We start from the raw sequence: 114,438 nt of genomic DNA, 5'->3' as shown, positions 1-114,438 counted from the left end.
GCTGCTCGTGGACGGCGGCCTCGCGATCCACGCCCGCCAGCGCGCCGCCGACATCGCCGAGCAGGCCGCGCGGGCGGGCGCGAACCAGATCGACGACGCGGCGCTGCGGCGCACCGGCAAGCCCGTCCTGGACCCGGCGCGGGCCCGGGCGGCGGCCTGCGCGATGGTCACCGACTACGACGCGACCGTCACCGGACGCGAGTGCGAGGCCGACACCCGGCAGGTGCGGGTGACGGTCCGGCTCACGGTGCGGTCGCAGATCCTCGGCATCGTGCCGGGGCTCGGCTCGTTCACGATGACGTCCGCGGCCACCGCCGAGCCGGTCACCGGGAACGACGCGCCATGAACCGGACGCGCACGGTACAGGAAGGCATTGAACGGACGACGGGCACGTCTACGATGACGAGGACGGCACCCCCACGGCTCCCCCGACAGGACTCGGCACAGACGGCGATCGGCGAACGCTAGGGACGCGGCGGCGACGAACATGGCGACACGACAGACACCGATGAACCCCCGGCGGACCGGGCGCCCGCGCACCCCCGGCGACGTGCTCGCGGGCGTCGGCGCGCTCCTCGCGCTGACCGCGCTGCTCGTCGGCGTGCCCTGGGCGCTGCTGGCGGTGTTCGGCTCCCCGCTGCCGAGCGGGCCGCCGTCGCTGTCCGACCTCTCCCACACGGTCGGCGCGAGCGCGCTGCTGCCGATCCTCGCGACGCTGGTGTGGCTGGCGTGGCTCCAGTTCGCCGCGTGCGTCGCCGTCGAGGTGTACGCGGGCGTGCGCGGCGTCGGCGTGCCCGCGCGGGTGCCGCTGGCGGGCGGGACGCAGTCGCTCGTCCACCGGCTCGTCGTGACGGCGCTGCTGCTGTTCACCGCGACGACCGCCGTCGTGCCCGCCGCGTTCTCGGCGCGCGGGCTGACGCAGGCGCCGCCCGCGCCCGCGGTGCATCTCGTCGCGGAGGTCGAGCAGGTGCCCGCCGCCGCGCCGCAGCAGGCCGAGCACACCGCCGCGACGCCCGCCGAAGCCCCGGCGCACGACCGCACCACGAAGATCTACCGGGTGCAGCCGCCGGACGGCCGCCACCACGAGAGCCTGTGGGAGATCGCCGAGAAGTGCCTCGGCGAGGGCCGCAGGTACAAGGAGATCTACGCGCTCAACCAGGGGCACGTCCAGCCGGACGGCAGCAAGCTGACCACCGCGAGCCTGATCCGTCCCGGCTGGGTGCTGGAGATGCCGCACGACGCCAAGCACGCCAGGACGATCCCGGTGTCGGAGCTGAACGACTACTTCCGGCACGGGCATCCCGTCCACCACCCGGCGCCCGAGCCGGACAAGCCGCCCGCGCACGACCCGGTGCAGGAGCCGCACCGCGAGCGCGCGCCGCACACCGAGGCCCCGCACACGCAGGAGCCGACGCAGGCCCCGCACACCGAGGCGCCCCACACCAAGGGGGCCGAGCAGGCGCCCGAGAAGGCGCCCGTCGCGCCGCCCGTCAAGGAGCCCGCGCCTCAGCACGATGCGCCCAGGCACGAGGCGCCGGAGCAGACGCCCGCCTCGTCCCCGGTGGCGGGGCACGAGAGCGACCACACGATCCCGCTGTCGTTCCATATGGAGTGGCCGCAGGGCCTCGCCGCCGCGTCCCTGCTGGCCGCCGGGCTGCTGGCCGTCCTCGGCCGCCGCCGGCGCGAGCAGATGTGGCGCCGCGCGTTCGGGCACCGCATCGCCCGGCCCGAGGGACGCGCCGCGCTCGCCGAGCACGCCCTGCGGTTCGGCTCCGACGAGGACGCCGCCCGGCTGCTCGACCTCGGCCTGCGCCAGCTCTCCAAGTCGATGGCGGCGGGCGGACGGCCGCTGCCGACCGTCTACGGCGTCCACCTCGGCCACGGCAGCCTCGACCTGTGGATCGCCCCCGCCGACCGCAACCCGCCCGCGCCCTGGCAGGCGTTCGACGACGGCCAGGTGTGGCGGCTCACCGCCGACGCGCTCGGCGGGCTGGAGGCGGCCGACCTCGGCGACGTCCTGGCTCCCTACCCGGGCCTGGTGTCGATCGGCACGAACGACACCGGCCGCATCCTCGTGGACCTGGAGGCCGCGCACGGGCTCATCGCGCTGCGCGGCCCGTCGGGCGGACGCCGCGCCGTCCTCGCCGCGCTCGCCTTGGAACTGGCGACGAACCGCTGGTCGGACCACATGCGGGTGACGCTCGTCGGGTTCGACCAGGAGCTGGGGGAGGGCCTGACGCGGATCGCGCCGGACCGGATCCGCGCCGTCCCGAACCTCGTCGACGCGCTGCCCGAGCTGGAGGGGCGCAGCGAGGAGGTGCGGCAGGCGCTGGCCGCGTCCGGAGTGGACTCGGTGCTCACCGGACGGTCCCGGGGCGTGTTCGGCGAGGCGTGGATGCCGCACTACCTGATCATGGCGGACGAGCCGGACGCGGCCGAGGCGGACCGGCTCGTCGCCCTCGCCCGCACCGGCACCCGGATGGCGGCGGGCTACCTCGTCCCCGGCGAGGTGCAGGGCGCCACCTGGACGTGGGACCTGGACGAGTCCGGCCGCCTCCAGGCCGGCGTCCTCGGCTTCGACGTGGACGCCCAGCTCGTCCCCGAGGACCAGTACCGGGGCGTGTTCGAGCTGTTCGACACGGCCGCGCGCAGCGAGTCGGTGCCGCTGCCCGAGCCGCTCGCCGAGGCCGAGCCGCCCGGCGCGTCCCAGTCCGCGGTGGACATCCGGCTGCTCGGCCCCGTCGAGATCGACGCGCCGGGACCGATGGACGCCAGCCGCCGCGACCTGTGCACCGAAGTCCTCGTGTACCTCGCGCTGCACCCGAACGGCGTGCACCCGACCGTGCTCGGCGGGGCGATCTGGCCGCGCGGCGTCACGACCGGCGTCCGCGACGCGACCGTCGCCCGCGTCTCGGACTGGCTCGGCCGCGACGCGCGCGGCCGGCCCAACCTCTACTACGACGACCGGGGCCGCATCCGCCTCGGCTCCGAAGTCCGCATCGACTGGGCCGTGTTCCGCTGGCTGCTGTGGCGGTCGGCGGCGGAACCGGCGTCCGAGACGGCCTACATGTCGTACGCGCTCGACCTCGTGCGCGGGCCGCTGCTGGCGGACCGTCCGCGCGGCCGGTACGGGTGGCTGGCGTCCAGCGACCTGGAGTACGAGGCGTCCGCGCGGATCGTGGACGTCGCGCACCGGCTCGTCCTCATCCGGCTGGACGAGGGCGACGCGCGCGCCGCCGCGGGCGCCGCCCGCGCGGGCCTGCGGCTGGCGCCCGCCGACGAGAGCCTGTGGCGGGACCTGCTGCGCGCCGCGCACGCGCTCGGCGACGAGGCGCAGGTCAGGGCCGTGGTGGACGAGCTGCGCGACCGGTTCGGCCGCGACCCGCTGTTCGACCAGCTCCAGCCGGAGACCGAGGCGCTGATGGAAGAACTCGTCCCGGAATGGCACCGGGTCCCGGGCTAATCGGACGTGCCGTACCCGATGCCGAACTCGCGGTAGACGCGCTCCCAGAAGCCGTCCCGCAGCCAGGTGCGGGCCTCCTGGTAGGGCCGCAGCGACGAGCCGAGCTCCTTCTCGGCCTCGATCAGCAGCTCCTTGTCGATGACGGGCGGCAGGATCGGGCCGGGCAGCAGGTCGCGGATGTTGTCCCGGCCGCGCTCGAACACCCACTTCTGCGCGACGTGCTCGCCGATCTCGCGCATGTGGTCGCGCTCGGGCCCGAGCTTGGTCTCGGCGAGCGCCGCGCCCGCCGCGTTCAGCGACGCAGCGACCGTCGCCGGGGACGGCCCGCGCACGTTGTTCGGCACGTTGTTCGGGACGGCGGCGGGCAGCGTCGCCGGGGTCCCGCTCGGCGCCGGGACGGGCCGCACCGCGGGCACCCGTCCGGCGAACACCTCGGCGGGCGACGGCACCGTGACCGTCTTGCCCGTCGCGGGCACCGGCGGCGCCGGGACGGGCAGCGCCTTGGACTTCGTGAAATACGGCCGCAGGAAGTCGGCCGCCAGCACCTCGACGGTGTCGGACTCCCACACCAGCCATTCCGCCTGGTTGGAGCCGTGTGTCGGTTCCACGCCCCACAGATGGACGCGTACACCGTAACGTTGCGCGGCCTCGACGGCCGGAAGCATGTCCTCGTCGCCCGCCAGCAGCACCGCGTCGGTGATCGCGCGGTGCCGGGCGAGGGCTTCGAGGTCGGCGCGGAGCTGCGCGTCCACGCCCTTCTGCTGGCCCTGCGCGTTCAGGTTGCCGAGCCGCAGCTTCACCAGCGGCAGGTTGGCGATCACGCGCTGGTCGACGGTCGGCTGCCGCTTGGGCGCCGCGTCGAACCAGTAGACGCGCAGCAGCTCGCCCAGGAGTTGGTCGTCGGCGTGGCTGGTCAGCGCCTTGATCAGCTTCTCCGCCGCGACGCGGTACTCGCGCCGGGCCCCGCAGCCGAGCAGGAGCGCCCCGGAGGCCGCGTAGAGGTATCCCGCGTCGACGAAAATCGCGAACCGAGCGGGCTGTGGGACGAACTCCGAGGTGGCCATGACGTTTCACCTTATTCGTGCCCGGCGCCTCTCCGGGCGCGATCCACGGTTACATGTCTCTTGAGCATGTCCCGTCGCGCTCCGTCCACACCCGCCGACCGCGAATCACCAGGAGAAATCACAGCACTGCCCACGGTGACCGTCCGCCCGGCGAAACGGTACCCCTACGGCGTTTCCCGGCACGCCCGCACCGCCCGCCCGACTACGCCCCGTCGGGTCCCGGCACGGCCCGAACGCCGTCCGCCACGCCCGCCCGACTACGCAGCGTCGGGCGTCAGCGCGGTCCGAACGCGGCCCGCCACGCGCCCGGCCCGGGGCGCGCCGCCGGTGTTCCGCGCACGAGCCGCGCCGGATCCGCCCACCGCGACCGGGGCCGCGCCTCTTCGCCGCGTCCCGCCGCGCCGCGCGCCCGCGCCGTCAGGACCGCGACGAGCGCCGCGACCTCCTCCGGCGCCGCGTCGCCCCGGACGACCTGCAGAAACGGCCGAACCTCGCTCATCCGTGCTCCTCGGTCACAGCGGGATGTTGCCGTGCTTCTTGGGCGGCAGCGTGGCGCGCTTCTCGCGCAGGGCGCGCAGGGCCTTCACCACGTGGCCGCGGGTCTCGGACGGCTTGATCACCGCGTCCACGTACCCCCGGTCGGCGGCGATGTAGGGGTTGGCGAGCGTGTCCTCGTACTCGGTGACCAGCTGGGCGCGGAGCGCGTCCGGGTCCTCGGCGGCGGCCAGTTCGCGGCGGTACAGGATGTTCACCGCGCCCTGCGCGCCCATGACCGCGATCTGCGCCGTCGGCCAGGCGAGGTTGACGTCCGCGCCGAGGTGCTTGGAGCCCATGACGTCGTACGCGCCGCCGTACGCCTTGCGGGTGATGACGGTGACGAGCGGGACCGTCGCCTCCCCGTACGCGTACAGCAGCTTCGCGCCGCGCCGGATGATGCCGTTCCACTCCTGGTCGGTGCCGGGGAGGAAGCCGGGGACGTCCACGAACGTCAGCACCGGGATGTTGAACGCGTCGCAGGTCCGGATGAACCGGGCGGCCTTCTCGGACGCGTCGATGTCGAGCGTCCCGGCGAGCTGGAGCGGCTGGTTGGCGACGACGCCGACGGACCGGCCCTCCACGCGCCCGAACCCGACGATGATGTTCGGCGCGAACAGCTCGTGGACCTCCAGGAACTCGCCGTCGTCCACGACCGCCTCGATGACGGTGTGCATGTCGTACGGCTGGTTCGGCGAGTCCGGGATGAGCGTGTCCAGCGACTCGACCAGCTCGGCGGGGTCGGCCGGGTTGTCGAAGACGGGCGGCTCGGACAGGTTGTTGGACGGCAGGTAGGACAGCAGCGCCTTGACGTAGTCCAGCGCGTCCTGCTCGTCGGCGCCCTGGTAGTGCGCCACGCCGGAGCGCGAGTTGTGCGCGTGCGCGCCGCCCAGCTCCTCCATCGTCACCGACTCGCCGGTGACGGTCTTGATCACGTCCGGCCCGGTGATGAACATGTGGGACGTCTTGTCCACCATGACGACGAAGTCCGTCAGCGCGGGCGAGTACACGTGCCCGCCCGCCGCCGCGCCCATGATCAGCGAGATCTGCGGGATCACCCCGGACGCGTGGACGTTCCGCTTGAAGATCTCCGCGTAGAGCCCGAGCGCGACCACGCCCTCCTGGATCCGCGCGCCGCCGCCCTCGTTGATCCCGATGATCGGGCAGCCGGTCTTCAGCGCCATGTCGAGCATCTTGACGATCTTCTCGCCGTAGACCTCGCCGAGGGAGCCGCCGAACGCCATGACGTCCTGGGAGAACACGCAGACCGGACGGCCGTCCACGGTCCCGTGCCCGATGACGACGCCGTCGCTGTACGGCCGCTTCTTCTCCAGCCCGAACATGGTCGAGCGGTGCCGGGCGAACTCGTCGAACTCGGTGAACGAGCCCTCGTCCAGCAGCGCGTCGACGCGCTCGCGCGCCGTCATCTTCCCCTTGGCGTGCTGCTTCTCGACCGCCGCCGCCGACGCCGCGTGGACGGCCTCGAACCGCCGCCGGTCCAGGTCCGCGATCTTGCCCGCGGTCGTGTGGATGTCGATGTCCGGGGACACCACGGGTTCAGGAGCTTCCATCGCCATGCGGGTCAGCGTAACCGCAGCTTGAATCCGCGTCAGTCGCGCCCCGACATTCCGCCCGCCCCGCCCGGCGACGCCGGACCCCGCGCTGATTACGCTGAACCCCGTGGCTACCAAGACGCGCGACCTCCTGCGGCACGATCTGCCCGAACCGCTGCGCAAGGACGTCCGGCTGCTCGGCGCGATGCTGGGCGACAGCCTGGTGGAGTACGCCGGCCCGGACCTGCTGGACGACGTCGAACGGCTCCGGCACGCCGTGATCGGGGCCCGGCGCGGCGAGGTGGCCGTCGCCGAGGTCACCGAGCTGGTCGACGGCTGGACGTTGGAACGCGCCGAACAGGTGGCGCGGGCCTTCACCGTCTACTTCCACCTGACGAACCTCGCCGAGGAGCACCACCGCATCCGCACGCTGCGGGAACGTGACACCGGCGCGAGCGTGCCGTCGTCGGTCGCGGCGGCCGTCGAGCAGATCCGCGCGGACGGCGACCTCGACGCGGCCGTCGCGGGCCTGGAGATCCACCCGGTGTTCACCGCGCACCCGACCGAGGCGCGGCGGCGCGCGATCGTCACCGGGATCCAGCGGATCAGCGACCTGCTGTCGGCGCTGCACGCCGGTCCCGGCGCGGCCGAGCGCGCCGACGTCGAGCGCCGCATGCGCGAGGAGATCGACCTGCTGTGGCGGACGGCCCTGCGCCGCCACGCCCAGATGGACCCGCTGGACGAGGTCCGCACCGCGATGGCCGCGTTCGACGAGACGATCTTCCGGGTGGTGCCGCGCATCTACCGGGCCCTGGACGCGGCGCTGAACCCGTCCGGGACCGGCTGCGAGCCGCCCGCGGCGCCCGCCTACCTGCGGTTCGGGAGCTGGATCGGCGGCGACCGCGACGGCAACCCGTTCGTCACCGCGAAGGTCACCCGGGACGCCATCCTCATCCAGGCCGAGCACGTGCTGCGGGCGCTGGAGACGGCGTGCGCGCGGATCGGCCGGGAACTGACCGCGCACGAGTCGACCACGCCGCCGTCCGAGGCGCTGTGCAACGCGCTCGCGGCGGCGCGCACCGCGCATCCCGAACGGCTGGCCGCCATCGAGAGCCGGTCGCCGGGCGAACCGCACCGGCAGCTCCTCATGTTCGCGGCCGAGCGGATCGCGGCGACCCGCGTCCGCGACGCCGACCTCGGGTACGAGGGCCCGGACGAGCTGCTCGCCGACCTGCGGACCGTCCAGGACTCCCTGGCCGAGGCGGGCGCGCGGCGGCAGGCGTACGGACGGGTCCAGGGCCTGGTCTGGCAGGTCGAGACGTTCGGGTTCCACCTCGCCTCGCTGGAGATCCGCCAGCACTCCGAGCTGCACGAGAAGGCGCTGGAGCAGGTCCGGGCGGGCGGCCCGCGCGACGAGATGACCGAGGAGATCCTGGAGACCCTGCGGGTCGTGGGCTGGATCCAGCGGCGGTTCGGGGTCGAGGCGTGCCGCCGGTACGTCGTGTCGTTCACGCGGTCGGCGCGGGACATCGCGAACGTCCACGAGCTGGCGGCGACCCTCGGCGACCGCGCGCCCGTCCTGGACGTGATCCCGCTGTTCGAGACCGGCGAGGACCTGGAACGCGCCCCCTCGGTGCTGGACGGGATGCTGGAGATCGACGCCGTCCGCCGCCGCCTGGACGCGTCCGGCCGCCGCATGGAGATCATGCTCGGCTACTCCGACTCGGCCAAGCAGCTCGGCCCGGCCAGCGCGACCCTGCGCCTGTACGACACGCAGGAGGCGCTGGCGGAGTGGGCGGCGCGCCACGACGTGACGCTCACGATGTTCCACGGCCGCGGCGGCTCGCTCGGCCGGGGCGGCGGTCCCGCCGGGCGCGCGATCCTGGCGCAGGCGCCCGGCTCGGTCGCGGGCCGCTTCAAGGTCACCGAGCAGGGCGAGGTGATCTTCGCGAGGTACGGGCATCCGGAGATCGCGCGCCGCCACGTCGAGCAGGTGACGAACGCGGTGCTGCTGGCGTCCACCGCCGAGGTGGAGGAGCGGGCGCGGGCCGCCGCCGCGCGGTTCCGGCCGCTGGCCGACAAGCTCAGCGACGCGGCGCGTGCGGCGTTCCGGTCGCTGGTCGAGGCGGACGGCTTCGCGGCGTGGTTCTCCCGCGTCAGCCCGCTGGAGGAGATCGCGGAGCTGCGGATCGGGTCGCGGCCGTCCCGGCGCAAGGCCGCGCGGGGCCTGGAGGACCTGCGCGCCATCCCGTGGGTGTTCGCGTGGACGCAGACGCGCGTCAACCTGCCCGGCTGGTACGGCCTCGGCAGCGGCCTCGCGGCCGTCTCGTCCGACGGCGCGGACCTCGCCGAACTGCACGAGGCGTACGCGTCCTGGCCGCTGTTCGGAACGTTGCTGGACAACGCCGAGATGAGCCTCGCCAAGGCCGACCGGGACATCGCCGCGCGCTACCTCGCGCTCGGCGGCCGGGAGGACCTGACGGACACGGTGCTCGCCGAGTACGACCGGACGCGCCGGCTCGTCCTCGCGGTGACGGGCCACGCGCGGCTGCTGGAGAACCGCCGCGTGCTGTCCCGCGCGGTCGAACTCCGCAACCCGTACGTCGACGCCCTGTCGCACCTCCAGCTCCGCGCCCTCGCGGCGCTGCGCGAAGGCGTCGCCGACGACACCGAACGCGCCCGCCTGGAAGAACTGCTGCTCCTGTCGGTGAACGGCGTCGCCGCCGGCCTCCAGAACACCGGCTGACCACTCCGCCTCCACGACGGCCGTCCCGCGCGGCTGCCGGGTGCGGTGCGCACAGGAACGGAGCCGGGACGGCGGTCCGTCCCGGCTCCCCGCACGGGCGGTCCGCACGGTGTCGGCTCGATGTCGGCTCGGTGTCGGCTCGATGTCGGCTCGGCGCCGGCTCAGCGCGGGCAGCGCCCCGGGCTCGCGGTGATCAGGCGCACGTAGTAGGCGCTCACGTAGCCGATGCGCGGCGGCGCGATGCTGCCGGGCCCGAGCAGCCACCAGTGGTTGTTGCCGTGGATCCACTCGCCCGGCACCCAGCACTTGAGCTGGATCGTCGTGCCGCGCGTGAACTCGCCCTGCTTGCGCGACTTCGTGGTCGCATGGCGGCGGATGTTCAGCGTGGACGCGGTGACCCGGCCGTACCCGTACGCGGCGGCGCCGGACGAGCCGAGGTCGAGCACGGGAGCGGGGTCGGCGCTCGCGGACGCCCCGGCTAACACCCCTCCGGCCAGCGCGGCGACGGCCGCGAACACGGCGGCACAGCGTTTCATTTCGATCTCCATCCGGGCGCGGGGACGAAGAGATCACCGGCAGCGGGACCGTCTCCCGCTCCTTTCTTCCGCGCCCAAGCGGAATGATGGCCCGCCCGTCCGGTCCACCACGATCCCCGCGAGCCGCACGGAAGCCTGTCGCCCCCGACCACCCGCACCGCTCCGGCACGGGCGGTCCCGGTGCCCCGCGGCGGCCGGAGCCGACGTGGTCGTTTGCGGCGGCGGTGGGTGCGAGGTCAGCACGCCGGGTGGGATCCGCAAGCCGGACGTGTTCGTCCTGCCGCGCGAGGTGGCGCGGGCGGTGATCCTGGACGCGGCGCCGAAGATCATTCCGGGCCGGGAGCTGCTGCTGGCCGCCGAGGTCGTCGCCGACGTCGTCGTCCCCGTGACCTTCGACCCGGCCGTGCTGCTGGAGATCTGACGGCGCGGATAAACGGAAACCGGGGCGTCCCGCAGCGGATACCCTCTTTCCCGTGAGTCGAGAAGGTGTGACGCCGCAGAGCGAGGACTTTTCCGCCTGGTACAACGAGCTGGTCGTGAAGGCCCAGCTCGTCGATCGCGGGCCGGTGCGCGGCACGATGGTCATCCGCCCGTACGGGTACCGGGTCTGGGAGCTGCTCCAGGCCGACCTGGACCGGCGGATCAAGGAGGCCGGGCACGACAACGTCAGCTTCCCGCTGCTGATCCCGGAGTCCTATCTCAAGCGCGAGGCCGAGCACGTCGAGGGCTTCTCGCCGGAGCTGGCCGTCGTCACCGTCGCGGGCGGCAAGGAGCTGGACGAGCCCCTCGTCATCCGGCCCACCTCCGAGACGATCATCGGCGAGTACATGGCCAAGTGGATCGACTCGCACCGGGATCTGCCGCTGCTGCTCAACCAGTGGGCGAACGTCGTCCGCTGGGAGATGCGTCCCCGGATGTTCCTGCGCACCACCGAGTTCCACTGGCAGGAGGGCCACACCGCCCACGTGGACGAGGCCGACGCGATGCGCGAGACGATGTGGGCGCTGGACGCCTACGCCGGGCTCGCCCGCGACCTCGCCGCCATGCCCGTCGTGCCGGGGGAGAAGACGCCCGGCGAGCGGTTCGCCGGCGCCGTCCGGACGTACACGATCGAGGGCATGATGCGCGACGGCCGCGCGCTCCAGGCCGGCACCAGCCACTACCTCGGCACCAACTTCGCCAAGGCGTTCGAGATCCAGTACCAGGACGAGGCGGAGCAGCGCACCCACGCGCACACCACGTCCTGGGGCATGAGCTCCCGCATGATCGGCGGCGTGATCATGACGCACGGCGACGACAAGGGGCTCGTCCTGCCGCCCCGGCTCGCGCCGTACCAGGTCGTGATCGTCCCGATCGGGCGCAAGGAGCAGGGCGAGGAGGCCGCCGCCGAGGCCCGCAGGCTCGGCGCCGCGATCCGCTCGACGGGCATCCGCGTCCACGTGGACGACAACCGGCCCAACCTGTCGCCCGGGTTCAAGTTCAACGAGTGGGAGATGCGCGGCGTCCCGGTCCGCATCGAACTCGGCAGGCGGGACATCGAGGCGGGCGTCGCGACGCTCGTCCGGCGCCTGCCGACCGTCGAGGGCCAGGGCAAGGAGCAGATCCCGCTCGGCGAGCTGCCCGAGCTGCTGCCCGGCGTCCTCGCCGAGTTCCAGGCGTTCCTGCTGGCCCGCGCGGAGAAGTTCCGCGACGAGCACACCGCCACCACCGACACCTGGGACGCGTTCGCCGCCCAGGTCGCGGGCGGCTGGGCGCGGGCGTTCCACTGCGGGCGCACCGCGTGCGAGGACGACATCAAGGCCGAGACCGCCGCGACGCCCCGCTGCATCCCGGCGGACGCGCCGGAGGAGACCGGCACGTGCGTCAGGTGCGGCGAGCCGTCCGCGTACGGCAAGCGGGTCCTGTTCGGCCGGTCGTACTGACCGGCTAGAGCGGCTCCGGCGGCGACACGCGCAGCGCGAGCATCGACACGTCGTCGCGCAGGTCGCCGTCGGAGAACGCCATCAGGGCGCGCTCGACCGCGTCCGGCATGGCCGCGACGGGCTCGCCCGCGACCCCGGCCAGCGCCTCCAGCAGCCGCTGCCGCCCGAACTCGCGGCGGCCCGGGTCGCACGCCTCCAGCACCCCGTCGGAGTGCAGGAACAGCGTGTCGCCGGGGAACAGCTCGACGGCGTCCGAGCCCGCCGCGAAGTCCTCGAACAGGCCGAGCGGGACGCCGCCGTCGGACGCCGACCGGATCACGCCGTCCGCCCGCACCACGATCGCGGGCGGATGGCCGGCCGTCCCGAGCGTCGCGCGGACGCGGTCGCCCTGGAACTCCAGGCCCGCGAGGACGGCCGTGACGAACCGGTCCTCCTCCAGCAGCGACGCGTTCACCATCGCCAGGACCTCGGCCGGGTCCGAGCTCCACCGCGACGCCAGCCGGACGCCGTGCCGCGCCGACGCCGTGACGACCGCCGCGTCCTCGCCCTTGCCGCACACGTCGCCGAGGACGAGCCCCCAGCTGTCCCCGAACGGGAACACGTCGTAGAAGTCGCCGCCGACCTCGGCGGTGCTGGTCGCCGTCAGGTACCGCGCGGCCAGCTCCACGCCCTTGATCGTCGGCAGCCGCTTGGGCAGCAGGCTCTGCTGGAGCGAGTCGGCGACCTCCGCGCTGCGCCGGTACAGCCGGGACGCGCGGATCACGAGCGCGAGCTGCCGCCCGATCCGGCCCGCGACGGCGAGGTCGTGCAGGTCGAACGGGCCGTTCTCGCCGCCGCTCGCCAGCGTGATCGTGCCGAGGCAGCGGTCGCCGTCCTCGATCGGGACGCACAGGACCGTCGTCGCGTGGATCAGCGCGCACACCGGCTCGCCGCGCTCGTCCGCGCCGAGCAGGCCGAGGTCCTCGACGTGCGGGTGCAGGGCGCTCTGCCAGGACGCGAACACCGTGCCGGGCAGCGTCCCGGCCTCGGGGTCCAGCAGTTCCAGGACGCGGACGGTCTCCTGCGTCGTCTCGTCCTCGGCCGGGCCGACGACCACCTGGCGGCGCAGGTCGCCGAGCCGTCCGCCCGGGCCGGCGGCGGCCAGGTCGATGAACGCCCAGTCCGCCAGCTCGGCGGCCAGCAGCCGCGCGCAGCGCCGGACCGCGACGGTCTCGTTGAACACCGGCTCGTCCAGCAGCAGCTCGCCGACCGCCGCGAGGACGTCCATCCGGTGGACGATCGCGGCGACCGCCTCGTCGTCGCGCGGCGCGGTCCGCTCGGCCGGGCGCGGCTCCTCCCCGACGGGCGTGGACGTCGGCCCCGCCACCGCCATGACCATCGGGTCGGGCTCACCGGGGATCCACACCCGGGCCAGCGTCACCACGGCGTCCACCGGGGTGTCGCGGCCGAGGAAGCGGACCGGGACGCGGCGGCGCCGGCCCGTCCGGACCACCGCCGCGAGCTGGGACCGCAGCGGCCCGCGCGTCGCCAGGTCGCAGAACGCCGTGAACTGCTTGCCCGACACATAGCCGGGGGACGTGCCGAGCAGCCCCGCCGCCTGCCGGTTCACCCGGCGGACGCCGCTGTCGCGGTCGAGCAGGAACAGCGGGACGGGGGCGTCCTGGAACACCGTCCGCAGCACCCGGCGCTCGGTGTCGGCCGCGCCCGCGCCGTCGGTCGCCGCCGACCGCTCCGCGCCCAGCGTCTCCAGCGCCTCGACGGCCAGCTCCAGCTCGGCGAGCGCGGCGTCCAGCGCGGGCCGGGGGTCGGTGCCGGGAACGGCCGCCGCGCGCCGCAGCTCCGCGACGCGTTCGCCGAGACCGGCGACCTCCCGGAACACGGTTCCGGGATCCAGCTCTTCGGACAAGGACGGACTCCATGGGTGCAGCGGGCGCGGCCGGTGCCGACGCCGTGACGGCGCGGTTCACCGAACCGCCGAGCGAAGCTTATGCCGAACGGGCGGATGCGGAGGCAAGGTCTGACATGCCCCGATCAGGGCAGTCCCTGCGCGCCGACGATCCGCTGGGCGAGCGCGGTGAGCTTCACGTGCCGGGTCTGGGAGATGCGGCGCATCTCGACGAACGCCTCGTCGGCGTCGCAGCCCAGCGCGTGCATGAGGATGCCCTTCGCCTGGTCCACGATCGCGCGGGACTCGACGGCCTCCTGGAGCTGGACGGCGGTGCGGTGGACGTCCCCGTACTGCAGGGAGTTCGACATCGCGGCGCTGCCCTGCGCGGCCAGCAGCGCGGCCAGCCCGCGCTGGCCCTCGCCGAGCGCCTTCGGCCGCACCCCGTACAGGGTCAGCGTCACGAGGACCGGGCCCATCCGGTGCGGCGTGGTGGAGAAGCAGCGGACGCCGCAGCGCAGCAGGTCCGCCATGGCCTCGGGCCAGCGGGCCTCGGCGAGGACGTCGTCGGTGCCCGCCGCCTGGCGTTCGTTGACGACGTCGAAGATGAAGCCGTGGCCGCGGGCGAGCTGGCGCTCCACGGCGTCGGCGAGGTCGGGGTGGCTCGCGGCCGACGCCAGCGGCTCGGGACGCTCGTCCGGCCCGTGCGGCAGCGCCCAGCGCACGCCGGTCGCGCCGGCGCAGCCGGGCACGGCACGGCTCGCCAGCGCGGTCACCCGGTGCAGGGTGCCCACGTCGGACGACTCGCCCACGATGCCGAGACGTGCGATCTCGACGGCGAGCCGGTCGGTGAGGACGGCGTCGGTGGTCGGCACGAAGACGAAGGTAGCCGCCCCTCGCGTGTGCTGGTACCCCCAGTTCCGTCACAAAGGCGGGTCAAAGGGACGGCGGCGCCCGCCGGATGTCGGCCAGGGGGGCCAGCAGGCCGTCCCCGGCCTCGGCGAGATCACTCAGCGTGACGATCCCGACCGGTCGCTGCGCGTCGTCCACCACGGGCAGACGGCGAACGGCCTGCTCGCGCATCAGCCGCAGCGCCTCGGCGGTGTCGTCCCCGGCACGGATCGTGGTCAGGTCGGCGGTGCAGACGTCGCCCAGCGGGGTGACGGAAGTGTCACGTCTCTCGGCGACGGCGCGGACCACGATGTCCCGGTCGGTGACCATGCCGCACAGGCGTCCGGCGTACGTGACGAGCACGTCGCCGATGCCTTCGTCGCGCATGATCTGCGCCGCGTCGTAGAGCGTGGCGTCCAGCGGCAGCGAACGAGGGCGGGAGGTCATGACCTCGCCCACTTTGCGTGTCATCCCCGGGTACCTTTCGGCGTCTCCTCACTCGGCGCGCCGCCGCCGGCCCGTCCCGGGAGCCGACCCGGACGCCGGGTCAGAACGCGAAGAGGGTTCCCGTCCTCGCGCGCATCACACACGCGTTGGAGTATTCCTTCGAGAACCGGACGGAGCCGCGCCCGTAACGGCCCTGCGCGGAGGCGGTGACGGGCGCGTAGTCCATCGTGCAGAACACGCCGTCGGAGGGGCGGTCGACCTTGCCGCCGCCGCGCGCCAGCTCCGCGCACGCGCGGGCCGCCTGCGGGTGGGTGCCGCCCGCGGGGCCGCACCGCAGGACGACCGTCCGGACGTCCGCGCCGCGCTGCACGCTCAGCCGCAGCTCGGCCGGCGCGGGGGCGCCGGCGGCGGCGGGAACGGCCGGGAGCAGCGCCAGGGCGGCTCCGGTCAGGACGGCGTGGACGAGATGCGGCATCGGATCCCCCGGTGAACGATCTGCTGGACAGTCGGCCTTTTCTCGCTCACTGTAGCGATATGGCGACGCTTCGTGCAGCTCGTTGCGGATGCCGGGAACGACCGGGGGGTCAGGCGGCGAGGACGTGCGCGGGGCGGTGGTCGGCGAGGGCCTCGCGGAGCTGCTTGCGGCCCCGGTGCAGCCGCGACATCACGGTCCCGATGGGGGTGCCCATCATCTCCGCGATCTCCTTGTAGGGGTAGCCCTCGACGTCCGCGAGGTACACCGCGTCACGGAAGTCGCGGGGCAGGGCGTTCAGCGCGTCGACGACGTGGCCGTCCGGGATGCGGTCCAGCGCCTCCCGCTCGGCGGAGCGGAACCCGGACGCGTGCGCCTCGGTCTGTTCGAGCTGCCACTCCTCCAGCTCCTCCGAGCCCGCGCGCTGCGGCTCCCGCTGCTTCTTGCGGTAGGTGTTGATGAAGTTGTTGGTCAGGATGCGGTGGAGCCACGCCTTGAGGTTCGTCCCCTCCTGGAACTGGTGGAAGTTCGTGAACGCCTTGGCCAGGGTCTCCTGGACGAGGTCCTCGGCGTCGGCCGTGTTGCGGGTCATCCGGACGGCGCTCGCGAACAGCGGTTCGGCGAGCGGCATCACGTCCCGCACATAGCGGTCGGTGGCGTACTCGGGTGCGGTCATCAGCTTCCCCCCTGCGTCGGGACCCTGGCGGGCCGGGCCGGTACCGGGCGGACGCGCCGCCCCTCGTGGAGATGCGCCCCTGGCACGCGGTCTCATGGGTTCGCGTTCCGCAGGGACGGCCGGTCAAACGGGCCGGGACGGTCGAGTCGGGTGCCGTCCGCGGACGCGCGGCCGGTGGACCGGTCGTGATCGTCGTGCCGGGCGACCCCCGTCGCGGGCGCGTTCGATCCGCCGGTGCGCCTCGTCGGAGGCGTTCTCTCCAGGTAAGACGCGCACCGGCCGCCGACGGGTTGCGTGGCATCCGTCACAAAAGGCGGCCCCAAGGCGCGATCGCCCTGGTCAGCGCGGTATAGGGCACGGGTCAACGGACGTCCCGGTCCACGTCTCGTCCGGGTATAACCGCTGGTCCGGCGTTCGTGTTCCCGCCGGTGGGCAATGGGTTCTTTGCCGGGCGTTGCCGGGGGCCGTTCGTGCCGTCCCGGTTGCAGTAGGGGAATGTGCCGTTCGCGACAGATCCGCTCCCGGCCCGCCGTCGGGTCTCATCGGAACCGAACGTTCGGGACGCCGCGCCCGACCGAGGGACCTTGGGGGCGAGGCCGGATTTGGGTGCGACCTTGACGCTGCCGGTGGCCGAACGCCTCCAGGCCACTTACGCCGTGGCGTTCACCGGCCCGCCGGCGGACCTGCGCGGCACCGTCCGCCGGGAGGTCGTCGCCCAGTTCCGCTCACCCTTGCGGGAGCTCGTGCTCGGCATGCTGGACAGTCCCATGCTCACCCTGGACCTGCGTCCGGCCGGGGACTTCCCGCCCCTGCCCGCCGGCCTGCTCGCCGCCTACGGGGCCGCCCCCGCCGACCTGGCCGCCGTGGCGGAGGCGGGGCACCTGCTGGCCGTCCGCGCCGCCTACCGTCCGGGCTGGCCCCCGGCGCACGAATGGGCGGCCCGCGGCGTCGCCGGAGCGGTCGCCGCCGCGGCCTCGGCCCCCGTCGTGGACGTCTTCACGCCCCGCATCCTGTCCGGCCCCGACCTGCGCCGCTCCCTCCCCGGCCCCCGGGGCGACATGAGGCTCACCGACTGGATGCTGATCTCGCACTCCGCCGGACCCGACACGGTCTGGTTCACGACGCGCGGCCTGGCCCGCTTCGGCCTGCCCGAACTCCGCACCGAGAACGTTCCCGCGGACCTGGTCGTCCCGTGGGGCCGCCTGCTCAACGGCCTGGCCCGCCGCCTCCTGGACGTCTACCTGGAGGAACTGGCCAACAGCGAGTCGCCCATCGAACTCCAGATCCCGGCGACGCTGTCGGTGAGCCTCCAGGACGTCGCCGCCGCTTCGGGCGAGACGGAGATCCTGCGCCGCGAGATCGCCGTCCGCCTGCACCCCGCCGCGCCCGGCCCGGGCGACGAGGTGCCCGTCCTGACCGTCCACCCCGCCGACGACGGCCCGGACCGTCCGGAAACCCTCTGCACGGCCCTCTTCGGCGAAACACGCCAGAGGTTCGGCTGAACATGCCATCCTTCGTCCGTCTTGCCCGAAACCCACGTCCCGACAGAGGATCGAGGACGTGAGCGCCGGTCCCCACGACACCCCGCCCTCCGACCCCGAGGAGCCCGCCGTGCCGCCCGAGCCCCTCGACCGATCCGTCCCCCACCCGGGCGACGTGAGAGTGGCGGGCCGCCCCAGGAACACCCCGCCCCAACCCGACCCCCCGCGCCCACAAACCCCCGAACCACAACAAACAACCCCCCAAAGCCCCCCACAACCCCAACCCCGCAACCCCTCACGCCCCCCAGCCCCGCGCCACGGCACACAACGCCCACCCGAGCCACCCCCCGCCCAGCGGGCACCCGGGCCGAACCCACGCCGCGACAACCCACGCTCATCGCCCCCACCCCACGGCACCCCCCGCCTACCCGAGCCACCGCACGCCCCAGCACGCCCCGCCGAGCCCCCGCGCACCACCCCGCGTCCACCAGCTCCACCCCAAGGCACCCCCCGCCCAGCCGGACCACCACGCCAAACACCCCAGCCACCAACACCCCCGAACGCGCCCACCCCCTCACGCCCCCCAGCCCCGCGCCACGGCACACGACGCCCACCCGAACCACCACCCACCCAGCACCCCCGGCGCGTACCCGAGCCCCCACGCCCACCAGCCCCAACACGCGAGAACCCGCGCTCATCCGCCCCGCCGACCGGCACCCCCCGCCTGCCCGAACCGCCGCGCGCCCCAACACGCCCCACCGAGCCCCCACGCACCCCGCGTCCACCAGCCCCGCCCCACGGCACGCCCCGTCCAGCCGGACCACCGCCCGAGGCGCCGCGTCCACCTACCCCAGACCCCTCACGCAACGACCCGCGCTCATCAGCGCCGCCGCGCGGCACACCACGCCTACCCGAGCCGCCGCGCGACCCGTCCCGCCTCGCCGCGCCCTCTGGCACCGCGCCGCGTCCGCCAGCCCCGCCGCGCGATAGCCCGCGCTCGTCGGCGCCGCCCAGCGGTACACCGCGGCTGCCCGAGCCGCCGCAGGCGCCGGGTGACCCGCACTCCGGTGCGCCGTTCGGAACCGCGCGGCGTCCGTCAGAACCGCCGCGCGACGACCCACGCTCGTCGCCGCCGCCGCGCGGGACGCGCGTGCCTGAGGCGCCGGGCGATCCGTCGCGTCCGGCCGCGCGACCGCATGGTGTTCCGCATCCGACGGATCCGCCCCGCGAGGCGTCGCAGGCACCTGAGGCGCCGCGCGACGATCCGCGCTCGTCCGCGCCGCCGCGTGGGACGCGGCGGCTGCCCGAGCCGCCGGACGCGCCGCAGGCGCCGCGCCCTGCTGTGCCGCGCGCGTCCCAGCCGCCGGGCGAGGACCCGCGTTCGTCGGCGCCGCCGGGTGGGACGCCGCTCGGGGGTGAGGTGTCGGGCGCGTCAGAGACATCCGGTGGTCCGTCGGGGGCGCGTGATGTTTCGCGTTCGTCGGCGTCGGGTGAGGGGAGCGTGCCTGCTGACTGGCGGCCTGTCGGGCCTGAGGGACGGCCGCCGCTGTCTTCGGGGGCTGGGGACGCGCCGGGGCGGCTTGCCGGTCCTACTATTCCGGATGGGTTTCGCGTTCCGGGAGCGTCTGCGGCGGAACCCGGCGCGTCGGCGGGCGGTGGCCGCGATGATGGGCTTCCCGGGGCGCCGCAGGCGCCGGCGGCGCCGAGCGGGCCGCCGGCCGGCTGGGGTGCGGCCCCGGCGGACGCGGAGACCGGATGGCGGCCGGTGACGGAACCGGCGGATCCCAGAGGAGGCGGCGTGGCCGGTGCGGTGTCGGAACCCGGACGTCCGGGTGGTTCGGGTGAGCCGGGCGGGCCCGAACCGGTGCGTCCGCCGGAGTCCGGTGGCGCTGGCCGGGGCGTGGAGCCGGACCGGCCGACGCTTCCCGGGCCGGACGTCGAGCCTCCGGCCGCCGACGGTGGTTCTGCTTCCGGCGGTGCCCATGCTCGGCCCGCTGAGGCGACTGCGCTGAGCGGGGGGTTGTCCGCCGTGCCGCCGCGTCGGGCGCGGCCCAAGCCGTGGGCCGCCGATCTCGTGCCGCGTCCGCGCGAGCCGCGCCATGCCGCGTCCGAACCCGCCGGGCCGCTCGCCGAGCCCGCGCGGCGCCGGGCGCACGTGGACGCATTCGTCGCCGAGTTCGTCGGCGGCGCCACCTGGCAGGCCACGCTCGCCGTGCTGGAGGGGGCGTTCCCGGGGCTCGGGATCGCGTCCGAGCTGTCCGGACGGACCGACGACCTGTGGCGGTCCATCGACGCTCTGGATCTCGTCGGGGGAACGGCGCTCGGCGTGCCCGCGTGGTCCGACGCGTCCGGCATGGTGTTCGACCTCAGCGCCCACCGGCCGCCGGGGGAGGCGCTGAGCGGGGAGCGCGCCGCCGTCCGGTCCCGCGCGTCGCGGCCGTACGCGGGGGCGTTCGTCATCGACACGCTCGACCCGCTGCGCTACCACCGCGCGATGGGCGGGCCGCAGGCGCCCGGCGGCAAGGCGTCCCCCGGACGGCCGGCGGGGGAGGACGACGACACGGGCGTCGTGATCGTCGCCGACCTCACCGCCGCGGGCGACCGCATCCTGGACGCGCCCGCGCTCTGGCGCTTCGCGGGCCGCGTCGTCACGGCGACGCTGCTGCCCGGGCCGACGGACCCGGACCTGCCGCCGGGCGCCGAGCGGTCGCGCGGGTTCTCGCGGCCGGACGATCCCGCGTTCCCCGACGACCCGTCCGGCACCGACGTCCGGCGGGCCGAGAACCGGGAGCGCGTGCGGAACGCGCTGCGGGCGCTGCGCCGCGTGGTCCTCGTGGATCCGGGCCTCGGCCTCGGCGTCTGCCTGGAGGTGGACGCCACCCGCACGCCGCGCTGCCTGCTGGCGTTCGGCATCGACCCCGTCCGCGCCGCCACCCCCCGCTTCGTCCGCCTCTGACGCGAACCGCTCCCGGCCGGGCGCCACGCCCGGCCGGGCACACGTGAAGCGCTCCGGCCGCGAGCACCTGAACCCCGGACCCACGCGGCAGCATTCGCTGTCGCCTGTCGCTGACGCTCGGCTGCGCAGACAGCCGTCCCGTCGCGCCTCCGCGTGGTCTGGCCGCCGTCGCGCTGCTCGCCGAGGGCGCTGGCAGCGTCCGTCGAGCCCGCGCGCTCGCTCCGGCCGTCGTCGGCGCTCGCCGACGGCAGGTTGAGCGCCCCAGGCCGAGGCGCCCGCTGCCGATACCTGTGCTGCCTCTCGGCCGCCCGGACGAGCGTGCGTCGAGCCTCGGCGCTCTCCGCCGCCCTCGCGCTGCTGGCAGAGAGCGCCAGCGGCGTTCGTGGAGCTTGCACGCTCGCTCCGGCTGCCGGCTGCGCTTGCCGACGGCAGTCCAGGCTGCGGGGTCCGCCGCCAGTGGCCGCGCTGACGCTCGGCTGTGCCGACGCGTCCGTCGACCCTCTGCGCCCTGGCCGCCGTCGCGCTGTCGGCAGAGAGCGCCGGTAGCGTCCGTCAAGGTCGCGCGCTCGCTCCGGCCGTCGTCGGCGCTCGCCGGTGGCGGGGGAACGTCGGCGGAGGCGCGGCAGCCGTGATGCCGATGGCTGTTTCGCACGCGGCGGGCGAATGCAGGCGTGTGGCGGGTGTCCGCAGGCGACCATGCACTAAGGCGTAGACGTTCTCAGGCGGCCGGGGGTGGGGACGTGGGCGTTCGGGGGGTCAGGCGTCCGCGCGTAGCCAGGACAGGTCGCACTGCAGGTCTTCGGGCAGTTCGCGGAGTTGGGCGGCCAGTTCCCACGGCTCGGTCGGGATCGGGCGGGACGGGGAGTCCGGCAGGAGTCCGCAGACCAGCGCGTTCGCCGTCCGTACCGCCGTGAACGGTCCGATCCGGGTGACGCCGCCGCCGTGGAGCTGGCCCAGCTCGGTGAGCAGTGCGGCGAGCGCCGACGGGTCCTGTGGGTCGTACATGGCGCGGGCGAAGGTGAACAGTTCCTCGGCGAGGGCGTCCGGGCGGCGGCCCGACAGGCGGTAGGACGTCCCGAGGAAGGCCGAGCCGCCCACTCCGCGCGCCGCGTATCTGTCGCGGACCCGCACGCGTAGGCCGTACTCGGCGGCGCACCGCTCGTAGACCTCGCCGAGCAGCGCCTCGGCCTCGCCCTCCTCGCTGAGCAGCAGGCCCGAGACCACGCCCTCCTGCCGGGCAAGGCGCTCCAGCATCTCCTGGTGCAGCTCGCCGACGTCCTGCTCGACGGCGTCCAGCGAGCGGGCCAGGGAGCGCTGCGCCGCGCGGTCCAGGTCCAGGCCGTCCACCCGGGCCGCGACCGTTTCGAGACGTTCCTCCACGCGCGCGATCCGGTCCGCCAGCCGGTCCGCCAGACCCTCGGACAGGCCCGCGGGCTCGGGCGGCGCCGCCGGGACCGCGTCCGGGACCGGCTCGGGACGGTCGCGTTCGAGCGCGTCCTGCCGTCCGGCCAGGTCGTTGACCTGCTTGCGCAGCCGGGTCAGCTCGTCCTGGGCGCGCGGCAGGCGCTTGTCGAACGACAGGTACATCTCGCGGCCGGCGACGGCCAGGCACAGCAGGACCAGGAAGACGGTCGTCATGGGGCTCCTCGGGGGCGGGGCTGCGTCCGACCCTAGCCATCCGGCGGGGGATCGGCCGACGGCCCGTGGATCTCGTCCGATACGCCCGGTCGTCCCGGGCGGGGGCCGTGGTCGCGGTCAGCCGAACAGGTCGCCGAGCGCGCCCGCGAGGCCGCCCACGATGTCGGCGGCGGCGCTGCCGACGTCGACCGCGTCGCCGACGGCGTCCATCGCGTCGAACGCCCCGTTCGCCGCGCCGATCGCCGCCCCGGCCGCCGCGACGCCGACCACGCCCGCCGCGACCCACTCTCCCGTGTGGTGCCGGTAGCGGGGGTGGTGGTGGCCGTGCGGCGCCGGGTACCCGGCCGGATACGGCGCGGGGACGGCCCCGTGCTGCGGATAGGCGGGCGGGTACGCCGGGGGCGGCGCCTGCGGGTACGGCGCCACCGGTGTCGCGTCCTGCCCCGGCGGCGGCCCGTACGCGGGCGGCGGAGCGTGGCCGGGCTGCGGCGGGTACGCGGGCGACGCGCCGCCGGGCGCCGGGAATCCCGCCGGAGGCGCACCGGCCGGAGCCGGGAACGGCGGCGGGGACGCGGCGCCGGGCGTTTGGAATGGCGGCGGGGACGCGGCACCAGGTGTTTGGAATGGCGGCGGCGATGCGGCGCCGGGGGTCTGGAACGGCGGCGGCGATGCGGCACCGGGTGCCGGGAACGGCGGCGGAGATGCAGCGCCGGGCGTCTGGAATGGTGGCGGGGACGCGGCGCCGGGCGTCTGGCCCGGGTACGCCGGAGCCCCGTGCGCGCCGGGCGCCGGCGGCGTGCCGGGCGGGAAGCCCGGCGCGTGGTGCGGCTGGCCCGCGCCAGGCGGATAACCGGGCTGGCCGGGAGCGTAGGGGCCGCCTGGACGCGCGTCCGCGCCGTAGGGCGCACCAGGCTGGCCTGCGCCGTGCGCAGAGCCGGGCTGGCCTGGCGTTCCGGCGCCGTGCGGCATGCCGGGCTGTCCCGGCGCACCCGCGCCGTACGGCAGGGCTCCGGGGCTGTTGGGCAGGCCGGGCTGCCCGAGGGCGCCCGCGCCGTGCGGCGTGCCGGGCTGCCCCGGGACGTTCGCGCCGTACGCCTGTCCCGGCGTTCCACCGGGCTGACCCGGCGCGCCCGGGCCGTAGGGCGGGGCTCCCGGGCTGTTGGGCAGGCCGGGCTGGGGTGCGCCGTACGGCGCGGCAGGCGGCGGGCCGGGCTGGTGCGGGGCGCTCGGGTCGTAGGGCGCGCCGTACGGTCCGGGCTGCGGCGCGCCGTAGGGCGCGTCGGCGCCGGGGTGGCCCGCGCCGGCGGGCGGGAAGCCCGGGTGGCCGGACGCCGCGGGCTGCGCCGGCAGGGGCGCCGCGGCGGGGACGGCGGGCATCCCCGGCGGCGGTGGCGCGCCCTGGCCGGGCGCCGGGGCGGGCGGCGGGACGGATCCGTGCGCGTCCCCCGAAGGACGCCCCAGCTCGCCGTGCCGTCCGCCGAACGCGGTCGGCAGCGGCGGCGGCGCCTGTCCGGACGCGACCGCCGGATCGGGCGCCCGGTGTCCGGGCGGGGGCAGCGGCGCGGCCCCGCCGCCGGGGACGTCCGGCGCGGTGCGCGGCAGTCGCGTCGCCGCCTCCAGCCACGTCCGGACGCGCCCCGGCCAGTCGATCTCGGGGACCTCCGGATGGGCGGCCTCGAAGACGCCGAACGCCTCGTCGGGCGCGTCCCGTCCCTCGGCGCGCAGCTTGAACCGCACCGCGCGCGGGGACGCGACGAACGCCAGCGCCACCCGGTCGAGCGCGCCCTGGAACGGCCCCGGCGGCGTCAGATGGATCTCCTGGTGGAACGGGAGGTGCCGGGACACGCCGGGCAGCGCGTCCCGCTCGAACGTCACGGTCTCGATCCGGAACCCGAGCCGCGACAGCGACGCCAGCACCCACTGCTGCGACTGCAGCGGCTCGACCGAGATCGGGTCGATGTCGAGGGCGTCCGCGCCGTCGGCGACGTCCACCTCGGTGCACAGCCCGATCCGGAAGCCGGGCAGCTCCCGGCCGAGGACGGTCGTGAACGGCAGCTCGTACGGCAGCGGGATCGAGAACGCGAGCGCCTTCTCCTCGCCCGCCTCCAGCCGGAACGCCCGGGTCAGCGCGCCCCGGTACACCTCGGGACCGGCCGTCTCCCCGCCCTGACCGTCGGCCATGCGCGGCATGAGCGCGATCGTGACGTGTCGGACGTCCTGCCCGGACGCCCCGCCGCGCAGCAGGACCTTCCCGGCGACGACCCCGCCCGGATGGCAGTCGGGCGCGTTGAGGACGGCGTCGACGGTGATCCCGCCGGGCGCCCGCCCGTCCGCCATCGGTCCGTAGGACACCGGCCGTCCCCTCTCGTGTTACGGCGGGGAAGCTTCCCCGCCCACTTGGACGTGCACCACCCTGCCATCCGTTCGGTCCCGGTTGGAGATCATTGGGGTGAGATGTTCGTTCAGTGCCTCATCCGGTCTCGGCGGCCCCCGGGTCGGTGACGGTCACGGTGCCGTAGCCGAGCGCCTCCAGCGGCCCCCGGATCTCGCCCGCGTCGCCCACCGCGATGATCGTGAGCGCGTCGGTGTCGACATGGCCGGTGTAGGCGCGCGCCACCGTCTCCGGCTCCGCCGCCCGGACGGCCGTGAGGTAGGCGGCGGGGTAGCCGCTGCCGAGCCCGTTCGCGGCGGCGTCGGCCAGCTCGGCGGCCACCGCCCGGGCCGTCTCGTACTCGGCGGGGGCGCGGTCGGCGAGGGCGCGCACCGAGGACCCGCACTCGTCCGGGTCGATCCCGTCGGCGGCGATGCTGCGCAGCACCTGCAGCCCGTCCGCGACGGCGTCGGCGGTGACCTCGGTGTGCACCGAGCCCTGCGCCACGAACAGCCCGCGCCCGCGCATCCGCAGCAGCCCGGCCCGCATCCCGTAGGTGTAGCCCTTCTCCTCGCGCAGCAGCGCGTTCAGCCGGGAGGTGAGGCCGCCGCCGAGGACATGGGACGCGACCGTCAGCAGCGGCCAGTCGTCGCTGGTCCGGTCCGGGACGCCGTGCCCGAAGCTCAGATAGGTCTGCACCGAGCCGGGCCGGTCCACGATGACGATCCGGGGCTCGTCGTCGGCGGGCAGCTCGTCGGCCGCCGGCAGCTCCGGACCGGTCGCGGTCCAGCCCGCGAGCGCCGCGTCCAGCGCGGCCTCGGCGTCGTCGGCGGACAGGTCGCCGGCGAGGACGGCGACGGCCTCGCCCGGCGCCACCGACCCGTAGAACGCGCGGACGTCCGCCCCGCTGAGCGCGCCGACCGACGCGCGGGTTCCGCCGGTGGGCAGATGGGCGCGGGACGCCGCCGGGAACAGCACGGCCCGCAGCTCGCGCATCGCGCGGGTCCCGGGGTCGGCGTCCTCCTGGGCGATCTCGTCCAGCCGCTCGCGGACGAGCCGCCGCACGTCGCCGTCGTCCAGCGCGGCGCCGCGCACGACCGAGGCGAGCAGGTCCAGCGCGGGCGCGAGCCGCGACACCGGCACGTCCAGCGCGAGCCGCAGCGCGGTCAGGTCGGCGCTGGCGTACAGGCTGGCGCCGAGCCGCTCGAACGCGGCGGTCAGTTCGGTGCCGCCGCCCGGCCGGGTGCCCTCCAGCAGCGCGCGGGCGGTGAGCGTGGCGGTGCCCTCCTTGCCGCGCGCCTCGCGCCCGGCGCCGGCGGCGAGCACCAGCCGCAGCGAGGCGAGCCTGCGGCCGGGCAGGTCGACGCGCAGCGTCTCCGGGCCGTCCGGCACGCGGCCCGCCGAACCGGAAGGGAACGTCCAGCCGGGGACCGCGCCCGGCTCCGGACGGGGCTGCAGGACGAGGGCGGGCTCGGTCACGCGTTTCCTCCGTAGATGAGCGCGGTGCGGGCGCCGGGGGCGAGCCAGCGTCCGGCCATGTCCTTGATCTGCCCGGCGGTGACGGCGGCGGCCCGCTCGGGCGCGGTGAACACGCGGGACGGGTCGCCGAACTGGGTGGCGTTCGCCGACAGCGCGTTGGCGAGGCCGGTGACCGTCTCGGTCTGCTCCAGGAAGCCGCGTTCGGCCTGGGCGGTGGCGCGGGCGGCCTCGTCGGCGTCGGGGCCCTCGGCGGCGAACCGGGCCAGCTCGTCGTCCAGCACCTCGGCGATCTTGGCGGGGTCGGGGCCGACGGCGTCCACGATCGCCAGCGACGGGCCGCCCGCGAGCCGGGTCACCCCGGCCCAGACCTCGGTGGCGATCTCGTCCCGCCGGACCATCCGGTCGTACAGCCGCGAACCGGACCCGCCGCCCAGGATCTCGACGGCCAGTTCGGCGGCCTCGACGTCGTCCGTGCCGTCCGACGGCAGCGGGAACATCGCGAAGTAGGCGGGTGAGGGGACCTCCTCGGCGACGTCCTCGCCGTGGATCCCGGTCAGCGGGCCGAGGTCGCCCGGCCGGGCGGGCGGCGGCGTCGGCCCGGCGGGCAGCCCCCCGAAGTAGCGCTCCACCGCCGCGATGGCCTTCTCCGGATCGACGTCGCCGACGATCGACAGCACCGCGTTGCCCGGCGCGTACCAGGTGCGGAAGAAGGCGGTGCAGTCTTCGAGCGTGGTGGCGTCCAGGTCCTCCATGGACCCGATGGGGGTGTGCGCGTACGGGTGCCCGGACGGGAACGTCAGCGCGCACAGCCGCTCGAACGCCGTCCCGTAGGGCTGGTTGTCGTAGCGCTGGCGGCGCTCGTTCTTCACCACGTCCCGCTGGTTGTCCAGGTTGGCCTGGGTGAGCGCGGCGGGCAGCGTGCCCATCCGGTCGGCCTCCAGCCACAGCGCCAGCTCCAGATGGCTGACCGGGAGCGTCTCGTAGTAATTGGTGCGCTCGAACGACGTGCTGGCGTTGAAGGTGGCGCCCGCGCTCTCCAGGACCGCGGCGTGCTCGCCCTCGGCGACGTTCGCCGACCCCTGGAACATCAGGTGCTCGAAGAGGTGCGCGAGGCCGGTGCGGCCCGCGACCTCGTGCCGGGAGCCGACCCCGTACCAGATGTTGACGGCGGCCAGCGGTACGAAATGGTCCTCACAGACCACCACGCGCAGGCCATTGCCGAGCGTGTGCTCGTGCAGCGGCTGATGGGCCACGAAGCGCTCCCGTCCGGTCGGTACACACGATGAAACGGCGGCGCCGCGCGCCCGGCGGGCGGCGCGCTTGATCTCCGTCTCACCGTACCGTTTCGGCGGCGCGCGCCATGTCGACCGGCAGGAGGGTCCTTCGTTCAGCCTTCCGGCGGACGGCTGCGACTTCCGGCTGACACGACGGCCGTCTGAGCGTCCACCGCCTCCTCCAGCGTCGGGTACAACGTGAAGATCTTGGACAGCTGGGTGACGCGGAAGACGCGCTGGACGCGGTCGGTGGCGCACGCGAACGCCATCGTCCCCGAGCGCGCCCGCAGCCGGTGGTAGGCGCCGACGAGGACGCCGAGCCCGGTCGAGTCCAGGAACGTGACGTCGCCGAGGTCGATGACGAGGTGCAGCGCGCCGCCGTCGATGAGGTCCAGGAGCGTCTCGCGCAGTCCCGGGCTGGTGAAGACGTCGATCTCGCCGTGGACGGTGACGACCGTCAGGTCGTTCTCGGTTCTGTGCTCGACGGCGAATCCCACGGAGTTCTCCTGTTCCCTGCGTTCCCCGGCCTCCGTTGACGGGGGAGATGACCCCGTACCCCGAGGACGGACGGTTATCCGTCCGCGTTCCCCGCGCCGCCGCGCGGCCGGTCCCGGTCAGGGCGCGTGGAACAGGGCCCAGACGACCTTTCCGGTGGGCAGTCCGCGCCATCCCCAGCGGGTCGCGAACGACTCGACGAGGTGCAGTCCGCGTCCGGTCTCGGCGATGTAGTCGGGTTCCTTGCGGCGGGGCGCGGCGGGGCTGGCGTCGACGATCCCGCAGAGCAGCCAGGGGAAGCGGCGCAGCAGCCGGAGCTGGATGGGCTGCGGCGCGGACCCGAGCGGGTCCGCCGGCCCGGGCCGGCCGCTCCAGCGCAGCGGCGTGGGCCCGGCCGGCGACTGCGGCACGCCCCCGCTGTGCCGCAGCGCGTTGGTGACGAGTTCGGAGACGACGAGCCCCACGTCGTCCCCGACTCCGGGCACGCCCCAGGCGGCCAACCGGGACAACGTGAAATGGCGCGCCGCGGTGACCGATTCCGGTTCGGGCAGAACGACGAAGGTCTCAACAGGTCCGGCCGGGTCGATGAGGCGGCCGAGCGCGTCGTCCAGGGCCGGGGGAAGGTCGGACGACTCGGGTATCGGACGTGAGTACACGGCATGGTCCTGTGGTTCCACGGGCGGCCCCACAACGGAACCCACCCTCCACCGCGTGTCGTCGTGCGCGTGGCGTGACGTCATTCCCCGGACCCCGCAGAGTGATCTCGTTGTGCAGCCGCAGCTCGGAAGTCTCGTGCGTTATCCTGCGCATCGTAGCGTGCGAATGCAAGGCCCAATGCACGTGCATCTGGTTTTCCACAGGGTGGCGGACCGGGCGCGCGGGCGGCGGAAGAGAGGAGCCCCCAGGACACTGAGCGCAATGGCACACTAGGTTCGCTGTCCGCCATGTAGCCGGGAGGTTGGGCGTGACTCCAGAGACGTCGGGAACCGGGTCGACGGTCCGCAGGATCCTGCTCGGCTCACAGCTCCGCCGCCTGCGTGAGGCGCGGGGAGTGAGCCGCCAGGAGGCCGGATACGTCATCCGCGCGTCGGAGTCGAAGATCAGCCGTCTGGAGCTCGGCCGGGTCAGCTTCAAAGAACGCGACGTCGACGACCTGCTCACCCTGTACGGGGTCCGCGACGAGGCCGAACGCGCCTCGCTGCTGCAACTGGCCCGCGAAGCCAACACCCCGGGCTGGTGGCACCGCTACAGCGACATCCTGCCGGGCTGGTTCCAGACCTACGTCGGCCTGGAAGAGTCGGCGGCGCTGATCCGTACCTATGAACTGCAGTTCGTACCGGGACTGCTGCAGTCCGAGGGGTACGCGCGCGCCGTCATCCGGCAGGGCAACGCGGGCGCGGCGGACCACGAGATCGAGCAGCGCGTCGACCTGCGGCTCCAGCGGCAGGAACGGCTGACCGGCCCGGACGCCCCGCGCCTGTGGGCCGTCCTGGACGAAGGGGCGCTGCGCCGGCCCATCGGCGGCCCGGAAGTGATGCGCGGCCAGTTCGAGCATCTCATCAAGATGGCCAAGCTCCCCAACGTGACCATCCAGATCATGCCGTTCCGCTTCGGCGGGCACGCCGCCGAAGGAGGCGCCTTCTCCATCCTGCGCTTTCCCGAGCAGGACCTGCCGGACGTGGTTTACGTCGAGAACCTCACCGGCGCGATGTACCTCGACAAGCGCGACGACGTCGACACGTACCTCCAGGTGATGGAACGCCTGTGCGTCGACAGCGAGACCCCGGAACGCACCGTCGAGCTTCTCGGTGATCTCCTCAGAGAGGCATGATGCTCCAGTCCGACACCGGTCCGCTCGGCGGCCGGATCCCACCCGTCCCCACCGACTGCGACGGCGTCTGCGCGGCCGACCTGCAAGGCGCGCGCTGGCTCAAGTCCCGTCGCAGCAACTCCCAGGGGAACTGCGTCGAGATCGCCGAACTCCCCGGCGACCGGATCGCGATGCGCAACTCCCGCCACCCCGAGGGCCCGGCCCTCATCTACACCCGTCCCGAGATCGAGGCGCTCATCCTCGGCGCCAAGGACGGCGAGTTCGACCATCTGATCGCGCACGCCGACAACTGACGCGCTCCGTCCGCGGGCCGTCGGCCCGGCCCGCGGAAACCCCGCCGCTCACGAACCGCAGTTGCCCCAGCTCGACGTCCTGCCGTTGCCACCGAAGCGGACGCAGACGTTCTTCGCCGCCACGTACACCGGCCCCGCGTACCAGGCGTAGGACCCGCTGTCGGTGACCTGGCTCCCGCCCTGCTTCTGCAGCCACACCGAGACGGGCGACTTCTTGCCGACGTTCGACGTCTTCATCGTCACCGCGCAGTTCTTGCCCGTCGCGCTGCTGTAGAGCAGGTACGCGGTGCCGCCGGAGACGGCCATCGTCCGCAGGACGCCGTACCCGGAGCCGCACGCCTGCCGCGCCGTGTACTTGTTGGGCGGTTCGGGCGCCGGACGCGACCCACCGCCGCCGCCCCCGGTCGCCGTCGCGGTCGGCCTGCCGCCCGGATCGCGCTTGGGCTTCTTCCCGTCCGGCGTGGGCGGGGCGTCGCTCGGCCGCGCCTTCGGGGTGCGTCCGGCGACGGTCGGACGCGTCGTCGCGCGTCCGGCGCCGGGCGCGGTCGCCGCGGAGCCGCCGGTGGCCTGCCCGTCCTCGGACGCGGCGGCGCCCGGCCCGCCCTCGTCGCCGCCGCGTGCGGTCGCGGCCCAGACGGCGCCGCCCGCGAGCACCGCCGCGACCGCCGCGCCCGCGAGGACGGGGGCCAGCCGGGCGATCCCGCGCCGTCCCGGACCCGTGGCCGGAACCGGCCCCGGCCCCGGCACCCCGGGTGCCCCCGGCGGCCCCGGCCGCGTCGCCGGGTCCGTCACGCCCGGCAACGTCCCCCCGGACGCCAAGCCCCCGGCCGCCAAGCCCCCGGCCGCCAAGCCTCCGGCCGCCAAGCCCCCGGCCGGTGTGCCGCCGCCCGCCGCGCTGCCTCCCGGCGTGCCGCCGCCCGGCGTGCCGCCGCCCGGTGCACCGGACGGCCAGTCGGCGGGTTCCGGCGACGCGAACGGGAACGGCGGCGGTGCGGGCACGTCGTTCCCGCTGGCCGCGCCGACCAGCCGCTCCTGCGCCTCCCGCGCGGACGGCCGCCGCTCCGGCTCCTTGGCCAGGCACGCCGCGACGACCGAGCGCAGCGGCTCGGGCAGCACGCCGAGGTCCGGCTCGCCGGTGAGGATGCGGTGCATGACGGCGGCCAGGTCGTCGTTCCCGAACGCCGGACGCCCGTTCGCCGCGAACACCATCGTCGTGCCCCAGGCGAACATGTCGGCGGCCGGGCCGACCGGCGCGCCGGTGAAGTGCTCGGGCGCCATGTAGGCGGGGGTGCCGACGTTCTGGGTCTCCCCGGCCGCGCCGAGCGCCCGCGCGACGCCGAAGTCGATGACGCGGGGACCGTCGGGCCCCATCATCACGTTGTGCGGCTTGAGGTCGCGGTGGACGATCCCCGCCTGGTGGATCGCGGTGAGCGCGGTCAGCGTGCTGATCGCGAGGCGTTCCAGGGCGCCGCCGGAGCGCGGCCCGTCCTGCTGGACGACCCGGTGCAGCGACTGCCCGGGCACGTACTCGCTGACGATGTAGGGCTGGTCGCCCGCGACGTCGGCGTCGAGGACCTGCGCCGTGCAGAACCGCGCGACCCGCTTGGCGACCGCCAGCTCCCGGACGAACCGGGACCGCGCCGTGTCGTCCCCGCTGAGATCGGCGTGCAGGAGCTTGACGGCCACGTAGTCGTCGGGCCCGCCGGTCGTCGCGCCCGCGCGGCGGCCGAGGAAGACGGCGCCCTGGCCGCCCTCGCCGAGCCGTCCCAGCACCTCGTAGCCGCCCAGGCGCCCGGGGTCGCCCGCGCGCAGCGGGTGGGCGTCGGGGATGGTCCTGTCCGTCACTCCGCTCACTTCCATCGTCACCGGGGTCCCGGCCAGACTAGTGGCCCCCGGCAGGCCGGACGCACCGGAAACGGGACGAACAACACGAAAAGCCCCCGCAAGGAGTGCCCTGCGGGGGCCGTGAACGTGGTTGTGGAGGTCAGGTCCAGGTCAGACGGCGTCGGCGGCGCGCCGCTCGTGCGGCGTCTCCGTCCGGCGGTCGCCCGGCGGGGCCGCGTGCCCGTGCTGCCGTTCCATCCGCGCTGCGACCGCGAGGGCGCGCAGCGAATGGGACCTGACCTGCTTGCGCCCGGACTCGCGACGCGTCGGAATGCTGCTCGGCATGGGGGAACCTCCCGGTGCAGGCCGTTGGTGTCACCAGCCACAACGGCATGATCGCGAGATGTATTCCCGTGCATATGATTTGAAACGTCCCAACCCGCGGCGGCCGGTACCGGTGAACCGGTGGACCTCTTCTCCGGTCTGTCCCTACTCTTCCTCTTGCTCACAGTCGTGAGGCATGTCGGGACGAGGAGAGAACGCTGCGCTACGACGGCGGAAACCGCGCGACGAGACGCGTCGTCGCCCTCGCATGCGCACTCGCCGCAACGGCCCCCGTCGGACGGACGGCCGACGCCGCCCCCTCACCCCACCCCTCCGCGACGAAGCCCGCCCCCCGGCCGAGCCGCACCCCACCGCCCGCCCCGGCCTGCGATCCGGCCCGCGGCTACCGGGGGACGATCGGTGAGTCCTGGGCCCAGCGGCGCCTCGGCCTCGACCGCGTCTGGCCGCTGACCCGGGGCGGCGGCGTGACGGTCGCCGTCGTCGACAGCGGCGCCGACGCCGGCCACCCGATGCTCAAGGGCCGCGTCGCGGACGCCGTCGACCTCACCGGCACCGGCGCGCGCGACTGCTACGGGCACGGCACGGGCGTCGCCGCGCTCATCGCTGGGAGCACTTTGCACGACCGCCGGAGCCCGCTCGGCGGCGTCGCCCCGGCGGCCCGGCTGCTGATCGTCAAACAGCAGAACGGCGAGACCGACGACCGCGGCGGCGACCGGCTGCCCGCCGCGATCCGCCGGGCCGCCGACCTGGGCGCCGACGTGATCAACGTGTCGATCCGCACGGCGGACGCGCCCGCGCTGCGGCGGGCCGTCGACTACGCGCTCGCCAAGAACGCGGTCGTGGTCGCGGCGGCCGGGAACGTCGACCGGCCGGGCGGATCCGAGGGGCCGGCGTATCCCGCGAGCTATCCGGGCGTCCTGTCCGTCGGGTCGCTCACCGCCGACGGAACGCGCGACCCGTCGTCCAGCGTGCGGTCGCGCGTGGACGTCGGCGCCCCCGGCAAGGACGTCCCGATCGCCTGGCCGGGCGGCGGCTGGAACCCGCGGGCGACCGGGACGAGCTTCGCCGCCGCGTTCGCCTCCGGCGTCGCCGTGCTCGTCCGCGCCCGCCACCCCGAGCTGGACGCCGCGCAGGTCGTCCGCCGGATCGTCCGCACGGCCGACGGCACCGCCGGACCCGGCACCGGAGCGGGCATGATCGACCCGCTGCAGGCCGTCACCGCCGTGCTGCCCGGCGAGCCCGCGACGGGTCCCGTCCCGTCGCGTCCGGCGCCCGGCCCGGCCCGGTTCGCCGCGCCCGCCCGGCCGGACGCGCGCACCCGGACGGTCGCGCTCGCGGTCGCGGGCGGCGCGCTCGGCCTCGCGGGAATCGCGGCGCTCGCCGGGGTCGTCGTCCCGCGCGGCCGGGCGCGCGGCTGGCGTCCCGGCCGGGTGGACCTCGCCGTCGCGCGACCCCCGGCGGAACCCGTCGCCGACGCGGCCGAGGGCGGGACGATCGGCGGCCGTTCCTGACCGTTCAGCCGTCCCGCAGCGCCGTCTGCACCAGGCGCGGCCCGGTGCGCCGCCCGGTGAGGGTGCCCCGGCCCGGCGGCAACGGCGTCGCGCGGACCTCCCCGAACAGCGGCCCCTCCTCCTTGCTGCCCGACATGATGAGCGCGGGTACGGCCATGTCCTTCAGCCGCTGGAGGACCGGGTCGTACAGGGCGCGCCCCATCCCGCCCATCGTCCGCGCGAGGACGAGGTGGACGCCGATGTCGCGGGCCTGCGGGAGCAGGTCCAGCAACGGCAGCAGGGGATTGGACGACGTGGCGACGAGGTCGTAGTCGTCCACGAAGACGAACACGTCCGAGCCCTGCCACCACGACCGCTCGCGCAACTGCTCGGGAGTCAGATCGGCGGGCGGCAGGCGGTCGTGGAGCGCGTCGACGAGGTCGGCCACCAGGTCGGCGGCGGCCGACGACGACGCCGCGTAGCCGACGCGGTGGTCGGTGTCGGCCGTGTCCAGCAGCGACCGCCGGTAGTCGACGAAGATCAGCTTGGCCTCGGCCGGGGTGCGCCGCGCGACGATCCCCTCGGCGACCAGCCGCAGCAGGTTCGACTTGCCGCACTCGGTGTCGCCGACGACGACGAAGTGCGGGTCGGCGGCGAAGTCCAGCGTCACGGGCGCCAGGGCGTTCTCGTCGATGCCGACCGGCACCTGCCAGCGCCCGGCCGGGACGTCGGCGAGCCGCGCCGCGGGCAGCACGTCGGGCAGCAGCCGGACCGCCGGGGCCGCCGGCCCGTCCCACGCCGCCGCGACCGCCTCGACCATCGCGGCGACGCCCGCGCCGAGGTCGTCGGCGCCGGCCCGTCCGTCGATGCGCGGCAGGGCGGCGAGGAAGTGGAGCCCGTCGCGGGTCAGGCCGCGGCCGGGCCGCCCGGCCGGGACGTTCTCGGCGAGCCGCCGGTCGATCTCCGACTCGTAGGGGTCGCCGAGCCGCAGCTCCAGCCGGGTGCCGAACAGGTCGCGGATGCCCATGCGGAACTCCGACCAGCGCCCGGCCGTCGCGACCACGTGGATCCCGAAGCCGAGCCCGCGCGCGGCCAGGTCGGTGATCACCTCTTCGAGCCGCTCGTACTCCTGGCGGAAGGCCGTCCATCCGTCGACGACCAGGAAGACGTCGCCGAAGCCGTCGCCCGGCAGCTCCCCGGACGCCCGCAGCCGCCGGTACGTCGCGATCGAGTCGACGCCGTGCTCGGCGAACTCCCGTTCCCGGCGCTCCAGCAGCGTCGTCATCTCCGCGACCGTCCGCCGGACGCGGTCGGGGTCCAGCCGGTGGGCGACGCCGCCGACGTGCGGGAGCCCGGCGAGCGGGCCGAGCGTCCCGCCGCCGAAGTCCAGGCAGTAGAACTGCACCTCCTCGGGCGTGTGCAGCAGCGCCAGCGAGGCGATGAGCGAGCGCAGCATCGTGGACTTGCCCGTCTGCGGCGCGCCCGCGATGCCGACGTGCCCGGCCGCCGCCGACAGGTCCACCCAGAACGGGTCGCGCCGCTGGTCGAACGGCCGGTCGATGATCCCGACGACGGCCGCCAGCCGACCCCGCCCCGCCCAGTCCGCGGTGGTCAGCCCGCGGCCGGGCGCCGCCGACAGCGCGGGCAGCAGCGCGTCCACCGTCGGCGGGACGTCGAGCGGCGGCAGCCAGATCCGGTGCGCGGCCGGTCCCCGGCCGGCGAGCCTCCCGACGAGCGCGGTGAACAGTGTCTCCCCGTCCGGCCGGGTCTCCGGCGCCGCGCGGACGGGCTCGTCCACCGGCGGCGGCGCGATGTACGCCGTCCCGTACGGCACGATCTGCCGCCGCGCGGCCGGGCCGCCCGCCCGGTCCGGGACCGGCGCCGCGTCGCCCACCGGCCCCGACACGTACGCGGCCTTGAACCGGATCATGTCGCTGACGTCGACCTTCAGGTAGCCGTTGCCCGGCTGGGACGGCAGTTCGTACGCGTCCGGAACGCCGAGCACCACCCGCGACTCCATCGCCGAGAACGTCCGCAGGCCGATCCGGTAGGACAGGTGCGAGTCCAGCCCCCGGAGCCTGCTCTCCTCCAGCCGCTGCGACGCGAGCAGCAGATGCACGCCGAGGGACCGGCCGAGCCGCCCGATCATGACGAACAGGTCGGCGAACTCCGGCTTGGCCGACAGCAGCTCGGAGAACTCGTCCAGCACCACGAACAGCGTCGGGAGCGGGGTGAGCGACGCGCCCTGCTCGCGCGCCCGCTCGTAGTCGCGCAGCGAGGCGTAGTTGCCCGCCGCGCGCAGCAGCTCCTGCCGCCGGATCATCTCGCCGTGCAGCGCGTCGTACATGCGGTCGACGAGCGGCAGCTCCTCCTCCAGGTTGGTGATGATCGCCGACACGTGGCGCAGCCCCTCCATGCCGAGGAACGTCGCGCCGCCCTTGAAGTCCACCAGCACGAAGTTGAGCGTCTCGGAGGAGTGGGTCGCGGCGAGCGCGAGCACCAGCGTCCGCAGCAGCTCGGACTTGCCGGACCCGGTCGCGCCGATCAGCAGGCCGTGCGGCCCCATCCCGCCCTGCGCCGACTCCTTGATGTCCAGCTCGATCGCCCGGCCCTCGGCGTCCACGCCGATCGGCACGCGGAGCCGGTTGCGCGGCGGACGGGGCTGCCACGCGACGTCCGCGTCCAGTTCGTGCGCGCCGCGCAGGCCGAGCAGCGACGTCAGCGACAGGTCGCCGGCGAGCGCGTTCTGCTCCGGCTCGTCGGCCGCCCCGGCGCGCAGCGGGGCCAGGCGCAGCGCGAGGCCCTCGGCCTGCGCCGGGCCGAATCGGTCCGCCCGGCCGAGCGGGCTCACGACGTCCTTGCCGGTGTGGTCGCGCTCCAGCATCTCCAGCCCGGCGGGCGTGACGTGGAGCCGCAGCGTCGTCGCGTCGGACGTCGGCGCGCAGTGGCCGTCGAGGTCGATGACGCAGACGCCCTTGATGCCGTCGGCCGCGATCTGCGCGTCGGCGGTGGCGCCGCCGTCCACGACGACGACGTGGAACGGGAGGTCCTGCGCGTCGAGATCGGGGGAGAAGCGCGGACGGTCCTTCAGCTCGTCCTCCAGGAGCCGCTCCAGCTCCGCCAGCGACGGGCCGACGAGCCGCACCGGCCCGGCCGCGTCGTGGACGCCCGGATGCAGGCAGTGCGGCAGCCATTTCGCCCACTCCCAGTCCGGCATCCGCTCCGGCGCCGTGCAGATCGTGAGCCGCACGTCGTCGGGCGTGTGGAAGGTGACGAGCTGCGCCACGAGCGCGCGGACCATCGCCCGCACGGCGTCCGGGTCGCCGGTGGGCAGCAGCCGCGCGAACGCGGGCAGCGCCACCGCGATGGGCAGGTCCGGGACGGTCGCGTGCGCCGACAGGAAGCGGCGCAGCGCCCCGGCGCACATCGGCTCCAGGTCCTCGATCGGCTTGGTCTCCGGCGCCACCAGCTCCAGGGCGAGCCGCTGCCGTCCGCGGCCGATCCGGACCTGGCCGAAGTCCTCGTCGGCGGGGCGCCGCTCCCACAGCCGGTGGCTCATCGCGACCGACCACAGCGTCCTCGGGTTCGGGCCCGTCCACTCCAGCGCCGCGCGCTGCTGCGCGGCGGCCGTGCGGACCTTCGCCCGCATCTGGTCCAGGTAGCGGTAGTAGTCGCGGCGGGCGCCGTTCAGCCGCTGCTTGCGCTCGCCCGCGCCCTGCCCCATCTGGCCGAAGCCCATCCCGACCATCGACAGGACGAACAGGCCGCTCGCCACCCACATGATCGGGTTGCCGCCGCCCGAGCCGCCCCCGCCCAGGAACATGAGGCCCATCGCGCCGCCGCTGGCCGCCATCGGGACGTACATCAGCGCGCCCGCGAAACCCTGGCCGATCGTTTCCGGCAGTTCGGGCGGCGGTTCGAGCACCAGTTCGCCTTCGGGCAGCCGGGGCGGGGGGCGCCGTTCCGGCCGCCGGACGACAACGAGGCCCACCGTCGCTCCTTTCCGCCCGCCGACACCGTTCAATGGCCCGTCATTCTAGGGAGCGATCACGGGAAAATGTTCGGCCCGCGGGAATTCCCGCATCGAGGTGGCGCGGGACGGTTCTGACTGGTAAGCAATGATCGGTCATCGCGTGATGTCCAGGGGAGGCCGGAGAGCGCGTGTACACGACGACGGGGTCGGACCTGTGCCGGGTGGCGATCGTCGCGCCGCACCGCCGGATCGACCTCTCCCTTCCCGCCGACATTCCCCTCGCGCACATGCTGCCGACGTTGTTGCAGGTCGCGGGCGCGGATTTGGCCGACAGCGGGCTGCGCCATTCCAGCTGGATCCTGCAGCGCCTCGACGAACCGCCGCTGGACGAGTCGCGCTCCCTTTCCGACCACGGCGTCCGGGACGGCGAGCTGCTGTATTTCCGGCCGGAACTGGCCCAGCTTCCCGAGGTCACGTTCGACGACGTCGCGGACGTGGTGGCGACCGGCGTCAACGAGTACGCCGACCGCTGGCGGCCCGAGACGACCCGCCGCGTCGGCCTGGCCGGGACCGCCGTCGCCCTGCTCGCCGGGGCCGCCGCGCTCGCCCTGGCCGGACCGCCGTGGGGCCTGGCCGCCGCCGTCGCGGGAGCCGTTGCGCTCGCCCTGACGGTCGGCGCGGCCGTCCTGTCGCGCGCGCTCGGCGACGCCGCGGCGGGGGCCGTGCTCGGCTGGGCCGCCCTGCCGTACGCGTTCCTCGGCGGCCTGCTGGCGCCCGCCCGTCCGGTCGGGCTCGCCTCGTTGGGCGCGCCGCACCTGCTCGCCGGGTCCGCCGCCGTCACGGCCGTCGCCGCGGTCTGCGCCGTCTCGGTCGTCGACGGGCTCCCCGCGTTCCTCGGCGGCGCGCTCACCGCGCTGCTCGGCGCGATCGCGGCGGCGCTCGTCCAGGGGGCGGGCCTGGACGCCCGCGGCACCGCCGCCCTCTTCGCGGCGGTCTGCCTGGCCTTCACCGCGTTCCTCCCGTCGATGAGCTTCCGGCTCGCGCGGCTGCCGCTGCCGCCGGTCCCGGAGACCGCCGAGGAACTGCGCGACGCCCAGACCTTCGACGGCCCCACCCTGCTGCGCCGCACCCGGGAGGCCGACCGGTTCGGCACCGGGCTCGTCGCGGCGGTCGCCCTCGTCTGCCTCGGCGCGCAGGCGTTCCTCGTGACCGGGGACGGCTGGATGCCCGCGACGATGAGCGCCTGCGTCTCCGCCGTCCTGCTGCTGCGCGCCCGCGTGTTCGTCCGGCGCCCGCAGCGGCTCTGGCTGCTCGGGTCCGGCGCGGCCGGTCCGGTGCTGCTCGCCCTCGCCGCGGCGGGGTCGCACGCGCCCCGGACGGTGCTGCTCGCGGTCGTCCTCCCGGCCCTCGCCGCCGCGACCGTGGCGGCGGTGACGGCGCTACGGCTGCCCGTCCGCAAGCCGTCCCCGTTCTGGGGACGGGCCGGCGACATCCTCGACATGACGTTGATCGTCAGCCTGTTCCCGCTGGCCGTGGGCCTGCTGGGGCTGTACTCGCGGATGCGCGGGCTCGCCGGCTGATGCAGACCCGCAAGGACCTCTACCAGGCGTACCGGCTGACGACGCAGCGCGTCGCGCTCGCGCTCCTGCAAGGCCGGCCGAGCGCGGCCGAGTCGCCGCTGCGCCGCACCGGAGTCGGGACGCTCTGCGGCGTCATGGTCGCCGTCCTCATCGCCGCCGGATTCGGGATCTCCGGACTGATCTTCAAGGGCGGCGCCGGGGGACTCGAACGGCCCGGCGTCCTCGTCATCGAGAAGGAGACCGGGGCCAGCTACGCCTACAGCGCCGAGACGCGCCGGATGGTCCCGTTCGTCAACTATGCGTCGGCGCGGCTGGCGATGCCGGACGCGTCGATTCAGCGCCGCTCGGTCTCGTCCCGCTCGCTGGCGAAGTACGCGCGCGGACCGCTCACCGGCATCGAAGGCGCGCCCGAGTCCCTGCCGGACCCCGCACGGCTCGGCCGCGGGCCGTGGTCGCTGTGCGTGCGGACGGTCGCGAACGGCGCCGCGGTCGTCTCCCTCGTCGGCGGCCGGGACGTCGGGGGGCGCGGGTTGAGCGACGGCGAGGCGGTGCTCGTCCGCGCGGGCGGCCGACCGTGGCTGGTGTGGCACGACCGCCGGATGCGGATCTCCGTCGAGGACGCCCGCGCCCTCACGGCGGAGGAACCCGTCCTCGTGGACGCCCGGTGGTTGAACGGGCTTCCCCAGGGACCGGACTTCACCGCACCGTCCGTCCCCGGTTGGGGCTCGCGCGCCCCGGGACCGGACGGCGCGCCCACGCCGGTGGGCCAGGTGTTCGAGGTCGCGGCGGTGGCCGGCACCCCCGCGCGCTGGTACGTGCAACTCCGCGACGGGCTGTCCAGCATCTCCCAGACACAGGCCCGGCTGCTCCTGGAGGCGGCGGGAACCCGTCCGGACGGTCCCGGCCAGGTGCGCGTCATCCCGCCCGGTGTCGCCGCGGCGCGGCCGTCCCGGACGAACCTGCACAGCGACGACCTTCCCGAGGACCCGCCCCGACCGATCGGTTACGCGTCGTCGGTACCTCTCTGCGTCGTTTACCGGGGAACGGATAAATTGTCGATGGATGCCCGATTCACCGTCGGCGCAACCCTTCCGGCCATGACCGGAAATTCGATTTCGGCCGGTCTCGATCAGGTGGTGATCTCCGGCGGCGGAACGTTCGCCGGAACGCTCGCCCTTCCGGGCCACCGTCCGCAGGCCTATGCGCTGATCACCGACCAGGGCGTGCGCTATCCCGTCGCGACGGCCGCCGACGTGGCGAAACTCGGCTACTCGATGGCGGACGCCGCGCCCGTCCCGGCGAATCTGATGCAACTATTCCGCGACGGCCCGGTGCTCGCATCGGACGCGGCCCGGCGGCCGGTTCCGGCCAGATGATTGCCGAACTCCATGCGACACCGCTGGTAGAACGCACATTTTACCGTTCTGTGCCGAAAGTCCCTGTTCGGCGGTTCGCCTATTCGATGGACCACCCAGATCGTCTGATCTAACCTCGGACTTGTCGGCTGTCACGGGGTGTCGTTAAACGGGCCGAACGATGGCTCTCGCGGGTGTTCTGTGACGTCATCGCGATCACGGGAGGCAGGATGTCGCAGCAGTCGTCCGTCAATCGGCAGCACATGCAGGCCGCGGCGGGAAAGATCGAGGAGGCCCACGCGCAGATCGGCCAGCTCAAGACCCGCCTCACGGGCTACCACGCCCAACTCCAGGGCGCGTGGAAGGGCGAGTCGGCCGACGCGTTCACGCAGGTCTACAACCTGTTCGAGGGCGAATTCACCAAGGTCCAGAAGGACCTGGACGAGATCCACCAGCGCCTGGTCGACACCAAGGTCAAGTACGACGGCTCGGAACAGCGCAGGATCGAGGCCGTCAACCGCCTTCGCGGCGCCATCAACGGCTGACCGCCCTCCAACGACGAGGAGACCGACATGAGCGAGACGACGTTCGTCAACTTCGGCGGCATGAAGGACGCCCAGGCGCAGTTCCTGAAGGCGGCACAGCAGTACCGGTCCATCGTGGAACAACTCGACGCCCAGGTCCGCAACCACCTGTCGGAGTGGGACGGCGAAGCACGCGCGGCCTACCAGCGCAAGGCCGACGAATGGCGCCGCGCCGCCGACCGCATGCAGGCCGCCGCCAACAAGCTGAGCCTGGTCATCGGCGACTCCCACGACATCCACCTGGGCGCCGAGAAGGCCAACACCGCGATGTGGACCTGAACAAAGAAGGACGAAACCCGATGGCTCCCCCGGAAAAGCCGCCCGCACGCGCCGGCGGATCCGTCCTGGCCCGCCGCAACGAGATCCGCAAGGTCGCCAAGGAGATGGACGCCGATCTTGCGAATCTGCGCGCCGCACTCGCACTGCTCAAGGCGATGCCTCCCGGCCAGGTCGGGGCCTGGGACGTCGCGCACCAGTTCGGTCAGAAGCTAGGAACCGCGCATGCGGGAATGATCGCCGCGCTCGACGCATACTGCGCAACCTACGAGGCGACGAAGATCAAGCTCGAGCAGACGGCCGCGAACCTCGACCAGGCCGAACTGCTGTCGACTGCGGCAGTGCAGACGACGGGCAGTGATGACCGTCCGCCGGCCCATGTGAAGCCCTGGTAGGACGCGAGCGGAGAAGGAGAGCCCGATGGGCCACAAGGGCTTCGAGCAGCCCGTCCGGCACGGTGACCTGGGCGAGGGGAATCCCGCGCAGTACGGGTACGAACAGATCGCGTCGTTCCTGAAAAGCGCGGACGCCGACTCGCTGAGCGGTCTCAGCAAGGCCTACGCCCAGGCCGCGCAGATGATCGCCCAGGCGGAAGGCTCCCTGCCCAAGCATGCGAGCCGACTGAGCGCGGTATGGGAGGCCGAGTCCCAGGAACTGAGCGCGGCGGACCTCAGGGGCTTGACCACGGGCGCGAGCACGCTCGTCGCGGCGAGCCGGAACTTCGGGTCGGCGATGAACGCGGCTCACGCCGCGCTGATGACGGGCCGCGCCGGGATGCCGCCCCCCGTCAGCACCCCGGTCGGCACGCTTCCATCAACACGCCTCGATCCATTGCAGCAGATCGCCGCCGACCGAGCCGCCCAGGAACATCTCGCCCGGACGAACGAGTCCCTGGTCTCCGCCTACAACGAGATTCCGGGCAGTTTGGAAATACCCACCGGCGCGTCGACCAACGAAGCCGGTTTCAACGGGGACGCGCCGACGCGGAGCGGGACCTCGCCCACGGCGGGTCCGGGCGGAACGCGGACAACAAAGCCCAGCGGATCACCGACCCCCTCGAGTGACCGAGACGCTCCCCGAAACTCCGGCGGGAATCCGAACAGCCCGGAAACGCCTCACCGGGCGCCGTCCACGCCTGAGGACCCGTCAGGGCAGAGCCCGCGCAACCCGTCCGACCTTGAAGGGAGCAGACCTGGTGGGCCGGGCGGTGGGCCGCCGGGGAATGACACGCCGCTCACGCTGACCCCGGGCGGCTCCGCCGGTGGCATCCGGCCTGTCGGCGGTACACCCGGCCTGTCTCCGCTGGTGGGCGGGATCACGCCTCCGCGATCCGGCGGTCTGCCGTCCGCCGGTGAACCGGTCGGCGGCAGGCCGACGCTGCGGCCTCCGTCGGTGGCGCGGCAGTTTCCTGCGGAACCGGTGCCAGGGCCGGGCGGCAGGCCGGGGAACGGCCTGATGCCCGGCGGAGGATCGGGCGGGCTCCGGTCCGGCGGAGTCATCGGCGGCACGCGCGAGAAGCTCGGCCCGTCGCCTGTCGCCGAGGAGTTCCCGGGTGCGATGCGTTCGCCCGGGGCCGGCGAGGTGATCGGCAAGAACGCGGCCAGCGAGCCGGGGAATGCGCGACCGCGCCCGGGCACCATCGAGAGCGGCACGATTTCCGGCGGACCAGGCGGTCGCCGCGGCAGCGCGGATGATGGCGGAAGCGAACGCGCGATCTGGTTGGAGGACGAGGACGACCTATGGCGGCAGGACGAGGCCGTCGCACCGCCGGTCATCGGTGAGGCCTGAGAAGACGTGTCCGCCGCCCTGACTGATGAGTGCTGAAGGAGTATTCGATCAAGTCCATCCGCATGCGGCAGTGCTTGGCCGTCGTCTCCGCCAGCGGGCTGCTCGTGGCCGCCGCCCCGCCGGCTTCCGCACTGCCGGGACCAAGGTCCGAGCAGTGGTGGTTCGAAGCTTGGCAGATCGAGAACAAGGTGTGGCCCTTGACGCGCGGCAAGGGTGTCACCGTGGGGCTCATCGACACCGGCGTATCGACCGACCTCCCCGACCTGCGAGGTTCGGTCGTCGGAAAGAGGATCACGGCGGACGGCGTGGTCGACGACTCGGTTGATCACGATACCGAGAAGGGTGGTCACGGAACCGGCATGGCCGCCCTCATCGTCGGTCAGGGTCGGGGCTCGGGAATGGTGGGTGTCGCGCCGGAGTCCAAGATTCTCTCGATTTATAAGGGCGTGCTGCTCGGTACGGCGATCCGTTATGCCGTGGACCACGGCGCGAAAGTCATCAACATGTCGCTGGCCCAGCAATTCGCATACTGCACAGAAGCCACGCAAAGTGGTGTCGACTATGCGCTGAAGAACGATGTGGTAGTCGTCGCGAGCACAGGAAACGACGGCCCGGACAACGCGACTCTCGGCGAACCGGCCAACTGCGTCGGCGTCGTGGCGGTCGCCGGACTCGACGCGTATCTCAACGTCTGGAAGGATTCGTCGGCGGGTGCCAACGTCGTGGTGGCGGGACCTGCGGCCGACGTCGGCTCGATCGGACGACGCGGGGCGTTCACGGCGAAGGCGAACGGAACGAGTCAGGCGAGCGCACTCACCGCGGGAGTCGTGGCGGTGATGCGCTCCCGCTACCCGAAAATGCCGGCCCGAGAGATCGTCCGCCGACTCCTCGCCACGACCAGGGACGTAGGCCCGAAAGGCTGGGACAAATTCACCGGTTACGGCGCCGTGGTCCCCTACCGCGCCCTGACGGAAAAAATCCCCGGCAACACTCCCAACCCCGTCTACAAGCGCATCGACGACCTCTCGGCAGGAAAAGCACCGCAACAAGCAAACCAGCAGACCGCCCTGCCCGCTGCCCCCAACACCTCAGCCGAGAAGCCGAAGGGAAGCCCTGGCCTGCTCATCGGTCTGATCGGAGGGTTGGCTATAGCAGCTGTCGCCCTCCTTGGGTTCCTTTTCACCGTGCGAAGACGAAGCTAATGATCGCGCGTTGGGACGGACACGGAGTAGACGGCAAGGGAGCGATCACATGGAAGATGAGTCCAAAAAACATTTGCGCAGCCTGCTGAACACGAAGATCGCCGACCCTCCCACCTCTGCAGCGGAGATCGGTGATCGGCTCGCGGCTCAGAACGCGGCTTCGGTCGAGTCGGCGATAGCCGTACCCGAGGATGGCGCGATTGCTCAGCCGGACGATCAGCACGCCCAGTTCGTCGCGAAACCAGAGGTGATCGTGTTCGTCCCCATTCAAGAGGTGGCGGATTCGCACTGGGATGGTCGGCGCGCGGTCGAGTTCCAGCTCAGGGAGCACTCAAGCGGTACTGCCGTGCTGCCGGTGTACACCGATGAGCAGTTGCTCATCGAAGCGCTGGGAACAAACCAGCAGCGGGTAGAAATCGATATCATTGATCTGATTCGGCAAGTAGCGGCACGCGCTCCGCTGATCGTGGATCCGACGCTTCGTAGGTGAAGCGAGCAGCGCCGGTGGTGCCGCCCACTAATGTGCGAGAGGGCGGGCGCAAATGACAGGTTTCCAGGTCACGATCGATCAGTTGGTCTACGGCGGTGAAAAATTCAAAAATACTGCTGTTGAGTACAAGGGCAGCTTGCCGGCGAACGGATTCGAACGTCCTTCGACGGGTGGTGGCGAACTCGACAATATTCTCGGCACTACTTTGCAAATGCTCAATCTGCTGCACTCGATGATCGCCGATGCGACGTGGCAACACGGCGAAAAGCTGAAACTCGTCGCGGAAAAATATAACGATGGTCAGCGCCATTCGATTGCGGCAATATTCCAGGACGTGCTGACCGTTATTACCTCGCCGACCGATATGCCAAAGTTCGGTGACGGCGAACGAAACTGAACGGGAGACCCCGATGGGCCCTAATCCAGACCCGCCCCCCGCGTTGCTGCACATGCCGCCGACGGCGACTGCGCCGACGCAGGGTCCACTTGCCCCGCATTGGACGAATTATCTGGGCGTCGACTACGCGGGGCTTTTCGACTTGGTCAATCAGATGGGTAGGTACATCGAAGCCGTCAGCCCAATGACGCAGAATCTGGCCAAAGAGATCAATCGGCTCATCAGTGGTCATCGCGGCTGGTACGGAGAGTCGGCTTCGATGTTCCGCCGGGCTTATGGCCAGGACGCTTATATGATCGCGAGCGTCTGCAAAATGGCACAGGTCATCGCAGAGGTGGTAAGTGATGTCGTGCATAAGCTGGCGCAACTCGAGAGTCGGCTGAGCGAAAGCCTGTCGATCGGTTTCGAGCAGGGATACTTCGTCGCAGACGACCGCTTCTACGAATTCAAGGTTCCCGGAGCGCCGAAAACCGGTCCTGGGCACGTCGAGTACGTCGGTAAGCTCGACGAGTTCGACAAGTTGTTCCGAGAGTGCTGGAAGCAGGCCGAATCGATCCGGGCCGAAGCGGCCGCTGAGCTCGCCGTGGTAGAGGCAACGTTCAGTGAGGTCATCAAGTACTTCCGCGGTCAGAACATATCGAATGCGCTAGAGTCGAAAGGTTTGCTGAACACGGATCAGATGAAAAAATACAAACCAATAATGGACAGGCTGGTGAAACAGGCGGAGGATCAGCAGAAGAAGCTCGATGGGTCTGGCGTCGGCCTTGCCGATACCCTCGAGAAAATGAAAAAGATCGGTGGTGGGGCGCAGGAGGTCGGCGACCTTATCGGAAGTGTCCCGGCATTGGAAAAGTATGGCACGTCGATCTCGGAGGTTGGATCCGCCGTTTCAACAATTAGTGGGTTGGCGGAGAACTGGCTGAACTAGCTACGGGGAAAAGGTCGTGAAATGATGGCTCTAGTCTCGTTCGGTTCGCGGATAGTTGCCAGGTAAGACGCCTACCGACCCTCTGGTGAGAAGCGTTAGGAATGGCCAAAATGGTCTTTGGTGTGCGCCATGGTGTGTCATCGCGTGTAATTAGCGCTGTGGTCGCCGTTGTGCTGGGAACGTCGGCCGGATGCTCGTCGGGCCGAGCTGAAACGAAGAGCACTCCAACTCATCCACTGCAGTCGCCGGCCACGCCCCTGCGCGGGACCAAACTATCCGGGTTTCGTGCGGGTGAGATTTCACTCGTGTCAGACCCGCGTGGACTTCTTTCACCTGATGTGCGCCGAGATGCAAAATTCGGTAGCGCGGATTTTCAGTGTGATCATATGCCGATCGATAATGCAATCGACCGTTGGGTGTGCACGGTATTCGCCGACCGATCTTTCGGTGATGGCGCGCTTACGAAGATTAGTCTTCGGCTGCACGGTGCTGTGACCGGGAAAACGGCGACAACTTTCGCGGTCGAAGATTTCGACAAATGGCGCCGGGACCGTTCGGCGCACTGGGTCGACGTCAAGCTCGGAGACCGGGCCGTGCGGTCTTTGCAGAAGAACTCGCAGCTCGTGGACGCAATAGTGGTTTTTCGCGTGGCCAACGTCCTGGTCGAAGTATCGGCGTCCGCAAGCAGGCCGGACGGCGATGGAAGTGCGTTGTTGAAGGAACTGGAAAACCGGTCGTGGCGTGTCGCTTCTGATTTGGCAAAAAACCTTTCGCAACTTCGGGTATAACACTGCGAACTAGCGTAGAAATCGGTCCCCTGCGCCAGGGGATTCGCGCCCAATCCCTGTGAAGTCGTGGATACCCAATCCATTAGTAACGCTGTGGACGTTATTCGAGTAGAGCCGGGCGGGATTGCCGAGGAAGCGAAGGAGTTCCGGCGAACCTTGTCCTGCTCCTGGTCCTCTGTTGATGGCCAGGGAGAAGAAATCGGCCTGGCCGGAACCGGCTTGCAGATCAAGTATGATGTTCTTCTCGGCGACGGCGGAACCGGGGGTGGCCATCCGTTGATTTTTTGGAAGGAGCGTCAGGGTGCGTGATCAGATTCTTGTGCTACTCGTCTTGTTCTTGATTTCCTCGGGCATCGGGAATCTGGTCGGATCCAAAGGTTTCGACCGGCCGCGCAAGCCGTTCGGAGTCGTTAACCTATCGATGGCTGTCATGATGATCGCGTTTCGTGTCATCCATGACAGCGCGACCGCGCTGGTTGTAGCGTTCGGTTGCCTCGTCGTTGCCGTCGCGGCTCTTGTGCGGGTGCTTGCTAATGGGCGGCGGGCGAAGACGGAATTCTAGTCGCCTGGTCGCCGTGAGCGGTTGAGTGGTCGTGGGGCAGCCGGGCGTCCGGGCGGGGCATGGTCGGCCGGACCGCCGCGTTTCATTGAGATCGTTGAGTACGGTTGTCGCTCCGTGCTTGTTCCTGGCGTTCGGTTAATGAGGCGAGTCTGCCTACGAACAAGCTGTAATTGGCTAGCGAGGAACTGCGTTCGGCGTGCTGTTGGGTGAGGCGGGTGCGGTTAACGTATCGGGTGAAGGCGGGTGAGGAGTTCCTTGTGACGGTGCCAGTCTTCGGGGTTCTGGCCGTCGCCTAGCGGGAACCAGGTCACGGGTGCGTGTGGGGTGCCGAGACGGGTCGCGGTGAAGTTCGCCGGAGGTTCGCGGTCGCCATTGACGGCCAGTCCTAGAGGTGACGCCGTTCCCGTCCAGCGGGGTTCGGTCGTGAGGTCCGGTGCTCCGGGTCGCAGGCTCGCGACCAGTGATGCGATCGGGTGCGCTTTGACGAGCAGGTCGACTAGTTGCGGTAGATGGGCCAGCGGCGGTGGGTCGTGAGGCTCGTGGCCGGCGGTCACGACGGTTGACTCGGCCAGGCCGCCGGGGATGGTCGGGTGCGCTGTCACGGTGATCGACGCCATGAGGGTGCGGCGACCTGCGCCTCGGACGATGAGCCGGGTTGTTCGCCCTTGCTGGAGAGCAGCGTCCGCGAAGTCTGTTAGGTCGGCCTGCGACCAGAGGTGTGTCAGCGGTTCGGTCGCACCCCAGCCGACGGGCTCGGCTCCCGTCAGCAAGGTCGTCAATCGCTCCACCGGCCCGCCGAGCAGGGCGCCGGGGGTGTGGGTCGTCTGGTACGTCAGGACGAGGTGGGTTCCTAGCGGAATGCGCGGCGGGGTGACGAAAGGGGACGCGTAGTCGTCGGCGTCGGGGAGTGGGGTGAACGCCTCGCCGGTCCATTGCATCGGACGGCCTGTCGTGCCCTCGTAGTAGCCGGTCGCGTCGGCGACGATCCACTGGGCGTGGCGGCCGTCCATGGACGAGCGCAGCGCCAGGGTCATCCGGCTGTGCGGTGCGGAGACGATCTGGAGCACTCGGCCCGACGCGGCGCACGCGGCGAGGTCGGCCGCCAGGTCGGCGGTGAGCGCGATGACGGGACGGTCCGTCAGGAGGACCGCGGCGCGCGCCGTGCGGACGTCCGCGCCCGCGGTCATGGGGCGCCCCCGCTCCAGACCGTGCCGGAGTGGCGTTGTGCCAGGCCGTCGGCGCAGCGCCGGGCGGCCTTCTCGGCGGCGTCGATTCCGGCGGCGGAGCGGATCTCGGTCCACCAGGCCGGGCACGCGAAGGAGATGCCGAGGAGGCGTTCGGTCTCGCCCGGGACGGGCACGAGGACCGGAGCGGTGAGCCGGACGAGCAGGCGGTCGCCGGTGTCGAAGACGCAGCCCGCTTCGGCGGTGAGGTCGTCGCCGAGGAGGGCGGGCAGGTCGGTGAGGTCGGGCCGGTCGCGGGTGAGGACGACCCATTCGCGGCTCACGACGCGTCCCCCCAGAGCGACCGGCCGAACGCCTCGGCGGTGATCTCCGTGACGGCGTCCAGGACGCTCGCGGACACGTGGTCGGGTGTGATCGCGATGCCCGCCGCGAGGTGCCGGTCGTAGGGGACCTCGATGACCGGTGCGCCGCCCCGGCCCAGCACCTCGCGGGCTTTGCCGAGGTCGGCGTCGCCGTACGGGGTGCGCGCGACGAGCGCGATGACCGTCCGCGACAGCAGCGGGCCGTGACCGCTCCGCGCGAACCAGTCCAGCGCGGCGTGGGCGCTGACGGCCCCGTCGCCGGTGCCCGGGACGACGAAGATCTGCGCGTGCGCGTCACTGAGGACGGCGTGGTGCAGGTCCGTGCCGAGGCCGGCGCCGCAGTCGATGACGGACGCGGCGAAGTAGCGGCCCAGCACCCCGGCGCCCGTCGCGTACGTCGCGCGGTCGAGGTCGTCGCCGACGCGGCCCGGCGGCGCGGCGGGCAGCACCCAGAGATTCTCGTCGGTCCGCGTGAGGTGGACGGCCGCCTCGTCCCAGGTGCGCGGACGCGCGGCGGCGAGGTCGCGCAGCGAGCGGTCGCCGCGGGCGCCGAGCCGCAGCGCCAGCGATCCCGCGCCGGGGTCGGCGTCGAGGGCGACCACGCGGTCCCGGCGGTGCCGGCAGAGGGTTCCGGCGATGAGCGCGGCGATCGTGGACTTGCCCGCGCCGCCGCGGATGCTCGTCACCGCGATCCGCCGGCACGACGCCACCGGCGCGCCGAGCTGGGCGACGAGCGCGGCCGTCTCCCGCGCCTCCCGCGCGGCGGCGGCTCCGACGCTGCGCCGCATCCCCCGGCCGAACCGGCGGAGCACCGGGTCGCCGTGCGGGTTGCGGACGGCGAACTCCTCCGCCGAGTAGGGCGCGGCGGCCGACGGCGCGGAAGCCGGCGGCGCGGCGACCGGTGGCTCGTCGGCCGGCGGCGTGGTGAGCGGTGGCGCGGAGGACCCGGACGCGGCGGGTGGCGACGCGGCGCGCGGTGGCGAGGCGAATGGCGGCACAGCGGCGGGCGGTTCGGCAGGCGGTGGCGCGGCGGTCCCGGACGCGGGTGGCATTGCGCCGGGCGGTGGCGAAGCAACTGCCGGCCGGGCGGTGACTGGCTTGCCGACTGGTGGCGCGGTGGCCCCGGACGCGTCGGGTGATGACGCGGCGCGCGGTGGTGCGGCGAATGGCGGCACAGCGGCCGGTGGTTCGGTGGGCGGTGCTTCGGCGGCCGGCGGCGCGGTGATCCTCGGCGTGGCGGGTGTCGACGGGGCGGCTGGCAGCTCGTAGGTCGGCGGCTCGTCAGCCGGTGGCGCGGTGGTCCCGGGCGTGGCGGCTCCGGGCGCGGCGGGTGGTGCTGCAGCGGCTGGCGGTTCGGCGGCGGTCGGTGGTGCGGCGAATGCTGGCGCGGCGGGTGGTAGTTCGGCGGCTGGCGGCTTGCCAGCCGGTTGCGCGGTCCCGGACGCGACGGCTCTGGGCGCGGCGGGTGGTGCCGTGGCGGTTGGCGGTTCGGCGGGGGGCGGGGGCGCGGCGGGCGCCGATGCGGCGGCTGGTGGTTCGGCGGGCCGTAGCGTGGTGGTCCCGGACGCGTGTGGCATCGCGGCGGGCGGTGGCGAAGCGAATGCCGGCGGGGCGGCGGGTGCATTGCCAGCCGGTGGCGCGGGGGTTTTCGACGTGGCGAGTGGTGGCGCGGTGGGCACGAGTGGTGGGGTGGTGGTGGGTCGTGGGGTGGGGCGGGGGAAAGCGTGGGTTGGGGTGCGGTCGGGGTCAGGGGGGCGGACGGTGGGGGAGCGGTGTTCGGGTGGTGTGAGCCCGTCCTCCGCGGCCCCGAGGTCGAGCAGCACCGCCTTCTGCCAGTCCCGTCCGGACACCGGTCCCCTTTCGCGACCGGGCGGCCCCGCGGCGCTGCCGGTCGTGATCGAGTCTAGACAACACGGTCGTTCACTTTGCGGTAGTTTCCGACGCCGCCGTCAATGCCGGTCAGAGGTAGAGGCCGAGGTGGTCGGGGGTGGTGTCGAGGGTGTCGGGGAGGTCGGACGCGCGGAGGGTGAGGACGTCGGCGGGGGCCGGGGCGTCGGCGGCGGTGAGGCGTTCGGACTGGCGGGCCGTCGCGGCGTCGAGGAGGTTGCGCATCAGGCGGCCGTTGCCGAAGGACGGGCCGCGCGACGTCTTGCGCAGCAGCGCCTGCAGAGTCTGCGGGATCTCCGGGGCGAGCGTGAAGCCCTCGGCGGCGGCCAGGTGCTCGAAGATCGCGACGAGTTCGCCGTCGGTGTAGTCGGGGAACCGCAGCCGCTTCGGGAAGCGCGACTCCAGGCCCGAGTTGGACGTCAGGAAGCCGCGCATCTCGCGTTCGTACCCGGCGACGATCACCAGCAGGTCGCCCCGGTACTCCTCCATGAGCTTCACCAGCGTCGCGACGGCCTCCTGGCCGTAGGCGTCGCCGTTCAGCGCGTACGCCTCGTCCACGAACAGGACGCCGCCGAGCGCCTGCTCCACGGCGGCCCGCACGCGCGGCGCGGTCTGGCCGAGGTGCGTCCCGACGAGGTCGGAGCGCCCCACCTCGACCAGGTGGCCGGACGACAGCAGCCCGAGCTGGGCGTACACGGCCGCGATGAGCCGCGCCACCGTCGTCTTCGCCGTGCCGGGGTTGCCGGTGAACACCATGTGCCGGGACGGCGACGGCGCGGGCTGTCCCGCGAGCCGGCGCAGTTCGGCGGCCCGCGCCTCCGCGACGAGCCGGTGCACCTCCGCCTTGACGTCGCGCAGCCCGACGAGCCCGTCCAGCGCGGTCAGCGGATCGGCGGCGGGCGTGGCGCGGGTGGTCCCCGACAGCGTGTCGGGCAGGTCGGCGGCGGTGAGCGCGCCGAGGTCGGCGGCCGTCGCGCGGGCCAGCCCGGTGACGCGCCGGGCCTGGAGCGCGGTCGCGCGCTCGGCGAGGTTGCGCATGAGCCGCGCGTTGCCGAACGACCGGCCGCGCGGGGCGCGGCGCAGCAGCCCGGCGAGCTTGTCGCGCGCCGCCGCGTCCGGGGTGAGGCCCGCCTGCGCGGTCTGCCCGGCGAAGATCTCGACCAGCTCGCCGTCGGTGAAGTCGGGGAACCGGACGGTCGTCGGGAACCGCGACGCCAGCCCCGGATCGGACGCGACGAACCGCTGCATCTCCCGCTCGTAGCCCGCCGCGATCACCACGAGGTCGTCGCGGTGGTCCTCCATCATCTTGATCAGCTCGGCGATGGCCTCGGGCCCGTAGTCCTCGCCGAGGTCGGACTGGGTGAGCGCGTACGCCTCGTCGATGAACAGCACGCCGCCGACCGCGCGGCGCACGACCGCGCGCGTCTTCACGGCCGTCTCGCCGATGTACTGGCCGATCAGCTCGGCCCGCGACACCTCCACCAGGTGCCCGGACGACAGCACGCCGAGGTCCTTGTAGATCCGGGCGAGCAGCCGCGCGACGACGGTCTTGCCCGTCCCGGGGTTCCCGCTGAAGATCATGTGCCGGGCCGGGGACGGCACCGTCAGCCCCGCCTCGCGGCGCAGCCGCGCCGCCCGCGCCCCGGCGGCGAGCAGTTCGATCTCCTGCTTCACCGACGCGAGCCCGGTCAGCTCGGCCAGCTCGGCGAACGGGTCGCCGCCGGTGCGGCCCGCGTTGAACACCGCCGGGATGTCCGCACGCTTCACGACCAGTTCCTCGCCCGCAGGGGTGCGCTCCCGGACGGCGTCCACCACGACGTCCGCGAGCCGGTGCGCGAGCCGCGCGTTGCGCAGGTTCCGGACGGGAGCGGTCCCGGCCAGCAGCCGTCCGGCGGCGGTCAGCGCCCGCTTGTGCGCCCGCGCGCCGCGCTGCCGCAGCGCCCGCTCGAACAGCTCGGCGTACCCCTCGGCGTCGAACGGCCGGGTGTGGACGACCCGGAACCGCAGCGCGAGCCCCGGGTTCACCTCGCGGATCCGCTCGTCCCCGCCGGGTTCGCAGAGCGCGACGACGTGCAGGTCGTCGTGGACGTCCAGCGCCCGGTGCAGCTCCTCCACGATCGCCTCGCCGCTGCGCGGGTCGCGGGACACGTCGTCTAGGCCGTCGATGACCATGAGGCGGTTCCCGGCGGAGTCGCGCGCGTCGATGTGGAGGTGGGTCGTCCCGGCCGAGACCTCCTTGCCCGCGAAGAAGTCGTCGGCGAGCCACAGCGGCGGCCCGGTGATGAGGCGGTCCTGAAGCAGGCGGGCGATCTCCTGGGCGGCGTCGCGCTTGCCGGTGCCGTCCGGCCCGACGATCATCAGCCGGACCGGCCGGGACGGATTCGCCGCGATCTCCTCCAGCGCCGCGACGACGTCCGGCTGCCCGACGAGCGCCGCGCCGACCTCGGGGACGCGCGGTCGGCGGCGCGGCCGGGCCGGGTCCGCGCCGACCGCCGCCGCGACGGGGTTGACCAGGCGGCGCCGGGGCATCGCGAGACGCCGCAGGTCGGCCTGGAACTCGCCGACCGGGATCCATTCGGGGTCGGGGTAGCGGGCGTCGTCGGGGGCGCCCTGCACGCAGCCGGTGAACCGCATCGCCATGTCGAGCCAGGCGCGGCACGCGTCGGCCTCGCCCGCGCCGAGCGCCCGCGCCAGCCAGGCGCGCGCCCGGTTGTACCAGGCGGCGGGCTCGAACGCCTTCTTCGCGATCGGAAAACGTTCCAGAACCTCGCCGAACTGGTCCTGGGTGAGCGCGCCCGACAGTTCGGCGGGCACCTGTTCGAGCCCGCCCTGCAGCACCAGGTCCACGACCAGCTCGACGGCGTTCTCGTCGTGCGGCGCGACCTGGACCAGGTGCTCGTGGACGGGCAGCAGCCCCGAGCACACCCAGTCCAGATAGCCGATCGGCCCGGCGAGTTCGGGCAGCTCGGCGATGATCTCCTCGGACGCGTGCGCCGCCCAGACCTTGCGCTGCTCGTCCAGCGGCGCGCGGATGTCCAGCGCGGGCGGCGGGTCGTCGTACAGCTTGATCAACGCCTGGCGGCGGCGCTCCAACGGCTCCATGCCCTCCAGGACGTCCAGCGACTCGCGGGCCAGCGCGAGCGCGACGTCCTGGTCGGGCGCCTCCTCCAGCCATTCGAGCGGACGGAACCCGCCCGTCGTCACGCCCCAGCCCGTCACCGGGCGCACCGGGTCCTGCGGCTCGCGCATGTACCGGTTGAAGAACTGGTACTGCAGGCGCGAGTGAGTCCCGGAGTTGACGGCCGCCGCGCCGCACAGGAAGTCCACGATGAGCACGAGGTCGCCGACGACGAGCGACGCGGGCGGGGACAGCAGCGGCTGGGCGTCGGTGGTCAGCTCGGCGGCGCGCGGATCGGCGGCGAGCTTGTCGATGCGGGCGCGGATCTCGTCGTACAGGCCGTCGGGCACGCGCCACGGGCCGTGGAAGTACAGGTCGCACACCGGTTCATCGGTGACCAGTAGTTCCAGATGCTCCGGTAGCCGCACCACGTTCCCCCTTCAAGTCGCCCAAACCCGTCGAACCAGCCCGACGGAACAGCCTAGGTGCTCGTCGCGGACGCGGCGTCCGGTTGTGCCGGACGGCACCTTCGGGACATTAGAACGGCGGGTTATGTTGGGACCGCTCGACGCCGAGCCCGGGGGCCGTCGCGAGTTCGGGACGGCCCACTCTCGCTGACTCCTGGGAGCCAGGTCGTGATCAACAAGCTCCTCGTCGCCAACCGCGGCGAGATCGCCGTCCGCGCCTTTCGCGCCGCCTACGAGCTGGGAATCCCCAGCGTCGCCGTCTACCCCCACGAAGACCGCCTGTCCCTGCACCGGCAGAAGGCGGACGAAGCCTACGAGATCGGGGAACGCGGGCATCCCGTACGCGCGTACCTGGACGTGGACGCCATCGTGGCGACCGCGCTCCGGGTCGGCGCGGACGCCGTCTACCCCGGGTACGGATTCCTGTCCGAGAGCCCCGAGCTGGCCGAGGCGTGCGAGCGCGCGGGCCTGACGTTCGTCGGGCCGCCCGCGGCGGTGCTGCGGCTGGCGGGCAACAAGATCGAGGCGGTCGCCGCCGCGCGCCGGGCGGGCCTGCCGGTGCTGCGGTCGGTGACCCCCGAGCCGGGCGCCGAGCTGGAGGCCGCCGACGAGGTCGGGTTCCCGCTGTTCGTCAAGGCCGCGGCGGGCGGCGGCGGACGCGGCCTGCGCCGGGTCGAGCGCCGCGAGGACCTTCCGGCCGCCGTCGACACGGCCCGCCGCGAGGCCGAGGCCGCGTTCGGCGACCCGACGGTGTTCCTGGAGCAGGCCGTCGAGCGTCCCCGGCACATCGAGGTGCAGGTGCTGGCGGACGGCGACGGCCACACCGTCCACCTGCGCGAACGCGACTGCTCGGTGCAGCGCCGCCACCAGAAGGTCGTGGAGATCGCGCCCGCGCCCCGGCTGGACCCGCTGATCGTCCGGCGGCTGTGCGCGGACGCCGTCGCGTTCGCCCGCGAGATCGGGTACGTCAACGCCGGGACGGTCGAGTTCCTGGTGGACGACCGCGGCGAGCACGTCTTCATCGAGATGAACCCGCGCATCCAGGTCGAGCACACGGTGACCGAGGAGGTCACCGGCGTCGACCTCGTCCAGAGCCAGCTGCGCATCGCGGGCGGCGAGACGCTGTTCGACCTCGGGATCGAGCAGGAGAACGTCACGGTCTCGGGGTTCGCGGTGCAGTGCCGCATCACCACCGAGGACCCGGCGAACGGGTTCCGTCCCGACACCGGCCGCATCTCGGCGTACCGGTCGCCGGGCGGCGCGGGCGTCCGCCTCGACACCGGCACCGCGTACGCGGGCGCGGAGATCTCGCCGCACTTCGACTCGCTGCTGGTGAAGCTGACCTCGCGCGGCCGGACGTTCGAGGAGGCCGTCCGCCGGTCGGCCCGCGCGGTCGCCGAGTTCCGCATCCGGGGCGTGGCCAGCAACATCCCGTTCCTGCTCGCGCTGCTGGACGAGCCGGACTTCCGCGCGGGCGGCGTCACGACGTCCTACATCGCCGACCACCCGGGGCTGCTGACGGCCCGGTCCAGCGGCGACCGCGCCACCCGGCTGGTCCGGTATCTCGCGGACGTGACGGTGAACAAGCCCCACGGTGAGGCCCCGACCACGCTGGACCCGGCTGTCAAGCTGCCGCCGCTGGACGCGTCCGCGCCGCTGCCCGAGGGCTCCCGCGACCGGCTGCTCGCCCTCGGCCCGGCCCGCTTCGCCGCCGAGCTGCGCGCGCAGAACGCCCTCGCCGTCACCGACACGACGTTCCGCGACGCGCACCAGTCGCTGCTGGCCACGCGCGTCCGGACGTACGACCTCGTCACCGCCGCGCCGCACCTGGCCCGCTCGGCGTCGCAGCTGCTGTCGCTGGAGGCGTGGGGCGGCGCGACCTACGACGTCGCGCTGCGGTTCCTCGGCGAGTCCCCGTGGGACCGGCTCGCCGCGATCCGCGAGGCCGCGCCGAACCTCTGCCTCCAGATGCTGCTGCGCGGACGCAACACGGTCGGTTATACGCCGTACCCCGACTCGGTGGCCCGCGCGTTCGTCACCGAGGCCGCCGCGACGGGCGTCGACATCTTCCGGGTGTTCGACGCGCTCAACGACGTCGAGCGGATGCGGCCCGCGATCGACGCCGTCCTGCAGACGCACGCGCTGGTGGAGGGGACGCTCTGCTACACCGGCGACCTTTCGTCCCCCGGCGAGAAGCTCTACACGCTCGACTACTACCTGCGGCTCGCCGAGCAGCTCGTCGACGCGGGCGTGCACGTCCTGTGCATCAAGGACATGGCCGGGCTGCTGCGCGCGCCCGCCGCCCGCACGCTCGTCACCGCGCTGCGCGAGCGCTTCGACCTGCCCGTCCACCTGCACACCCACGACACGGCGGGCGGCCAGCTCGCCACCTACCTCGCCGCGATCGAGGCGGGCGTGGACGCGGTGGACGGCGCCGCCGCCCCGCTGTCGGGCACGACCAGCCAGCCGCCGCTGCAGGCGATCGTCGCGCACACCGACTACACCGAGCGCGCGACCGGCCTGTCCCTGGACGCCCTGACGGAGATGGAGCCGTACTGGGAGGCCGTCCGCAAGCTGTACGCGCCGTTCGAGATGGGCCTGCCGTCGCCGACCGGGCGCGTCTACCACCACGAGATCCCCGGCGGTCAGCTCTCCAACTTGCGGCAGCAGGCCGTCGCGCTCGGCCTCGGCGACCGTTTCGAGGAGATCGAGCGGCTGTACGCGGCGGCGGACCGGATCCTCGGCCGCCTCGTGAAGGTGACGCCGTCCAGCAAGGTCGTCGGGGACCTCGCGCTGCACCTGGTCGCGGCGGGCGCCGACCCGGCCGAGTTCGCGGCGAACCCGGAGAAGTTCGACATCCCCGACAGCGTGATCGGGTTCCTCGCCGGCGAGCTGGGCGACCCGCCCGGCGGCTGGCCCGAGCCGTTCCGCGGCCGGGCGCTCGGCTCCCGCGCGCACACGCCCGCGCGCGCCGAGCTGACCCGCGACGAGGAGAAGGCGCTGGACGGCCCGGACGTCCGCGACACCCTCGACCGCCTGCTGTTCCCCGCCCCGGCCAAGGCCTACCGCGAGACCCGCGCCGCGTACGGGAACCTGTCGGTGCTGCCGACCGGCGCGTTCCTCTACGGGCTGCGGCCCGGCCAGGAGGTCGCGTTCGACCTGGAGCCGGGCGTGCGCGTTCTCGCCGGCCTTGAGGCGGTCGGCGCGATTGACGAGGCCGGGATCCGGCAGGTCATCTGCACGGTGAACGGCCAGCTCAGGACGCTGTCGGTCCGGGACCGGTCGGTCGTGGCCGAGACCGCGCCGGTCGAGCGCGCGGACGCGTCCGTGCCCGGCCAGATTCCCGCGCCGTTCGACGGCTCGGTGACGCCGCGCGTCGAGAAGGGCGCGGTCGTGGCGGCGGGCGACGTCGTCGCGACGATCGAGGCGATGAAGATGGAGGCCGCGATCACCACGCCGGTCGCGGGGACGGTCGCGCGGGTCGTCGTGCCGGGCGCCACGCGCGTCCAGGCGGGCGATCTGCTGCTCGTCATCGAGTGAACGACGCGCGCGGACGACGCCGCCGGGGGCCTCGGTCCCCGGCGGCGTTCGTCTGACCATGCGCGATTCGCGCGAGAGCGGCCTGCTGTGGCCACGCGTTTGTGGGCGGGTTGCTAAATCGGATTCCGAGGCTGTGACGAAAGTGCATTCCTTGTGCGCATCGGCCTGCGGGACAGTCATCAGCGTTCGCTTTCCGGTTCCCCACCCCTGGAGTGGTGATGAAACTCCGGTCCCTGCTGACCACCGCGGCGTTCGGCGCCGCGCTGGCGGTCCCCGCGGTGGTCGCGGCGACGCCGGCGTCAGCCGCGCCCACGGGCTGCACAGCGTCCGACGACGAGATCTACGCCGAGGCTCCCGCCAACCTCAGCGGCCAGAACGGAGACCTCCTGGCCTGCCAGGAGACGAAGCTGAGCAACATCCCCGGCGACGTGCCGATGAAGGCATGGAAGGTCCGCTACGTCTCGACCGACGCCAAGGGCAAGAAGGTCCCGGTCACCGGCACCGTCGCGATCCCGACGGCGCCGTGGACGAAGGGCGGCTCGCGTCCGACCGTCGCCTTCAACCCGGGCACGCTCGGCTCGGGCGCGCAGTGCGCGTTCTCCAAGCAGCTCGCCGGTCACTTCGTCGACATGTACGAAGGCGCCAACCTGACCCTGTTCCTCCAGGCCGGCGACGCGATCGCCGCCACGGACGGCATGGGCTACATCAAGAACGCCGTCCACCCGTACGTCAACGGCGCCGACGCCGGGCACTCCCTGCTCGACATCGTGCGGACGTCCCGCCAGATCCCCGGCGGCGACCTCAAGGCCGACGGCAAGGTCGGCATCTCGGGCTACTCCGAGGGCGGCCACGCCGCGCTGTGGGGCGCCCAGCTCGCCAAGTCCTACGCGCCCGAGCTGAACGTGGTCGGCGCGGCGGCGGGCGGCGTGCCCGGCGACCTCAAGCTCACCGCCAAGCAGCTCAACGGCAGCTTCTTCGCCGGCTTCCTCGCCGACGCGCTCATCGGGCTGAAGTACCAGTACCCCGAGCTGCCGTTCGACCAGCTCATGAACGACGCGGGCCGGCAGGCCGAGAAGGACGTCAAGTCCAACTGCCTCTTCGGCACCCTCGCGGTGTTCCTCGGCGCCAAGGTGGAGAACTTCTCCACGAACCACCTCACGCTCGACCAGCTGTACCAGGTCAAGGCGTCCAACGGCCGCACCGGCGGCGAGATCATCGACGACCAGAAGCTGGGCGTCGACATCGGCCCGGCGGGGTCGGGCGCCAAGTACGAGATCGGCTTCCCGGTGTTCCAGTACCGCGGCTGGCTGGAGGAGATCATCCCCCACGAGACCGAGGACGGCACCAAGAACGCCTACTGCAAGGCCGGCATCAACACCACCTGGAAGAACACCTACCCGACCGAGCACCTGTCCACGGACTGGGGCGCGGCCGGTGACGTGACCAGCTTCCTGAACGACCGGTTCCTGGGCAAGGACGTCAAGAGCACCTGCTGACCCTTCCCCCTCGCGCGGCCCGGACGGTTCCTCCCACGAATCCCGTCCGGGCCGCGCCCCTTTTCAGGCCCCGGCGCGGCGCAGCAGCGCCCGCCGCTCGGCCTCGTTGGCGGTCAGCTCCGCCGCGCGGCGGAACTCCGCCCGCGCCTCGGCGTCGCGGCCGAGCCGTTCCAGCAGGTCGCCGCGCACGCTCGGGAACAGGTGCCGGTCGCGGACGGACGCGTCCGCGGCCACCGCGTCCAGCACTTTCAGGCCCGCCGCCGGGCCGCGCGCCATCCCCACCGCGACCGCCCGGTTCAGCTCCACCACCGGCGACGGCGCGACGCCCGCCAGAATGTCGTAGAGGGCCGCGATCTGCGTCCAGTCGGTGTCCTCGGCCGTCGCGGCGCGCGCGTGGCACGCCGCGATGCCCGCCTGGAGGACGTACGGGCCGGGCGGCCCGCCGACCTCCCGCGCCCGCAGCAGCGCCGCGAACCCGCGCCGGACGAGCAGCGGATCCCACAGCGCCCGGTCCTGCGCGGGCAGCGGCACCGGCTCGCCGGACGGCCCCGTCCGCGCCCGCGCCCGCGACGCCTGGATCTCCATCAGCGCGACCAGCCCGTGCGCCTCGGCCTCGCGCGGCATCAGCCCGGCGAGCAGCCGCCCGAGCCGCAGCGCCTCGCGGCACAGGTCGCCGCGCAGCCAGTCGTCGCCGGACGTCGCCGCGTACCCCTCGTTGAAGATCAGGTAGAGGACGGCCAGCACCGACGACAGCCGGTCCGCCCGGTCCGCGCCGGACGGCACCTCGAACGGGACCCCGGCGTCGCCGAGCGCCTTCTTGGCCCGCACGATCCGCTGCGCGACCGTCGGCTCGGGGACGAGGAACGCGCGCGCGATCTCGGTCGTGGTGAGCCCGCCGAGCATCCGCAGCGTCAGCGCCACCCGGGACGGCTCGGGCAGCACCGGATGGCACGCGGTGAAGATGAGCCGGAGCATGTCGTCCTCGATGCGCTCCGGGTCCGCCTCGACCGTCTCGGCGGTCTCCATCCGGTGCCCGATGTCGGCGAGCCGTTCGGCGTACCGGTGGTCGCGGCGGATGCGGTCCACGGCGCGGCGGCGCGCGACGGTCATGAGCCAGGCGCCCGGGTTGCCCGGGACGCCCGACTCCGGCCACTGTTCGAGCGCGGCGACCAGCGCGTCCTGCGCCAGCTCCTCGGCCAGGCCGACGTCCCGGACGACCCCGGCGACGCCCGCGATGATCCGGCCCGACTCCAGCCGCCAGACCGTCTCCGCCGTCCGGTGCGCCTCACTCGTCACACGGCCGATGACAGCATCAGCGCCGCCGGCCGCGCAACTCAGCCGGGAAAGTCCTCCTCGGGGCCGAACACCCGCTGGATCGTCCCCTGGCCGTCCCCGACGATCGCCCAGAACCGGCGGCTCAGCTCGATCGCCTCGGCCTCGTCGCGGACCTCGACCAGCGCGAACCCGACGACCTGCTCCTTGGCCTCGCTGAACGGCCCGTCGGTGATCGTCACCTTGCCGCCGCTGGAGGTGATCCGCTTGCCGCCCGGCTCCAGGCCGCCCGTCGCGAGCAGGACGCCCGCCCGGGTCATCTCCTCGATGAACCTGCCCATCTCGGCCATCATCGCCTCGTCCGGCGGCCCGCCGGCGGAGGAGGAGTCGTCGGTGGTCATCATGAGGTAGCGCATGGTCGCCCCTTCGGTTCCCGGCCGGTTCCGTCCCGGCCTCTCACCGACGCGTCGTCCGGCGGGGACGGGTTTCGACATCCGCGCCGAAACTTTTTCCGGCGATCAGAGCTTACGGGCACCCAGTGTGGCCATGACCTGCGGGAACGTCTTGTGCAGCTCGTCCTGCCAGTACTTCCACGAGTGCGAGCCGTTGCCGTAGAAGTCGGCCGTGACGGGGACGCCGAGCCGCCGCGCCTGCGCGACGAAGTCCTTGGACGCCCGGTACACCTGGCTCTCGCTCAGGTACCGGATGTCCCACGGCGCCGCGTTCGGGTTGTCGTACGGGCCGGTGGAGCCGTTGCCGGACGACACGTAGATCTTCGTCCAGCGCAGCCGGGGGAGCAGCGTCGTCGGGTCGTGCGCGGCCCAGTTCGACCGGTTGAGGATGGGGTCGCCCCAGATGTCGGACGGCGTGGTGCCCGGCCGGGTGTTCGCGTAGAGGAGCAGCGCCGGGATGCCCGGGCTGAGCATCGACAGGACGCCGCTGAACGATCCCGCGAACCGGTACAGCCCCGGGTGCCGGGCGGCGTAGGTCATCGCGCCCTGCGCCCCGGACGAGATGCCGATCGCGGCGCGCTCGGGCCCGGCGCGGAAGTTGCGCTCCAGCAGCTCGCGGACCTCGACGGTGTGGAAGGTCTCCCAGCGGGGGGTGCCGCCCCGTCCGCCGTTGTACCAGTCGGTGTAGGAGCCGTTCCGGCCGCCGTCGGGCATCGCGACGAGCGTGTCGTACTTGGCGGCGACGCTCTCGATGTCGGTGCTGCGCGTCCAGGAGACGTAGGTGTCGTTGCCGCCGTGGAACGCGTACAGCGTCGGCCAGGTGCGGTTGGCGGTGGCGCTCCAGGTCTTCGGGACGAGCAGCCGGACCTTCACCGACTTGCCGAGCCCGGTCGAGTTGACCGTGATGTCGGCCTCGGTCTTGCGCTTGTCCAGCCACTTCACCGCGGTGATCTTCGAGCCGTCGTCGGACGGCAGGTACGCGGGCGGCGCCGTCTTGCGCGGCGGCGCGGGCGTGCCGGGAAGCTGCGGGACGTTCAGCGTCGGGAGCGGGTTCGGGTTCGTCGGCGCCGGGTTGCCGTTGACGGTCGGCGCGCTCAGCGTCGGGACGGGGGAGGTGTTCGTGCTGATCGGCCCGTTGAGCTGCGCGGCGGCCGGGTCGGGCAGGTGGCCGGGATCGCTGTCGTCCTTCCCCGAGGGCAGCAGCACGAGCACCGTCGGCACGATCGTGACGAGGGCGATGCTGCCGATCGCGAGAAGAGCGTCGGTCCCTTTCCGCACTTTGTATCCCCCTTTGGGTCGGAGCAGACCCTACTGTCCCGTCTGGCCGCGCTGGGGCGCGCGGGAGAAATGTGAAGCAATCGAGACCTGGGGCATACCGTATCGCCAGAGGATGACGCGTACGCAACCGGCCCTGCGTCCAATAGTGGCGTAAACCGGGCCGTCGTGGGAGAGGTCAGTGCGTCGCGACGCGCAGCAGCAGCGTGATCAGGACGACGCCGCCCACCACGATCGCCGGGGCCGTCCGGGCGGCCGAGTCCTCGGCGCGGCTGTGCGTCACGAGTGCGCCGACCATCAGGACGAACAGGCAGAAGCCGACCAGGATGCCGAGCCAGGACGCCCACAGCCCGACCAGCAGCCCGAACGCCCCGAGGATCTCGGCGACGCCGACGAGCCGGTAGCCGTCCCACGGCACGTTGAGGTGCGTCGCGAGGTCCACCTGCCGCGGGACGCCCTGGAGCTTGCCGAGGCCCGCCGTCAGGAACACGCCGGCCGTCGCCAGCGTGAAGATCACCGTGAGCAGGAACATGCGGTGGGCGTTCCCGGGCCGCCGCCGCGGCTACCGGCGCCCGACCGAAAAATGATCAGTTGCCGGGCATCAGATGATGACGCCGTTGAGATAGACCCAGTCGCCGTCGTTGCGGACGAACGAACTGTTCTCGTTCATCCGCCCCGCCCGGCCGTCCTCGGTGAACGTCGCGCTGAAGTGGACGGTCCCGGCGGTGTGCAGCGGGCTTCCGCCGGTCGTGCCAAGGACGGTCAGGCCCGTCCAGACCAGGCCGGGGTCGAAGCCGATCCGGCGCGGGCGCGTCCGCGGATGCCAGCTCCGCAGCAGGTACTCGGCGTCCTTCAGCGCGAACGCGCTGTACCGGGAGCGCATGAGCTGCTCGGCGGTCGCGGCGCTCGCCTCGCCGCGGTGCAGCCGGCCGCAGCACGCGTTGTACGCCATGCGCGGGTCGCACGGGCAGGACACCGGCGTCCGCGGGGACGTAGCGGGTTTCGGCATCTCTCCATTGTCACCCGCCCGCGCCGCGACCCGCCGGAGGGTCGCCGTTTCACCCGGCTCCTGCCGGTCACGTAGGGGCTATGAAACGACCCGACGACGACAGACCGCTCGCCGACCGGCGCGCGGACCCCGGCGACGCCGTGCCCGACGACGAGTACGACTTCGCCGAGGAGAACGCGCCCGGCCCGACGTCCCCGGCGAACGCGCCCGCCGACGCGCCGGGCGGCGAGGACGAGGGCTACAGCCCGCAGACCGAGGTGCCCTGATGGTCCGCGCGTACGTGCTCATCCAGACCGACGCCGGGTGTGCGGCGGAGGTGACCGAGCACGTCCGCGGCGCGCCCGGGGTCGGCGAGGTCGTCGCCGTCACCGGTCCGTACGACGTGATCGCGCAGGTGGAGGCCGCCGACGTCGGCGTGCTCGGCCGGACGGTCGTGGACTCGGTGCAGGCCGCGCCCGGGGTCGTCCGGACGCTGACCTGCCCGATCACCGACCTCTGATCACGCGGCCTGGGGCGTCTCCAGGTGCCGCTTGATCCGTTCGAGCGTGGTGACGATGTGGCGCCGGTTCGCGCCCGGCCGGTTGAACGTGCCGGTGATGAGGAGGGCGATCGGGATGAACCAGAGCGGGGCGCGCAGCCAGTTGGTCTCGGTGACGACGCAGCCCCGCCCGTCCGCCGTGGGCGCGATGTCGTACTCCCAGCGGGAGATGGGCAGCCGGAACGCGGTGTCGACGCGGTAGGCGAACCTGCGGTCCGGCTCGGCCTCGAGGATGGTGCAGTTCGTGTACCAGTGGCGGCGGCCCTTGCGGTTGTGGCCGCGGAACCGGGCGCCGACGGCGGCCCCCGCGGCGCCGTCGAGCCAGTGGGCGCGGTACGCCTCCTCGGCGAAGGTGATCATGACGGGCGGGTCGCTGATGATCCGGTAGACGTCGGCCGCGGGCGCGTCGATCGCGATCCGGCCGACGGCCATGGGCTTGTCGTACAGCATGGGGGTGGCCCTCCGTCGGGTGAATGTAATCGGTGATTACATCAGGGCGCCGCGGCGACGGTCAACGCTTCTCCTCCGGCAGCAGGACGATGCCCGCCCCGAACGTGTCGAGCACGTGGTCGACCAGCCGGTCCGCGTGCTCGGCGGGCAGGAAGCCGTCCACGATCATCTGCGACAGCCCGTACACCAGCGCGTGGGACGTCAGCGTCACCAGCCCGGGATCGCCCGCGCGCAGCTCCCCGGCGTCCTGCCCGCTCGTGACGACGCCCGTGACGAGCCGGTCGATCTCGGCCAGCCCCGCGTGCAGCTCCGGTGCGGGCTGCCCGCTGTAGACGGTCTTGCGCAGCAGCTCGAACCGGTACTTGTGGCGGGCGGCGTACGTCACGAAGCCCCGTCCGAACGACCACATGGCGGGCCGGTCGGGACGCGCGTCGGCGAGCGCGGCGCGCTGCCACGCGAGGAACTCGTCCAGGACGCGCCCGGCGACGGCCGTCAGCAGCGCCTCCCGGTCCGCGAAGTGCCGGAACGGCGCCCCCGGCGAGACCCCGGCCCGCCGCGCCGTCTCCCGGACGGACACCCGCGCCGTCCCGCCCTCGTCCAGCAACTCCAGCGCGGTGGTGACGAGCACGTCGGGAAGGGATCCGTGGTGATAGGTGGAGCGCTTGTCGGTCACCAGCGCTTGATACCACGGGCCGCCGAGCCGAAAGGACGGACGAGCGGCAGGAGAGGGTGGGGGCGCCCCCGGCAGGATTCGAACCTGCGACACCCACTTTAGGAGAGTGGTGCTCTATCCCCTGAGCTACGGAGGCTGGTGACGTCCGGTACAGGAGCGTAGCGGACGACGCGTCCAGGGTAAGGGAACGGGGCGTCCGGGCGCTCGTCCAAAGCGACGCGACTCGTTCTGGGTTGGCGAGATCTGTACGCTTCCCTCCCGTGAACGGACGGAAATGGGGGAAGGTCCGGACGGTCGACGAGCGCGCCGAGGACAGACGCGTCAGACGGCCGCCGGCCCTGGCCGTCGCCGGGGTCGCCGCGACTCTCGTCGTCGGCGGGGTCGTCGCGTTCGGCGGCCGGGGCGGCGGGGAGGCCGATCCGCAGCCGCCGCCCGCGGAGGCGTCCGTCGCCCGGCCGCGGACGAGCCCGGAGGTCCAGCCGACGTACGGCGAGTCCGTCCCGCCGCGCGCCGTCCCGCGTCCGGCGCCGCGCGCGGTCCGGCCGCCCGCGCGCCCGAAGGCGTCCCCGCGCCCGGTGCAGCGGCAGCCGCGCCGCCGGTACGGCCCGTGCCCGCCCGGCTTCTGGAACCTCCCGTTCTTCGACCGGTGGTGCGGAAGGCGTCCGTTCGTACGCCGGTGACCCGCCGGAGGGACGCATGAACCTGTAGTAGCGTTCCAGGCGCTGTTGGTATTGGGCATCAGGAGGAAAACCACCGTGCCAACCCCCCGGGCGGCGGTGCTGACCGCGGTCTTCCTGGTGATGGCGGTGATCGGCGCACCACCGGGACGGGCCGCCGGGCGTGAGGACCCGCTGGACGCCCTGCGCCGCCAGGCCGCCCAGGCCCGGTCGGACCTGGAGGCCGCGACCGCGCGGCTTCAGCAGCGGCAGAAGGACCTGACCGCGTCGCAGGCCAAGCTCCAGGACACGCTCCGTCAGCTCGCCGCGGCCGAGACCGACCTCAACCGGATCCGCGGCCCGCTCGCCAGCCTCGCGAACGCGAGCTACCAGCAGCAGAACGCGGTGGGCGCGCTGTCGGTCTTCGGCGGCGGAACCCCCGAACAGGCCCTCCGCTCGTCGGCGGACGTCGACCACCTGGCCGCCGACCAGCGCCGCGTGATCGACGAGGCGGGTCAGTACGAGCGCCGCCGCGCGCAGCTGGCGTCCGCGGCGCAGGACCTCCAGTCGCGCAACGCGGTCGAGCAGACGAAGGTGCAGCAGCAGGTCGAGCAGCTCAAGCAGAAGTCGGCGGACCTCACCCGCCGGCTCACGACGATGCTGAACAAGCTGGACGTCAACGACCAGCGTCGCCTGGAGATGTCCTGCGACAAGGGCCTGGCCGCGAAGGCGAGAACGTTCCCCAACGGCCTGATCCCCGATAAATACCTGTGCCCGCTTCCGCAGAAGAACCGCGAACTGCGCCCCGACGCGGCCCTGGCCTTCTACAAGCTGAACGCCGCCTACAAACGCCGCTTCGGCCGCAACATGTGCCTCACGGACTCCTATCGCAGCCTCGCCGAGCAACAGCGCATCTACGCCCAGCGCCCGGCCTTCGCCGCCGTTCCCGGCACGAGCAACCACGGCAAGGGCCAGGCGGTCGACGTCTGCGGCGGCGTCCAGAACCAGGGCTCCCCCCAGTTCAACTGGATGGAGGCCAATTCCCGCAGATTCGGCTGGTTCCATCCCGCCTGGGCCTACAGCAACCCCTTCGAGCCGTGGCACTGGGAATTCGGCCGCAGCGCCAACGGCTCAACGGGTACGGAACCCTGACGTCACCCGTTCAGCACGACGTGCTTGATCTCCTGGAACTCGGTGAGCGCCCGGGGGCCGTTGAGGCGGCCGACGCCGCTCTGCTTGAAGCCGCCCTCTTCCATCTGGTCGTGGATGACGCCCCAGGTGTTGGTCCACACCGTTCCGGCGTCCAGTTCGCGGGCGACGCGCAGCGGACGGTCGACGTCCCGCGTCCACACCGACGCGGCGAGACCGTACTCGGTGGCGTTGGCGCGCGCGACGGCGTCGGCCTCGTCCTCGAACACCTCGAACGTGGCGACGGGGCCGAAGACCTCGCGCTGGACGATCGGCGCGGCGACGTCGGCGACCTCGACCAGCGCGGGCCGCAGCAGCGCGTCGCGGGCGTCGGGGCCGGGGTGGACCAGGCCGCCGCGCACCAGGACCGTCCCGGCGGCGTCGGCGACGAGCCCGTCGATCCGGAGCGCCTGCGCGCGGTCGACGACGGGCCCCATGTCGGTGCCGGGGTCGTCGCCCGGCCCGACGCGGACGGCCTCCAGCGCCGCCGTGAGCCGGGCGCGCAGTTCCCCGGCGACGCCGCGCTGGGCCAGGACGCGGCTGCCCGCCATGCAGAACTGCCCGGAGAAGGTCGTGACCGCGGCCGTCAGGACGGGCACGGCGGCGTCCAGGTCGGCGTCGTCGAACACCAGCATCGGGCTCTTGCCGCCCAGCTCCAGCGACACCGGCTTGAGCCGCGCGGCGGCCTCGGCCATGATCACGCGGCCGACGGCGGTGCTGCCGGTGTAGCTGACGACGTCCGTCCCGGGGTCGGAGACGAGCAGCGGGGCGCCGTCGTTGCCGGACTCGGTGAAGGCGTTGAGGACGCCCGGCGGCAGGCACTCGCGGACCAGCTCGTACAGCAGCCCGTTGGTCAGCGCCGTCTGCGCGGGCATCTTCATCGCGACCGTGCAGCCCGCGGCGAGCGCGGGCGCGAACGACCGCACCGCGAGGATGACCGGTGAGTTCCACGGGACGATGACGGCGGCGACGCCGAGCGGCTGGTGCAGCGTCATCGAGTACGCGCCGGGGCGGAACTCCCCGGCCCGCCCGGCGTCGGTGAGCGCGAGCGCGGCGTTGTAGCGGAGCTTCGGGATCGTCGCGTCGATCTCCATCGCGGCGTCGGCGCGCTTCTTGCCGTTCTCGCGCGACAGGGTCGTGACCAGCTCGTCGCGGCGCTCGCCCATCCGGTCGGCGAGCCGCAGCAGCGCGCGGGCGCGCAGGTCGCGGTCGCGCGCCCAGGACGTGTCGGTGAACGCGGCCCGCGCGGCGTCGATCGCGGCGCGCGCGGTGACGGCCCCGGCGTCGGCGAACGTGCCGAGCACCTCCCCGGTGGCGGGGTCGCGGGACTCGCCGACCGCGTGGCCGTCGCGCCACTCGCCGGCGATCAGATTGCGGACGTGCGGCATCACAGGGCTCCCTCGAAACGGATGACGGGCTTGACGGTGCGGCCGGAGCGGGCGTCCTCGATCGCCTCGGCGAGCTGGTCGGGCCGGTAGCTCCGGATCAGCCGGTCGACGGGCAGCCGGCCCTGGCGGACGAGGTCGGCCAGCGCGGGGATGAAGGTCACCCGGTCGCTGCCGCCCTCGGTGACGCCCCGGATGGTGCGGCCGTCGATGAGCGCGTTGACGTTGAACGACGCCCGGGTGCCCGCCGCCGGGGCGCCGATGACCGCGACCGTCCCGTCGGCGGCGACCGCCTCGATCGCCAGTTCCAGCAGCGCCGCCACGCCCGTCGACTCCACGATGTGGGTGACGCCGGTCGGCCCGGCGAGCGCCGCGAGCCGTTCGGCCAGGTTCTCCCGGCCGGCGTCGATGCCGTCGGTGGCGCCCAGTTCGGCGGCGAGCGCGAGGCGGGACGCGACGACGTCCACCGCGATGATCCGGCGCGCTCCGGTGAGGCGGGCCGCCATCACCGCCGACAGCCCGACGGCCCCCGCGCCGAACACCGCCACCGTGTCGCCCGGCGCCGGACGCAGGACGTTGAGGATCGCGCCCGCGCCGGTCTGCACGCCGCAGCCGATGGGCGCGAGCATGGCCAGCTCGTCCTCGTCGGCCGCGTCCACGCGGACCATGCTGTGCTCGGCGACCAGCGCGTGCGCGGCCAGGGAGGACTGGCCGAAGAACAGGCCGCCGAGCGGGCCGCCGTCCGCGCCGACGACCGGGGTGGTGCCGTCGGGGCGGGCCGCGCCGAAGTTGAGGGGCCAGTACGTCGCGCACTGGGTGGGACGGCCCGTCCGGCACTTGGCGCACAGTCCGCACGAGTTGAACGACAGCACCACCTGGTCGCCGGGCCGGACGCCGGTCACGCCCGGGCCCACGGCCGTCACGATTCCGGCGCCCTCATGCCCGAGGACGGCCGGGAGCGGCACCGGGAGCCGTCCCGCCAGGACCGACAGGTCGGTGTGGCAGATGCCCGCGCCGACGATCCGGACGAGCGCCTCACCGGCCGAGGGCTCGTCGAGCCGGACGTTCTCCCAGTGCAGCGTGTCGGCGCCGGTCCGCGCGACGGCGGCGGTGGTCGGTGTGGCCATGCGCACTCCTGTCTTGATTTTCAGGAACTTCGTCCTGTTTATCGAAACATAGTGAGCGCTCGGGATCGTGGCAAGCCGGAGGGGGTCGCCGACGCGACCACTGTCATGTGTACGTATTCGTACCGTTGTGGCATTGGGGGGCGCGCTCTAGCTGGCCAAAGCCCGATTTTGAAGCCTTGACGGCCCATTTCCGCATCGGTACGGTGCCGGACAGACGCACCCTCCGGGACATGTGTATCGCCATGCAGGACAGGAAGTGGTTCATGAACGCTGAAGACCCGCAGCCCCGTCCCACCGCCGACGTCGCGATCGTCGGCTTCGGCCCCGTCGGCCAGCTCCTGTCGCTGCTGCTCGCCCGCGCGGGCCACGACGTGCTCGTCCTCGAACGCTGGGAGCGGCCGTACGCCCTCCCACGCGCCGTCCACTTCGACGACGAGATCGGCCGGATCTTCCAGGCGGCCGGGGTCGGCGACCGGGTCCGCGCGGTGACCGAGCCCGTGCCCGACCACTACGAATGGCGCAACCGCGCGGGCGACGCGCTCGTCCGCATCGACTGGTCGGGCAACGGGCCGTCCGGCTGGCCGACCGCGAACTTCTTCTCCCAGCCCGAGCTGGAGGGCGTGCTCGCCGCGGCGGTCGCCGAGCTGCCCGGCGTGGACGTCCGGCGCGGCCTGGAGGTCACCGGCCTGGACGAGCACGGCGACCGCGTCGTCCTCACGGCCCGGACGAAGGACGGCGCCGAGCGGAGTTTCGCGGCGCGGTACGTCGTCGGCGCGGACGGCGCGAACAGCTTCGTGCGCGAGCGGATGGGCTCCGCCCTCACCGATCTCGGCTTCTACTACGACTGGCTCATCGTGGACACCGTCCCGCGCGACACCGACACGGTCTGGTCGCCGATGAACTGGCAGCTGTGCGATCCGCGCCGTCCGACGACGATCGTGTCCGGCGGGCCCGGCCGCAGGCGCTGGGAGTTCATGCGCCTGCCGGACGAGACGGTCGCGGACCTGAACACGCCCGAGTCCGCGTGGCGGCTGCTCGCGCCGTGGGGCCGGACGCCGGAGAACACCGTCCTCGAACGGCACGCCGTCTACACCTTCCAGGCCCGCTGGGCGGACCGCTGGCGCGCCGGCCGCCTCCTGCTCGCCGGCGACGCCGCGCACCTGATGCCGCCGTTCGCGGGCCAGGGCATGTGCTCCGGGCTGCGCGACACCCGGAACCTCGCGTGGAAGCTCGACCTCGTCCTGACCGGCACGGCCGCGCCGGACCTGCTGGACACCTACACGAGCGAGCGCGTCGAGCACGTCCAGCACGCGATCGGCATGTCGATGGCGCTCGGCCGCGTCATCTGCGTGTCCGACGAGGACGCCGCCGCCGAGCGCGACGCGCGCATGATCGCGGCCGGCGCCGACCCCGCGCGAGCGCTGCCGCCCACCCCGCCGCCCGTGCTCGGCGACGGCGTCCTCCAGCACGACGCGGACGGAACGCGCCATCCGAACGTCGGGCACCTGACGCCGCAGTACCGCGTCGGCCACGCGGGACGGACGGCCCTGCTGGACGAGCTGACGGGCGGCGGCTTCGTCGTCCTCACCGACGGCGACGCGCCCTGCGCCGCCCTCGACGCGGCCGACCGGGCGTTCCTGCGCGCGATCGGCGCGACGCTCGTCCCGCTGAGCCCGCCGGGCGAGGGTGGCGCGTACACCGACGCCGACGACGCCTACCTGCCCCACATGCGCGACCACGGCCACGTCGCGGCCGTCATCCGGCCCGATTTCTACCTGTTCGGCGCCGCCACGACCCCGGCGGACCTGCACGACCTCGTCGGCCAGCTCCGCGAGCGGGTGCGGTTCACCGGCGCGTGAGGACCGGGACCAGGACCTCGTCCACGAACGCCTCCCGCCGGGGCGCGTCCAGGTCGCCCGTCCCGAGCACGTAGCTCACCATCACCTGGCCCATGACCAGGTCGAACAGGCGCGCGGCGAGCGCGGGGTCGGCCAGCTCGCCGCGGCCGATGGCGCGCTGGACGACGTCGCGGCAGTCCTGCCGGGCGCGGTCCAGGGCGCTCACCCGGACGGCCTCGGCGATGGCCGCGTCCTTCTGCGCGGCGGCGAGCAGGCTCGCGAACGCCGCCGCGTCCTCCTCCCGCGCGATGTGCGCGAGCGCCTCGACCAGCCGCAGCAGGTCGGTCCGCAGGTCGCGGGCGTCGGCGGGCAGCAGCGGGACGTCCGCGCCGCGCGCCAGCAGCGCCGCGCGGACCAGCTCGCTCTTGTCGGCCCAGCGGCGGTAGATCGTCGTCTTGCTCGACCCGGCGCGGGCGGCGACGGCGTCGATCGAGAGCTGGTCGAAGCCGACCTCGCCGAGCAGCTCGCGGGTGACGTCCAGGATGGCCCGCGTCCGGGCCGCCCCGCGGCCCACGGGGGTCTTCGCCGGGTCCGGTGACATGACGGTGTCAGCTCCTCAGCTCTCGGTGTCAGTGTACGTAATCGTACCGATGACCACCCGGCCAGAACACATGACACAAGCCACAACCGGCGAAAGCGCTGGTCGCCGGGGGGTTGACGTGTGATTTTCGTAACGATACGGTCCCGTACTACAACGATCGAGGCGTGAAATTCACGACAGATGTAGCGCCTTGCAGGACAGGAGGTCGCCGTGGCCGGAGACATCTTCCAGGTCGGTCGCGAGGTGGCCGTCTCCCTCCGCGAGGGGGACGGAACAGGGCTCCGGCTCCTGCTGCGCGAGCGGTTCGGGACGCCCGGCCCGCCCGAGGACCGGCTCGTGGAGATCACCCCGGCGGCCGGCCCGGACGCCACCCACACGGTCGCCGAGGTGATCACGGCGGGCGGCGCGCCGCTCGTCCCCGCCCCCGGCGACGGCCGGACCACCCTGCTCAACCTCATCACCGCCGACCGCCCGTCCTGGGCGCTCGACTTCAACGTCGCCGAGACCCGCGAGCACATCCGGCACCTGCCGGGCTTCGTCGGGACGGCCTTCCTGACCGGCCGCGCCACCGGCGAGCTGATCGAGCTCGTCCAGTGGCGGGACGCGGCCGACCTGCGCGCGGCCTTCGCCGACGAGCGGTTCCGCGCCCACGTGGACACCGTGCGCCGCGCCGCCCGCACCGACGTCGGCCGCTACGAGATCCTGCCCCACCGCACCGAGGAGAACGCATGAAGCCCCTGGTCATCGACGCCGACAGCCACTTCATGGAACCGCTGGACTTCGTCCGGCTGATGGACCCGGCGCTCGGCGCCGAGGTCACCGAGAAGGCCCCGACGGCCACCGGCCACGCCCTGATCGCCGAGGTCTTCGAGTCCGTCCCGGTGGACGAGCGCCCGCCCGCCGAGGAGTTCATCCCCGACAAGCTCAAGCAGGTCTTCGACCGCTTCGAGGGCCGCGCGGGCGCCGAGGACACCGAGGTCTTCGACGACCCGTCCGTCCAGGTCATGTTCGACCCGCCGGGCGGCAAGGGCGGCGCCGAGCGCATCGAGATCCTCGACCGGCACGGCATCGACGTGCAGATCGTCAACCCGAACCTCGCGATGGCCGCCGTCCGCGCCGCGCTGCGCGCCGAGACCGGGCTCGGGCTGCGCGTCGCGGAGGCGTACAACACGTGGGCGGGGTCCGCCGTCGACGGGTACACCGACCGGCTGCTGTTCACCACGGTCGTCCCGCTGGACGACGTCGACTGGGCCGTGGGGGAACTGCGCCGCACCCGGGAGCTCGGGTCCCGCACGTGGGCGATGCCGCTCAACCCGACGGGCGGACGCGGCCTCGGCGACTCGCACTACGACCGGCTCTGGGCCGCGTCCCTCGACCTGGACATGATCCCGCTGCTGCACGTCGGGTTCGGCTGGCCGCGCATCGACCTGGACTGGCTGCGGATCGACGGTCAGATCAGCTCGCAGATGATGATGCGGATGGGGTCGGGGCTGATGCGGACGCTGCCGCAGACCGTCCTGTCCCACCTGGTCTATCGGGGCGTCTTCGACCGCTTCCCCGACCTGAAGGTGTGCGTCCAGGAGTTCAACCTCGACTGGATCGACCTCTGGCTGGACACCCTGCCGAACCTCTTCTTCCCCTGGGAGCACAAGGCCGCGCCCGAGGAGATCCTCGCGAACAACCTGCGGTTCACGCCGCTGCGCGACCAGGACGTCGCGTCCGTCATCGACCGGCACGGGCCCGACCTCGTCTGCTACGCGTCCGACTACCCGCACCTGGAGGGCATCGCGAGCGACTGGGACTACTTCGACCGGCACCTCGCCGGCTACGACGCCGCCACCCGCGACCGGTTCAACGGCGGCAACATGGCCGCCCTGCTCGGCCTCTGAGGACCCGCATGCTCATCGCGATCGAAGAGGCGTTCTCGGTGCCCCGGTGGGACGCGCGTGAGGCGCGCACCATGCAGAAGGTCCGAGACAGCCTCCCCACCCCCGAACTGCGTGCGGAGTTCGCCCGCCGCCACGCGTTCTTCCGCGACGAACTCGTCCCCCGGCTCCACGACGTCGGCGGGCGCCGGATCGCGGAGATGGACGAGCACGGCATCGACGTCCAGGTCCTCTCCCTGACCACGCCCGGCATCCAGGCCGTCGCGGACGCCGCGCAGGCGTGCCGCGACGCCCGCGAGGCCAACGACCACCTGGCCGACGCGATCCGCGCGGCCCCCGACCGGTTCCGGGGCTTCGCGGCCCTGCCGCTGCAGGACCCGGCCGCCGCCGTCGCCGAACTGCGGCGCGCGGTCGAGGAGCTCGGGTTCGTCGGCGCGCTCGTCAACGACCACACCCTCGGCCGCTACCTGGACGAACCGCAGTTCGAGCCGTTCTGGCTCGCGCTGGAGGACCTGGACGTCCCGCTCTACCTCCACCCGGGCGCGCCGCCGGTCGACCGCTGGCACGTCCTCAACGGCCATCCCGAACTCGTCGGCCCGTCGTGGAGCTGGGGCGCCGAGGTCTCCGGGCACATGCTGCGGATCCTGTTCGGGGGCGTCCTGGACCGGCACCCGAAGGCACGCGTCATCCTCGGCCACATGGGCGAGGGCCTGCCGTTCCTCGTGTCCCGGCTCGACGCCCGGTACCGGCAGAACCCGTCCCGGCGGCTGCGCCGCGTCCCGTCCGCCTACTTCGGGCGCAACATCCTCATCACCACGTCCGGCGTGTGCTCGCACGCCGCGCTCACCGGCGCCCTGCTCGCGCTCGGCAGCGAGGCGATCATGTTCGCCGTCGACTACCCCTTCGAGTCCACCGAGGAGGCGGTGCGGTTCATCCGCACCGCGCCGCTCAGCCCCGCCGAGAGCGACGGCATCACCCACCGCAACGCCCAGCGGCTGCTGCGGATCTGAACGACAGGGAGGCGCGTCCTCATGTCCACCACCCCCCACCCCACCCCCACCGTCGCCCCGGCACCCGCCCACGGCCTGCCGCTCATGCTGGCCATGGTGATCCCCGCCCAGCTCCTCGCGATCACCGGCATCATCGGCGGCGCCGTCCAGCCGCACATCGCCCAGCACTTCCACACCACCGAGATCGCCTGGTTCAGCCTGGCGTCGGCGCTGGTCACGCTGGTGTCCGTCCCGTTCGCGATGAAGTTCGCCGACATCTACGGCAAGCGGCGCGTCATGCTGCTGCTCGCCGTCGCGGGTCTCGCGGGCGACGTCGTCGCGGCGCTCGCGCCCAGCTATCCCGTGCTGCTGGCCGGCCGGATGATCACCGGGCTGTACGGGCCGGTCGTCGCCCTGATCCACGCGGCCGTCCGCGAGTACTTCCCGCCCCGCCGCATCGCCACCGCGTACGGTGTCGTCACCGGCTCCATCGGCGTGATCACGCTCGCCGGGCCGCCGGCCACCGGACGGCTCGTCGACGCCCACGGCTGGCGCGGCGGGATGTGGCTGCTCGCCGGGCTGACGGCGTTCGCCGCCCTCATGATCTGGCGGATGCCCGAGACCCGGCGGCGCGGCCGGTTCGGCGCCGACTTCGACTGGGCCGGCGGGCTGCTGCTCGGCGCCGGGGTCGCACTGATCGTCTTCGGCGTCGGACGCGGGAACGGCCACGGCTGGACCGCCCTGCAGACCTGCGGGCCGATCCTCGCCGGGCTCGCCGCCCTGGCGTGCTTCGTCCCGGTCGAGCTGCGGGCGGCGCGGCCCGTGGTGGACGTCCGGATGCTGAGCCGCCGGCCGGTCGCCACCGTGATCGCCGCCGCCGCGTTCGCGCAGTTCGCGTTCGTCATCTCGCCCGCGATCCTGTCGTTCCTCGCCCAGTTCCCCCACATCCCCGGCGTCTCGGACAGCTTCGGCTGGTCCACCACGCACTACGCGCTCGTCGGCATCCCCGCGGGCGTCGCCACCGTCGCGGCGGGGCTGGCGGCGGGCGCGCTGCTGCGCCGGCATCCGCCGCGCGCCCTGTGGCTCGCCGGCACGACCGTCCTGATCTGCGGGCTGCTGCTGTTCTCCCAGTTCCACGGGAGCGCGGGCGAGGTCATCGTCAGCGGCGTCGTGACGGGCCTCGGCGGCGGGACGGTCATGGCCTGCGGCACCGCGATGATCGTCTCGGTGATCACGGCGCGGCACCAGGCGTCGGTCAACGGCATGGCCTACCTGCTGCTCCAGGTCGTCGGCGGGATCAGCTACCAGGTGCTGTTCACCGTCCTTTCGACGCACCGGTCGATCGTCCACGGGACGGCCTTCTACCGGGACCAGGCGTTCACCAACGGCTACTACTTCCTCGCCGCGCTCGGCGCGGTGGGCCTGCTGGTCTCGCTGTTCATGCCCCGGATGCGCCGGCTCGCCGACGCGGCCGACGACCCCGACGACGGGCGGTGACCGTGCTGATCGCGATCGAGGAGGCGTTCTCCCTCCCCGAACTGGACGAGCGGCGCCGCGCGGCGTTCGCCCGGCGCGTCACGTCCCCGGTCGTCCAGGCCGAACTGGCCCGGCGGCAGGAGATCTACCGGCGCGACTTCGCCGCCCGCCTCGCGGACTTCGCCGACCACCGGCTGCCGGAGATGGACGCGGCCGGGGTGGACGTCCAGGTACTGTCCCTGACCACCCCCGGCATCCAGGGCGAACCGGACGCGGCGACGGCCGTCGCGGACGCCCGCACGGCCAACGACTTCCTCGCGGCCGTCATCGCCGAGCACGGCGCCCGCTTCCAAGGCTTCGCCGCCCTCCCACTCCAGGACCCGCACGCCGCCGTAACCGAACTCCAACGCGCGGTGGACGACCTAGGCTTCGTGGGCGCGCTCGTCAACGACCACGGCCCGGACGTCGCCCGGCTCCGCCGCCCCGAGTACGACCCGCTCTGGCGGACGCTGGCCGACCTCAACGTCCCCCTCTACCTCCATCCAGGCGCACCCGAGATCGACCCGGCGGACATCACGCCGGACGACGAAGGGAGCTGGGCGGCGGACGCGGCGATCCACGCCCTGCGCCTAGGCGCACGAACTGCCGCGCTAGCGGCGCGGCTCGTCCACGCCCGCATCTTCGACCGCCACCCCGGCGCAAGGATCATCCTCGGCCACATGGGGGAGGGCCTGCCGTTCCAGCTGGCCCGGCTCGACGCCCGCTACCGCCAGGCCGGCGAGACAAGACTGCAGCGCCCACCGTCCGCATATTTCGGGGACAACGTGCTCATCACCACGTCCGGAATCCACTCACCCGAAACCCTCGCAGCAGCCGTCCTGGCGGTCGGCGCGGACGCGGTGCTGTTCGCGATCGACTACCCCTTCGAGTCCAGCACAGAAGCGGCGCACTTCCTGCGAACCGCCCCACTGAGCGTCCACGACCGCGAAAAAATCGCCCACCGCAACGCCGAACGCCTCCTGCTCCGCGGCGCACGATGACAAGCCAGGACCGCCGACCAAACGTCTAGGCGATCGCCGTATCGACCTGTCAGACCCCGGAAATCCGTAGCCGACCACCGATGGCACAGAGCAACAAGAAGGCCGCCCGTGAGCGCGAACGCTGACGGGCGGCCTTTTCGAGGGTGGATCTAACGAGGGCTTACTCGAACCCAACCCGCACGATGAGCAAGCCGCACGGCGACCTCGGCCAGAGGGGGGCGTGGGGGCGGAGCCCCCACACCGGGGGTCTGGGGGTCGTCCCCCAGATAAACACTGCGGGCCACCGGGAAGGCGCAGCTGCGCCGACCACGATGGCCCGACTCGTGGAGCTGAGGGGATTTGAACCCCTGACCCCCTCGATGCGAACGAGGTGCGCTACCGGTCTGCGCCACAGCCCCAACGACTCCGTCAGGTTAGCAGGATCTCGGGGTGTTCGCGTAACCGGAAAGCGCCTCACTCGCCCACGGCGCGGCGGTCGGCGGCGTACTGGTCGAAGACCTCCTCCTCGGGGGCCGGGACGAGTTCGATCACCTCGGCGTGGGCCGCGGCGACGGCGGCGGCCTCGGCCTCCAGCTCGGCGGCGCGGCGGACGCGCGCCCGGTGCGCGGCGTCGGCGCGGCGGGCGGCGTCCACGCCGACGGCCACGCGCAGCAGCGCCAGGTGGCCCGTCAGCAGCAGCAGGGCCGGGACGGTCGTCCACCAGGGGGCGACGCCGGTCGCGGCGAGGACGATCGTCGTCAGGAACAGCAGCGTGAGGCCCGTCGTGCGGCGCCGGCGGCGCGCGATGACGGCCGCGCGGCCCGGGCGGCGGCGCGGCTGCGGGACGGGTGAGGGCTCGTGGATGTCCGCGTCGTCCTCCGTCTCGAATGTGACCGGCGTCTCGTCGAGATAGAACTCATCCGTTTCCTCGCCGCGGCGAGGACGGAAACGAGAAACTCCCGGAGACTCATTGTTGTCCCGGCGGAGCCACATCGGCACGAGAACGACGGCCCAAACGGCGACGATCGCGAGATAGAGGACGGCACTGCTCACGCGGCGACCCCAGCGGGCCGCGAACGCCCCGGGGCACGGCGGAGGAACGCGCCGCGGAACGGCGCGCGCACGTGCATCGGGAGCAGGGTCACGCCCGCACGGTACGAGTCGGTGTCAACGGTTGACGAGCATAAGGGGCGGTGTGTCGCGAGATCGTTCTCTTGGTTACTCTCCGTTTGCCGAGCCTTCGCGAGCGCAGGAAACTTACGGCGCGGCGAACGCCCGGACGTCACCGTCCGCTCAAATGTCAGGGTGACGACGGCGAGTGGGGAAATGCTCGTCTCCGTGCGGCGAGCCAGCGCGCGCGCAGCCCGACGGGGACGTCCTCGCTGGTCAGCGCGTAGCAGATGTGGTCACGCCAGGCTCCGTCGATGTGCAGGTGACGGCGCCGAATTCCCTCTTCGCGGAAGCCGAGTTTCTCCACGACGCGGCGGCTGGCGGCGTTCTCCGGACGGATATTCGCCTCGACGCGGTGCAGTCCGACGGTGAAGAAGCAATGGTCGACGGCGAGCGCGACGGCGGTGGGCATGATGCCGCGTCCGGCGACCTGGCGGTCGACCCAGTAGCCGATCTGCGCGGACCGCGCGGAGCCCCAGACGATCGCGCCGATCGTGAGCTGCCCGGCGAACCGGTCCTCGTGGGTGACGACCCAGGGCAGCGCCAGTCCCTGCCGGGCCTCGCGGCGCATCGTCCGGACCATCGTGAAGTACGGGCCGAGACCGCTGCGGAACAGGGGCGTCTCGGGGTTGGTGGGCTCCCAGGGGCGCAGCCACTCGGCGTTGCGCACGCGCATGTCGCGCCAGATCGAGGCGTCACGATGCCGCAGCGGGCGCAGCCCGACCGGTCCCTCGGTCAGTGTGACCGGCCAACCCCGCATGCGTTCCACGACTCCATGATTCCCTTTTCGCGTGCCCGGACGCCATCAATTGTCCACCAGATCGTCCGCCGCGCTCCGTCCGGCACGCGCCGACGGCCGACCGACGCACCTGCGCAGAGCCCCAAACGACCGCCGACCACCAAGCCGAGGCCGCCCACCGAGCGGACGACCCCGTCCAGCATGACGAAACGGTCATATCAGACGCACCAAGCACCGTCCATGCCCCCGCCGGACCCGCAAGATCGCCAGACGGACCGCACCAGCCCGATAGCCAACGATGGCGCCCCGGCCAGCACGCGTCACACCTGCGCCGCACCCGCCTGATGGCCAACGACGGCGTCCCGCGCAGCGTGCGTCACGCCCGGGCCGCACCCGCGCGAAGGCCAACGGCGGCGTCCCGGCCAGCGCGCGTCACCCCTGGGCCGCGCCCGTCCGATGGTCAACGATGGCGTCCGCAACAGCGTGCGCAGGCCTGGGCTGCGCACGCGCGATGGCCAACGGCCGCGTCCAGGGCGGCACGTGTCACGCCGGGTCCGCGCTGGTCCGATAGCCAACGATGGCGTCCGGGACAGACCGCGTCACGCCCGGGCCGCGCCCGCGCGATGGCCAACGGCGGCGTCCAGGGCAGCCCGCATCACGTCTGGGCCGCGCCCGCGCGATAGCCAGCAGTGGCGTCCGGGACGGCGCGTATCACGTCCGGGCTTCGCCCGCGCGGTGGCCAACGGCGGCGTCCCGGGCAGTGTGGGTCATGCCCGGGCTTCGCCCGCGCGATGGCCGACGGTGGCGGCCGGGACTGCGTCACGCCGGGGCCGCGCCTGGGCGATGGCCAGCGATGGCGCGGCCCGGAGGGCGCGTGTTACGGCTGGGGTGGACGGGGGTGGTCGCCGCCGGCGATCTGGTCGACGGCGTGCCGCAGGACGGTTCCGAGCACGGCCATGCCGTCGCGCACCCCGCCCGTCGAGCCCGGCAGGTTCACGATGAGCGTGCGGCCCGCCGTCCCGGCGATCCCGCGCGAGAGGACGGCGGCGGGCACGACGTCGCGTCCGTCCTGCCGGATCGCCTCGGCGATGCCCGGAACCTCCCGTTCGATGATGCGGCGCGTCATCTCGGGTGTCTCGTCGGTCGGGCTGAGCCCGGTGCCGCCCGTGGTGACCACGACGTCGTACCCGGCGGCGACCGCGTCGGCGAGGACCTCGGCGACCGGCTCGCCGTCCGGCACGACGACCGGACCGTCCACCTGGCAGCCGAGGTCCTCCAGGAAGCTGACGAGCAGCGGCCCGGACCGGTCCTCGTAGACGCCCGCAGCGGCCCGGTTCGACACCGTGACGGCCATCGCGCGGATCAGCGATCTCCCGTTCGGCGCCATGTCCCGGTCTTGCCTCCCGTCTTCTCCTCGACGCGGACCTGCGTGATCGTGGCCGCCGGGTCGATCGCCTTCACCATGTCGATCAGGGCGAGCGCGGCCGTGGTGACGGACGTCAGCGCCTCCATCTCGACGCCCGTCCGGTCGGCGGTGCGGGCGGTGGCGAGGATCGCGACGCCGTCGTCGGCCACGGTCAGGTCGACGGCGACACCGTGCAGCGCGATCGGATGGCACAGCGGTACCAGGTCCGGTGTCCGTTTCGCGCCCATGATCCCGGCGATGCGGGCGACCGACAGCGCGTCGCCCTTGGGGACGTCCCCGGCGCGCAGCGCGGCGACGCACCGCGCGGACAGCGCGACGAAGCCCGCGGCGGTGGCGGTGCGGTCGGTGACGTTCTTCGCCGAGACGTCCACCATCCGCGCCTTGCCCGACGCGTCGAGATGGCTGAACTCGGCGAACTCCGATCCCATGCTCATGACGGCAACCTCATGACCTCGACGTGCGCGCCGGCGGGGACGGCCTCGGCCTCCTCGTCCACGACGATGAGGGAGTCGGCGCCCGCCAGCGACCCGAGCTGGTGCGAGCCCTGCCCTTCGGCGGGCGTGACGGTGGGGTGGCCGCGGTTCTCGCTGAGCCGCGACCGCTGGTAGTGCCGGATCCCGGCGGGCGACCGGACGTCGGCGCCGAGGACGGCGCTGACGGTCGGCAGGGACTCGGGCGGCAGGCCCTGCATCGCCCGCAGCGCCGGACGAACGAACACCTGGAACGACACGTACGCGCTGACGGGGTTGCCGGGCAGCGTGAACACCGGCGTCCCGTCGAGCAGGCCGAAACCCTGCGGTTTGCCGGGCCGCATCCGCACCTTGTGGAACGCCATCGTGCCGACGCCGGTCAGCACCTCCTTGACGACGTCGCGGGCGCCCATCGAGACCCCGCCGGTCGTGACGATCGCGTCGGCGTCCCCGGCCAGGTCCCGCAGGGTGCGCAGGACGTCGGCGGGGTCGTCGGCCACGATCGCCCGCCGCCGTCCCGTGCCGCCCGCCTCGTCCACGGCGACGGCGAGCATGAAGCTGTTGGAGTCCCAGATCTGGCCCGGTTCCAGCTCGCTGCCCGGTTCGCGTAGTTCGCTGCCCGTGGACAGGACGACGACCCGGGGTTTGCGCCGCACGCTCACCCGGGGCCGGCCCACGGCGGCGAGCATCCCGATCTGCGCGGCGGCGAGCCGGGTCCCCGCGTCCGCGACGACCTGGCCGGCGACCACGTCCTCGCCGGACCGCCGGATGTAGTTCCCCGGCGGCGCGGCGCGCAGCACCCTGACGCTGCGCACGCCGCCGTCGGTCCACTCGACGGGCACCACCGCGTCCGCCCCGGCGGGCAGCGGCGCGCCCGTCATGATCCGCGCCGCGCCGCCCGCGTCGATCTCGGCGACGCCCGGCACGCCCGCGGCGATGTCGCCGCGGACGGGCAGGACGACCGGCGACGCCTCGGTGGCCCCGGCGATGTCCGCCGCGACCACCGCGTAGCCGTCCATCGCCGAGTTGTCGAAGGGCGGCAGCGCGACGGGCGCCGCGACGGGCTCGGCGAGGACCGTGCCCGCCGCGTCCGCCAGCGCCACGTCCCGCGGCGCCAGCACCGAGATCTCGGCCAGGATCGCGGCGAGATGCTCCTCGACCGTCCTCATGCCCACGCTATGCCCACGCTTCCCCCGTCCGGTGGCCGGTCACCCGTTCCCCGCACCGCCCCGCTCGGCGCAGAAGTCGCGCAGCCAGGCGAGGAACTCCGCCGACAGGTCTTCCCGCTCGGACGCGAACATCACGACCGTGCGGAGATACTCCAGCTTGTTCCCCGTGTCGTAGCGGCGTCCGCGGAACTTGACGCCGTAGACGCCGCCGCCCTGGTCGGCGGGGGTTTCGGCGAGCGTGCGCAGCGCGTCGGTGAGCTGGATCTCCCCGCCGCGGCCGGGCGGGGTCTTCTCCAGGACGTCGAACACCGCGGCGTCGCAGACGTAGCGGCCGATGATGATCCAGTTGCTGGGCGCCTCCCCGGACGGCGGCTTCTCGACCAGGTCGGTGATCCGGACGACGTCCTCCTCGTCGGTCGCCTCGATCGCGGCCGAGCCGTAGGCCGACACCTGCTCGGGTTCCACCTCCATCAGCGCGACGACGCTGCCGCCGTAGCGCTGCCGGACCTCGATCATGCGGCGCAGCAGGTCGTCGCGGGCGTCGATGAGGTCGTCGCCGAGCAGGACCGCGAACGGCTCGCGCCCCACGTGCTGGCGCGCGCAGTACACGGCGTGCCCGAGACCCTTCGGCTCGCCCTGCCGGACATAGTGCATGATCGCGAGATCCGCGGACTCGCGGACCGCGGCCAGGCGTTCGGCGTCGCCCTTGGCGTCGAGGGCCTCCTCCAGCTCGTAGGCCCGGTCGAAGTGGTCCTCGATCGAGCGTTTGTTGCGGCCGGTGATCATCAGGACGTCGGTGAGTCCCGCGTCGACGGCCTCCTCGACGACGTACTGGATCGCCGGTTTGTCGACGATCGGCAGCATCTCCTTCGGCGTCGCCTTCGTCGCGGGCAGGAATCGGGTTCCGAGACCCGCCGCCGGAACGACGGCCTTGAGTACGGGTGCGTTGTCGGCCATGGTGAGACCCTAGCCACCGACGGTGAGAAGATCGTGAGCGACATCGAGATCGACATCGACGCGAAACGCGCGGCGCGCGCGTCCGCACTGGCGGCGCGGTCCGCGCTCGACCCCTCGACGCGGACGTCCGCCGCCCGTGCGCTGCGGGACGCGCTGCTGGCGGCCCCCGAGATGGAGATGGCGGGGACGGTCGCGGCCTACGCGTCGGTGGGCGACGAGCCCGACACCCGCGGCCTGCTGTTCGCGCTGTGGAAGCGCGGCGCGTACGTCCTGCTGCCCCTTCTCCTTCCGGACGGCGATCTGGACTGGGCCTCGTACGAGGGGCCGGACTCCCTGCGGCCGGGGCCGCGCGGAACGCTGGAGCCGTCCGAGCCGCCGCGCGGGCCGGGCGCGGTGGCCAGCGCGGACGTGGTTCTGGCGCCGGCGCTCGCGGTGGACCGGACGGGCACGCGCCTCGGCCGGGGCGGCGGCTCGTACGACCGGGCGCTGGCGCGGGTGGGTCCGGCGATCCTGACGGTGGCGCTGCTGTACGACGGCGAACTGGTGGAGGCCCTGCCCGCGGAACCGCATGACCGCCCGGTGCGGGCGGCGGTGACCCCGTCCGCGGGTCTCGTGCGCTTCTCTTGATCATTTTTGCCTCCGTGACGGACCGGTGACGGAACGCGTCCATCGTCGCGGAGGGGTCTGACATTTTCGCGGGCACCCGCCGGACGAGGTGCTGAACCCGGCAACGGAGTGCGAACAGCCACAAAAATCACAATCACCGCATCTGTGCAGCTCAGATGGGTGTTTTCGCGGCGATCGACCCTCGGTGACCGTCCCGAGAGGTCACTGAAAGTATGCGATCTACGGCTAAATCTGTAGGATTCCTAAACGATCACTCGTCGCGGCCCCACCGGGAGGGATGTGCATCTCGAACTCTGGCTACTCCTCGGATCCACGCTCGTACTCAGTGCGATCGTCGCCGTCCGGCTGTCCTACCGCGCCGGACTCCCCAGCCTCCTCATCTACATCGCGCTCGGGCTCCTCGTCGGCGAGGCCGGGCTCGGCATCGACTTCGACGACGCCGAACTCGCCGAGATCCTCGGGCTCGCCGCACTCGTCCTGATCCTCGCCGAGGGCGGCATCACCACCGACTGGCGGCGCGTCCGCGACTCGGTCCCCGCCGCGATCTCGGTGTCCGTCGCCGGGACGCTGATCAGCATCGGCGTCGTCGCGGGCGCCGCGATGTGGCTGCTCGGCATGGACTGGCAGCTCGCGTTCCTGCTGTCCGCCGTGCTCGCGCCCACCGACGCCGCCGCGGTCTTCTCCGTCCTGCGCCGCCTGCCCCTGCCCTCGCGCCTGACCGGCCTGCTGGAGGCGGAGTCGGGCTTCAACGACGCCCCGGTCGTCATCATCGTCGTGGCCCTCAGCACCACGGACGCGTCGGCGCCGAACCTGTTCGAGCTGTTCGGCGTCATGGTGTACGAGCTGATCGCGGGCGGTCTCATCGGCTTCCTGATCGGCTGGCTCGGTGCGTACGGGCTACGGCGCGTCGCGCTGCCGGCGTCCGGTCTCTACCCGATCGCGGTGCTCTCGCTGTCCGTCGGGGCCTACGGCGTGGCTGCGCAGACGCACGCCAGCGGGTTCCTCGCGGTCTATGTGAGCGCGCTCGTTCTCGGCAACTCGCGTCTTCCGCACCGTCCTGCCACGCGGGGGTTCGCCGAAGGCATCGGCTGGCTCGCGCAGATCGGGCTGTTCGTCATGCTCGGGCTGCTCGCCTCGCCCGACGAACTGCCGGCGCAGATCGTCCCGGCGCTGATCATCGGGTTCGTCCTGCTGCTCGTGGCACGGCCGCTTTCGGTCGTCCTGTCCACCTTCGGGTTCCGGCTCGGCTGGGGCGAGAAACTCTTCGCCTCGTGGGCCGGGCTGCGCGGCGCCGTACCGATCATCCTCGCGACGATCCCGATGGTGAACGAGGTCGCGGGCGCCGACCGGCTGTTCGCGATCGTGTTCAACATCGTCGTCGTGTTCACGCTGCTCCAGGGGCCGACGCTTCCGCTCGTCGCCCGCTGGTGCCGGCTCAGGGACGACGAGAACCCGCGCGAACTGGGCGTCGAGGCCGCGCCGCTGGAGGAACTGCACGCCGAACTGCTGGAGATCCGCGTCCCGCCGGACTCCCTGCTCGGCGGCGTCGAGCTGTTCGAGCTGCGACTGCCGCCGGGGGCGTCCATCACGCTCGTCGTCCGCGACGGCGCCAGCTTCGTGCCCGGCTCGACCACCGCGCTGCGCGGCGGCGACACGCTGCTCGTCGTGGCGACCGAGGAGGTCCGGGAACTGACCGAACGACGGCTGCGCGCCATCAGCCGGCGCGGCAAGCTGGCGGGCTGGTTCGGGGAGACCGGGGCCTGATCCGGGGAACAGCCCGGAGGAGAATCCCGTTGCCAACATCGGTACCATTAGCAGTCGTTTCAACTGAGTGCCAGCCCGCTGGTCCGGGCTGAGTCAGCGAGGAGGAACCGTGCCGACGTATCAGTACGTTTGCACCGAGTGCGGCGAGCCTCTGGAGGTCGTGCAGAGTTTCAGCGACGACGCGCTGACCGAGTGCCCGGCCTGCCAGGGCAAACTCCGCAAGGTCTTCTCGGCGGCGGGGATCATCTTCAAGGGGTCCGGGTTCTACCGCACCGACAGCCGGGGGTCGTCGTCCTCGGTGTCGTCGTCCTCCAAGTCGACGGACACGGGCAAGTCGGACACCGCGAAGTCCGACTCGTCCTCGTCGGCCTCGTCCGGTGCGAGCGAGTCGTCCTCGTCGTCCAGCACCACGTCGTCGTCCTCCTCCTCGTCGGAGAAGGTGGCCTGACCGCGCCGCGAGCGGTGGGGCGCCCGGGGATCAGCGCGGGAGTTATCCACAGTTCGCGGCGGGGCTCGCGGGGCGGTGCGGCGGCTGCCTAGGGTCGGCCGCATGACGACTTCGCAGACCCTTCCGGAGCCGGCCGCCGAGATCGGCGTCATCGGCGGCTCGGGCTTCTACTCCCTTCTCGACGATGCGGAGGAGATCCGGGTCGACACGCCCTTCGGGGCGCCGAGCGACCCGGTCGCTGTCGGGGAGCTGAACGGCCGCCGTGTCGCGTTCCTGCCGCGCCACGGCCGCGACCACCGGTTCCCGCCGCACGCCATCCCCTACCGGGCGAACCTGTGGGCGCTGCGGGCGCTCGGCGTCCGGCAGGTGCTCGCGCCGAGCGCCGTCGGCTCGCTGGTCGCCGAGCACGGCCCCGGGACGCTCGCCGTGCCCGACCAGCTCGTGGACCGGACGTCCGGCCGCGCCCAGACCTATTACGAGACCGGCGCGGCCATTCACGTGCCGTTCGCGGACCCGTATTGCGCGGCGGGGCGGCGGGCCGCCGTCGACGCGGCGCGCGACACCGGCTGGGACCCGGTGGACGGCGGCACGCTCGTCGTCATCGAAGGCCCCCGCTTCTCCACCCGGGCCGAGTCGCGCTGGTTCAGCGGCCAGGGCTGGACGCTCGTCGGGATGACCGGCCATCCCGAGGCCGTGCTCGCCCGCGAGCTCGCGCTCTGCTACACGCCGTTGTGCCTGGTCACGGACCTGGACGCCGGGGTCGACACGGGCGAGGGCGTGACGATGGCCGAGGTGCTGGAGGTCTTCCGCGCGAACGTGGGCCGACTGCGGGCGCTCGTCGGTGACGTGGTGACGCGCCTTCCGGCCGAGCGTCCGTGCCCGTGCCCCAACGCGCTCGACGGCATGAAACTTCCGCTGGAGCTGCCGTGAACGGGCTGCGCTCCCTGCTGCGGTGGCGGGTCCGGCACCGGCGCGCGGCGGCGGCGCTGTTCGCGGCGTTCGGCGCCGGGTTCGGGCTGCTCGCGCTCCGTCCGGCGGGGGCCGGCGGGGTCGAGATCCTCACGGCCGCGCGGGACCTTCCGGCGGGCGCGACGCTGCGGCCGTCCGACGTGCGGCGGGCGACGGTGCCGCCGGACGCCGTCCCGGCCGGGGCCGCGCGCTCGTCACCGGCCGGACGGGTGGTCGCGGGCGCCATGCGGAAGGGCGAGCCGTTCACGGACGCGCGGCTGGTCGATGCCGCCGGTCTGCTGCGCGGTTTTCCGGCGGGGACGGTGGCGACGCCCGTCCGGATCGCGGACGCCGACGCCGTGCGCCTGCTGCAGCCCGGGGACCGGATCGACATCCTCGCGGCGAGTGCGCCGGGAGCCGCCGAGCCGGCGTCCACGGAGCTGACGCCGTCCGACCCGGCCGATCCCGGACCGCTGCCGAGCCCGTCCGTCCCGCCGCCCACATCACCCTCACCGACACCGCCGCAGGAGCCCGGCGCGACCACTACACCGCACCCGGATCGAGGAACCGCGCCACGACCGTCCGAGCGGACGCACGCACCCGACCCAGCCCCGCCGTTCCCCCGCCCCTCCGGCAGGACGACCACGGCACCTCCCCAACCCGCGCCGACCACGCGGACGGCCCTAGCCGACCTCAGGCTGGACCACGCAGTCGAAGCCGGGCACACGACCAGGCTCCGCATCTGGCCGGGCCATGCAGCCGAAGCCGGGCTGGGCACCGGGCTCCGCATCTGCCCGAGCCGCGCAGTCGAATCCGGGCACGGCGCCCGGCTTCAGATCAGGCCGGGCCGCGCGGCGTACGAGGGCGAGATCGCCGCCCTGCACGCCTACCAAGGAGCGTCCATGCTGACGGGCGGTTCGGGGGCGCATGCCCGGCTGGTCGCGGCGGGCGTGACCGTGCTCGCCGTGCCGCGAAGCCGGGAGACGGCAGGTCAGGGGGCACTCGTCGTCGTGGCGACGGACCGCTCGCAGGCGGCTGCGCTGGCCGGGGCGGGAGGTGTTCTCTCGGTCACGATCGAGCCGGACTGAGCCGCGACGAACACGGGGAATCCTCGCGATCTCACGCACAGTACCCGAGCGATTCGGGTAGAAAGTGTGGTCGTCACACCCCCGACATGTGCTGGAGACTCCATCATGGGCGGCTTCAAGAAGTTCCTCATCCGCGGGAACCTGGTCGATCTGGCGGTCGCGTTCGTCGTCGGCGCCGCGTTCGCTTCGCTGGTGAAAGATTTCGCGAACTCGTTCATCACGCCGCTGATCGCCCTGTTCGGCGGGAAGCCGGACTACACGGCCCTGACGTTCAAGATCGCGGACACCACCTTCCCGTACGGGGACTTCGTGACCTCGGCGCTCTCGTTCGCCATCACCGCCGCGGTCGTGTACTTCCTGGTGGTCCTCCCGATGAGCAAGCTGCTGGAACGCCTCGACCGCGGCAAGGAGAAGACCGAGCACGAGTGCCCGGAGTGCCTGAGCGAGATCCCGATCAAGGCCCGCCGCTGCCGGTTCTGCACAGCGCTGGTCACCGCCGACGCCTGACCCCGCATACGACGGCGAACACTCACCCGACCCGCCGGTCCGACTCCGTTGCTGAGCCCGCCCAGGCGCCACCCGAGCACCCGGAGCACCGGCGGCCAGCCCAGCCGTCCAGCCACCGCACAACCGTCTCCCGGCCACGGCAGGCGCCGCGAACGCGGGCGATCACGACGGCCGCCAGACGCACAGTTCGCTGCGCGATCACGGCCGGCCAGGCGTACTCGACCTGCGGGTACGTCCGGATGCTCGGCACCCGGAAGCCCGCCGGATCTGCGCCGATCCGGCGGGCGCAGCCCATGCACCGGCCTTGGCGCGGAAACAATCTCGGCGCAGCGGTCGGCGGCCTCGGGGCCTTGGCGCCTCGCCCGCACCGCATGCCGCGCACCGCGCCGCAAGCCCGCACCGCGCCGCAAGCCCGCACCGCGCCGCAAGCCCGCACCATGATCGGCAGGCGCGACAGTCCTAGCGGTCGAGGCGACTGTGGCGCTGGTAGGCACGCGGATGCCCCGTTCTGCGACGCCCCGGCTGACGGCGACAGCCGAGACGCCGCCGACGCGGTCAAGCCGCTCTATGCCGGGGCGGACGGCAAGGGCGTCAGCGGGTGGGAGCCAAGGTGTCGTGTGATCAGCGGAAATGTTGCGCGATCATCTCGCGCTGCTGCTGGTCATGCTCACCGCCTGCTTCCGGTCGTACTCGCTGGCGGATTGCGCACGCCGCCTACCTCGGGGTTCTGGTCGCCGTCGGCGCCGTCAACGTGGGGGACTGGCCCGGCCGACGCCGTTCGTTCTGGACTAGCCCGCACGGATGCTGCCCCGGGGCTGCGCACGATGGTCCGCGCGGGCGCACGGGTCGCCAAGGCGGCCGTCAAGCAGACCACCGACCCCGGCCAATACCGCCATCGCGTCGACGTGCGGCCTCGTGCCGATCCGGGCCGGTGACCGTCCTGCGGCTGCACAGGCTCGTCCATCTACACGGGAGACGAGCCACGACTGCGCGCCGGAGGCCGATGGGGGTTAGGGTGCGCCGGGTGTCGTCCAGCGGTGTTCGACCTTGGCGATGCGCCAGTAGGCGAGTGCGCACAGCCATACGGCGGCGAAGAGGGCGACGATGATGTAGCCGACGCTGCCCAGGTCGAGGCCGGAGATCCAGCCGGTGACGCCGTCGCGCAGGCCGAGCTTGTCGTGCAGGACGCCGACGAGTTCGATCGTGCCGATGACGAAGGCCACGGCGATCGAGAGCCCGGTGATCGTGAGGTTGTAGTAGACCTTGCGCACCGGGTTGGCGAACGCCCAGTGGTAGGCGAAGTTCATCAGCGTTCCGTCGAGCGTGTCGAACAGGCTCATCCCGCAGGCGAACAGCAGCGGGAGGACCAGGATCGCGTACCAGGGCAGGCCCGCGGCGGCGCCCGATCCGGCCATGACCATCAGCGCCACCTCGGTGGCGGTGTCGAAGCCCAGGCCGAACAGCACACCGACCGGGTACATCTGCCACGACCGGCTGATCGAGCGGGTGAAGCGCCCGAGGATCCGGTTCATGACGCCCCGGTTGTCGAGGTGGCGTTCCAGTTCGGCCTCGTCGAACTCGCCCGACCGCATCGCGCGGAAGACGCGGCGGATCCCGGCCAGCGCGATCAGGTTCAGCGCGGCGATCAGGTAGAGGAAGACACCCGAGACCGTCGTGCCGATCAGGCCGAGAACGGCGTGGGCACCCGAGTCCTCGTTGACGAGCGTCCCGGCGACCTGCGCGCCCGCGGCGACCAGGGCCGCCATCGCGACGACGATGGTGGAGTGCCCGAGGGCGAACCAGAACCCGACCGCCACGGGCCGCTGACCGTCCGCCATCAGCTTGCGCGTGGTGTTGTCGATGGCCGCGATGTGGTCGGCATCGAAGGCGTGCCGCATGCCCAGCGTGTACGCGGTGACGCCCAGCCCGATGCTGAACACCTGCGTCCCGACCGTGTAGCCGCGCGGCGACACCATGAGCACGAGGACGCCGAACGCGACGACGTGCATCACCGCGATGACGCCGAGCAGCACGCCCGTCCTGATCCAGTCGGCGCGCCCGAACCGGCGCGCGCGAACGTCCGTCATCGCCATGGATGACCGCCTCTCCAGCACCTCGTGGATGGTCGTCACGCTGTGCCGTGGCCGGTCTCCTGGCTGACGGGTCCCGCGTCCGCGCACCTCGCCTTCCCGGCCGGACGAACCCGGCCAGTGACGCCTCTCGGACGGTGTGCGAACTCCCCGATCACAGTGGCGAGGGCCGCTCCGGTCTCACACCGGTCTTCCCGATCACCACGACGCGGTCACTGTAACCCGCCACGTCCATAACTGCATATTCCTCGCATTTGCGACTCGCTGCCCGAGCGGACGCGGTTCGCTCGACCCTGGAGCGGGACGCGCGCGGACGGGTGGGAGGATGACCGCGATGGGCGAGGCGACGCGCGCGGACGCGGGAATGAGGCTGTTGAGAGCCGGCGTGCTCTCCGTGGTCTGCGTCGCGCTCTCCGCCGCCGCGCACGCGCTCGCCTCCCACCGGACCGTCCCACCCGGGACGCTGGCCGCGGCGCTGCCGTTCGCGGCGGCGTTCACCGTTCCGCTCGTCGGGCGTGAGCGCACGGCGCGGGGCGTGGCCGTGATCCTGCTGTGCGGCCAAGTGCTGACGCACATCATCTTCTCCGCCGGTCAGTGCGGGATGGACGCGTCGAAAACCGCCGGCCCGCCGCCGATGCCGGATCACGCCGGGATGGGCGGCGCGTGGCCCTTCATGCCGTCGCCCACGATGTTCGTGCTGCACCTGGCCGCCGCGCTGGCCTTCGGGCTCGTCCTGCGGCGTGGCGGCGCGGCACTGTGGGCTCTGGTGCGCCTGTCCGAGCGCGGCATCGACGCGGTCTCGGAATTCGTCCTGGCCCTTCTCCTGGCGGCCGTCGCGCTGGTCTCGGTCTGCGCGCCGCCCGTGTTCGCCGTGCGCCGGGTCCGGCGGGCGGAGGACCGCGAGGGTCGCGGTACGACCGTCCTCGCGCATGCCGTGATCAGGCGGGGACCGCCGCGCCGTCTCGCGACGGTCTGAGCACCCCGGACACTTTCCACCCTTCTCGCGCCGGGCACAGGTCCGGCCGTCGCGTTCACGCTGCCGGGCTCCGGCCCGGTCCTTCCCTTCTCCGCTCCGGCCCTCGGCGTTCGCGCGGCGCGTCCCCGCCGCCGACGCCGGCGCGGAGTTCCGTGACGCCCCGAGAAGAGTCGCCCATGCGTTCAATCCTCCCCGCCGACGTGCGGCGCCGCCGCGTCGTCGGCGGCCTGGCACTGGTGGCGGTCGGCACGGCCGTCCTCACCTCCTGCGGTTCGTCGGAAGACGGCCGGTCCTCGGCCGCCACGTCCGCGGCGTCGCCGAGGGCGGCCGAGTCCGGCGTGCTCCGGCCGGATCGGCCGCTGCCCAAGCCGCGCCTCGTCCTCACCGACGAGAACGGCGATCGCTTCGACCTCGTCGAGCGGACGAAGGGCCGCCCGACCCTGCTGTACTTCGGATACACGCACTGTCCCGACGTGTGCCCGACGACGATGGCCGACGTCGCCAACGCGGTCCGGACGCTGCCCGCCGCCGAGCGCACGAAGTTCTCCGTCGTCTTCGTCACCACGGATCCCGCTCGGGACAAGCCGAAGCGCCTCAAGGACTGGCTGGCAGCGTTCGACGCGCGTTTCGTCGGGCTCACCGGCGATTTCGCGAGCGTCCGACGTGCCGCCCGGACCGTCGGGGTCTCGATCGAGCCCCCGGTGAAGAGCGCGGACGGCGGCTACACCGTGAGCCACGGCGCCGAGGTCCTGGCGTTCTTCCCCACCGACGACAAGGCCCACCTCATCTTCACCGCCGGGGTGCCGGCGCGGCAGTACGCGGCGGCCCTGCCCGAGATCCTGAAGGGCGGGACGGCATGAGGCGCCTCGTTCCCCTCGTCCTGGCCTGCTGGGCGGCCGTCGCCCTGACGGGATGCTCCGGTTCCACGGCCGGACCGAGGCTGACCGTGACCGGCGCCTACGTGCCGCAGCCGCCGATGGCGGACATGGCCGCCGGTTACCTCACGATCGTCAACTCCGGAGGCGTCGACGACACGTTGACCGGCGTCACGAGCGCCGTCGCCGCCGAGGTGACGATGCACAGCACGACGGACGCCGGGCAGATGAAGGCCGTCGCGGCGTTCCCGATCCCCGCCCACGGCCGCCTGACGTTCCGGGTCGGCGCGAACCACCTGATGCTGGACGGGCTCAAGCGGCTGCCCCAGGCCGGGGAGACCGTCGAGTTCGTCCTGCGGTTCGCGAAGTCCGGGCAGATCGTCGTGCACGCGCCGGTGAAGCCGGCGGGCGGCACGGACCAGGGCATGTGATGGACGACACCGAGACGGGACGCCTGTCCCGACGTCGGCTGTTGCGCACCGCGGGCGGCACCGGACTCGCGGGCCTGGTCGCGGGCGGTGCGGCGTCCGTACCGCTGCGCAACGGCCGTCCGGTTCCGCTGACGGCCATCGGCGCGACGGCCGTGCTGTTCCACGGCGCACGGCAGGCGGGAATCACGACGCGCGCGCAGGCGGTCGGCCACCTCGTCGCGTTCGACCTGGCCGCGGGCGCCGACCGCCGCGCGACCGCGGCGCTGCTGCGCCGGTGGTCGGACGCGGCGGCGGCGATGACGGCGGGCCGGACACCGGACGACGACGACCAGATCGCGCTCGACGCGGGACCATGCGCGCTCACCGTGACGTTCGGATTCGGCCGCACGCTCTTCCCCAAAATCGACCGCGAACCGCCCGCCGGACTGGCACCGCTGCCGCCCTTCGCGGCGGACGCGCTCGACCCGCGGCGCGGCGGGGGAGACCTCTGGATCCAGATCGGCGCCGACGACGCCCCGGTGGCGTTCCACGCCCTGCGCACGCTCCAGCGGCGCGCGGCAGGAACGGCGCGGATCCGCTGGCAGATGAGCGGCTTCAACCGGGCACGAGGCGCGACCGACCGGCCCCGAACCGCACGCAACCTCATGGGCCAGATCGACGGCACGCGCAATCCGCGCCCCGGCGACACCGGTTTCGACGCCGCGATCTTCGTCGGCCCGGACGCCCCCGACACCTGGATGCGCGGCGGCTCGTACGCGGTCGTCCGCCGGATCCGGATGCTGCTGGACGACTGGGACCGCCTGCCGCTCGACCGCCAGGAGAAGGTCATCGGCCGCCGCAAGGCGAACGGGGCACCGCTGTCGGGCGGCACCGAGACGACCGCGCCCGACCTGGTGAGCGTCCGGCCCGACGGATCACCGGCCATCCCCGCCGACGCGCACGTCCGCGTCGCCGCGCCCGAGTCCAATGGCGGCGCGACGATGCTGCGCCGGAGCTTCTCCTACCACGACGGTCTCCGCCCGGACGGCACCCCCGACGCGGGTCTGCTGTTCGTCGCCTGGCAGGCCGACCCGACGACCGGCTTCGTCCAGGTCCAGCGCAAGCTCGACGGAGCCGACCACCTCACCCGGTTCATCCGGCACGAGTCCAGCGCGGTCTTCGCGGTCCCACCGGGCGCCGAACCGGGCGACTACGTCGGCCGGGAGCTGCTGGAAACGTGAACCGACCTTGGACCCCCAGTCCCGGTCGCGGCCGACTTCACCCGCCGCAGCACGCGCCCTCCCGGGGGACGCGGCGTTGCCCTGGCCCGGTGACGACCGTCCTGTCGGCTTCCCGGGCGATCTTGCCGCCGGGCCGCCCCGCCCGGACGCTTTCACACGAAACGGAGACGAGACCTCAATGCACGTCCATCTCCGGCGGCCCCTGGCCGCCGTGCTCAGCGCGATCGCCGTCGTGTCCGCCTCCGCCTGCGGCGCGTCGGACGCGGAAACGACCGGCGAGCCCATCGCGTCCGGTCCCGCTGGGCCGACCGCCTACCCCCTGACGTTCGACAACTGCGGGACCAAGGTGACGTTCCGCAGGTCGCCCCGGCGCGTGCTGATCCTCAACGGCACGTCCGTGGGCGAGGTCGAGAGCTTCCTGATGCTCGGCCTCGGCGGCACCGTCGTCGCCAACGCCCAGTCCTACGGCGTCTCCGACGACCCGTCGATGATCGGCCGCATCAAGGCGCTGCCGACGGGCGGGGTGACGATGAACAGGAACTTCGACGTCCCCGCCGAGCAGGTGCTGAAGCTCCGGCCGGACCTGGTGGTGTCCACCTGGTCGGGCGGCTTCGACGCCAAGAAGGGCTTCGCCACGCGCGAGCAGCTCGCCGCCGCCGGGATCACCTCGCTGGTGAACCCGGTGAACTGCGCCTCGGGCAAGCCGGACGCGACACCCGCCGAGAAGACCGCCCACAAGAACCAGTCGATCAACTCGTCGCTGGAGTTCCTGCTCCTGCTGGGCCGGATCTTCGACGTGCAGCAGCGCGCGACGACGTTGGTCGACGGGCTCCGCGCCCGTGTCGACGCGGTCCGCAGACGGGTCGCGAGCCAACGGAAGAAGGTGCTGATCGCCTATCCCGGCATGGCGATGATGAACGCCAACGGCCTGCCCGCCGTCATGACCGGCGGGATCTACGACGACGTGATCAGGGCGGCGGGCGGCGTCAACGCGTTCTCCGGACAGGGCGAGAACCTGACGCGGACGCTCAGCCGGGAGCAGCTCGCGGCGGCGCAGGTGGACGTCCTCGTGGTCGGGCTGTTCACGCCGCAGGAGAAGGGGGACGCCGAGGCGGCGAAGCTGTTCGCCGCGTACCCGCAGTGGCGGGCGTCCAGAACGCGGACCTACACGGTCGTCTCGGACGGCGTCTACCTCGGCCCGCTGAACGCCGCCGGAGTGGAGAAGATCGCCGAGGCGGTGCGTTCCGGTGGCTGACGTCCGCCCGGAACGGCGGGGCCCGCACCCGGTGGCCGGACGGCGCGGGACCGGCGTACTGCTCGCCGTCCTGGCGTGCGCGCTCGGCGGCGCGCTGGTCGCGGGCATCTCGATCGGCTCGGTGAACCTGCCGCCCGGCGACGTCTGGGGCGTGGTCCGGGCGCACCTGTCGGGACGCGACGCCGATCCGCTGCTCGACCAGGTCGTCTGGCAGATCCGCACGCCGCGCGTGCTGCTCGCGGCGCTCGCCGGGGCGGGCCTGTCGGTGGCGGGGACGGCGTTCCAGGCGCTGGTCCGCAACCCGCTCGCCGACCCGTACGTGCTCGGCGTCTCGTCCGGCGCGTCGCTCGGCGCGGTCCTGGTCCCGGCGCTCGGCGGGACGGCGGCCGGCGGCCTGGTCGGCGCGCTCGGCGTGACGGGCGCGGCGTTCGTCGCGGCGATCGGGTCGGCGGCGGTCGTCTACCTGCTGGCGCAGCGGGCCGGACGGCTGCTGGACTCGCGGCTCGTGCTGACCGGCGTCGCCATCGGCTACCTGTGCACGGCCGCGACGACGTTCGTGCAGCTCCGGCTCAACCCGACCGAGCTGCAGGGCATGATGTTCTGGCTCATGGGCAGCGTCGCCGGGGCGAGCTGGAGCGACCTCGGCGTTCCCGCCGCGCTGATCTGCCTGTGCGGGGGCTTCCTGCTTGTCCGGGCACGGGAGTTGAACGCGCTGCTCGCCGGGGAGGACGCGGCCACCGGCATCGGCGTCCCGGTCGCGGCGCTGCGCGTGACGCTGCTGGTGGTCGGTTCGCTGCTCACCGCGACGGTCGTCAGCGTCGTCGGCGGCATCGGGTTCGTCGGGCTGATGGTCCCGCACGCGACGCGGTTCGTCGTCGGCGGCGACCACCGCCGCGTCCTGCCCGTCGCGCTGCTCGCCGGGGCGCTGTTCACCGTGCTCGTCGACCTGGCCGCGCGGACCGCCGACCGGCCCGACGAGCTGCCGGTCGGGATCTTCACCACCGGGCTCGGCGTCCCCTTCTTCCTGTGGCTGCTGCGCCGCCGTGCCGCGGGAGGCGACGATGCGCCTTGACCTGGCCGGCGTGAGCGTCCGGATCGACGCGCGTCCCATCGTCGCCGACGTCGACCTGACGGTGGAGCCGGGGGAGTTCGTCGCGCTCGTCGGCCCGAACGGCAGCGGAAAATCCACGTTGCTGCGGACCGTGTACCGGACGTTGCGGCCGTCCGGCGGCGTCGTCCACCTGGGCGGCGCGGACCTGTGGCGGATGCGTCCCCGCACGGCCGCGCGGCACCGGGCGGTCCTGCCCCAGCACAACCAGGTGAGCGGCGAGTTCTCGGCGGCCGAGACCGTGGCCGTCGGACGCACCGGCCGCAAGGGCGCGCTGGACCGGGAGACCCGGGCCGACCGGGCGGCGGTCGACGCGGCGCTGGACCGGGTCGGGATGTTCTGGGCGGCCGGCCGGCTGATGTCCACGCTGTCGGGCGGCGAGCGGCAGCGCGTCCTGTTGGCGCGGGCGCTGGCGCAAGAGGCTCCGCTGCTGGTGCTGGACGAGCCCACCAACTACCTCGACATCGGCTCCCAACTGCACCTGCTCGACCTCGTCCGCTCGCTCGGCCTCACGCTGCTGGCCGCGCTGCACGACCTCGACCAGGCCGCCGCGCACGCCGACCGGGTCGTCGTGCTGCGCGCCGGCCGGGTCGTGGGGCACGGGCCGCCGCTGGACGTCCTCACGCCGTCGTTCATCGAGGACGTCTTCGGCGTCCGCGCCCACGTCGGCCCACACCCTCTGACCGGCCGTCCGCACATCGCAGTGGCGGCCCCCACCCCGCAACCGGGCGGCTCCGACCGGAATCCCCGCCCGTCGACCTACGAAGGGCACTGACTATGACCTCCGCTTCCCTCACCCATGTCGCCACTCTCTGCGGCAAGTGCGACTGCGGCTGCCCCGAGGTGTTCGTCGCGCCGCACGCCGAGCCCGACAAGCGCGTCGTCATCACCGACGACTTCGGACAGAAGATCCAGATGAGCGCCGGGCAGTTCCAGGACCTCGTCGACAAGGCGCGGGCCGGGGCGTTCGACGCGGCCATCGGGCTGCTTCCGTCCGCCTGACCCGCCCGCCTGGCGGCCCGTCCCGCACCGGGACGGGCCGGCCCTAGCCGCTGCGGGCCCGGGGGCGTGGCGTCGTCGACCATCGCCACGGCTCTGGGCCGCACGGTCCCGACGATCACGTCGGGACCGGCCGAGCGGCCACCGACCTCACAGCGCGTCGTCCGCACCGACGGCGACGGCCGAACGCCCGGTGGCCGCTCGGGGTAGGGCATGCTGTGCGTGATGCGAGCGGAGTTGCGGACGTGACCGGGCAGGTCGAACTGCTCGGGTTCGCCGTCGGTGCGCTGATCGCGATGGTGACCGCTCCGGTCGGGGTGTCGGGGGCGGTGTTCCTGCTCCCGGTCCAGCTCAGCGTGCTGAACGTGCCGAACCCCGCGGTCACGCCGACCAACCTGCTGTTCAACGTCGTCGCCGGTCCCGGCGCGCTGGTCCGGTACTACCGGCAGGGCGCTCTTGGCGGTCCGCTGACCCGGCTGCTGATCGCCGGGACGCTGCCCGGAGTCGTCGCGGGCGCGGCCCTGCGGGTCTTCGTCGTTCCCGGTCCCGCGGTCTTCCGCGTCCTGGTGGGTCTGCTCCTGCTGCCGTTGGGCCTGTGGCTGTGCGCCCGCACCCTGCGTCCGTCCCGTGGGGCCGACGGCCGTCCGTCCACCCGGTTCGTCACCGCGCTCGCGCTGGCGGTCGGGACCGTCGGAGGCGTCTACGGCATCGGCGGCGGTTCGATCCTCGGGCCCGTTCTCGTCGGCCGCGGGACGCCCGTCGCCCAGGTCGCCCCGGCCGCGCTGGCGTCCACGTTCCTGACCTCGCTGACCGGCGCCGCGACTTACGCCGTGCTCTCCCGCACCGCACAAGGGGACATCGCCCCCGACTGGACCCTCGGCCTGACCTGCGGCCTCGGCGGCCTGGTCGGCGGGTATCTGGGCGCCCGCCTGCAACCCCGGCTTCCCGAAACCGCGCTGCGGCTCACGCTGGGCTGCCTGGCCACCGCGCTGGCCGTCCTCTACCTCGTCCAGGCGATCACCTGACCGAGCGGAACCGCGACCGGTGTGGACCCGCTGGCCGATCAGCCGCGCACTCCGCAGCCGAGCGGAATCGGGTGAGCGAATGTGCTCCCGTCGTCGGGCCGGGCTGTGGGTCAGCGGGGCGCGGGCTGGCTGGACAGCGGGCGGAGCCTGTCGCTGACCTCCTTCCAGTCCAGTGCGCGCAGCAATATGTCGGTGTCGGTGGCGACGCTCGGGCAGTTGTCGGTGCCGTTCAGCGTGCCGGGGACGGTCAGGGTTTCTACTTCGCGTCCTGTGCGGGCTTCGCGAAGCGTCACGGAGTAGTTGCCGCTGTAGAGCGGGAATCTGTGGGCCGTTCCTGGGGGATCGGTGAACGTGCAGGTCACCTTTCCGATCGGCCCGGCGCCCTTCGCCGCCGTGATGCAGGCGAGAAGCTGCACCTGTTCCAGCCTGTCGTTCCAGGTGAGGACGGACGGGTCTGCGCCCCTGTCCTGCTGGAGACTCCCGCTGACGTAAGGCTCGTGGGCCTGGCCCGTGAAAGTGACCGCGACGTCGTCCGGACTTCCTTCCGTGAGCGGGATGGGCGCGATGAGGTGCGGGCCGGGCCCGGCGAAAGCCGGGTTCTGGGGACGCCACGGTCGGCCGGTGCAATCCTCCTCGTCCGGTGAGGAGATGAATTCCGTCGACGATGCCCTGGTCGCGGGAGCCCGGTCTCGGGTCGCGTTGGAGGTACCCGCGCTGCAGGCGGCCAGCGCGGACACGACGATGGCGACGGCGATTCCCCTCACGTGCATCGTGGCCCGGTTTCTCGCGCCGTGCCGTTGCCGACCGGACGACGTGCGCCGAAGGACGCTCGTGCCGACACGCAATGCCATGGTCGCCTTCCCGGTCGGCGGCTAAGTAGCCCGTTGGGCCAGGTTGTCGATGAGCAGCCCGAGAGCGAAGTCGAAACGTTGATGCCCGGCTCCCGAGGTCAGTTCGACCGCGTGTGCCCGGGTGTGCGGGAACGTTTCCTCGGGCAGCGCGGTGAAGCGGCGGATGAGTTCGTCCTGGCTCACGACCCAGGCCGCGTCCGGGTCTTTCTGCCGTTGCCGGACCATCGAGGTCTCCAGCGCGTAGCCGGCGATGTAGAGAGATAGGGCGTCGATGCCCCAGGCCGCGGCCTGCGGTTCGACGTCTCCGGCGAGCAGGATGGCGAGCATTCCTTCGCTCACTCTCAACGCCTCAAGGTTGGTCGGGACCACCGCGAGGGCTGCGCGGGAAATGCCCGGGTACTGCAGGTACTGGTCGCGGAGCTGGACGCATACATCGCGGATCTGCTCGCGCCACCGTGCCGGGTCGGGCTCGGGCAAGGTGATCTGGGAGCACAGCCGACCGATCAGCAGATCGTCGAGGTCGGCCTTGTTGACGATGTGGGCGTAGAGGGACGACGGGACCGTCCCGAGCACCTTCGTCACGCTGCGGATCGTCAGCGCGTCGTAGCCCTCGGCGGCCACGACCTGCAGCGCGGCGTCGGTGATCCGCTCGACCGTGAGGGGCACCTTGCGAGCCGTCGTGGCCTCGGCCGTGGCGCCGGGTTGGGCGTGCCGAGCCGCCCGGCGAAGCTTGGGATCGATCGCCATGCGTCGCACTATAACTTGACATGAACTAAGTTCGTTGCATAGAACTTTGATCGTTCACAGTGAACAAAGTTCATCCATCGCTAGCCCAGGACCACCATGGCCTGGCCCGTACTGGCCGGCCTCGTCCCTTGCTCGGGCCGGTCCGGCCCGGCGGGGGCTCCTGCCCGAAGACGATCCCGCTCCTGCCCGGGCTCGAGACGTACCCAGCGAGGCCGTTGATTCTCAACGCCCTCAGACTCCCCAAGCCGGGGTTGCAGGCGGGCGCCCAGATACCCGCTCCGCGTCGTCGCGACCGGCCTTCACATGATCGAAAGGACGAACCCCCGTCATGACCGTCATGACCGTCAAGACCGCCCTGATCACCGGGACCAGCCGACCGGCCGGACTCGGCTTCGCCGTGGCCCGCCGACTCGCCGAACTCGACCACCACGTCGTCCTCACCGCCCGCGACGTCGCCCGGGCCGAGCCGCTGGCCGAGCAACTGCGCCGCGACGGCCACGCCGCGACCGCGCTGCGCCTGGACCTGACCGACCGGGCCGGCATGGACGAAGCCGCCCGGTACCTCGCCACGACCTTCGGCCACCTGGACGTCCTGATCAACAACGCCAGCGACATGCCCGACTTCACGGTCCTGTCCGCGCTCGACGCCGACATGGACGCCGTGCGCTCCGCCATGGAGGTCGACGTGCTCGGCCCGTGGGCACTGACCCAGTCGATGCTGCCCCTGCTGACCGCAGCCCCCGCCGCGCGGATCGTGAACGTCTCCAGCCTCTCCGCGCTACAGGTCGCCACCGGCCTCGACCTCGGCGCCAGCCTGCGCGCCCCGGCGCACTCGATGGCGAAGTACATGCTCAACGCCCTGACAGGCGTGCTCGCCCGCGCGCTGAAGGACACGCCGATACTCGTCAACGCCGTCGACCCCGGCAGCACCGCCACCCACCCCGAGCGCGGCGACGACACCGACGACCGTCCAGCCGCCGAAAGCGCTGAAGGCGTCGTCTGGGCAGCCACGCTGCCCGCCGACGGACCTACCGGAGGCCTCTTCGCCGACGGTCAGCCCCTGACCTGACACCACGTCCGCACGCCCGCCGGCACTAACCCGCTAGGCGACCGAAAACGGATCGTCACGACATCAGCGTCGCTCAGAAGGCGCATCGACCAGCAACGCACTGCTCAACCCGCTCGCCCTTTCCGCGCCGCCCGGCTTCCTGGTCGGCAAGAATCCGACCGCCACGGCGCTTAACAACTGTGGCCATCCAGCCACATGTGCGGTCCGGCAAGCCTGAACCACCGGGTGACCCACGGACGGGAACACAGCGGACGCATCACGCCCCGCGCCACTCCACGCCGGACGTGCCACTCCGGCCCGTGCGCCGCTCCACCCCGAGCAGGACGGTCGCGTTCCCCCGGCCCGCCACGCTCCGCCCCGAGCAGGGCGGACGCGTCACTCCGGGCCCTTCCCCGTTCCGCGCTGAGCAGGGCGGGCGTGTCGTTCCCAGCCGTGCGCCGCTCCGCGCTGAGCAGGCCGGACGGGTCATTCCCGATCATGCGCGACTCCACCCTGAGCAGGGCGGACGCGTCCCTCCGGGTCGTTCGCCGCTCCGCGCCAAGCAGGGCCGACGCGTCAACCCCGGCCATGCGCCGCGCCGACCCGAGCGAGGCAGACGCGTTGCTCCCGGCCGCCCGCTGCTCCGCGCCGAGCATGTTCTGAGCGCAGCGGGCGGCGTGGGTGCGCGCACGTGAGCGGGACACCGTCCGCGACGGCGGGTCAGGCGGTGGCGGGTGCCGCGCTCGTGTCCGGACGAGGCGAGAGCAGGCGCTCGGCGAGCGGCGCGAAGCACAGCCCGATCGTCCCCCACAGAACGGCCTGCGCCGCGACCGAGAAGAAGCGGAAGGCGAACAGGGTGTCGGCGGGGAAGCCGGGATAGACGATGCGTCCCTGCGCGTCCCGCAGGGGCAGCGGAGTCTCGGTGGCGTGATGCCCGTACGCCTCGACGTTCGCGCTGAGCTCGCCGAAGGAGGGCAGGACGAGCATCACCGCGCCGAGAACCACCGCGCAGGCCAGGACGGCGAGCAGCGTCGCGTTCCACGTCCCGAAGCGGGCCTGAAGCCGCTGCCCGAGCCATGTCCCGGCCACCAGGACGACGATCGAGATCCCCACCATCAGCAGGTAGAGCCCGCTGCGCTCCCGGATCGTGTCCTCGTGGCCGATGGCCGGGGGATTGGCGGGGTACTTGGCGAACGGGATCAGGTACAGGGCGAGAAAGCCGCCCCCCGCGACCAGCAGCGCGAGCGTCCGCGGCCTGACCTTGCCCGTGCGTCCGCAGGCCAGCGCATAAGCGACGGCGTACAGCGCGCCCATGGCGATGCCGAACGCGATGATTCCCACGCCGATCCCGACGTTGCCCTGGAAAGCGCGGCTGAACGGTTCGGCGTGCTCATGCTCGACGGGCATTCCGGCCGTCTTGTCGAGCAGGGACTGGGCAGCCTCGCGACCGCTCTCGTAGTCGATCGCCTTCTGGATCTGCGGCTCGGCGAAAATCCGGGCGAACAGGAAGGCCAGCAGCCCGCCGATCGCGCCCACGGCCATTCCGCGCACGATGAATTGCCGTTCCACGGCCCGCTCCTTCAGTTGTGTCCGGTGCCGTGGATCAGTGGCAGGGGAAACCGAGGAAGTGCCGCGCGTCGTGGACGAACTCGTGCACGTGCGTGTCGTTGCCGAACACCGAGGTGGCGCCCTGGTCGATGCCGATGAAGTAGTACAGCGCCACACCGAGCAGAACGGTGCCGAAAAGCCACAGCGCCGCGCGCGTCCCGCCGAGGACGACGGGGGTGGAGCCGGTGCGCGCACCGTCAAGGGTGGTGGACGTGCTCATGAGGGGCCTCCCGGGGATCCTGCGTCCCGCGCTCGATGGACCGTTAGCGATGGCGGAGGTCTGACTCTCCGATCCCGGGACGGGACGGATCACAGTGGCGCGACCGTGCCGGATTTCCACCGGCTTCCCCTACCATCTACCGTCGTGACCTTAAGCTCCGCGCGTCGAACCGTCAATGAAAGGCTGTTCACGTCCGTCTCGGTCACCGGACGGTGACGGTCCGGCTTTTCCTCGTCGCGCACGCACCGACCGAGGCGACCCGCTCCGCCCGTTTCCCGGACGACGAACCACTCACCGCACACGGCCTGGCCGCCGCCCGCGAACGCCACGGCGCGTTGCGGCGGATCGACGTCGCCTACCGAGGCCCCGAGGCCCGCTGCCGCGAGACCGCCCGAGCACTGGGCCTGGACGCGTCCCCTGACCCGCTTCTCGCCGACGTGGACGTCGCCGGATGGCGCGGCCGTGCGCTGTCCGAACTGGAGACGGAGGATCCGGCGGGCCTCGTCGCGTGGATGTCCGACCCGGACGCGGCTCCGCACGGCGGTGAGCCGCTGTCCCGGGCAATGGCGCGCATGGCGGCGTGGTTGGAGCGTCTGCCGACGGGTCCGCAGCGGATCGCGGCCGTCACGCATCCCGCGCTGATCCGCGCCGCCGTCCTGCACGTGCTGGCCGCGCCGCCCGGCGGGTTCTGGCGGATCGACACGGCGCCGCTGTCGCTGACCGTCCTGTCCCGCGACGGCGGCCGTTGGCGGTTGCGCGAGACCGGGCACCCGCTCGCGGCGGAGTAATCAACCGGCCAGGACGTCCGCGAGTTCGGCAGCGAAAGCCGCGCCGGGTCGAAGCCCATCCCGGCGAACTGCTCCGCGAGTTCCAGAGACAGGACGCCGTGCAGCCACGTCCAGAAGCTCAGCACCCTGTGCAGCACGCCGGCCGGTCGCCCGCCCAAGCGCGGTGATCGGCGAGGCGCGTCGAGCGGGATCGCCGACGGGTCTAACGCCATGCAGGCGTCGAGCAACAACATCATCGTTTCGGACGTGACGAGCGTGATGTCGTCCGCCGCGCGGTAGCCAGGTACGGGGTGCGCGGTCCGGCGAGGCGGGTTCGGCCCGTGCGGTGCCCCCTGGCCTGGCGCGAGTGGGTGGCGGCGTGGCTCGCATGAGCGATGGCGCCGCCCGCGAACGCCATGGTGCACTGCGACGGATCGACGTCGCCTGCCGAGGCCCCGAGCCCGCTGCCGCGAGACAGCGCAGGCGCTCGGGTCTGGACACGGCCACTCTCGTCGGCGAGCGCATGTGATCGGTGTTGCGCAGGAGAAGGTGTCGCGCGGTCGGTCTGTCGCCGGGGGCGTGCGGTCAGGTGCGGAGGTCGGCGATGGCGGCGCGGATCGAGCCGTGGTGGACCGGGCCGTGGCCGGGGAGCACCGTGTCGGCGTCAAGGCGCTCCAGCGCGTCGAGAGCGGCCACGATTTCGGCGTCGTCGCCGTGGTTGAACCACGGCGCGATCAGCTGGGGGCCTCGGCGACGCGAGACGGCGTGTCCGGTGATGAGACTGTCGCCCGTCACCACCGCGCCGGCGGACGGGACAAAGTACGCGGTGTGCCCCGACGTGTGGCCCGGCGTCGGCACGGGGACGGGCGCGCCGGGCAGGTCCAGCGCACCGGCGGACGCGAACGGCAGGGCGTGCGGCGCGGCAACATCGCGCGTCGCACCGGCGCGCAGGATCCGGAACGTCCACGGCAGGACGCCCGGCCGGTGGAGCTGGGCGAGCAACCGGCCCGGCGTGAGCTGCTGGAGATATTCGCGGCGGGCGTGCGGGACCTCGGCCTCGGCCAGGTGGACGGGCGTCCCGAAGCGGGCGTGGAACGGGTTCACCGCGCCGAGGTGGTCGACGTGCGCGTGCGTGACCAGGATGGCCCGGACGTCCTCGGGCCGGTGGCCCACCGCGCGGATGGACGCCACGACCGCGGCGAGGTCCCCCGGATAGCCGCCGTCGATGAGGGTGAGGTCGCGGCCGTCGCGCAGCAGGACCCAGTTGACGTCCGTGCCGGTTCCGAGGAAGACGTTCTCGGCCGCCTGCACCGGGGGGTCGTAGCTCACGGGTTCTCCTCAGGTTCGGGGCGCCGCCGCAGGCATCGTCAGGGACGGACCGGTCGGCGAACAACTCGGCCTGAACCGTGTCACAGGATCGGCGGTCGCCGCGTCCTTGTCGGCATGACGACCCACATCACCATCATCGGCGGCGGGCTGGCGGGCCTGACCGCGTCCATCGCCTGCGCGGAGGCCGGCGCGCCCGTCCGCCTGTACGAGGCGCACCGCACGCTCGGCGGACGCGGCCGGGCGACGTCCAAGCCCTACGTCGCGCACGACGGCGCCCATGTCTTCTACGCCGACGGTCCGCATTACCGGTGGCTGGCCGAGCGCGGCTTCGTGGCGGGGCTGGGCTGGCCGTCCCCGGCCGCGTTCGCGAAGGCGGGGTTCCGCGTCGACGGCCGTCTGCGCCGCGTGCCGCCCGTCCGGATGCTGCGCGCGCAGTCCCGCCGGTGGTTGAAAGCGCCCGTGGACGTCGACTTCCGCACCTGGGCGTCGGACCACTGGGGCGAGGCCACCGCGCGACACCTGGCGAACGCGATCAGCGTGGTCACCTACGACGCCGACACCGGACGCCTGTCCGCCGCGTTCGTCTGGGACCTGTTCCAGCGGGTGCTCGGCCCGCGCAGGCCCGCCGTCCGGTGGGTGCGCGGCGGCTGGCAGACCGTCATCGACCGCATGGCGGCCCGCGCCGCCGAACTGGGCGTGGCGATCGAGACGGGCGCCCGCGTCGACGCGCTGCCCGCGGACGGCCCGGTGATCGTCGCGACGGACCTGGCCTCGGCCGCCCGCCTCCTGGACGACCCGAGCCTGACCTGGCCGAGCGGCCACGCCGCCCTGCTCGATGTCGCCGTGCGCTCCCACCGGCGCGACCGCACGCTGGCGTTCGACCTCGACGAAGGCGGGTTCCACGAGAGCTACACGATGCAGGACGACTCCATCGCGCCGCGCGGCGAGTCCCTGTTCCAGCTCCAGATGCCGATCCGGGACGGTGAACGTCACGCGCAGGCCCACGAGCGGCTACGCGCGTTCGCCGACCAGCTCCTGCCCGGCTGGGCGGACCGGGTCACCTTCCAGCGCACCGCCGTGGCCCGGGGCCGCACCGGCGCGCTCGACCTGCCAGGACGGACATGGCGGGACCGCCCGGCCGTCGAGCGCGCCGACGGCCTCTACCTGGTCGGGGACATGGTCGCCGCGCCCGGAATGCGCGGTGAGATCTCGATCAACAGCGCGCTCATCGCCGCCGATCTGGCGACCCGCGCCCGCGCACGGGCGGTCCGGTAGGCGTCAGGGCGCCCCGGAGCGCGTCGCGCACCGACAGCACGCGCCCATGCCGCTGGAGGTGCAGCCGGGAGCCACCGGCATCGGATCGCGATGGCCGCGGCCGTATAAGTTGCGAAATGTATGAATAAGGTCTTGTTGCTAAAAAGTCATGAAGTCCCGCTCACTGGTGGTGTGCGCGGTATATCAGGGCGGAATTTAGACTTGTTCTGAGGCTCACCCGCGCTGAACCGGTCATCGAGATCGGCGGCTAGGCGCGCGGCGTCGCGGGACGGGTGATGACCGCGACCGCGACCAGCAGCACGGTCGTCACGACCGCCGGGCCGGCGGTGGAGGGATCGGGCGGACGCAGGGGAACGAACGTGACCCAGGCGATGAGCAGGAGCTGCGCGACGGCCGAGCCGAAGCGCAGGCGGGGGAGCAGCAGGCCGATCCCGGTGGCGACCTCGCCCACGGCGGACGCGTAGTACACCCAGACCGGGTGGTCGTGCCGGTAGACGTGCATCGCCCAGTCCCAGCCGTAGAGCTTGCGCGCCCCGGCGAGCAGGAAGAACACGCCGAGCGCGCTGCCGGCGAGCGCGGCGGTCAGCCGGACGCGCCGCCTCGCACGTAGCGACGGCGCGTCCTGAACTCGGCCATTCATAGTGCCTGAATCTCCCTTCTGTTCCGAGTTTTCTTATATGTACTCGTCGCCCGTTGAGGGCGCTGGTCAATTGACAGCTTAATGGGTGACTGGGTGGCTCTGTTCGCTGCCGAAGGTGCCGTGCTGGTGAGATCTCGCGAAGGGAAGATTTGGGTGTGAAGCGTGTTATTGCGCGAAAGTGGAAGCACAATGGCGCATGTGTGGACCTGGATCGCCAACGTTCCAGATTCATGTCCCGCATGTCGGGTATGATGTCCTGAAAAACGAGACCTCTTCTGGCCTGTGTCATCGGGCGCGGGGCGGTCACGCCCAACGCCGGGAGGCCACGTCGCTCGCGGCGTCGAAGCGCCGGGTGCGGGGCGTGAGGGCAGTCGACCGGCCTTGCGCGGGCCGAACGAGCGGCGGTTCGCCCCAACGCTCGCGCGCGTCGAGGCATCTGGGCGGGCGCCCCATAGGGGGTGATCCGCAGTCGGCGTTATCGGTGGAGACGCGGTCCCGGGCCCCTGGATTCGGGGGTCGCGGGCCTCGCCGTGGTGAACGGTGGCGCGCCTGGCGCGTCGCAGGCCCCGGGCGCGGCCGGCCGGGTCATGTCGGATGCGGCCCCAGGCCGATGCGCTAACCAGCGCATTCATCATGCTCATTACCGAGCAAGCTCTTGACGTCCGCCTGTGACTGCGCGCACAATCAAACCTATTCATCATGCTCGATTGGAGTCAGGGATGCGCATTGCCAACCTCGCCGGCCGTCTGGTCCTGGTCGACCAGGGACGGGCGGTGGATGTGGAGCACGCCAGCGGAGGGCGCTTCGGCTCCGATCCCCAGGCCGTCTACACCGACTGGGACGCCTTCACGCGGTGGGCGGCGACCGCCGAGCTGCCGCGCGGCGCCGAGTTCGACCAGGCCGCGCTCGCCGCGCCGGTGCCCGCGCCGCGCCAGATCGTCGCGGTCGGCCTCAACTACCGCGACCACGCCGCCGAGTCGGGCTTCTCGGCGCCCGAGGGACTGCCCCCGGTGTTCACCAAGTTCGTGACGGCGCTGTCGGGCCCGGTCACCGAGGTCACGCTGCCCCCGGGCGGCCACACCGACTGGGAGGTCGAGCTGGTCGCCGTGATCGGCAAGACGGCGTCCCACGTCGCCGAGGCCGACGCGTGGGACCACGTCGCCGGCCTGACCGTCGGACAGGACATCAGCGAGCGCGTTTCCCAGCTCGCCGGCCCGGCCCCGCAGTTCAGCCTCGGCAAGTCGTTCCCGGGCTTCGCGCCGACCGGCCCGTGGGTCGTCACCCCCGACGAGTTCGCCGACCGCGACGACCTGGAACTCGGCGCCGCGATCAACGGCGAGGAGGTCCAGAAGGGCCGCACCCGCGACCTCATCTTCCCGATCCCGACGCTGATCGCGCGGCTGTCGGCGATCGTGACGCTGCTCCCCGGCGACCTGCTGTTCACCGGCACCCCCGCCGGCGTCGGGCTCGGCCGCAGCCCGCAGCGCTGGCTGGCGCCCGGCGACGAACTCGTCAGCCACGTCGCGGGCATCGGCGAACTCCGGCAGACGTTCGTCACGGCCTGACAGGAGGAACGATGGCTCTGCACCGCCTCAGTTCCGTCACCATCGGGGTACCGAACGTCGCGGAGACCGCCGGGTACTACGCCGAGTTCGGCCTCGCCGCCGGTGACGACGGCTGGTTCGCGACGCGCGACGGCGGGGACCAGCTCCGCATCGTTCCGGCGGCGACCCGGCGGCTGGTCGAACTCCGCGTCGGCGTGGACGACCGCGACGACCTGGACCGCGCCGCCGCGCGCCTGCGCGACCTCGGCGTCGCCGTGACGTCGGACGACCGAACGCTCACCGTCCACGAGCAGGTCACCGGAGTCCGGGCCGTCCTCCAGGTGGAGCCGAGGAACGTCCAGCCGGAGATCCCCGCGACCCGCTACAACGGGCCGGGCCGCATCGAGCGCGCGGGCGCGCGCGCCCCGGGAATCCTGCGGACGGACCCGGTACGCCCGCGCAAGCTCGGCCACGCCGTCCTCGGCACGACCGACTTCGCGGCGACGACCGTGTTCTTCCGCGACGGCCTCGGCTTCAAGACGAGCGACCAGATCAAGGACGCGGGCGCGTTCCTGCGCTGCTCCACCGACCACCACAACGTGCTGGTGCTCGCCGCGCCCGTCGGCTTCCTGCACCACACGTCCTGGCAGGTGGACGACATCGACGACGTGGGACGCGGCGCCTCGGCGATGCTCGACGGCCACCCCGAGCGGCACGTGTGGGGCCTGGGCCGCCACCACGCCGGGTCGAACTTCTTCTGGTACCTCAAGGACCCGGCGGGCAACTTCGCCGAGTACTACTCCGACATGGACACGATCCTGGACGACCAGCTCTGGACGCCCGAGGTCCTAGAGGGCGCGAAAGGGCTGTTCAACTGGGGTCCGCCGCCCCCGCCGTCCTTCCTGCGCCCCGACGACCTGGCCGCGCTGATGACCGGGGCGCACAGCCGATGACGATGGACAAGACGATCGGCTCGGCCGCCGAGGCGGTCGCCGACATCGGTGACGGCGCGGGCATCGCGGTCGGCGGGTTCGGGCTTTGCGGCGTCCCCGAGACGCTGATCCGGGCCGTCCACGCGTCGGGCGCGACGAACCTGCGCGTGGTGTCGAACAACTGCGGCGTGGACGACCGTGGACTCGGGATCCTGCTCGGCGCGGGCCGCATCGCCCGCGTCACCGGCTCTTACGTCGGGGAGAACAAGGAGTTCGCCCGCCAGTACCTCGCCGGGGAACTCGAAGTGGAACTCGTCCCGCAGGGGACGCTCGCCGAACGGCTCCGCGCGGGCGGCGTCGGCGTCCCGGCGTTCTACACGCCCGCCGGCGTCGGCACCCAGATCGGCGACGGCGGCCTGCCCTGGCGGTACGGGCCGGACGGGTCGGTGGCCGTCGCGTCCCCGCCCAAGGAGGTCCGCGTGTTCGACGGCCGCGATTACATCCTGGAGACCGCCATCGTCTGTGACTTCGCGCTGGTCCGTGCCGAGCGCGGCGACCGGTACGGGAACCTCGCATTCGCCCGGTCTGCGCGCAACTTCAACCCGGTCGTGGGAATGGCCGGACGGATCACGATCGCCGAGGTCGAGCACCTCGTGGACGCGCTCGACCCCGACGAGGTCGACCTGCCGGGCATCTTCGTGCAGCGCGTCCTGCCGCTCACCCCCGAGCAGGCGGCGGACAAGCCCGTCGAACGCCGCACGGTCGCCGCCGGGAGGACGTCCTGATGCCCTGGACGCGCGACGAGATGGCGGCCCGCGCCGCCGCCGAGCTGGCCGACGGCACCTACGTCAACCTCGGCATCGGCCTGCCGACGCTCATCCCCGACCACCTGCCGTCCGGCGTGCAGGTGGTGCTGCACTCCGAGAACGGGATCCTCGGCACCGGCCCGTATCCGGACGAGTCCGCGGTCGACCCGGACCTGATCAACGCGGGCAAGGAGACCGTGACCGTCCTCGCGGGCGCGTCCTTCTTCGACTCCGCGCTGTCGTTCGGGATGATCCGGGGCGGCCACATCGACACGGCCGTCCTCGGCGGGATGCAGGTCTCGGCCGCGGGGGACCTGGCGAACTGGACCGTTCCCGGCAAGATGATCAAAGGCATGGGCGGAGCGATGGACCTCGTCCACGGCGCCCGTCGGGTCATCGTCGTGATGGAACACCGGGACCGCGCGGGGAATCCCAAGGTCGTGGCCGAGTGCTCGCTGCCGCTCACCGGACGGGCGTGCGTGGACCGGATCATCACCGACCTCGGCGTCCTGGACGTCACGGCGGACGGCCTCGCACTGGTCGAGACCGCGCCCGGCGTGACCGTGGACGAGCTGCTGGCCGCCACCGCCGCGCCCGTGGCGGTCCAGGGCTCGCCGGCACGGCCCGAGACGACGAGTGGAGAAGCATGAACGAGCACGTTCCGGTCCTGGTGGCCGGAGGCGGGCCGGTGGGCATGGCGACGGCGCTGGAACTGGCGCACCACGGGGTGCCCGCGCTGGTCGTCGAGCCGCGCGCGGAGGTGTCGTGGCTCCGGCCGCGCGCCAAGACGACGTCGGCGCGCACGATGGAGCTGTTCCGCCGGTGGGGGATCGCCGGGCGGGTCCGGGACCGGGCGGCGCTGCCCGTCTCCTGGTCCGACCAGGCCGTCTTCGCCACCGCGCTGCTCGGCCGGGAGATCACGCGGTTCCACGGCTGCTTCGGCCTCGACCTGGCCGGCGATGACCGCGCCGCCGAGCCGGGGCAGCAGATCGGGCAGCCCGCGATCGAGCAGGTGCTCCGCGAGACGATCGCCGCGTCCCCGCACGCGCGGCTGGAGACCGGCTGGTCCCTGGTCTCGCTCGCCGAGGACGACGACGGCGTCACGGCCGTCCTGTCCGGAACCGACGGGACGGCGCGCGAGATCCGCGCGGACTACGTCGTCGGCGCGGACGGAGCCTGGAGCAAGGTCCGCGAGGCCATCGGCGTCGTCTACGAGGGCAGCGCGGACGAGCGGCCCAACTTCAACATCGTGTTCCGCGCGCCCGGCCTCGCCGACCGCGTCCCGCACGGACCGGCCGTCCACTACTGGGTGCTCAACGCGGAGCAGCCCGGCCTCGTCGGACGGCTCGACCTGAACGACCTGTGGTGGTGCATCGCTCAGGGCGTCACACGGGAGGAAGGGGAGGCGGACCCGCTGCGGTTCGTCCGCGCGCTGGTCGGCGACGCCGTCGACGCCGAGATCGTCGCGACCGACCCGTGGACGGCCAAGATGCTGCTCGCTCAGCGGTACGCGACGCGCCGCGTCTTCCTCGCGGGCGACGCCGCGCATCTGAACCCGCCGTGGGGCGGGCACGGCTTCAACACCGGGATCGGCGACGCGGTCAACCTCGGCTGGAAGCTCGCCGCCGTCCGCAACGGCTGGGCGCCCGCCGCGCTGCTCGCGAGCTACGAGGCCGAACGCCGCCCGATCGCCGCGCGGACGATCGAGGAGGCCGCCCGCAACATGGCGACGCTGGCGCCCGAACTGGCCGATCCGCGCCTGACCGGAACGGACGCCGAGTTCGCCGCCGCCCGGCCCGCCGTCGCCCGCGCCGTGCAGACGTCCAAGGACGGCGAGTTCCACAGCCTCGACCTCGTCCTCGGCTACACCTACCAGGGCTCGCCGCTCGTCGCCGGAGCGGCGGGCGGACGGCTCGCGCACGCGTGGCTCGGTCCGGGGGAGTCCCTGTACGACCGGCTCGGCCGGGAATTTACGCTGGTCGGAGACATGGGACGGCCGGAGGTCGCGGAGTTCGCGAAGGCCGCGGACGACGCGGGCGTCCCGCTGGAACTGCTCCACCACCCGGCGGCGGGCCTCGCGCTCGTCCGGCCCGACCAGCACGTCGCCTGGGCCGCCGGGACGCCGGGCACCGCGCGGCAGATCCTGCGGCGCGCGATCGGTCATCCGGAGTAGCCGTTCTCATCCCGGCCCCGCTTCGCCCACCCTGTTCCGAAGCGGGGCCACGCTCAAGGAGGTCTGCGTGACCGCGACCCTCACCCGTCCCGCGACGCGGCGGCGACAGGCGGGCATCCTCGTCCTGGCGTGCCTCGTCCTGCTCGTGGACGGCTACGACCTCTTCGCGCTCGGCACGATCGGGCCGAGCCTGCTGCACGACCGGTCGTGGGGCGCGTCGCCGTCCACGCTCGGAACGCTCGGCAGCGTGACGGCGCTCGGCATGCCGTTCGGCTCCGTCCTCGCGGGCTGGGCCGCCGACCGCCGGGGCCGCCGCCTGCCGATGACCGTCGCCGCCGCGTGGATCTCGCTGTCGATGCTAGGCGCGGCACTTGCGTCCGACCTCGTCCAGCTCGGCGCCGCGCGGTTCTGCACCGGCATCGGGATCGGCGCGCTCGCGCCGCTGGTGTCGGCGCTCGTCGCCGATACGGCCCCGGCCGGACGCCGCACGCTCCATCTCGCCATCGCCCTGGGCTCCATCGGCGTCGGCGGGACGGCCTCGGCGCTCCTCGGCCGGATCCTGCTGCCCGGCCACCCGTTCCAGACCCTGTTCTGGATCGGTGTGCTGCCCATCCTGCTGATTCCGCTGATCTGGCGGATCGTGCCGTCCGGGGCGCTGCGCCCGTCCGCGCGGGTCTCCGTCACGGCGCAGGCCGCCGAGCTGTTCACGCGCACCACCGCGCGCGGGACCGTTCTGCTCTGGGTCGCGACGTTCATGAGCATGGCGCTCGTCTACAGCACGACGGCATGGCTCCCGACGGTCATGGTGAAGAACGGCTACAACCTCGGCTCGTCCCTGGAGTTCCTGACCGCGTTCACCGTCGGCGCGAGCCTCGGCGGCCTGCTGGTCGCGCTGCTCGCCGACCGCGGGCATCTGAAGGCGGTCACCGCCGGGACGTTCGCGCTCGCCGCGGTGGCGCTGCTCGCGCTCAGCTCCAACCAGCCCCGGCCGGTCCTGCTGGTGGTGTCGGCGCTGGCCGGGCTCGGGTCCCTGGGCTGCCAGAACATGATCATCGCGTGCATGTCGGCGTTCTACCGGCCGCACCTGCGCGGCACCGCGCTCGGCGTCGGCCTCGGCGTCGGACGGCTCGGCGCGATCGTCGGCCCGTCGTACGTGTCGGCGGCCACCGCGCTGGTCGTCTCGCCGCGCGCGGGGTTCGTCGCGTTCATGATCCCGGCCGTGCTCGGCGCGGCCGTGGTCGCGCTGCTGCCCCGCACGCTCGCCCCGGCGCCGGAGTAGATCCCCGGCGCCGTGGGCGTGTTACGGCACCAGCACGATCTTGCCGACGTGCGCGCCCGCGTCCAGGGCTGCGTGCGCGTCGGCTGCTTCGGTGAGCGGATAGCGGGCGCCGATCACGGGAGCGATCTGCCCGCGCGCGGCGAAGTCCAGGACGAGTTCCTGCTCCCGCCGCGTGGCGGCGCGTGTGCCGAGGATGTCGAGGTGCTTGGAGAAGATGTCGTTGATGTGCAGTTCGACGGTCCGGCCGCCCATGATCGCCGAGAGGACGATGCGTCCGCCGAGCCGCGCCGCCTCGATCGCCAGGGGGACCATCGGCCCGCCGACGTTGTCCAGGACGGTGTCGACGCCGGTGCCGCCGGTGTGTGCGCGGATGTGGGCGGCGGCGTCGGGGTCTTTGTAGTTCACGACGGCGTCCGCGCCGGCGTCCAGGACTGCTTGGGTTTTGTCGGG

The 114,438-nt window shown here is 72.9% G+C and carries 105 protein-coding genes, 2 tRNA genes, 1 pseudogene and 2 riboswitches (1 of these 110 only partly in view); of the genes and pseudogenes, 59 read left to right on the top strand and 49 right to left on the bottom strand.

The genetic code is table 11. From position 1 onward, the window contains the following. Positions 1 to 346, top strand: partial view of a TadE/TadG family type IV pilus assembly protein gene (locus tag GQ466_RS09935; protein ID WP_202420359.1) — the 3' portion only. The gene continues 71 nt to the left of window position 1, outside the view; the window shows 346 of its 417 coding nt (coding positions 72–417); its start codon lies off the left edge, out of view; it ends in the stop codon at positions 344 to 346. A gap of 162 nt (positions 347 to 508) precedes the next feature. Next, complete coding sequence (locus GQ466_RS09930; protein WP_161102597.1) at positions 509 to 3,463, top strand: BTAD domain-containing putative transcriptional regulator; 2,955 nt, start codon at positions 509 to 511, stop codon at positions 3,461 to 3,463. Here GQ466_RS09930 and GQ466_RS09925 read toward each other — a convergent pair. The 3 genes from GQ466_RS09925 to GQ466_RS09915 all read right to left on the bottom strand — a co-directional run bounded on the left by GQ466_RS09925 (position 3,460) and on the right by GQ466_RS09915 (position 6,638). Next, positions 3,460 to 4,527, bottom strand: a complete 1,068-nt coding sequence (locus tag GQ466_RS09925) for an NYN domain-containing protein (RefSeq protein WP_161102596.1) — start codon at positions 4,525 to 4,527, stop codon at positions 3,460 to 3,462. The two genes, GQ466_RS09930 and GQ466_RS09925, sit on opposite strands and share 4 nt — an antisense overlap. Positions 4,528 to 4,801: 274 nt before the next feature. Further along, positions 4,802 to 5,026, bottom strand: a complete 225-nt coding sequence (locus tag GQ466_RS09920; RefSeq protein ID WP_161102595.1) for an acyl-CoA carboxylase subunit epsilon — start codon at positions 5,024 to 5,026, stop codon at positions 4,802 to 4,804. A gap of 13 nt (positions 5,027 to 5,039) precedes the next feature. Next, complete coding sequence (locus tag GQ466_RS09915) at positions 5,040 to 6,638, bottom strand: acyl-CoA carboxylase subunit beta (RefSeq protein WP_161102594.1); 1,599 nt, start codon at positions 6,636 to 6,638, stop codon at positions 5,040 to 5,042. 103 nt (positions 6,639 to 6,741) lie between these two features. Here GQ466_RS09915 and GQ466_RS09910 point away from each other — a divergent pair, with 103 nt between their 5' ends. Then, positions 6,742 to 9,360, top strand: coding sequence for a phosphoenolpyruvate carboxylase (locus GQ466_RS09910; RefSeq protein WP_161102593.1), 2,619 nt, complete (start codon positions 6,742 to 6,744; stop codon positions 9,358 to 9,360). A 161-nt stretch (positions 9,361 to 9,521) separates the two neighbouring features. Here GQ466_RS09910 and GQ466_RS09905 read toward each other — a convergent pair whose 3' ends face one another. Continuing rightward, positions 9,522 to 9,896 carry a hypothetical protein gene (locus GQ466_RS09905; protein WP_161102592.1) on the bottom strand — a complete coding sequence of 125 codons (375 nt, stop codon included), beginning with the start codon at positions 9,894 to 9,896 and terminating at the stop codon, positions 9,522 to 9,524. 205 nt (positions 9,897 to 10,101) lie between these two features. On the opposite strand from GQ466_RS09905, the gene GQ466_RS09900 reads away from it, so the two are divergent. Further along, the gene (locus GQ466_RS09900) at positions 10,102 to 10,317 is read left to right on the top strand and encodes a hypothetical protein (protein WP_161102591.1); all 216 of its coding nucleotides are present in this window, start codon (positions 10,102 to 10,104) and stop codon (positions 10,315 to 10,317) included. A gap of 52 nt (positions 10,318 to 10,369) precedes the next feature. Then, entirely contained in the window at positions 10,370 to 11,818 is a 1,449-nt protein-coding gene (proS, locus tag GQ466_RS09895; protein WP_337193406.1) for a proline--tRNA ligase, read from the top strand. Positions 11,819 to 11,822: 4 nt separating this feature from the next. Here proS and GQ466_RS09890 read toward each other — a convergent pair whose 3' ends face one another. The 5 genes from GQ466_RS09890 to GQ466_RS09870 form a co-directional block, all read right to left on the bottom strand. Further along, positions 11,823 to 13,724: a SpoIIE family protein phosphatase gene (locus GQ466_RS09890; protein ID WP_202420358.1), complete on the bottom strand. Its 1,902-nt coding sequence runs from the start codon at positions 13,722 to 13,724 to the stop codon at positions 11,823 to 11,825. Between the two features lie 125 nt (positions 13,725 to 13,849). After that, positions 13,850 to 14,578, bottom strand: coding sequence for an ANTAR domain-containing protein (locus GQ466_RS32700; protein WP_161102590.1), 729 nt, complete (start codon positions 14,576 to 14,578; stop codon positions 13,850 to 13,852). Positions 14,579 to 14,639: 61 nt separating this feature from the next. Further along, positions 14,640 to 15,065, bottom strand: a complete 426-nt coding sequence (locus GQ466_RS09880; protein WP_202420357.1) for a CBS domain-containing protein — start codon at positions 15,063 to 15,065, stop codon at positions 14,640 to 14,642. 76 nt (positions 15,066 to 15,141) lie between these two features. Next, positions 15,142 to 15,516: an SSI family serine proteinase inhibitor gene (locus GQ466_RS09875; RefSeq protein WP_161102589.1), complete on the bottom strand. Its 375-nt coding sequence runs from the start codon at positions 15,514 to 15,516 to the stop codon at positions 15,142 to 15,144. Positions 15,517 to 15,625: 109 nt separating this feature from the next. Next, entirely contained in the window at positions 15,626 to 16,189 is a 564-nt protein-coding gene (locus GQ466_RS09870; RefSeq protein ID WP_161102588.1) for a sigma-70 family RNA polymerase sigma factor, read from the bottom strand. A 614-nt stretch (positions 16,190 to 16,803) separates the two neighbouring features. Between GQ466_RS09870 and GQ466_RS09865 the strand changes: the two genes are divergently transcribed. Together GQ466_RS09865 and GQ466_RS09860 are read left to right on the top strand one after the other, a co-directional pair. Next, positions 16,804 to 17,691 (top strand): hypothetical protein, encoded by an 888-nt coding sequence (locus GQ466_RS09865; RefSeq protein WP_161102587.1) that lies wholly within the window; start codon positions 16,804 to 16,806, stop codon positions 17,689 to 17,691. A gap of 2,008 nt (positions 17,692 to 19,699) precedes the next feature. Next, on the top strand, positions 19,700 to 20,626 hold the full coding sequence (locus tag GQ466_RS09860; RefSeq protein WP_161102586.1) for a hypothetical protein: 927 nt from the start codon (positions 19,700 to 19,702) through the stop codon (positions 20,624 to 20,626). A gap of 756 nt (positions 20,627 to 21,382) precedes the next feature. On the opposite strand, the gene GQ466_RS09855 is transcribed toward GQ466_RS09860, so the two are convergent. The 6 genes from GQ466_RS09855 to GQ466_RS09830 form a co-directional block, all read right to left on the bottom strand. After that, positions 21,383 to 22,264, bottom strand: a complete 882-nt coding sequence (locus GQ466_RS09855) for a hypothetical protein (protein ID WP_161102585.1) — start codon at positions 22,262 to 22,264, stop codon at positions 21,383 to 21,385. A gap of 117 nt (positions 22,265 to 22,381) precedes the next feature. Beyond that, positions 22,382 to 24,616 (bottom strand): sporulation protein, encoded by a 2,235-nt coding sequence (locus GQ466_RS32250; protein WP_161102584.1) that lies wholly within the window; start codon positions 24,614 to 24,616, stop codon positions 22,382 to 22,384. Between the two features lie 118 nt (positions 24,617 to 24,734). Continuing rightward, complete coding sequence (locus tag GQ466_RS09845; RefSeq protein WP_161102583.1) at positions 24,735 to 26,114, bottom strand: insulinase family protein; 1,380 nt, start codon at positions 26,112 to 26,114, stop codon at positions 24,735 to 24,737. Continuing rightward, positions 26,111 to 27,367 (bottom strand): insulinase family protein, encoded by a 1,257-nt coding sequence (locus GQ466_RS09840; protein ID WP_161102582.1) that lies wholly within the window; start codon positions 27,365 to 27,367, stop codon positions 26,111 to 26,113. The genes GQ466_RS09845 and GQ466_RS09840 overlap by 4 nt, the downstream gene beginning before the upstream one ends. Before the next feature lie 134 nt (positions 27,368 to 27,501). Beyond that, entirely contained in the window at positions 27,502 to 27,885 is a 384-nt protein-coding gene (locus GQ466_RS09835) for an anti-sigma factor antagonist (RefSeq protein WP_161102581.1), read from the bottom strand. A gap of 117 nt (positions 27,886 to 28,002) precedes the next feature. After that, a complete protein-coding gene (locus GQ466_RS09830) occupies positions 28,003 to 28,539 on the bottom strand; it encodes an ATP-binding protein (protein ID WP_337193405.1) in 537 nt (178 codons plus the stop codon). Positions 28,540 to 28,892: 353 nt separating this feature from the next. Between GQ466_RS09830 and GQ466_RS09825 the strand changes: the two genes are divergently transcribed. Together GQ466_RS09825 and GQ466_RS09820 are read left to right on the top strand one after the other, a co-directional pair. Beyond that, complete coding sequence (locus GQ466_RS09825; RefSeq protein WP_161103796.1) at positions 28,893 to 29,714, top strand: helix-turn-helix domain-containing protein; 822 nt, start codon at positions 28,893 to 28,895, stop codon at positions 29,712 to 29,714. Continuing rightward, positions 29,711 to 30,007, top strand: coding sequence for a DUF397 domain-containing protein (locus tag GQ466_RS09820; RefSeq protein ID WP_161102580.1), 297 nt, complete (start codon positions 29,711 to 29,713; stop codon positions 30,005 to 30,007). The genes GQ466_RS09825 and GQ466_RS09820 overlap by 4 nt, the downstream gene beginning before the upstream one ends. Before the next feature lie 48 nt (positions 30,008 to 30,055). On the opposite strand, the gene GQ466_RS31400 is transcribed toward GQ466_RS09820, so the two are convergent. Further along, positions 30,056 to 31,852 carry a serine/threonine protein kinase gene (locus tag GQ466_RS31400; RefSeq protein ID WP_337193404.1) on the bottom strand — a complete coding sequence of 599 codons (1,797 nt, stop codon included), beginning with the start codon at positions 31,850 to 31,852 and terminating at the stop codon, positions 30,056 to 30,058. 150 nt (positions 31,853 to 32,002) lie between these two features. Further along, complete coding sequence (locus GQ466_RS09810; protein WP_161102579.1) at positions 32,003 to 32,176, bottom strand: hypothetical protein; 174 nt, start codon at positions 32,174 to 32,176, stop codon at positions 32,003 to 32,005. A 464-nt stretch (positions 32,177 to 32,640) separates the two neighbouring features. Between GQ466_RS09810 and GQ466_RS09805 the strand changes: the two genes are divergently transcribed. Beyond that, complete coding sequence (locus tag GQ466_RS09805) at positions 32,641 to 33,687, top strand: S8 family serine peptidase (RefSeq protein ID WP_161102578.1); 1,047 nt, start codon at positions 32,641 to 32,643, stop codon at positions 33,685 to 33,687. 4 nt (positions 33,688 to 33,691) lie between these two features. Here GQ466_RS09805 and eccCa read toward each other — a convergent pair whose 3' ends face one another. Next, positions 33,692 to 37,657, bottom strand: a complete 3,966-nt coding sequence (eccCa, locus tag GQ466_RS09800) for a type VII secretion protein EccCa (protein ID WP_161102577.1) — start codon at positions 37,655 to 37,657, stop codon at positions 33,692 to 33,694. Positions 37,658 to 37,827: 170 nt separating this feature from the next. On the opposite strand from eccCa, the gene eccD reads away from it, so the two are divergent. From eccD to GQ466_RS09735, 13 genes are all read left to right on the top strand, one after another. After that, a complete protein-coding gene (eccD, locus tag GQ466_RS09795; protein ID WP_161102576.1) occupies positions 37,828 to 39,219 on the top strand; it encodes a type VII secretion integral membrane protein EccD in 1,392 nt (463 codons plus the stop codon). Continuing rightward, on the top strand, positions 39,219 to 40,595 hold the full coding sequence (eccB, locus tag GQ466_RS09790; protein ID WP_161102575.1) for a type VII secretion protein EccB: 1,377 nt from the start codon (positions 39,219 to 39,221) through the stop codon (positions 40,593 to 40,595). The genes eccD and eccB overlap by 1 nt, the downstream gene beginning before the upstream one ends. Before the next feature lie 209 nt (positions 40,596 to 40,804). Then, complete coding sequence (locus GQ466_RS09785; protein WP_161102574.1) at positions 40,805 to 41,119, top strand: WXG100 family type VII secretion target; 315 nt, start codon at positions 40,805 to 40,807, stop codon at positions 41,117 to 41,119. Between the two features lie 27 nt (positions 41,120 to 41,146). Further along, a complete protein-coding gene (locus GQ466_RS09780; protein WP_161102573.1) occupies positions 41,147 to 41,437 on the top strand; it encodes a WXG100 family type VII secretion target in 291 nt (96 codons plus the stop codon). After that, positions 41,428 to 41,829, top strand: a complete 402-nt coding sequence (locus tag GQ466_RS09775; RefSeq protein ID WP_161102572.1) for a hypothetical protein — start codon at positions 41,428 to 41,430, stop codon at positions 41,827 to 41,829. The genes GQ466_RS09780 and GQ466_RS09775 overlap by 10 nt, the downstream gene beginning before the upstream one ends. A 25-nt stretch (positions 41,830 to 41,854) precedes the next feature. Beyond that, positions 41,855 to 43,222 carry a hypothetical protein gene (locus GQ466_RS09770; protein ID WP_161102571.1) on the top strand — a complete coding sequence of 456 codons (1,368 nt, stop codon included), beginning with the start codon at positions 41,855 to 41,857 and terminating at the stop codon, positions 43,220 to 43,222. Between the two features lie 29 nt (positions 43,223 to 43,251). Further along, on the top strand, positions 43,252 to 44,424 hold the full coding sequence (locus tag GQ466_RS09765; protein WP_161102570.1) for a S8 family serine peptidase: 1,173 nt from the start codon (positions 43,252 to 43,254) through the stop codon (positions 44,422 to 44,424). Between the two features lie 49 nt (positions 44,425 to 44,473). After that, on the top strand, positions 44,474 to 44,914 hold the full coding sequence (locus tag GQ466_RS09760) for a hypothetical protein (protein ID WP_161102569.1): 441 nt from the start codon (positions 44,474 to 44,476) through the stop codon (positions 44,912 to 44,914). A 52-nt stretch (positions 44,915 to 44,966) separates the two neighbouring features. Further along, a complete protein-coding gene (locus GQ466_RS09755) occupies positions 44,967 to 45,311 on the top strand; it encodes a DUF6317 family protein (RefSeq protein ID WP_161102568.1) in 345 nt (114 codons plus the stop codon). Continuing rightward, complete coding sequence (locus GQ466_RS09750; RefSeq protein WP_161102567.1) at positions 45,292 to 46,239, top strand: hypothetical protein; 948 nt, start codon at positions 45,292 to 45,294, stop codon at positions 46,237 to 46,239. The genes GQ466_RS09755 and GQ466_RS09750 overlap by 20 nt, the downstream gene beginning before the upstream one ends. 101 nt (positions 46,240 to 46,340) lie before the next feature. Beyond that, positions 46,341 to 47,027 carry a hypothetical protein gene (locus tag GQ466_RS09745; RefSeq protein WP_161102566.1) on the top strand — a complete coding sequence of 229 codons (687 nt, stop codon included), beginning with the start codon at positions 46,341 to 46,343 and terminating at the stop codon, positions 47,025 to 47,027. A gap of 66 nt (positions 47,028 to 47,093) precedes the next feature. Beyond that, complete coding sequence (locus GQ466_RS09740; protein ID WP_161102565.1) at positions 47,094 to 47,336, top strand: hypothetical protein; 243 nt, start codon at positions 47,094 to 47,096, stop codon at positions 47,334 to 47,336. Further along, positions 47,329 to 47,589, top strand: coding sequence for a hypothetical protein (locus GQ466_RS09735; protein WP_161102564.1), 261 nt, complete (start codon positions 47,329 to 47,331; stop codon positions 47,587 to 47,589). Before GQ466_RS09740 ends, GQ466_RS09735 begins: the two co-directional genes overlap by 8 nt. A 221-nt stretch (positions 47,590 to 47,810) precedes the next feature. Here GQ466_RS09735 and GQ466_RS09730 read toward each other — a convergent pair whose 3' ends face one another. From GQ466_RS09730 to GQ466_RS32695, 4 genes are all read right to left on the bottom strand, one after another. Further along, positions 47,811 to 48,776, bottom strand: a complete 966-nt coding sequence (locus tag GQ466_RS09730; RefSeq protein WP_161102563.1) for a DUF6177 family protein — start codon at positions 48,774 to 48,776, stop codon at positions 47,811 to 47,813. Further along, positions 48,773 to 49,096, bottom strand: coding sequence for a hypothetical protein (locus tag GQ466_RS09725; RefSeq protein WP_161102562.1), 324 nt, complete (start codon positions 49,094 to 49,096; stop codon positions 48,773 to 48,775). Before GQ466_RS09725 ends, GQ466_RS09730 begins: the two co-directional genes overlap by 4 nt. After that, positions 49,093 to 50,133: a nucleotide-binding protein gene (locus tag GQ466_RS09720; RefSeq protein WP_161102561.1), complete on the bottom strand. Its 1,041-nt coding sequence runs from the start codon at positions 50,131 to 50,133 to the stop codon at positions 49,093 to 49,095. The genes GQ466_RS09725 and GQ466_RS09720 overlap by 4 nt, the downstream gene beginning before the upstream one ends. Before the next feature lie 961 nt (positions 50,134 to 51,094). Next, positions 51,095 to 54,571, bottom strand: coding sequence for an AAA family ATPase (locus tag GQ466_RS32695; RefSeq protein ID WP_161102560.1), 3,477 nt, complete (start codon positions 54,569 to 54,571; stop codon positions 51,095 to 51,097). A 204-nt stretch (positions 54,572 to 54,775) separates the two neighbouring features. Between GQ466_RS32695 and GQ466_RS09710 the strand changes: the two genes are divergently transcribed. Both GQ466_RS09710 and GQ466_RS09705 read left to right on the top strand, forming a co-directional pair. Continuing rightward, positions 54,776 to 58,147, top strand: coding sequence for a pyruvate carboxylase (locus GQ466_RS09710; RefSeq protein ID WP_161102559.1), 3,372 nt, complete (start codon positions 54,776 to 54,778; stop codon positions 58,145 to 58,147). A gap of 218 nt (positions 58,148 to 58,365) precedes the next feature. Further along, positions 58,366 to 59,643: a lipase family protein gene (locus GQ466_RS09705; protein ID WP_161102558.1), complete on the top strand. Its 1,278-nt coding sequence runs from the start codon at positions 58,366 to 58,368 to the stop codon at positions 59,641 to 59,643. A 63-nt stretch (positions 59,644 to 59,706) separates the two neighbouring features. On the opposite strand, the gene GQ466_RS09700 is transcribed toward GQ466_RS09705, so the two are convergent. From GQ466_RS09700 to GQ466_RS09680, 5 genes are all read right to left on the bottom strand, one after another. After that, the gene (locus tag GQ466_RS09700; protein ID WP_161102557.1) at positions 59,707 to 60,939 is read right to left on the bottom strand and encodes a sigma-70 family RNA polymerase sigma factor; all 1,233 of its coding nucleotides are present in this window, start codon (positions 60,937 to 60,939) and stop codon (positions 59,707 to 59,709) included. A 38-nt stretch (positions 60,940 to 60,977) separates the two neighbouring features. Further along, positions 60,978 to 61,331: a YciI family protein gene (locus tag GQ466_RS09695; RefSeq protein ID WP_161102556.1), complete on the bottom strand. Its 354-nt coding sequence runs from the start codon at positions 61,329 to 61,331 to the stop codon at positions 60,978 to 60,980. 102 nt (positions 61,332 to 61,433) lie between these two features. Next, positions 61,434 to 62,645 (bottom strand): alpha/beta hydrolase-fold protein, encoded by a 1,212-nt coding sequence (locus GQ466_RS09690; protein ID WP_161102555.1) that lies wholly within the window; start codon positions 62,643 to 62,645, stop codon positions 61,434 to 61,436. Between the two features lie 175 nt (positions 62,646 to 62,820). Next, positions 62,821 to 63,174, bottom strand: a complete 354-nt coding sequence (locus tag GQ466_RS09685; RefSeq protein ID WP_161102554.1) for a DoxX family protein — start codon at positions 63,172 to 63,174, stop codon at positions 62,821 to 62,823. A gap of 69 nt (positions 63,175 to 63,243) precedes the next feature. Beyond that, positions 63,244 to 63,651: a YchJ family protein gene (locus GQ466_RS09680; RefSeq protein WP_378186647.1), complete on the bottom strand. Its 408-nt coding sequence runs from the start codon at positions 63,649 to 63,651 to the stop codon at positions 63,244 to 63,246. 80 nt (positions 63,652 to 63,731) lie between these two features. On the opposite strand from GQ466_RS09680, the gene GQ466_RS09675 reads away from it, so the two are divergent. Both GQ466_RS09675 and GQ466_RS09670 read left to right on the top strand, forming a co-directional pair. Next, positions 63,732 to 63,917 carry a hypothetical protein gene (locus GQ466_RS09675; protein ID WP_161102553.1) on the top strand — a complete coding sequence of 62 codons (186 nt, stop codon included), beginning with the start codon at positions 63,732 to 63,734 and terminating at the stop codon, positions 63,915 to 63,917. Next, a complete protein-coding gene (locus tag GQ466_RS09670) occupies positions 63,917 to 64,150 on the top strand; it encodes an Lrp/AsnC family transcriptional regulator (RefSeq protein WP_161102552.1) in 234 nt (77 codons plus the stop codon). Before GQ466_RS09675 ends, GQ466_RS09670 begins: the two co-directional genes overlap by 1 nt. On the opposite strand, the gene GQ466_RS09665 is transcribed toward GQ466_RS09670, so the two are convergent. From GQ466_RS09665 to GQ466_RS09655, 3 genes are all read right to left on the bottom strand, one after another. Continuing rightward, the gene (locus GQ466_RS09665) at positions 64,151 to 64,639 is read right to left on the bottom strand and encodes an SRPBCC family protein (RefSeq protein ID WP_161102551.1); all 489 of its coding nucleotides are present in this window, start codon (positions 64,637 to 64,639) and stop codon (positions 64,151 to 64,153) included. A 61-nt stretch (positions 64,640 to 64,700) separates the two neighbouring features. Next, complete coding sequence (locus GQ466_RS09660; protein ID WP_202420356.1) at positions 64,701 to 65,312, bottom strand: TetR family transcriptional regulator; 612 nt, start codon at positions 65,310 to 65,312, stop codon at positions 64,701 to 64,703. 63 nt (positions 65,313 to 65,375) lie between these two features. Then, a tRNA-Arg gene (locus tag GQ466_RS09655) sits at positions 65,376 to 65,448 on the bottom strand. Between the two features lie 124 nt (positions 65,449 to 65,572). Between GQ466_RS09655 and GQ466_RS09650 the strand changes: the two genes are divergently transcribed. Together GQ466_RS09650 and GQ466_RS09645 are read left to right on the top strand one after the other, a co-directional pair. Next, positions 65,573 to 65,992: a hypothetical protein gene (locus GQ466_RS09650; protein WP_161102550.1), complete on the top strand. Its 420-nt coding sequence runs from the start codon at positions 65,573 to 65,575 to the stop codon at positions 65,990 to 65,992. 75 nt (positions 65,993 to 66,067) lie between these two features. After that, positions 66,068 to 67,120 carry a D-alanyl-D-alanine carboxypeptidase family protein gene (locus GQ466_RS09645; RefSeq protein WP_161102549.1) on the top strand — a complete coding sequence of 351 codons (1,053 nt, stop codon included), beginning with the start codon at positions 66,068 to 66,070 and terminating at the stop codon, positions 67,118 to 67,120. Between the two features lie 2 nt (positions 67,121 to 67,122). Here the strand turns inward: GQ466_RS09645 and GQ466_RS09640 are convergent, their stop codons facing one another. Further along, positions 67,123 to 68,544 (bottom strand): aldehyde dehydrogenase family protein, encoded by a 1,422-nt coding sequence (locus GQ466_RS09640; protein ID WP_161102548.1) that lies wholly within the window; start codon positions 68,542 to 68,544, stop codon positions 67,123 to 67,125. Beyond that, positions 68,544 to 69,668 carry an NAD(P)-dependent alcohol dehydrogenase gene (locus GQ466_RS09635; protein WP_161102547.1) on the bottom strand — a complete coding sequence of 375 codons (1,125 nt, stop codon included), beginning with the start codon at positions 69,666 to 69,668 and terminating at the stop codon, positions 68,544 to 68,546. Before GQ466_RS09635 ends, GQ466_RS09640 begins: the two co-directional genes overlap by 1 nt. 263 nt (positions 69,669 to 69,931) lie before the next feature. Between GQ466_RS09635 and mhpA the strand changes: the two genes are divergently transcribed. After that, positions 69,932 to 71,527, top strand: a complete 1,596-nt coding sequence (gene mhpA, locus GQ466_RS09630) for a bifunctional 3-(3-hydroxy-phenyl)propionate/3-hydroxycinnamic acid hydroxylase MhpA (RefSeq protein WP_161102546.1) — start codon at positions 69,932 to 69,934, stop codon at positions 71,525 to 71,527. On the opposite strand, the gene GQ466_RS09625 is transcribed toward mhpA, so the two are convergent. Continuing rightward, the gene (locus tag GQ466_RS09625) at positions 71,514 to 72,107 is read right to left on the bottom strand and encodes a TetR/AcrR family transcriptional regulator (protein ID WP_161102545.1); all 594 of its coding nucleotides are present in this window, start codon (positions 72,105 to 72,107) and stop codon (positions 71,514 to 71,516) included. The two genes, mhpA and GQ466_RS09625, sit on opposite strands and share 14 nt — an antisense overlap. 210 nt (positions 72,108 to 72,317) lie before the next feature. Between GQ466_RS09625 and GQ466_RS09620 the strand changes: the two genes are divergently transcribed. The 5 genes from GQ466_RS09620 to GQ466_RS09600 are packed head-to-tail and all read left to right on the top strand — an operon-like array spanning position 72,318 to position 77,498. Next, positions 72,318 to 72,839, top strand: coding sequence for an antibiotic biosynthesis monooxygenase family protein (locus GQ466_RS09620; protein WP_161102544.1), 522 nt, complete (start codon positions 72,318 to 72,320; stop codon positions 72,837 to 72,839). Next, the gene (locus GQ466_RS09615; protein ID WP_161102543.1) at positions 72,836 to 73,996 is read left to right on the top strand and encodes an amidohydrolase family protein; all 1,161 of its coding nucleotides are present in this window, start codon (positions 72,836 to 72,838) and stop codon (positions 73,994 to 73,996) included. The genes GQ466_RS09620 and GQ466_RS09615 overlap by 4 nt, the downstream gene beginning before the upstream one ends. 8 nt (positions 73,997 to 74,004) lie before the next feature. Then, positions 74,005 to 75,003 carry an amidohydrolase family protein gene (locus tag GQ466_RS09610; RefSeq protein WP_202420355.1) on the top strand — a complete coding sequence of 333 codons (999 nt, stop codon included), beginning with the start codon at positions 74,005 to 74,007 and terminating at the stop codon, positions 75,001 to 75,003. A gap of 21 nt (positions 75,004 to 75,024) precedes the next feature. Further along, on the top strand, positions 75,025 to 76,479 hold the full coding sequence (locus GQ466_RS09605; protein WP_161102542.1) for an MFS transporter: 1,455 nt from the start codon (positions 75,025 to 75,027) through the stop codon (positions 76,477 to 76,479). Beyond that, entirely contained in the window at positions 76,476 to 77,498 is a 1,023-nt protein-coding gene (locus GQ466_RS09600) for an amidohydrolase family protein (protein WP_161102541.1), read from the top strand. The genes GQ466_RS09605 and GQ466_RS09600 overlap by 4 nt, the downstream gene beginning before the upstream one ends. A 324-nt stretch (positions 77,499 to 77,822) precedes the next feature. On the opposite strand, the gene GQ466_RS09595 is transcribed toward GQ466_RS09600, so the two are convergent. The 7 genes from GQ466_RS09595 to galU form a co-directional block, all read right to left on the bottom strand. Next, positions 77,823 to 77,896 (bottom strand) — tRNA-Ala (locus GQ466_RS09595). A 55-nt stretch (positions 77,897 to 77,951) separates the two neighbouring features. After that, the gene (gene sepX / locus GQ466_RS09590) at positions 77,952 to 78,530 is read right to left on the bottom strand and encodes a divisome protein SepX/GlpR (protein WP_161102540.1); all 579 of its coding nucleotides are present in this window, start codon (positions 78,528 to 78,530) and stop codon (positions 77,952 to 77,954) included. A 247-nt stretch (positions 78,531 to 78,777) separates the two neighbouring features. Further along, positions 78,778 to 79,407, bottom strand: coding sequence for a GNAT family N-acetyltransferase (locus GQ466_RS09585; protein WP_202420354.1), 630 nt, complete (start codon positions 79,405 to 79,407; stop codon positions 78,778 to 78,780). A gap of 856 nt (positions 79,408 to 80,263) precedes the next feature. Next, a complete protein-coding gene (locus GQ466_RS09580) occupies positions 80,264 to 80,773 on the bottom strand; it encodes a MogA/MoaB family molybdenum cofactor biosynthesis protein (RefSeq protein ID WP_161102538.1) in 510 nt (169 codons plus the stop codon). After that, positions 80,749 to 81,246, bottom strand: coding sequence for a cyclic pyranopterin monophosphate synthase MoaC (gene moaC, locus GQ466_RS09575; RefSeq protein ID WP_161102537.1), 498 nt, complete (start codon positions 81,244 to 81,246; stop codon positions 80,749 to 80,751). The genes GQ466_RS09580 and moaC overlap by 25 nt, the downstream gene beginning before the upstream one ends. Next, the gene (gene glp, locus GQ466_RS09570) at positions 81,243 to 82,451 is read right to left on the bottom strand and encodes a molybdotransferase-like divisome protein Glp (RefSeq protein ID WP_161102536.1); all 1,209 of its coding nucleotides are present in this window, start codon (positions 82,449 to 82,451) and stop codon (positions 81,243 to 81,245) included. The genes moaC and glp overlap by 4 nt, the downstream gene beginning before the upstream one ends. 39 nt (positions 82,452 to 82,490) lie before the next feature. Next, the gene (gene galU, locus GQ466_RS09565; RefSeq protein WP_161102535.1) at positions 82,491 to 83,408 is read right to left on the bottom strand and encodes a UTP--glucose-1-phosphate uridylyltransferase GalU; all 918 of its coding nucleotides are present in this window, start codon (positions 83,406 to 83,408) and stop codon (positions 82,491 to 82,493) included. A 33-nt stretch (positions 83,409 to 83,441) separates the two neighbouring features. Here galU and GQ466_RS09560 point away from each other — a divergent pair, with 33 nt between their 5' ends. From GQ466_RS09560 to mscL, 6 genes are all read left to right on the top strand, one after another. Then, a complete protein-coding gene (locus GQ466_RS09560; RefSeq protein WP_337193403.1) occupies positions 83,442 to 84,035 on the top strand; it encodes a 5-formyltetrahydrofolate cyclo-ligase in 594 nt (197 codons plus the stop codon). Positions 84,036 to 84,314: 279 nt separating this feature from the next. Beyond that, positions 84,315 to 85,799: a potassium/proton antiporter gene (locus GQ466_RS09555; RefSeq protein ID WP_161102534.1), complete on the top strand. Its 1,485-nt coding sequence runs from the start codon at positions 84,315 to 84,317 to the stop codon at positions 85,797 to 85,799. Between the two features lie 109 nt (positions 85,800 to 85,908). Next, positions 85,909 to 86,247, top strand: coding sequence for an FmdB family zinc ribbon protein (locus GQ466_RS09550; protein WP_161102533.1), 339 nt, complete (start codon positions 85,909 to 85,911; stop codon positions 86,245 to 86,247). A 102-nt stretch (positions 86,248 to 86,349) separates the two neighbouring features. Beyond that, positions 86,350 to 87,177, top strand: a complete 828-nt coding sequence (locus tag GQ466_RS09545) for an S-methyl-5'-thioadenosine phosphorylase (RefSeq protein WP_161102532.1) — start codon at positions 86,350 to 86,352, stop codon at positions 87,175 to 87,177. After that, entirely contained in the window at positions 87,174 to 88,283 is a 1,110-nt protein-coding gene (locus GQ466_RS09540) for an SAF domain-containing protein (RefSeq protein WP_161102531.1), read from the top strand. Before GQ466_RS09545 ends, GQ466_RS09540 begins: the two co-directional genes overlap by 4 nt. Before the next feature lie 105 nt (positions 88,284 to 88,388). Continuing rightward, a complete protein-coding gene (gene mscL, locus GQ466_RS09535; RefSeq protein ID WP_161102530.1) occupies positions 88,389 to 88,790 on the top strand; it encodes a large conductance mechanosensitive channel protein MscL in 402 nt (133 codons plus the stop codon). A gap of 1,010 nt (positions 88,791 to 89,800) precedes the next feature. Here the strand turns inward: mscL and nicT are convergent. Next, positions 89,801 to 90,883, bottom strand: coding sequence for a Nickel transporter NicT (gene nicT, locus GQ466_RS09530; protein ID WP_161102529.1), 1,083 nt, complete (start codon positions 90,881 to 90,883; stop codon positions 89,801 to 89,803). A 32-nt stretch (positions 90,884 to 90,915) separates the two neighbouring features. Next, positions 90,916 to 91,101: riboswitch (cobalamin riboswitch) on the bottom strand. 143 nt (positions 91,102 to 91,244) lie between these two features. Here nicT and GQ466_RS09525 point away from each other — a divergent pair. From GQ466_RS09525 to GQ466_RS09485, 9 genes are all read left to right on the top strand, one after another. Continuing rightward, positions 91,245 to 91,856: a hypothetical protein gene (locus GQ466_RS09525; protein ID WP_202420353.1), complete on the top strand. Its 612-nt coding sequence runs from the start codon at positions 91,245 to 91,247 to the stop codon at positions 91,854 to 91,856. Positions 91,857 to 92,032: 176 nt separating this feature from the next. Continuing rightward, on the top strand, positions 92,033 to 92,716 hold the full coding sequence (locus tag GQ466_RS09520; protein WP_161102527.1) for an SCO family protein: 684 nt from the start codon (positions 92,033 to 92,035) through the stop codon (positions 92,714 to 92,716). Then, entirely contained in the window at positions 92,713 to 93,162 is a 450-nt protein-coding gene (locus GQ466_RS09515; RefSeq protein ID WP_161102526.1) for a copper chaperone PCu(A)C, read from the top strand. The genes GQ466_RS09520 and GQ466_RS09515 overlap by 4 nt, the downstream gene beginning before the upstream one ends. Continuing rightward, a complete protein-coding gene (gene efeB, locus GQ466_RS09510) occupies positions 93,162 to 94,382 on the top strand; it encodes an iron uptake transporter deferrochelatase/peroxidase subunit (protein WP_161102525.1) in 1,221 nt (406 codons plus the stop codon). The genes GQ466_RS09515 and efeB overlap by 1 nt, the downstream gene beginning before the upstream one ends. A gap of 178 nt (positions 94,383 to 94,560) precedes the next feature. Then, positions 94,561 to 95,637, top strand: a complete 1,077-nt coding sequence (locus GQ466_RS09505) for an ABC transporter substrate-binding protein (protein WP_202420352.1) — start codon at positions 94,561 to 94,563, stop codon at positions 95,635 to 95,637. Then, positions 95,630 to 96,709, top strand: coding sequence for an iron chelate uptake ABC transporter family permease subunit (locus GQ466_RS09500; protein WP_161102524.1), 1,080 nt, complete (start codon positions 95,630 to 95,632; stop codon positions 96,707 to 96,709). Before GQ466_RS09505 ends, GQ466_RS09500 begins: the two co-directional genes overlap by 8 nt. Further along, positions 96,699 to 97,520 carry an ABC transporter ATP-binding protein gene (locus GQ466_RS09495; RefSeq protein ID WP_161102523.1) on the top strand — a complete coding sequence of 274 codons (822 nt, stop codon included), beginning with the start codon at positions 96,699 to 96,701 and terminating at the stop codon, positions 97,518 to 97,520. Before GQ466_RS09500 ends, GQ466_RS09495 begins: the two co-directional genes overlap by 11 nt. 2 nt (positions 97,521 to 97,522) lie before the next feature. Then, on the top strand, positions 97,523 to 97,747 hold the full coding sequence (locus GQ466_RS09490; protein WP_161102522.1) for a hypothetical protein: 225 nt from the start codon (positions 97,523 to 97,525) through the stop codon (positions 97,745 to 97,747). Between the two features lie 242 nt (positions 97,748 to 97,989). Next, positions 97,990 to 98,769 carry a sulfite exporter TauE/SafE family protein gene (locus GQ466_RS09485; protein WP_337193402.1) on the top strand — a complete coding sequence of 260 codons (780 nt, stop codon included), beginning with the start codon at positions 97,990 to 97,992 and terminating at the stop codon, positions 98,767 to 98,769. A 110-nt stretch (positions 98,770 to 98,879) separates the two neighbouring features. Here GQ466_RS09485 and GQ466_RS09480 read toward each other — a convergent pair whose 3' ends face one another. Further along, a complete protein-coding gene (locus tag GQ466_RS09480) occupies positions 98,880 to 99,620 on the bottom strand; it encodes a hypothetical protein (protein WP_161102521.1) in 741 nt (246 codons plus the stop codon). A 21-nt stretch (positions 99,621 to 99,641) separates the two neighbouring features. After that, complete coding sequence (locus GQ466_RS09475) at positions 99,642 to 100,367, bottom strand: TetR/AcrR family transcriptional regulator (protein ID WP_161102520.1); 726 nt, start codon at positions 100,365 to 100,367, stop codon at positions 99,642 to 99,644. A 328-nt stretch (positions 100,368 to 100,695) separates the two neighbouring features. On the opposite strand from GQ466_RS09475, the gene GQ466_RS09470 reads away from it, so the two are divergent. Further along, entirely contained in the window at positions 100,696 to 101,436 is a 741-nt protein-coding gene (locus tag GQ466_RS09470; RefSeq protein ID WP_202420351.1) for an SDR family NAD(P)-dependent oxidoreductase, read from the top strand. 699 nt (positions 101,437 to 102,135) lie between these two features. Here GQ466_RS09470 and GQ466_RS09465 read toward each other — a convergent pair. Both GQ466_RS09465 and GQ466_RS09460 read right to left on the bottom strand, forming a co-directional pair. Continuing rightward, a complete protein-coding gene (locus GQ466_RS09465; protein WP_161102519.1) occupies positions 102,136 to 102,984 on the bottom strand; it encodes a CbtA family protein in 849 nt (282 codons plus the stop codon). Between the two features lie 34 nt (positions 102,985 to 103,018). Next, the gene (locus tag GQ466_RS09460) at positions 103,019 to 103,243 is read right to left on the bottom strand and encodes a CbtB domain-containing protein (protein WP_103562149.1); all 225 of its coding nucleotides are present in this window, start codon (positions 103,241 to 103,243) and stop codon (positions 103,019 to 103,021) included. A 34-nt stretch (positions 103,244 to 103,277) separates the two neighbouring features. After that, positions 103,278 to 103,432: riboswitch (cobalamin riboswitch) on the bottom strand. Positions 103,433 to 103,455: 23 nt separating this feature from the next. Here GQ466_RS09460 and GQ466_RS09455 point away from each other — a divergent pair. After that, positions 103,456 to 104,031 carry a histidine phosphatase family protein gene (locus GQ466_RS09455; protein ID WP_161102518.1) on the top strand — a complete coding sequence of 192 codons (576 nt, stop codon included), beginning with the start codon at positions 103,456 to 103,458 and terminating at the stop codon, positions 104,029 to 104,031. 50 nt (positions 104,032 to 104,081) lie between these two features. Here GQ466_RS09455 and GQ466_RS33110 read toward each other — a convergent pair. Continuing rightward, a pseudogene (locus GQ466_RS33110) lies at positions 104,082 to 104,435 on the bottom strand (TetR-like C-terminal domain-containing protein); the annotation flags it as partial. A gap of 160 nt (positions 104,436 to 104,595) precedes the next feature. After that, a complete protein-coding gene (locus GQ466_RS09445; protein WP_337193401.1) occupies positions 104,596 to 105,339 on the bottom strand; it encodes an MBL fold metallo-hydrolase in 744 nt (247 codons plus the stop codon). Between the two features lie 114 nt (positions 105,340 to 105,453). Here GQ466_RS09445 and GQ466_RS09440 point away from each other — a divergent pair, with 114 nt between their 5' ends. Next, positions 105,454 to 106,614, top strand: a complete 1,161-nt coding sequence (locus GQ466_RS09440; RefSeq protein WP_161102517.1) for an FAD-dependent oxidoreductase — start codon at positions 105,454 to 105,456, stop codon at positions 106,612 to 106,614. Between the two features lie 247 nt (positions 106,615 to 106,861). On the opposite strand, the gene GQ466_RS09435 is transcribed toward GQ466_RS09440, so the two are convergent. After that, the gene (locus tag GQ466_RS09435) at positions 106,862 to 107,254 is read right to left on the bottom strand and encodes a hypothetical protein (protein ID WP_161102516.1); all 393 of its coding nucleotides are present in this window, start codon (positions 107,252 to 107,254) and stop codon (positions 106,862 to 106,864) included. A 719-nt stretch (positions 107,255 to 107,973) separates the two neighbouring features. Here GQ466_RS09435 and GQ466_RS09430 point away from each other — a divergent pair. The 6 genes from GQ466_RS09430 to GQ466_RS09405 all read left to right on the top strand — a co-directional run bounded on the left by GQ466_RS09430 (position 107,974) and on the right by GQ466_RS09405 (position 113,988). Continuing rightward, complete coding sequence (locus GQ466_RS09430; RefSeq protein WP_161102515.1) at positions 107,974 to 108,819, top strand: fumarylacetoacetate hydrolase family protein; 846 nt, start codon at positions 107,974 to 107,976, stop codon at positions 108,817 to 108,819. Positions 108,820 to 108,830: 11 nt separating this feature from the next. Further along, on the top strand, positions 108,831 to 109,751 hold the full coding sequence (locus GQ466_RS09425) for a VOC family protein (RefSeq protein WP_161102514.1): 921 nt from the start codon (positions 108,831 to 108,833) through the stop codon (positions 109,749 to 109,751). Continuing rightward, entirely contained in the window at positions 109,748 to 110,515 is a 768-nt protein-coding gene (locus GQ466_RS09420) for a CoA transferase subunit A (RefSeq protein ID WP_237417843.1), read from the top strand. Before GQ466_RS09425 ends, GQ466_RS09420 begins: the two co-directional genes overlap by 4 nt. Next, the gene (locus GQ466_RS09415) at positions 110,515 to 111,186 is read left to right on the top strand and encodes a 3-oxoacid CoA-transferase subunit B (RefSeq protein WP_161102513.1); all 672 of its coding nucleotides are present in this window, start codon (positions 110,515 to 110,517) and stop codon (positions 111,184 to 111,186) included. The genes GQ466_RS09420 and GQ466_RS09415 overlap by 1 nt, the downstream gene beginning before the upstream one ends. Continuing rightward, a complete protein-coding gene (locus GQ466_RS09410) occupies positions 111,183 to 112,709 on the top strand; it encodes an FAD-dependent monooxygenase (protein WP_161102512.1) in 1,527 nt (508 codons plus the stop codon). The genes GQ466_RS09415 and GQ466_RS09410 overlap by 4 nt, the downstream gene beginning before the upstream one ends. Before the next feature lie 67 nt (positions 112,710 to 112,776). Further along, the gene (locus GQ466_RS09405; RefSeq protein ID WP_161102511.1) at positions 112,777 to 113,988 is read left to right on the top strand and encodes an MFS transporter; all 1,212 of its coding nucleotides are present in this window, start codon (positions 112,777 to 112,779) and stop codon (positions 113,986 to 113,988) included. A gap of 21 nt (positions 113,989 to 114,009) precedes the next feature. On the opposite strand, the gene GQ466_RS09400 is transcribed toward GQ466_RS09405, so the two are convergent. After that, on the bottom strand, positions 114,010 to 114,438 hold a 429-nt coding region (locus GQ466_RS09400; protein WP_161102510.1), incomplete at its 5' end, for a zinc-binding dehydrogenase.

It is taken from the genome of Actinomadura rayongensis (genome assembly GCF_009831215.1).
In the GTDB taxonomy this organism is placed as follows: domain Bacteria; phylum Actinomycetota; class Actinomycetes; order Streptosporangiales; family Streptosporangiaceae; genus Spirillospora; species Spirillospora rayongensis.
This window is presented reverse-complemented; position numbering and strand designations above follow the sequence as displayed.

Bases quoted from the DNA above. Each gene is read 5' to 3' on its own strand.
- GQ466_RS09780 (WP_161102573.1), top strand. From the start codon at position 41,147: ATGAGCGAGACGACGTTCGTCAACTTCGGCGGCATGAAGGACGCCCAG.
- GQ466_RS09435 (WP_161102516.1), bottom strand. From the start codon at position 107,254: ATGAATGGCCGAGTTCAGGACGCGCCGTCGCTACGTGCGAGGCGGCGC.
- GQ466_RS09635 (WP_161102547.1), bottom strand. From the start codon at position 69,668: ATGGCCACACCGACCACCGCCGCCGTCGCGCGGACCGGCGCCGACACG.
- GQ466_RS09475 (WP_161102520.1), bottom strand. From the start codon at position 100,367: ATGGCGATCGATCCCAAGCTTCGCCGGGCGGCTCGGCACGCCCAACCC.
- GQ466_RS09770 (WP_161102571.1), top strand. From the start codon at position 41,855: ATGGGCCACAAGGGCTTCGAGCAGCCCGTCCGGCACGGTGACCTGGGC.
- glp (WP_161102536.1), bottom strand. From the start codon at position 82,451: ATGAGGACGGTCGAGGAGCATCTCGCCGCGATCCTGGCCGAGATCTCG.
- GQ466_RS09705 (WP_161102558.1), top strand. From the start codon at position 58,366: ATGAAACTCCGGTCCCTGCTGACCACCGCGGCGTTCGGCGCCGCGCTG.
- GQ466_RS09880 (WP_202420357.1), bottom strand. From the start codon at position 15,065: ATGACACGCAAAGTGGGCGAGGTCATGACCTCCCGCCCTCGTTCGCTG.
- GQ466_RS09915 (WP_161102594.1), bottom strand. From the start codon at position 6,638: ATGGCGATGGAAGCTCCTGAACCCGTGGTGTCCCCGGACATCGACATC.
- GQ466_RS09460 (WP_103562149.1), bottom strand. From the start codon at position 103,243: ATGAGCACGTCCACCACCCTTGACGGTGCGCGCACCGGCTCCACCCCC.
- GQ466_RS09415 (WP_161102513.1), top strand. From the start codon at position 110,515: ATGCCCTGGACGCGCGACGAGATGGCGGCCCGCGCCGCCGCCGAGCTG.
- mscL (WP_161102530.1), top strand. From the start codon at position 88,389: ATGGGCGGCTTCAAGAAGTTCCTCATCCGCGGGAACCTGGTCGATCTG.
- GQ466_RS09930 (WP_161102597.1), top strand. From the start codon at position 509: ATGAACCCCCGGCGGACCGGGCGCCCGCGCACCCCCGGCGACGTGCTC.
- GQ466_RS09440 (WP_161102517.1), top strand. From the start codon at position 105,454: ATGACGACCCACATCACCATCATCGGCGGCGGGCTGGCGGGCCTGACC.
- GQ466_RS09515 (WP_161102526.1), top strand. From the start codon at position 92,713: ATGAGGCGCCTCGTTCCCCTCGTCCTGGCCTGCTGGGCGGCCGTCGCC.
- GQ466_RS09480 (WP_161102521.1), bottom strand. From the start codon at position 99,620: ATGGCATTGCGTGTCGGCACGAGCGTCCTTCGGCGCACGTCGTCCGGT.
- GQ466_RS09470 (WP_202420351.1), top strand. From the start codon at position 100,696: ATGACCGTCATGACCGTCAAGACCGCCCTGATCACCGGGACCAGCCGA.
- GQ466_RS09875 (WP_161102589.1), bottom strand. From the start codon at position 15,516: ATGCCGCATCTCGTCCACGCCGTCCTGACCGGAGCCGCCCTGGCGCTG.
- GQ466_RS09545 (WP_161102532.1), top strand. From the start codon at position 86,350: ATGACGACTTCGCAGACCCTTCCGGAGCCGGCCGCCGAGATCGGCGTC.
- GQ466_RS09820 (WP_161102580.1), top strand. From the start codon at position 29,711: ATGATGCTCCAGTCCGACACCGGTCCGCTCGGCGGCCGGATCCCACCC.
- GQ466_RS09670 (WP_161102552.1), top strand. From the start codon at position 63,917: ATGGTCCGCGCGTACGTGCTCATCCAGACCGACGCCGGGTGTGCGGCG.
- GQ466_RS09925 (WP_161102596.1), bottom strand. From the start codon at position 4,527: ATGGCCACCTCGGAGTTCGTCCCACAGCCCGCTCGGTTCGCGATTTTC.
- GQ466_RS09520 (WP_161102527.1), top strand. From the start codon at position 92,033: ATGCGTTCAATCCTCCCCGCCGACGTGCGGCGCCGCCGCGTCGTCGGC.
- GQ466_RS09870 (WP_161102588.1), bottom strand. From the start codon at position 16,189: ATGACCGCACCCGAGTACGCCACCGACCGCTATGTGCGGGACGTGATG.
- GQ466_RS09855 (WP_161102585.1), bottom strand. From the start codon at position 22,264: ATGACGACCGTCTTCCTGGTCCTGCTGTGCCTGGCCGTCGCCGGCCGC.
- GQ466_RS09695 (WP_161102556.1), bottom strand. From the start codon at position 61,331: ATGCGCTACCTCATGATGACCACCGACGACTCCTCCTCCGCCGGCGGG.
- galU (WP_161102535.1), bottom strand. From the start codon at position 83,408: ATGGCCGACAACGCACCCGTACTCAAGGCCGTCGTTCCGGCGGCGGGT.
- GQ466_RS09810 (WP_161102579.1), bottom strand. From the start codon at position 32,176: ATGCCGAGCAGCATTCCGACGCGTCGCGAGTCCGGGCGCAAGCAGGTC.
- GQ466_RS09665 (WP_161102551.1), bottom strand. From the start codon at position 64,639: ATGCTGTACGACAAGCCCATGGCCGTCGGCCGGATCGCGATCGACGCG.
- GQ466_RS09490 (WP_161102522.1), top strand. From the start codon at position 97,523: ATGACCTCCGCTTCCCTCACCCATGTCGCCACTCTCTGCGGCAAGTGC.
- GQ466_RS09760 (WP_161102569.1), top strand. From the start codon at position 44,474: ATGGAAGATGAGTCCAAAAAACATTTGCGCAGCCTGCTGAACACGAAG.
- GQ466_RS09430 (WP_161102515.1), top strand. From the start codon at position 107,974: ATGCGCATTGCCAACCTCGCCGGCCGTCTGGTCCTGGTCGACCAGGGA.
- GQ466_RS09610 (WP_202420355.1), top strand. From the start codon at position 74,005: ATGCTCATCGCGATCGAAGAGGCGTTCTCGGTGCCCCGGTGGGACGCG.
- GQ466_RS09755 (WP_161102568.1), top strand. From the start codon at position 44,967: ATGACAGGTTTCCAGGTCACGATCGATCAGTTGGTCTACGGCGGTGAA.
- GQ466_RS09425 (WP_161102514.1), top strand. From the start codon at position 108,831: ATGGCTCTGCACCGCCTCAGTTCCGTCACCATCGGGGTACCGAACGTC.
- GQ466_RS09640 (WP_161102548.1), bottom strand. From the start codon at position 68,544: ATGCCGCACGTCCGCAATCTGATCGCCGGCGAGTGGCGCGACGGCCAC.
- GQ466_RS09505 (WP_202420352.1), top strand. From the start codon at position 94,561: ATGCACGTCCATCTCCGGCGGCCCCTGGCCGCCGTGCTCAGCGCGATC.
- GQ466_RS09920 (WP_161102595.1), bottom strand. From the start codon at position 5,026: ATGAGCGAGGTTCGGCCGTTTCTGCAGGTCGTCCGGGGCGACGCGGCG.
- GQ466_RS09730 (WP_161102563.1), bottom strand. From the start codon at position 48,776: ATGACCGCGGGCGCGGACGTCCGCACGGCGCGCGCCGCGGTCCTCCTG.
- nicT (WP_161102529.1), bottom strand. From the start codon at position 90,883: ATGGCGATGACGGACGTTCGCGCGCGCCGGTTCGGGCGCGCCGACTGG.
- GQ466_RS09680 (WP_378186647.1), bottom strand. From the start codon at position 63,651: ATGCCGAAACCCGCTACGTCCCCGCGGACGCCGGTGTCCTGCCCGTGC.
- mhpA (WP_161102546.1), top strand. From the start codon at position 69,932: ATGAACGCTGAAGACCCGCAGCCCCGTCCCACCGCCGACGTCGCGATC.
- GQ466_RS09495 (WP_161102523.1), top strand. From the start codon at position 96,699: ATGCGCCTTGACCTGGCCGGCGTGAGCGTCCGGATCGACGCGCGTCCC.
- GQ466_RS09420 (WP_237417843.1), top strand. From the start codon at position 109,748: ATGACGATGGACAAGACGATCGGCTCGGCCGCCGAGGCGGTCGCCGAC.
- GQ466_RS09625 (WP_161102545.1), bottom strand. From the start codon at position 72,107: ATGTCACCGGACCCGGCGAAGACCCCCGTGGGCCGCGGGGCGGCCCGG.
- efeB (WP_161102525.1), top strand. From the start codon at position 93,162: ATGGACGACACCGAGACGGGACGCCTGTCCCGACGTCGGCTGTTGCGC.
- GQ466_RS09525 (WP_202420353.1), top strand. From the start codon at position 91,245: ATGAGGCTGTTGAGAGCCGGCGTGCTCTCCGTGGTCTGCGTCGCGCTC.
- GQ466_RS09580 (WP_161102538.1), bottom strand. From the start codon at position 80,773: ATGGCGCCGAACGGGAGATCGCTGATCCGCGCGATGGCCGTCACGGTG.
- eccB (WP_161102575.1), top strand. From the start codon at position 39,219: ATGCAGACCCGCAAGGACCTCTACCAGGCGTACCGGCTGACGACGCAG.
- moaC (WP_161102537.1), bottom strand. From the start codon at position 81,246: ATGAGCATGGGATCGGAGTTCGCCGAGTTCAGCCATCTCGACGCGTCG.
- GQ466_RS09905 (WP_161102592.1), bottom strand. From the start codon at position 9,896: ATGAAACGCTGTGCCGCCGTGTTCGCGGCCGTCGCCGCGCTGGCCGGA.
- GQ466_RS09685 (WP_161102554.1), bottom strand. From the start codon at position 63,174: ATGTTCCTGCTCACGGTGATCTTCACGCTGGCGACGGCCGGCGTGTTC.
- GQ466_RS09745 (WP_161102566.1), top strand. From the start codon at position 46,341: ATGGCCAAAATGGTCTTTGGTGTGCGCCATGGTGTGTCATCGCGTGTA.
- GQ466_RS09585 (WP_202420354.1), bottom strand. From the start codon at position 79,407: ATGCGGGGTTGGCCGGTCACACTGACCGAGGGACCGGTCGGGCTGCGC.
- GQ466_RS09675 (WP_161102553.1), top strand. From the start codon at position 63,732: ATGAAACGACCCGACGACGACAGACCGCTCGCCGACCGGCGCGCGGAC.
- GQ466_RS09615 (WP_161102543.1), top strand. From the start codon at position 72,836: ATGAAGCCCCTGGTCATCGACGCCGACAGCCACTTCATGGAACCGCTG.
- GQ466_RS09410 (WP_161102512.1), top strand. From the start codon at position 111,183: ATGAACGAGCACGTTCCGGTCCTGGTGGCCGGAGGCGGGCCGGTGGGC.
- GQ466_RS09785 (WP_161102574.1), top strand. From the start codon at position 40,805: ATGTCGCAGCAGTCGTCCGTCAATCGGCAGCACATGCAGGCCGCGGCG.
- GQ466_RS09605 (WP_161102542.1), top strand. From the start codon at position 75,025: ATGTCCACCACCCCCCACCCCACCCCCACCGTCGCCCCGGCACCCGCC.